This window comes from Legionella parisiensis (assembly GCF_001467945.1).
Classification (GTDB): Bacteria; Pseudomonadota; Gammaproteobacteria; order Legionellales; family Legionellaceae; genus Legionella; species Legionella parisiensis.
The window spans coordinates 57,672-173,014 of record NZ_LNYQ01000012.1 but is presented as its reverse complement, the minus strand read 5'-3'; the positions used below and the strand labels follow the sequence as shown (position 1 = coordinate 173,014).

Here is a 115,343-nt window from a genome sequence, read left to right as displayed (position 1 = left end):
ATCTCAGTGAATGTAGCGTTCTTCCCGATGCACTTTTTAGGATTAGCAGGAATGCCAAGAAGGATTCCAGATTATGCATTGCAATTTGCTAATTTTAATATGATCTCTTCAATTGGTGCCTTCATTTTTGGATTTACTCAGCTTTTATTTTTATATAATGTGATCGCTACCATCAGGAAAAAAGGCACTAAAAAAGATATTGCTGCTGGAAGATCATGGGAAGGTGCGTATGGTTTAGAATGGACATTACCGTCGCCACCTCCATACCATACTTTTACCACTCCACCGAAGTTAGATTTATAGGTTAGCTGTATGAAAAAGCAAAAAGGGCATCATCGGCTGCTCATTATATTATCAGGCCTCGTGCTGGGGATGTTTGCCTTTGGATTTGCATTAGTGCCAATTTATAACAGTCTATGTAGGACATTGGGCATTAATGGTAAAACGAATCCTGAAGCGGTAGCATATGATGTAAGCAAAGCTAGAGTAGACAAAAGCAGAGAAATAACTGTTGAATTTGTTGCTACAAATAACAGTGGTGTTCCTTGGGCATTCTATCCCAAAATACGAAAAATTAAGGTACATCCTGGCGAAATAGCCAGGTTGTCGTTTTATGCAGAAAATAGGACTGATCATCCGATGACAGTTCAGGCAATACCCAGTGTTACGCCAGGGATTGCTGCTAAGTATCTGAAAAAAACGGAGTGTTTTTGCTTTGCACGGCAAACATTGAATGGACATGAAGCAATGAATATGCCTTTGTTATTTCATCTGGATGCTGATTTGCCTGAAAAAGTACAGACAGTTACGCTGTCCTATACTTTATTTGATGTAACAGACAAAGGTTAATATACGACTGCAGGTTTTGAATGGGTAGAACCTTGTGATATATACACAAATAACTTCGCTTAAATGAAATTAGCAGATCGAGCAATTTATGTAGAATAGGCTCTTCCGTTAAAGAGAGCTTCAAAAACAGACTATTGAAACAGGAGATTAAAATATAATGGGAGGACATGGTACTTATTATATCCCTAAACCAAGCCATTGGCCTTTGGTTGCATCAATTGGGTTAACTACTACCCTTGTAGGTTCAGCATCTTGGCTACATAATGACTGGTATGGTCCCTATATATTCACCATTGGTTTTGCAATCATGGTTTTTATGCTATTTGGTTGGTTTGGCCAAGTAATTTATGAAAACGCAAAAGGAGTCTATGACGAGCAAGTTGATCGATCATTTCGTTGGGGAATGTGCTGGTTTATTTTTTCTGAGGTCTGTTTTTTTGGCGCATTTTTTGGTGCTTTGTTCTACACACGTCTTTGGTCTGTTCCACTTTTAGGCGGCGAAGTACATCCAATTACTCACTTTACACTCTGGCCTGATTTTGTGGCAAACTGGCCTGTGCTTATTAATCCGGATAATTACGTTTTTGCCGGAGCCCATGAAGCAATGGGAGCCTGGGGGTTAGCAGCAATAAATACGCTTATATTATTAACTTCTGGGGTAACTATTACCTGGGCTCATTGGGCTTTAAAATTACAGAAACAAAAGCAGTTAATTATCGGAATGGTTTTAACAATTGCATTAGGTTTAACGTTCCTGGCGTTGCAGGGTTATGAGTATCATGAAGCATATACCGAGATGAATTTAACTCTAGCCTCAGGTATTTATGGAACGACGTTCTTTATGCTGACTGGATTTCACGGGTTACACGTAACCATTGGTACAATTATGCTGATTGTAATCACAGTTCGCTGTAAACGGGGGCATTTTACGCCAGAACGACACTTTGCATTTGAAGGGGTTGCCTGGTATTGGCACTTTGTAGACGTCGTTTGGTTATTCCTGTTTATTTTTGTTTACTGGTTATAAGATAACAAGATCAAACATCGGCTTGTCTGGCAAAGCCATAGACGTCAAGCATGCAGAAAAGTTGATATTGTCATTCCTGTGAAGGCACATTGCCAAAATACAAATGGCTCCCGCCAACGTGGGGATGACGCATTAATTGAACAAAATAACCACCAACTATCTTTGGCTTGGCAGCTAAGGACGATAGGCTCAACATGTCAGGCCGAAGCTCAACTTTCCTTTCTGTAAAGGCTAGAGGGAGAAATTAGCAAATTAAGCCTGTTCACTCCTATATTGCTCTTTCGTATCCTAATAGCTTTATAACCGTGTATTGATTAATAATCCAGGTTGGAATTGAATTTCTTGAATTGTTAATTGATAGGTAAAGAAAGAATGATCAAATTTAATTTCCTGAATGGTTGCTAGGCCGCGAAAATGTTTTGCGAAAAAGGAGACCTCGATATTTTTTTCAATATATGCAGCACATTTAAATTCCAGATTTTCTTCAGATAAACTAAGTAGTTGGCCTGAATATTCATCTTCGCCAATTTTTATTAGAATGTATACGGGTTGAACTGGCTGAATTAACATTGCAGCTCCAAGCAATATAACCAGCTTATATAATAAGTGTAGTCTAAATATTTATTTCTTTCAGAATTATATCTTTGGTTTTCCACCAATCTCTTAACAGTCACGCCGGGTTATACCCGGACTCCAAATTACATCTTAGCTGCACAGAATTTATTGCCTGAATTAATGATGCCGGAGTTTCGCGGCGCTAAGCCCGGAACCAATAAAGGTTAGTATGCACTAATGAGCTGATCAATAATATTTTGCAAGCTGTGTTCATTATCATAGTGAATGACTAAGGATCCTTTACCTGATTTGCTCGGTTTAAGTTTAATTTGTGTCTGTAAATGTTGTGAGAGATTTTTCAATTGATCCTGATAGTGAGAAAGATCTGTATGATGTTGTTCTTCTTTGGTTTTACCTGATTTAATTCGTTCAACAAGCTTTTCAGTTTCCCGTACGGATAAGTTTTTCGCAACTATAAGTTGGGCTACCTGATTTTGTTGTTCTTCCTCTAACATCAATAAGGCGCGTGCATGCCCCATATCAATATCACCATGTTCCAAAAGCTTTTTAACTCCAGCGGATAGAGCCAGTAATCTTAAATAATTACTTACCGCTGCTCTGGATTTACACAAAAGATCGGCAACTTGTTGATGTGTTAATGAAAATTCATGTGTAAGTCTATGCATGGCTCGCGCTTGATCCATCGCATTTAAATCTTCACGTTGTAAATTTTCAACTAATGCCATGGCCATTGCAGTTTCGTCATCAACCTGCTTCAATATAACCGGAACTTCTGTAAGTCCAGCTAATTGACTTGCTCGCCAACGCCGCTCGCCGGCAATAATTTCATAGCGGCCATCATTCAGTTCGCGAACCAAAAGCGGTTGAAGCAAGCCTTGCTTTTTGATTGACTGGGCAAGCTCCATGAGCGGCGCTTCTTCCATTTCACCGCGAGGCTGATATTTTCCTGGTTGCAAACATTCAACTGCAAGCTTAAGCGTTTCAATTTGCGGTTTTTCATTTAAAAGACTACCACTTGATTGGCTTAATAAAGCGGATAAGTTACGTCCTAAACTACTACGTTTTGCTGTCATAAATACCCCAGTTATCCTGCAACAGTCTGTTTATTAATCAACTCAGAGGCTAGTACCATATAGGCTGCTGCGCCCGGAGATGTTTTATCGTAATGTAAGGCCGGCAATCCATGACTTGGTGCTTCAGCAAGTCTGACGTTACGTGGAATTACGGTTCTATAAACCTTAGTTGGAAAATGCTCTATAAGTTGCTTTGAAACCTCTGAGCACAATCGATTACGAGCATCGTACATGGTTCTCAGCAGTCCCTCAAGATGCAATCGAGGATTTATTGAAGCTTTAACCTGTTCAATAGTTGAAAGCAGAGCGGCTAACCCTTCCAGGGCATAGTATTCACATTGCATAGGAATAAGTACGGAATCAGCAGCTACAAAAGCGTTAATTGTAAGTGTATTCAAAGCGGGCGGGCAATCAATCAACACAAAGTCATAATTACTATGAATCGATTGTAATGCTTTGTAGAGAAAGGTTTCACGATGATTGCGTTCCATTAGGCTTACTTCAGCAACAGTTAAATCATCGTTGCCAGGTATTAAATCATAACCACTGGTTGTGGAAAGACATGCCTGATTTGCAAGACAATCATGAAGTAAGACATCATTAGTCGTATGTACTAACTGGCTTTTATCTACGCCGCTACCCATAGTGGCATTACCTTGAGGATCCAAGTCGACCAATAAAACCTGTTGTCGATTTGCTGCCAAAGAAGCCGCTAAATTAATCGCAGTAGTGGTCTTGCCTACTCCGCCTTTTTGATTGGCAATGGCTATCACTTTTGCCATGATTTATTCCTTGGTTAAACCGGAATAAGCAAGCATCCAAGATCTGCTTGCATATCTACTATCTTGGCCAAACTGCCTTGATTTTCTGCGTCGACACTCAAAAATCAGGCTCATTTTGGTTCAAGCTTGCGAAATGCTAACAGATCCCTAGGATGTTAACTTCTTATTCCAGGTTGATTTTCAATAATGACGCAACAACGCTCGCCTTCAACACCTGCCACAGTATATCGCTCTATTTTGCAGCTTTGCTTGATCTCATGCAATTCTGTATCAGGACAACGCCCCTTCATTGCTAACCAAACTCCATTATTAACAATAAGATGCTGCGTCCACTGAATCATTTGTTCTAGGCTGCTAAAAGCTCGACTTAATACTGTATCAAAACCTTGAGTTGGACGGTAGTTTTCGACTCTAAATTGAACAATTTCAACATTTTTTAAGTTAAGTTGCCGTTTCACTTCCGCCAGAAAACGAGTTTTTTTGCCATTAGAATCTAATAAAACAAAATTTAAATCGGCCCTGGCTAGCGCAAGTGGAATGCCCGGAAGACCAGCTCCCGTTCCTACATCAATGATGTGCGTGCCTTTAAGCCAAGGTAAAATAGCCAGACTATCCAATATGTGTTTACCGACCATGGACTCAAGATCACGAATTGCAGTGAGATTATAAGCTAAATTCCACTTGTTAAGTAAGAATAAATAATCTGATAAAGAAGCGCTAAGTGCTTCCATATCAAATTGTTGCAAGCCTTCTATAAGAAGCGGTTGTATCTGTGCTATTTGTTCTTTCATACCTCAATTCGCTGTTTTTTTAAATGCACTAAAAGTAGCGACAAGGCGGCAGGAGTGACTCCTGAAATACGACCAGCCTGGGCTAAAGTAGATGGTCTTATTTTGGTCAGTTTTTGAATCACTTCATTAGATAAGCCTGTCACATCACTGTAATCCAACGAGTCAGGTAATAAAGTATTCTCATGTTTACGCATTTTTTCTATATCGAGCTGTTGTCTTTCGATATAGCCCGCATACTTATTTTGAATTTCTATTTGTTCGCTAACTTCTGCTGATAGCTTGGGCAAGTTTAAATCATCGAGCATTAATAAATGCTGATAATTAATTTCAGGGCGTTTGAGAAATTCGGCGGCTCTATTATCATGTTGCATGGGATTAAGAAGGATATCTTTAAAAATCTCATTATGGCCAACACGTACCCAAGCATTATGCAGTAAGATCTGGGTAGATTCTATTGCTTCGCGTTTTGCAGAGAAGTGCTGCCAACGTTCCTCACCTACTATACCTAATTCCCTACCTTTTGCAGTTAAACGTAAATCGGCATTATCCTCACGTAGGAGTAAGCGATATTCGGCACGAGAAGTAAACATTCTATAGGGCTCTTGGGTACCACAAGTGATTAGGTCATCAATTAAAACACCTATATATGCTTCATCTCGACGCGGACACCAAAGCTCTTTTTCTTTTATTAACAGGGCAGCATTCATACCTGCAATAATTCCTTGTGCCGCCGCTTCTTCATAGCCTGTTGTTCCGTTGATTTGGCCCGCAAAAAACAAGTTGGCTATCGGTTTGGTTTGCAAGAATGAAGTTAAGCCTCGAGGATCAAAATAATCATATTCTATGGCGTAACCAGGTCGAGTTATATGGGCATTTTCAAACCCTTTAATCGTCCGTACAAATTGTACTTGTACGTCAAAAGGAAGACTCGTAGAAATGCCGTTGGGATAGATTTCTTCAGTAGTTAATCCCTCAGGTTCGACAAAGATTTGATGGGATAACTTATCTGCAAAACGAACAATTTTATCTTCTATAGAGGGGCAATAGCGAGGTCCAACTCCTTCAATAACTCCCGAATACATAGGAGACTGGTGCAGGTTATTACGAATAATGTCGTGTGTTGCTTCGGTTGTATGGGTAATATGACAAGGCACTTGTTCGGGATGATCGCTGACATGACCTAGATATGAAAAAACGGGGATGGGTTTATCTCCTGGCTGTTCAGTCATCTGGCTATAATCTAAAGAACGACGATCGATCCGTGGCGGTGTCCCAGTTTTCAAACGGCCTACAGGCAAATCAAGATCGCGCAAACTTTTTGCCAATGCAATCGAAGGTGGATCGCCTGCACGACCGCCTGCATATTGGTTCATGCCCACGTGAATTTTGCCTCCCAAAAAAGTACCTACAGTCAGTACTACAGCCCGAGCTCGTAAGGTAAGGCCCATTTGGGTAACAACAGCGGTTACACGTTCTCCTTCGATGAGTAGATCATCAACAGCTTGTTGAAACAGAGTCAGATTTTCTTGAGTTTGTAGTTGTTCCCTAATGGCTTGTCGATAGAGTACGCGATCAGCTTGTGCACGAGTAGCACGAACAGCAGGTCCTTTAGAAGCGTTAAGGGTGCGAAATTGAATTCCTGCTTTATCAGTGGCTTTTGCCATAGCCCCATCCAAGGCATCAATTTCTTTCACCAAATGTCCTTTCCCGATTCCTCCTATGGCAGGATTACAAGACATCTGGCCGAGCAAATCCATGTTATGAGTAAGTAATAAAGTCTGCGCCCCCATGCGTGCTGCTGCTAAAGCAGCCTCTGTACCGGCATGTCCACCACCTACTACAATGACATCATATAATTTTTCAAGATTCATGACTGCTCAATATTTGTGAAACAAAAAGAGGAATTATACACTTTTTTATCCATTCTCCCAATATTAAAGAAATAGGGATGCGTTAATTTTGTTTAAAAACTCCGCAAAGACGTCGCAAGCATTCGATTGGAGCTATTCAAATAACTTTTTGATGCGCGCATTGGCAATTATATCTTCCAGCAGTATGTTTTGTTCATCTCCATATCATAATTGCTTGTTATAATATTAGTTAATAAGTAGGCAATTTTTATTGAGAGAAAAAAATGTTTTTTAATAAGACTGAAGACGAAATTGAACTCGAAGAATTTTCTGCTGCATATTTAAGAAAAAAATTAAATTCAATGAGGGGCACTAAAGCCTCCCAAAAGTCCGTTGCGTCATCTATATTACGGATGCTTCCTTTTTTTAATAAGTTTATGGATTCTGTAGACGGATCCGGGAGTGCAATTACTCATCTGGTGCAAGTAGCAGGACACGTAAGTAATTCCACAGAGTCAGCAAGCACAGGGTTTCACGTTATTAAGTTAGTAACGAGTATTTTAGATTTTATTTATATCCCATGCATTTATCTGGGTGCCTATATAACCAAGCAAGAATCGCCGATTACTTTATCTCGGAATGCCCGTTTTTTGTATTCAGCAGTGATTCTAGGACTTACTATAACTGCTATTGTATTCCCTCCTTCAGCGCCTATTATCGCCTTAGTTACCTCCATCACTGCACTAGGTTTAAGTGTCATCACTTTGGCCAAGCTCCATTACAAGCGTTATGAGCTCAAAGATCAGTTGGCCCAGATAGAAAAAAAGATTGATAGCAAAAAAAATTTAATCAACTATTTACTTGATGATTTAGAAAACCTGGAGCAAAGGGCAAAAAAGGCGAAAAAAGAAGGGAGGTCAGCGGAATATGCTTCTTTAGAAGAAGAAATCAGAAATGCAAGAAAAGATATTAAAGTGGACTTAAATGTATTAAAAAAATTATACGATGATCAGGAACAATGTAAGCAAAAAATAGAAAAATTGGGAGCAATGGCTGTTGTAGATAGAACAGTGGGCATTGCTTTTGCTGCTCTTGCGTTCATTGGTGCAGTAGTTTGTATATTTCTCCCTCCTGTAGGGTTTGGAATACTTGCCGCAACGGCTTCTTTGGCACTTGCTTATGTTGTGGGACGTGTTACTTATCCCCTGCTTAAGTCACTTGGAAAGAAAGTAATGCATGCGTTTACAAGAAAACCTGAATCCGATGGGGATAGTGAGAGTGAAGGGGAAAAAGAGGGGCTGAGCGAATCAGAAATTGAGACTTCAGATAGGAAGGTTCATCATGATATGGATAAAATAGAAATAATTGCAGAACGATTGAAAAAAACCGTAGCAGATTATCCGATTATTCCTACAACAATACAGTCTGAAGAATCGCTCGGTTCTCCGCCAAAAACTAAAAAGTCTGAAAAGAAGAATGAAGAGGATGAAACATTAAAAGAGAATGAACATCTATCCATCTAATAACCCAACCTGGCAATTTTGAGAGATAAATCCCGGCGTACGCAGGGATGGACGTTTTTAAGCATCACTGTAATGGTACTATTGATTCATTTTTTCCAGTTTTCATGCTTTTAGTGTTTAAAAATTAAATGCAACCGGGATTTAGCTTATCAAGACGGATTAATAGGTGGTAGTGCACTTTCATTTTCTTTTTTGTTCGTGTTATTTTTTTTCATTTGCTCAACACTACGCCATAATTCATCACCTCGCCACAAAGTTTTTTCTTTATTTTTATACAAAACTTGTGAAAGAGTTTGTACTTGTTTTTTGAAGGAGGTATCTGTTGCAAGGCGCGTTAAATCAGTTAGATTTAATATAAGGGCATCTGGCCAATGTAGTTTGGACCACGTTAACAACGCATCGCGCGCGCGTTGAGGATTTCCCTGCATACATGCTTTGTGGAGTGTATTTAATGCAGTTTTATACTGGCCTTTTCCTGCGTTTTTTTTGCTTTTTTGCAATGCCCATAAGACTAACGTGATCAACCAGGCACAGGCAAAAAGTGCGGCAATCGTCCAAGACCAAATGAATTGTGTTGGTGACCTTGATTTACTTACCTTTTTTGTTGTGGTTTGGGTTGTTACACTCTGCTTTTTAGCTACATGATCTTCGCTTGTGTTTGCTGTGGGTGTTGGGTTCGATGAAGGGGTTACTTCAAATGTTTTTCCAGGCAGAGTGGCTATTTCTTCTTTTCCTGTTTCTGTATTAAACCAGGAAAGTTTAAGTTCAGGGATCGTAATTTTTCCTGCTTTATTAAATAGATAAGTCACTTTAATCTCACTGCGGCCAATCAATTCTCCATAAGTAACTCGATTCTTATCTTTACCTTTTTCGGGATAAACATTAACACCGTCTATTTCTGCAAAATTGAGTGTGGGCAAAAGCTGGGCTGGAACGCCTACTCCCTCAAGAATGACAGTACGAATTAACGTGTTGCCTTGAGCAATAGTTTGGTCAGAATGTTCATATTGCTCCATTAATTTTACTTGTTTTGCCGGCAGCCATACTTTTCCTGAATATTCTTTAGGTATCGGTTGCACGTCGATATTTATTGGCTTGTCAGTGGCTTTAACCCGCTCAGGATTAAAATCATAAATCAAGGCAGTAAACACCGGTGGTTTTATTTTTAAGGAACCACTTTTTTGTGGAAAAATGGCATAATTTTGTTCTTCGACAAGAAAAGTCACGCCATTTTTTTGTGTCTGATAACGCTTTTCATCACCTAAAGGAACGAGTAAAGCATTTTCTACTTGAGGTCCTTGATAACTTGCGTCTAAAAGGTGTTTGGAATTATATAAGCTTACTTTGTAAGTAATTTGTTGATTTACATAGGGATTTTTTTTATTAACCCCAGTAGTCAAATAAAGACTCTGATTTTTCTGTGAACTTGTGGAATTATTGCTGGGAGCATTCTGTGAAGTTGTACCAGTAGTTACCTCAATTGTTGCAGGGTTGGTGTATTCTCTGCCAATCTTAATGGGAGGAATTGTTAATTTACCCTCTTTTTGCGGCTTTAACGTAATGGTCCATTCACTGGATGATTGTGTTTGTCCATTGATAATTGAGTAATTCATACGACGTTCGGTGCCGAGGATCATAAAATTTTTTTGTAATGGGGTCAGATCGGGAACCCCCCCGTTTTGTATATTATCTTGAGTTAAAATTAAACTGAATGAATCATCAATACTAACTTGAGAAGGATCGACTTGCACTTGTACTTCAGCACGGACTAGTGCACTGAATAAACAAAAAAAAGCAATAATTATTATTTTTTTCATTGATACCATCCGCGTTCCCTTCGTAAATGGTCACGTAAGAATTTTTCTCGCATTAATCCACCCGGATCATCTGGAATCAAACGCAACCATTGTTCTTTTGCTTGTTGTTTCTCTCGCTCTGCTTCAGATTGAGCCTCATTATTATTCTGATTATATTTTTTATTTTTCTCTTTGTTTTGCTGCTCTTTGTTTTGCTGCTCTTTGTTTTGCTGCTCTTTGTTTTGCTGCTCTTTGTTTTGCTGCTCTTTGTTTTGCTGTTCTTTGTTTTGCTGCTCTTTGTTTTGCTGTTCTTTGTTTTGCTGCTCTTTGTTTTGCTGCTCTTTGTTTTGCTGCTCTTTGTTTTGTTGCTCTTTGTTTTGATTTTTTTCTTTATCTTTCTTCAACAGTTCTTGAACTAACTTGCGATTATAAAGAGCATCCTGATTTGTAGCGTTAATTGCTAAAGCACTGTCATAGGCTTTAATTGCTTCTTCATATTGTCCCATATGGGCTAGGGCATTTCCTTGATTATAATAACCTTGCTCATTTTTTAAGTCTTGGTACAACTCAGCTGCTTTTGGGTAATCGCCTGCACGATAGGCTGCAGCAGCAGCCCAATCACTACGTGTAAATGTTTCCTTAGCTTGCTTAAATTGATTTTTTGCCATCAAGTCTCGTCCTTGTTGATCCGGTGTGAACCATAAGTCTTGCCAACTAAAGGCATGAGTGGCAAAGGATAAAAACGAGATTAACAAAAGAATAATACAACGCATCATACAATTACCCTCTGCATCCAGCCGCGGCGAAATACGGGCAAAAGTAACAACAGCGCAGGAATTAAAAACCATCGCCCTTCATCCCGCCAAAGTGGAATATCTTCATCTTTACTTAGCGCAAATTCATTGTTATTACTGGAACTTAGCCATTGATTTATGTCATTTGAATCAGAAGTGTATTTTATCAGTTGTCCCTCGCCTGCATCAGCAAAACGATTAAATAGCGGATTCGGGTTCCTATCTGCTTTGACTGGCATAATAGAGGAGTAAATACCTGATTCAGCTAATCTTTTTGCCAAGGCAATTGATGCATCGGAAGGGACGTCTGCTGTTAATACCAAAATTTGTCCCTGTTTAAAGCCCGCTTGTTTGATTAGGTTACTGGCCTCATCCAAAGCACTTTTAAGATTTTGTCCAGTTACCGGCATGATATCTGGAGTTAGTGAAGAAAGCAGAGAAGAAATAGTATGTCCATCATCTGTGAGAGGAGAGACAACAAAAGGTTCACTGGTAAAGACCACAAGACCAAACTGACCTACATCTTTGTGAGCGAATAAATCATGTAGCTTAAATTTAGCGCGGCTTAAACGATTAGGTGTTAAATCATTAGCCATCATATTGTCTGACATATCCAAAACTAAAACTCTGGGTTGTATCGGTTTATAAGTCGCTACAGGCAGCTTATACCAAACAGGGCCAGCAATACTCAAAATCATGAATAGAATGCTCAAAAACAAACAGAGCATTGAGCCCATACGCTGCCCTTGCCCCTTTTTTTGCATGAGATGACTGAGTAAATGTTGGTCACAAACTTCCGTCCAAGCATGTAATTTAGGTTTTTGACGCCAATAAGCTACGACTAATCCCAATAAAGGAAAAATCATTAAAAGCCACCAAGGTCTTAAAAAATGAAAGTCTGTAATCATAACTTTAATGCCTCCCTATTTGGCATTACTGAGCTTACTTTCAGTCTTAAATCTGCTTTTCTAACTAACCAAGAGAAACAAAGCAATAATGCAAAACCGACAAACCAGGGATAATATTCCTTTTGGGGACGGACTGTTGCTTGCTCCTGATTTATAGTTTCCAACTCGTTAATTGTTTTATAAATGGAATGTAATGTTTCAGTATCTGTAGCACGAAAATAACGACCGCCTGTCATATCAGACATTTTTTTTAGGGTTTCCTCATCCAAATCTGCTGAAGCATTTTGCATCATAAAATTCCCGACTAATGCTCTTGAATCCCCTTCAGAGCCTAAACCGATAGTGTAAATTTTAATTCCTTCTTCTTTAGCCAATTCGGCCGCTTTTAACGGAGCCAGTACGCCAGAATTATTTGCACCATCAGTTAATAAAATAAGAACTCTTCCTTTTGGAGGTACATTTCTCAAACGCTTTACAGCAAGACCTACGGCATCACCGATGGAAGTGGTTTTACCTGCAAGTCCTGCAGTGGCATCCTCAAGACGCAGGAGGATGGTATGTCGGTCATAGGTGAGTGGTGTTTGCAAGTAAGCCCGAGTACCAAAAAGGATTAAACCAATTTTGTCAGTTGAGCGATCACGTACAAATTGATCGGCCGCACCCTTTACAACACTTAAACGACTTACAGGTCGGCCATGCAGAAGCATATCAGGAATTTCCATGCTGCCAGACAAATCTAAAGCCATCATGATGTTATAACCCTCACGTTCAATAGGTTTTGGGGAACCTATCCAGCGAGGACCAGCTAAAGCAACAACTAATAATAACCATATAATGACTGGGATAAGCAGCGAATATTGTGCTGAAATAGAGCGTTTTTCTTGATCGGCTATGTCGACCATCGCAGCAAAGAAAGGTACCTTCAAGGCGGCAGGCAATTGCACTTTGGCTCTGGGCATCAAAAGCCAGAAAACTAAAGGTAAAGGAAAGAGTATTAAAACCCAAGGATTAGCTAATTCGAACATGGCACCCCCCTTTGTTTAATCCAAAGTTGTGCTGTGCTGAACAAGGGTTTGAGATCCATGGTTTCCCCTGTTTTGAAGGGCGCATCTAACAATAAATCTTTTACCAAATTAAAATCAATTCCTTTACTTGTTTCATTTAAAAAGTTAAGCCATTTTTCTCCATGCAAACTTGCAACTTGCTCTCTCGGATAATAAACAAGTGCTACTCGGCGTAACAATTCTGAAATACGGGCACTGGACTGAGTGCCGTTATGTTTTTCTTCATATTCTTTTTGATAAGTATCTAACAAAAGAAGAGCATGTTTTTTGGCCAGGGCGTTGCGATATTTCTTATAGATCCAGTAAGCTAGTATAATCACTAAAAATAAAACCAAACCCAACAGAACATACCATCCTGGAGCCAATGGCCACCAGCCAATCGGCGTGGGCAGATGAATGTCTTTTAACTGTGCCAGGGCATCAGTGTTAGCCACGGGACCTCCTGGGAAAAGTTTGACGCACTAATGGCGCTAAATCAATGTCTGCTGTAACTTGTACATACTGAATATGTAAACGTCGAAACTGCTCTTGCAGGTGTTCTATGCGTTGTTGGCAATATTGCTCGTAAGCACTGTTTACGGAGTGCAGGCTGGTATCGAGTATTATTTCTTGCTGTCCATTAGTCATAGCATATTGCTGCGGTTTGGGCGGAGAAAGTTCTACGCGATCACAAACATGGTAAGCCAGAATGTCATTGTGATAGCGTAATCGTTTTAAGTGTTTTTCGCATTCACTATCCATAGAGTAAAAGTCACTGATCAAAACCAGGATGCTTCCTGGTCTGACTACACGGCGCAAGCGTACTAATGCGTCACTGAGTAGTCTTGGTTGCGCTTCGCGTTGTACCTCTGTCTGCTCAGTATATCTGCTTAAAGAGGCGAGCAAAGGCAGTACGCCCATATCACGACTGCGCGGAGTAAATTCACTGTGATCCGTGGCTGAAAAGAATACTCCACCCACTCTGTCGCCTTCCTTGATCACTGTCCAGGCAAGAAGAGCTGCTAATCGTGCAGCAATGACGGATTTAAACGCGATACGAGTACCGAAAATCATTGAGGGATTAAAATCAGTGAGAATCACTACCGGTCTTTCTCGTTCTTCTTGATAAATTTTGACATGAGGTCTGCCGGTGCGAGCAGTAACGCGCCACTCCATATGGCGTATTTCATCACCAGCCTGATAATTTCTTACTTCGGAAAAATCCATACCACGACCACGTAATTTGGATAAATGATTGCCGGATCGTATGGCTTTACCTTCGGGGCGATAATGAACGGATTGTACATAACGTCTCAGGTCAATCAATTCATTTAATTCTGCAATAACGCCATTCACCATAAAAACCTCTTATACTTCATATGATCTGTAAATTGGGATTGAATCATCAAATTCAAGGTTGCTCTGTGTTTGGCCAGAGGTCCCAATTTACATGTTTTCTAAGGAACAGCAACCAAGCGTAATAAGGAGTCAATAAAATCATCACTATTAATCCCTTCTGCTTCAGCTTCAAAACTTAATAAAATTCGATGTCGTAACACATCATGAGCAATCACGTGAATGTCATCTGGAGTGACATAATCCCTTCCACAAAGCCAGGCATGAGCTTTAGAGCAACGATCCAAAGCAATTGTGGCACGCGGACTAGCACCAAAGCGCAACCAACGGCCCAACTCTTCACTGTATACACCAGGATTACGCGTTCCCACTACTAACTGGACCAGATAATTTTCTAATGCTTCACTCGTATGCACATTAAGTACTTGCTTACGCGCCTCAAATAATGTTTTTTGTGATAATTTTTCTGATGCAACAGGTTTAGTGGCCATAGCGGCACCTAAAGCTTCTTTGCGTGACAAAGCTAAAATATCATGTTCGATTTTAGCATCAGGATAACTAATTTTTACATACATCAAAAATCGGTCCAATTGTGCTTCGGGCAAAGGATAAGTACCTTCCTGCTCAATGGGGTTTTGTGTTGCCATTACCAAAAATAATTCGGGCAAAGGATAGGTTTTGCCTCCTATAGTAACTTGTCTTTCTGCCATTGCCTCGAGTAAAGCAGATTGTACTTTCGCTGGAGCGCGGTTAATTTCATCCGCCAAAAGTAAATGATGGAATATAGGACCTGGTTGAAATACAAAAGAACCATTTTGGGGATGGTACACATCGGTACCCGTTAAATCTCCAGGTAATAAATCAGGGGTAAACTGGATGCGATGAAAATTACCTTCAACACCATCAGACAGTTCTTTAACCGCCCGTGTTTTTGCTAATCCAGGTGCTCCTTCAACTAATAAATGGCCATCTGCAAGTAAGGCAATGAGCAAACGTGAAATTAATCCATTCTGACCTAGAATTTGCGAATTTAAGTGATGACTTAACTGTAATATTTGATGTTGCACCGGATTTCCAGTCTTATTGTCTCCTACTTGCTCCATAGTTTCTACCTTAATATAAATAACATCGAATAGAGTAAATAGCCTCAATTCATCTGTTGAGTTGAGGTTAAATAAAAAACTTATCCTAGCGTGAATTACATTTAAAGCCAAGTGCCGCAGATTATTATGCGTTTATAGTTTAATCATGATGAATAAATTACAGGCTTTGTGGGGCGCAACGTAACCCGGTTTATATAAATTTACTTATAAAATTTATTACGTTCGCCTTATCCATATTTTATTACTGTAGATAATCAGGATGAAGTTCCAAAGGCATCATGGTTTGCAGTTTTTGGTAGAGAGAGAGAATCTGTTCACAAAACACATGAAATTGCTGTTGATTTTCCCATAAATCGTAATCAGCTCCTTTAAGGAAAACCTGTTGTTTTGCCAGAGTCTTTAATAAAATGATTTCTTGCTGAGAAAATCCTAAATGGCGATTTAATTCAACCAGTTCTATGAGGTTTTTATACTCTTTGATTGGACGATGCTCATGCAAACAATAAGCTTTCAATGTCAGTTGAAAGGCTTGATACATTAATGAAGTTACTGGGGTTAAAACACTGAGCGGCTCAGTTTGTCTATATGTCCAATTGGTGATTTGCTGTAATAAATAATCAGCAGCATAGGCATGTTGTGTTGCAATATTGAGCATTTCCAAAGGCGATAAATAACGTTTGTCCATAAAGGAATTTTCCTGTTTGATGCGTTTTCTATGTCAACCTAGAAAAATCGAGCAGGTTCGTAGCTCTTGGCTTGCGTAGTAGAGCTAAAACTACTTTATCCAGGTTCAAGTATGTTAAAATTGGCACTCATTATATCCATGAATTAAATTGATGCACGCTTTTATTAACAGTTCTTTGAAAATAGGTTCTTTAACATTACCTAATCGGTTAATCCAAGGGCCTTTGGCAGGTTACAGCTGTGCACCATTCAGAACATTATTTAGTCACTATCGGTCGCCTGCGTATTCCGTCACTGAAATGAGTTCTGCAACAGATATTCTTCACAAACATACTGAGAACTCACGGTATGTTTATCGAGCGCCACAGGAACAGATCCTGGCCTATCAAATTGCAGGCACCGAATCCCATATAATGGCGCAAGCAGCACAGCAATTACAATTTTATGGTGCAGATGTTATTGATATAAATTGTGGTTGCCCCAAACCTAAGATACGTAAAAAAGGAGCGGGAAGCGCTTTGCTGGAGGCGCCGGAACAATTACTGCGCATCGTAAAGGAAGTGCGCACGGCGATTGCTATTCCTTTAACCATAAAAATTCGAATTCAAGGGAATGAAAAGGATTTTCTTTTGGCGAAAAAAATTGAAGATGCTGGCGCAGATGCGCTGATTGTGCATGGTCGACGTTGGATTGATGATTATGATGTGGCAACGGACTTACAACAAATCGCCCAAATCAAACAAAATATTTCTATTCCAGTGATTGCCAATGGAGATATTCATGATGCTCGCAGTTTACACCGAGCAATAGAAATAAGCGGTTGTGACGCTTATATGATCTCGCGTGCAGGAAGTGGTAAGCCCTGGCTCTATCAAGAGTTATTGGAACAGCGAAGTCTCCCTGTAAGCTTAACGGAAAAATGCGATCTTTTTATGACACATTTACAAGGATTAGCTGAACTTGAAGATGAATATAAGGCGGTTCTACAAAGCAAGTCCTTAGTTCGTTACTATTTTGGTAAGTTGGTCGAGGCATCGTTATTAAATCGTTTTTATCAATTGGACTCTTTAGAAGACATCCACGGTTTTTTGTGGAAATTTAAAGCAAATCACTATAGTCTTGATTGTAACGTATGAGATGCCTTAATCGATGGACAACTTTTTTTGCCCCTATCTCATCGCCATTTTCAAAACGAAGTTTGGCAAGATAATTCAAGTAAAGCTCAATGTATTCTGGAGGAATCGGATGCTGTAGACCGGTCTCCAAGATTTCCTGAGCGGAATGCAATTCATTTTGTTTTATTAAAAATCGAGCAAAGGTCAGTCGCGCTAAACAAAAATGAGGATTGTTCTTTAAGGCCTTAAGAAAATATGCTTTTGCTTTTTGGTCATCATTAAGAACTAAACTCTGCAACAAAGCCATTTGAAAATAAGAGCGAGCAAAATAAGGGTTCATTGCGATTGCCTGGTAAACCGCCTCTTTAGTTTTTTCTATCCAGTAATGGCGTGTAGACTCGGATGTTGCTTGTTGAATCAGTTGTAAGCAAGCATCTATTTTAAGGCTTTGGATTTCAACAAAAGGAAATGCTTGCAATGCATGATTACTGGTCACAAAAGCATCATTGAATTGCTGTGCTTGGATGGCGGTTTCAGTTTTCTCTATATAGTATTCGAGGATTAAAAAACGCATAAAATAACTGCTGATAACTACGAAAATTATTCCACCGCCCAAAATCCAAATCTTTTTAAAAGAGGAGGAATAAATTCTGACATAACCTTCCTTGCTAAAAAAATCATGAAGATAACCGAGGCAACAACCCATGAGGAGATTCATGGGAATTACATAAAAATTAAAATCAACAAGGCTATGACATACCAAAGCCCCTAGTGCAGCCAAACACACCATACTCTGGATGTGTGCGACTGGGTTTTCGCTTGGGTGATTTAAGTAACGTCTTAAATAAACGACTAAAGTCATTATAATTCCAAGTAGAATAATACTTCCTGGAACCCCAGTTTCAATAAGTAGTTGTAAGAAATCATTATGAGCGTATTCGAGATTAGAAGCGTCCCCAGGTAAACTAAATGCTGGATAATAATGCTTAAAATTAAAAATGCCCAACCCATACCAGGGTGTTTTATGCCATAAATGCCAAGCACCTTGCCAGATGACAAGCCGTGATTTTTCATGAGTAAGTAATGTGAGTCGATGGTGTATCGCTGGTTGGGCAAAGAGACATAATGTAGCTAAAGCCAGTGCCAAAACTCCTGCTATATAGCAAACATTTTTCCTTTTTAATTCATGACGGCATAAAATGATTTCTAATAAGGTAAAGAAAATAAAACAAAGAATGACGCCGCGGCTTAATGCCGCGAATAAGGCTAAGGTGATTATGTAGATGCTGATTAAAAGAATAATTTTCTTTATCGTTTTTTGCAATTTGGATGGGTTGGTCGCTATAAATTCCGGGTGATTCACAATAAAAAATTTTCCCACGAGTAATAAATTAACCATCATTAGAAAAGCCGCAGCAGTATTTTTGCTGGCAAAAAAACCCGTAGGCATGGCATTCCTAACGAATAACTGAATAAGCGCGTATGCCGCGCAAACCAAAGCTAATACCCAGAGCAGTTTGAGTAAATTGTTCCATAACCATTCAGAGTAGGGATTTCCATTAAATAAAACAAAGCCAAACACCCAGGCAGAGCACTGAAAAATTCCAAAAAAAGCGGTGTTAGGGACCCAGCCCAGCAAAGGTGGAAGGATTATCCAGATAAGCCAAATGATCAATAAAAGAGTTAATATAGAAAATTGAATTGTTCTTTTGCGCCAAGAAAAATTAATGGATCCAATTAGGGCAACAAGCATCACTCCATAACTAATAAGTAAAATTGAAGAGTCACCTGTTCCCTTAAATACAAAGGCTGAGAGGACAAGGACAAAAAACAGGATCCCTACTGTTTGCTGAATATTTTTAAAATCACTTAAGGAATTCAGTGGCATCCTGTAGTTCATCAGACATCACGCATCATGAATTATCCAGAAACCCATTTCCCTTTAATAAAAGGGCCATCCAAAGAGAAATCATGCCGGCTTACAGTAGTTACAGGATTCGTCCTGCCTCCCGGAGGTAGAAGAAATAGGTTCAAATAATGTTGCCACATCCAACCTGCCATTAAGCTAAATTGTCCACTATTTGTATCCCATTGATAGCTAGCGCCTAATTTTGCTTCCAGTTCAGGAACAATATGAGTGAGTTTTGCTTTTTCACTAAAAGCAGAGACATTGGGGCCGCTTAAGTTTGCTCCCGATAATTTGGCTCTGCCCTGGCCAGATAACAGAGCCATTGCACTCTGAGCAAATAACGCAAAACCGTGGTTGAGATCATGAGACATATCGACGCCAACGCGAGGCCCTGCACCCTGGAATCTAGTGTGCGTTATTGATCTTTGAAAAAGGGTTGGAGCAGGATCAGACGGGAACTGTTCATACTCAAAGTCACCCCGTTTAATCTTGGCATACACATATTGCCCGCCACCATAAAATCGAATATTTGTTTTTTTGCCGAAATGACTGGTTTGGGCAAACTCTAAATTGACGACGTCAAGATGGGTATCGAATTTTAAATTGGTGATGTTTGTAATAGGAATTGCTGCGTCTGCAAAAAAAACTGCAAGTTCATCGAAATTATCATTATCAAAATGCAGCCAATTTAAATTGAGATCATTCCCTGTATTAAAATGATAACTGCCTTCAAGTAAAAAGCCCCAACCCCACGAGGAATCAACGGAATGGAATTCATCATCACCTGCATTTAAGATTGGATTGAGCAGTGCTGAGTTGGTATTTGGTTGTAAATATAAGGCGCTAATGCCTAAGTCCCAAGCGTTGAAAGGGCAAGAAACGGTTACATGATCCGGGTTGCATAAAGGCTTTACTTCACCCATAGTACCTGCTTGAACCATATTGATGTTCAATGCACAAAGCATAAAAGTTGTTGCCATATTTTTCATAACTGATTAACTCATCCTTGTTTGTTTCATTGATTATTAAATAAATGATTTTTTTAATCAATTAGCTGAGCATAATTCGCAGTATTAACCAAGCACACTTCTCCCTCCATCCACTTTAAGTATCTGTCCGGTAATATAAGGATTTTCAGCCAAAGCTAAAATTGCCTGGGCAATGTATTCTGGGTTACCGTGTTTTTTTAGTGGAGTTTTTGCAATAATTTTTTCTTGTATTTCTGGAGTTAGGGTATTGCCATGCTCAGGCCAGATAATAGCACCTGGAGCAACTGCATTAACCCTGATTTCGGGAGCAAATTCACGTGCCAGGCTTTTTGTTTGCATTTCTAAAGCGGCTTTGCTTTGACAATAAACGGAGTACCCTTTCAGTGGTTTTTCTGCATGGGTGTCACTTACATTGACAATGGAGCCTGAGTGTTTTGCCAATAAAGGACGCGCGGCAAGACTAAGTAAGAAAGGCGCTTTAACATGAACATCAAAAAGAGCATTCCAATCCGTTTCAGCAAACGCAGTAAATTCAGTGCGGATAAAAACAGAGGCATTATTTACTAATAAATCCAAACGTCCCGTCCATTCTTGAACTTCAGTCATCATTTCAGCTGCGGCGCATGCCTCAGATAACTCCCTTTGTAGAGCAAAGGCACTGTTTGGTCGTTGCTCGTTTAAGTCGGCCGCAAGCGAATGGGCTTCCTGTAATGAATGACGGCAATGAATCACTACTTTATATCCTGCTGTATGAAGTTTTTGCACTATTGCTGCGCCTATACGGCGCGCCCCACCTGTAACTAAAGCAACTTTCACTTCTTGTTTGTTTGTTGGATTCAAGGTATGGTTCCTATTCTCGATTATTCTGGGTGAAACGAAGGCTCACGTTTTTGGCCTAAGTCCCGGGACGTAGAGCCAAGGTACTTTGCTTCGGTTTTAACCAGCTAAAAATTTAAGTAATTAAACTATGAGTATAATACAAACCTTACACGCATTACTGACCGAACGCCAGGCTATTCCCTTTGTAGAGTTCATGCAACTTGCATTGTACGCTCCGGGCGCAGGATATTACAGTTCCGGGTTGCAAAAACTAGGGAAGCAAGGTGATTTTATTACCGCTCCGGAACTCACTCCTTTATTTGGCAAAACGCTGGCGAATCAGTGTCAGCAAATATTAAAAGAGCTTGAATCTCCAGTCTTATTCGAATTTGGTGCAGGCTCAGGCGCCCTTTGTGTTGCTCTCTTAGAGCATCTGGCAGAACATAATTCTTTGCCAGAGGCCTATTACATTTTGGAAGTCAGTGCTGATTTATACCATCGTCAACACGAACTGATTGCCCAAAAAATTCCTCATTTAGCTCATTTGGTTACCTGGCTTGATCGGTGGCCGGAAACTCCTTTTAATGGGGTGGTTCTAGCAAATGAGGTGCTGGATGCTATGCCTGTACACCGGTTTATGAAAACAGAACAAGGCATTATGGAAAGTTATATCGCTTTGAATGAACAGCAACAATTAACGGAATTATTTAAACCGTGTCATAATCAGCGATTGCTCGATTATATTAATAACAGATTATCGCTGCCCAATACCCCATATCTTTCTGAAGTGAATCTGTTTATTGATGATTGGATCATGAATAACTATCACATGTTAAAACAAGGCGTGGTGTTTTTGATTGATTATGGATTCCCGCGTCACGAGTATTATCATCCCGATCGTAATCAAGGGACATTAATGTGTCATTATCAACATAGAAGTCATCCAGATCCTTTATTGTACCCAGGGGAGCAAGATATTACTGCGCATGTAGATTTTACTCATGTTGCCGAAGCGGGGCAGCAAGCTGGTTTTCATATTGCGGGATTTACAAATCAAGCCTCTTTTTTGCTTGCTAACGGTTTGCTAAGCTTAATTAATACCTTGGATAGTGAGTTGGACCAAGTACAAGCAAAACAAGCGATAAAACAGCTTACCCTCCCTAGTGAAATGGGGGAGTTATTTAAAGTAATCGCGCTGAGTAAAAATATGGAAATGTCTTTAAACGGATTTCTATTAAATGATAAACGAGTGAGTTTATGAACAGAAAAAAATACCTGACAACAGTAGAACTACAAAAAGAGTCCATGAAATTTTCTGCCGGCCACACTACTATTTTCTCTGCAACAGAAAGAGAGCCATTACATGGTCATATGTATGGGGTTTATTTGGCACTCACTACCTGGGTTGAAGAAAATGGGATGACATTTGATTATCGTTATTATAAAGAACGTATTCATAAATTATGCCGTTATTTAAATCAAACGTTCCTGATGCCGCAATTTTCTCCTTTTCTGGAATATGCTGAGGATGAAGAATATTATTACTTTACCTTTAACCACAAAAGAATTCCCTTTTTAAAAGAGGACGTGACTTTATTGCCAGTAACTAATATTACAGTTGAAGAATTATCGCGTTGGTTTGTTCATGAGCTGATTAGAGATAAAGCAGAGCTGGATCGACACCGCATTGAGAAAGTTGTGGTGAAAGTTTTTTCTGCCCCAGGTCAATCAGCCAGTCATCAATGGCAAAGAGAGAATGATTAAAAACGATCGCGATCATTCTAGGGAGCATTCCCTTTTGTCATTTTCTATAGATGCATCCGTGGAGAAAATTAAAGAGTGCGGGAATACAACGCAAGGAAGCGAGCAAAAAGGAAAGAGCACATATCAAGTCTGTATTCCCCATACACACCGCGATTTTTTTGATTATGCAGCAGAAGAAGTTATTCCTTGTATCGGGGCGCGTGTTTGGGTTCCATTTCGTAAACAAACACGCTTGGGCTTAGTAATTGGTAAAAGCGAGTCCTCATACAATGCGGCATCATTAAAAGGCATTAGCGCAGTCATTGATGATCAACCATTGATTACCCAAGAGACTTTAACTTTATGTTCGTGGATCGCAAGCTACTATCAATCGCCTTTGTCTGAAGTATTGCCCCTAGCCTTGCCTAAGAAATATCGATTGGGACAGCTTTGCCAATTACCTATGGGCGATTTTTATCAATTGGCTTTGCCCCTTGATGACGCTAAAAAGCTTATTGCTTCTCGCGCACAAAAACAACTGGAATTGGTCGAATTCTTGAGTACTCAAAAAGAACCAGTTCCCAAACATTGTTTGACGGAAAGAGGATTTAGCTCAAGCCAACTCCGTACTTTGCTTGCCGCACAAATTCTTTCTTTATCCCAACAAATGCTCCTGTCAGAACAAGCAACGTCACTATCGCCCCCCTTAGTACTTAATCCGGAGCAAGCTGTGGCTGTGGCTGCAATTACAGAGATGCTGCATCAATATCAGTGCTTTTTATTGCAAGGGGTTACAGGAAGTGGAAAAACAGAAGTATATTTACACGTTATTGCTAAGGTGCTTGAGCAACAAAAACAAGTTTTGATTCTGGTGCCTGAGATAGGATTAACCCCACAGTTAGTATCACGATTTACTGCACGTTTTAAACATCCCATTGCGGTGATTCATTCCGGATTAAATGAATCAGAAAGACAAGTTGCTTGGCAATTAGCAAAAGAAGCCAAGGTTAAAATGATCATAGGAACCCGGGCTGCAATTTTTACACCTATGCCTGACTTAGGGTTAATTGTCATTGATGAAGAACATGATCCTTCATTAAAGCAAATGGAGGGAGTGCGCTACTCAGCGCGGGATACTGCATTAATGCGTGCCCATTTAGCGAATATACCCATTATTCTCGGCTCAGCGACCCCTAGTCTGGAAAGTATGTACAACGTAAGGCAAAAGAAATACGCGTTGTTGCGTTTAACTCATAAAGCACTCTCGACAACACCGTTGCATTATCAATTAATTGATTTACGTTCACAATCGCTCCAGCATGGTTTGGCTACCCCCACCTTACAGCTAGTTAAAGAGCATTTACTTAAAAAAAATCAGGTTTTGATTTTCATTAATCGCCGAGGCTTTTCTCCTGTTCTATTATGCCACCAGTGCGGCTGGATGGTCGATTGCCGCGCATGTGACAGCCATATGACTTTGCATAAACAATTAGGACAGATGATTTGCCATCACTGTGGGTTGACCCAAAAAACTCCCGATCGATGCTACAGCTGTAACAGCAGGGAATTGATACCTGTTGGCGCAGGTACGCAACGGGTCCATGAGTTTTTAAGTGCATACTTTCCAGATACGGAGGTTGTGCGTATCGATCGTGATGCAGTGCGCAAAAAAAACTCTTTAGATGAGCATTTGGATAAAATCCATAATGGCCAGGCACAGCTAATCGTCGGCACCCAAATGTTAGCGAAAGGCCATCATTTTCCCCGACTTTCTTTAGTTGTTGTTCTGGATGCCGATGCCGGGCTTTATAATCAGGATTTTCGCGCCCTTGAACATTTAGGACAATTATTAATGCAAGTTTCAGGACGGGCAGGTCGGGCAGAGCAAGCAGGTCAGGTTGTGATTCAAACCCACGTGCCTAGCCATCCGTTACTGAATTTATTGATTCAGCAAGGATACGATCAATTCGCCGATGCTTTATTAACTACACGCCAAAAAGCCCAACTGCCTCCTTTTCACTACCTGGCTGTAATTAGGGCCCAAGGGAAAGTAGCTGGAAGTGTATTAAGGTTTTTACATGCAGCCAAAGAGCAAGTCGTGGCACACTCCATTACGGTAATGGGGCCAGCGCCTGCTCCTATGCCTCGGAAAGCCAATCAGCATCGCATGCAACTGTTACTTAAGTCCTCGTCAAGAAAAACTCTTAAAAACACTTTAACACAATTGCGTGAGTGGTTCGTGGGGAATAAATTAGGGAATGGGGTGCGTTGGAATATTGATGTAGATCCTATGGACTTATCATGAAGGAGATAGAGAAGTGACTGACTCGAAGATTGAGATACATAAAAAGGTTTTTTCCATCGCCTGGGGTGATATGGATGCACTGGGGCATGTGAATAACGCGCGCTATTTTGATTATTTTCAGGAAGCGCGTATTGAATGGTTAAGACAGCTCAATATCAACATGACAGAAAAGACCGGACCTGTAGTGATTCAAGTTGCATGTACTTTTTTAAAACCGGTAATTTATCCAGCGACAATGACTTTGTGTTCAAAAATCCACAGCTTAGGAAACTCCAGCATGATAATGGATCATGATCTGTATCAGGATGAAGTGATGATGGCACAAGGAAATTGTAAAATTGTATGGGTGGATTACACGCAAAATAAATCGGTACCTTTACCCCAGGAGATACGCAGACTTTTTAACGTAGAATTGTAGTCTGGGTGAAGCGCAGCACAAGCTGGGTTTCGCTGCACTTCCCCCACTACAAGGGATATTAAACAGCAATTGGTGCTTTGATTGCTGGATGAGATTGATAATTCAGGAATTCAAAATCATCATATACATATTCAAATAACGATTGCGGATTTCGCTTGATATTTAAAGTAGCCAAGGGCAATGGCTCTCTGTCTAATTGAGTGCGCGCCTGTTCCAAATGGTTTAGATACAAATGGCAATCTCCACCAGTCCAGATAAAATCACCTACATTGAGATTACATTGCTGAGCAACCATGTGGGTAAGTAGCGAATAAGATGCAATGTTAAAGGGTACGCCCAAAAATACATCAGCAGAGCGTTGATATAACTGACAAGAAAGAGTTTTATTGGCTACATAAAATTGGAACAAGGCATGACAGGGCATTAAAGCCATTTGATCGAGTTCTCCAACATTCCAGGCGCTGACCAGTAAGCGGCGGGAGTCAGGATTGGTTTTAATTTGTTGGATGATGTCACTGAGTTGATCAATGGTACGGCCGTCAGCGGTGGGCCAACTTCGCCATTGTTTTCCATAAATCGGCCCTAGATCACCATTACTATCAGCCCATTCATCCCATATACTAACTCCGTTTTCATTTAAATAGGCGATATTGGTATCCCCTTGTAAAAACCAGAGTAATTCATGCACGATACTGCGCATATGTAATTTTTTGGTAGTAACTAAAGGAAACCCTTGGCATAAATCAAAGCGCATTTGATAGCCAAAAACCGATAAAGTCCCTGTGCCTGTTCGGTCTGTTTTTTGGGCACCGTGTTGTAAAATATGTTCTAACAAGTTTAAATAAGTTTTCATCGTTTAGCCCACCATAACCAGAATCCCAGCAAGAGCATGGGTATAGATAAAATTTGTCCCATAGTCAACCATCCAAAGGCAATATAGCCCAATTGCGGATCAGGTTGTCGGAAAAACTCAGCAATAATACGACATACTGCATACCCCATTAAAAAAACTGCGGATACCCGACCAACTGGACGAGATTTGCGTGCATAAATCCAAACAAGAAGAAATAACCCGACTCCTTCCATACCAAATTCATAAAGCTCTGAAGGATGGCGGGGTTGATTGTCAACGTGCCCATAGACCATACCCCAGGGCATGTCAGTAACCCGTCCCCATAGCTCACCGTTAATAAAGTTACCGATACGTCCAGCACCTAAGCCTATGGGAACCAGTGGTGCAATAAAATCTCCTATTTCCAAAAATGATTTTTTACTTTTGAGAGAAAAGAACCACAGCGCAAGAGCGACACCAAGTAAGCCGCCATGAAAAGACATGCCGCCTTGCCAGATTTTAAATAATGACAAGGGATCATGGAGTAACTCAGGGAAATTATAAAAAAGCATATAGCCGACGCGGCCACCAATAATGACACCTAGGGCTGCATAAAAGATTAAATCACTGATTTGTTCCGAGGTCCAATCCAATTGGTAGTGTTTTGCACGCCAATGACCAAGAAGCCAACCACTCACAATGCCAATCAGATACATTAATCCGTACCAATGAACTTGTAATGGACCTATTGAAAATGCAACAGGATTTATATAAGGAAAGGTGAGCATATCTTTTCTAAGTTCCTTTTTTATCTATGTGTGCGTTTCCATAACTTAAGAGAGCGAAAGCATGGATGAACCGTAGCCTGGGTGCAGTACTGCGGCGTAACTTGGGGTTAACTGAGTTTGAAGCCCTGTGGTTTTGCTGCATTGAATCTAGGCTGTATCTATATTGATCCATCAGATTTCTATTCATAAAGATTTTCCAGCCCTGATAAGACTGCCCAATCCTTCTTCCTCTAGGGCTTTTTGTAAATGAAAACGTATTTGGGCAGGGTGTTCAAACTCCAGGACTTCGGCAAGAATTTTACGGGCAGTTGCAATAGCAAAATTACGAATAACCCATTTCACTCGCGGTAAACTCGAAGAGTTCATGCTTAAGGTGTCAAAGCCCATGGCAATTAACAAAATAACAGCTAAAGGATCACTGGCCATTTCCCCGCATATACTCACTTCTACCCCCGCTGCATGGCCTCCTTCAACTACTTTTAGCAAAACACGCAACATGGCAGGATGCATGGCGTCATAAAGGCCTGCAACTCGTGCGTTATTCCTATCTACAGCCAGAAAATATTGGGTCAAGTCATTGCTGCCTACAGAGATAAAATCAACACGTTTGGCGATTTCACGTGCTAAATAAGCCGCTGCAGGGACTTCGATCATGACGCCTAACTTTGGTTTTTCAATAGCGCAACCTTCTTCTAATAATTCACTGTATGCTTGATCAATAAGATAGGAAGCCTCTTCGACTTCACTTAAATTGGTGACCATAGGTAGCATAATTCGCAAATTATTCAACTCTTCGCTTGCACGCATCATTGCACGGATTTGCATCAAGAATACATCAGGATGATCCAGAGTGACACGAATTCCTCGCCATCCCAAATAGGGGTTATCTTCTGCAACAGGAAAATAGGGCAGCACTTTATCACCACCAATATCAAGAGTTCGCATGGTTACAGGATGTGGGGCAAAGGCTTTTAGTGTTTGTCGATAAATAATCGTTTGTTCATCTTCTGAAGGGAAATGATCACGACTCATAAAAGGGACTTCTGAGCGATACAAGCCAACACCTTCTGCACCGACACTCATGGATAAGCCTGCATCCATAGCTAACCCAGTGTTCACTTGTAAAGAAACCCTATAGTTATCAACAGTTTCTGCAGGTTTATCTCGTAAACTAACCAGGCTTTGGTTCAATGCCTGTTCTTCTTGTTCTAGAAGCTTGAATTCTGCGAGCACTGATTTTGATGGGGAAATATAAACTTGCCCATAATATCCATCAACAATAATGGCACGGCGGGAAATTAAATCTAATTTTAAGCCGCGAACGCCCATAACTGTAGGAACACCCAACGCACGTGCTAAAATGGCAACATGCGAGTTATTGGAACCTTTGGCTGAAATAACTCCAGCCAGGCATCCTTCTGGAACTTCTGCTAATGCGGCAGCGGTTACTTCTTCTCCAACTAAAACCGTTCTTTTGGGATAAACAATTTCTTCTTGTTGTGACCATTGTAATGCTGCTAAAACACGACGTCCCAAATCACGAAAATCACTGGCTCGTTCACGGAGATATGAATCTTCCATATTTTCAAATTGCGCGATGTGTTTTTTGATGACTGTTGCTAAAGCGGCTTGCGCTCCAATTTTTTCTTTACGAATTACCTGCTCTACTTCAACACCCAAACTGTCTTTATCAAGAATGCGTAAATACACATCAAACAGTGCATGCTCATCTTCCGCAACAACGGATTTCATACGTCTGCTTAAGCGGTGCATGTCATCTCTAGTGGATTCTAGTGCCTCATAAAAAGCATTTATTTCCTCATCCAAAGTCTCTACAGGATTTTGTGGAACTGCATCAATATCTGCTTGAGGATATACAACCACAGCTGTACCTATTCCAATACCTGGAACAGAACCGATTCCTGCCAGAGCAGTAGTCCCTGCGTCAACTTTTTTGGTAACGCCAATAGGTTTGGGTTGAGTTAATTCAGCCAGCTCTCCTGTTGCTTCTGCATGAGCGATAATTCCGCCAAGTTGGGCAGCTAAGGTAATTAAAAAAGATTCTTCTGTATCATCAAAGTAACGTTGCTCTGTTTGCTGAACAATGAGAACGCCATAGATCTTTCGATGCTGAATAATAGGGACACCTAAAAACGCTTTAAAACGCTCTTCTCCCAGCAAGGGATTATGATAAAAATCGGGATGGGCGGGAGCATCTTCTAGATTAATAGGCTCTTCGCGTCGGCCGACAAGACCTACTAGACCACTATCAAATGAAATACGAACTCGGAATCGTGCTTGCTTGTTTAAACCTTCGGTTGCAATAAGGACATATTCAGCATGTTTGGTATCGATGAGGTAAACGGAAGCGGCCTCTGCATTAATGGCTTTATTAATTTGGTGCACCAGAATGCCAAGTGCTTCAGAGAGCTGCTTGGCTGCAGTGACTTCTTGAACGATCCGTTTAAGTACTTTGAGCATCTACGCTTATATTACCTCTTTTTTCGTTTAATACCGTAAGGTGTACGACGATTTTTTTTCAATAAAGGTTCCAGCTCTTTTAACGCTTGCATATAAACTTGCCGTTTAAAGAAGATAACCTGTCCTTCTGGCTCATGAAAATCAACCCAACGCCAGCTGTCAAACTCTGGAGAATCACTCAGATCCAGTTTAACTTTTTGCTCGCTGGTAATGAGCTTTAATAAAAACCATTTTTGTTTTTGTCCTATTACTAAAGGTTCACTGCCATGACGGAGATATTGTTTGGGGAGTCTGTATTTAAGCCAGCGTTTGGTAGAGCCAATAACTTCTACATCTTCCTTATTCAATCCTACTTCCTCATGCAATTCCCGAAACATTGCTTCTAACGATGTTTCACCGGCAGCTAAGCCGCCTTGCGGAAATTGCCAAGCATCATGACCAGTTCTTCTACCCCAAAAAACTCTATTTTGTGCGTTGACTAGGACAATACCTACATTCAACCGATAACCGGCACGATCAATTACCATGATGTCACTGTTTAGATTAAACTTCTAATAACTTGATTTTTCCATAAACAGCGAGACCTTGGCAATTAAATCCGTAATTATTATTGAAAAAAGATAACTACTCAATAAAAACTGACTTATATTCCTTTTCTAGACCTTATCTGCAGCATCGTGACGCCTGTTCTCATACAATAAAACTAATACACTATTTCAAATCATTTAGTTATATAATTGAGAAAATATTCTAAATTTATAATCTTATGAAAAAGAGAATTTTAATTATTAATACTGGTGGCACCATCAGTTGTATTAAAACAGAAAATGGTTATGAGCCTGCTGCAGGTTATGTGGAAGCTGCGTTGCAACAAATACCCCTGCTCAAACATAGAGACATGCCTGAGTATTTGGTCAAAGAATACAGTCCTTTGCTTGACTCATCCAATATGACTGTATACGACTGGAACCGAATAGCAAGGGATATAGCGGATGATTATGCGCATTTTGATGGCTTTGTCGTTTTTCACGGTACTGATACCATGGCATATACGGCATCGGCTTTGTCCTTTATGCTGGAAAATTTAAGTAAACCAGTAATTATTACAGGTTCCCAAATTCCTTTATCGGAAGTACGAAATGATGCAATAGATAATGTGGTCACTTCATTATGGCTTTGTGCAAATCAGCCCATACATGAGGTATGCATTTACTTTAATCAACATTTATTACGTGGTAATCGTACACAAAAGATCAGCTCGCAAGGATTCAAAGCTTTTGATTCGCCGAATTATCCACGTTTAGCAGCAATAGGAATAGATATTAAGGTACAGAAAAACCTTTTGCTCAAACGCTCGCGGAAGTCATTTCACTTACAAACGATTGAACCTCAGTTTATTGCCAATTTTAGGCTATTCCCGGGGTTTGCTACGGACGTTTTAGCTTATATTTTAAACCAGCCCTTATGTGGTTTGATATTAGAGACATATGGTGCAGGCAATGCGCAAAATAATGATCCTCGCTTTTTAAAGTTGCTTAAAGATGCGTGCGCACGCGGTGTGATCATTATTAACTGTACTCAATGCCAACAGGGTGGGGTGGAAATGAGTCAATATGCCACGGGGCATTCCTTAAAAAAAGCAGGATTGATTAGCGGGCATGACATGACCCCTGAAGCTGCACATTGCAAATTACTGTATTTGCTCAGCAAACGGTTAGACATTTCCGAAATAAAAAGACTAATGGAAACTGATCTTTGTGGGGAGTTGACTGCGTAATCGGATGTTTTGAAACCTGCATACGCAACGGAACCCGGATTGAAAATTTTAATCGAGTTTCGAATTCCGGGTTTTGATGAGAAATACAAAGTTTTAAACGCTTAACATCGACTTATCTTCCTCAGTCTTTTCCTTTTCTGAAGATGGACATCTTTCTTTAATTTCCTCAAGCGCATTGTCCATAGCGACTTTTAATCGCCCTCTACTGGGCTTTATGGTAGGTGCTTTAACTCGAGCCACTGCAATCAAGGTTACTTGTACGGGTATTGAGTCAATGGGTTTTGATTCTTCACAAATCCCGGCATTCTCTCTTTGGATAGCATCTATTGCTTCAAGAACAAAAGTCTTGCGCAACTCTTTATAATTAGGCTTTTCCTTATCTAAACCGTCTAGTTTTTCCTTGCATTTGAGAATATGTTTCATCAGGCACTCTTCTTTTTTACCCCTGATTTCTATTGCTGTAGAGTGACTTATGGTATTGGAAACGGTTTCGTATATTTTAGCAAGCATGCCTTCTCCAGGAGGACAAATAATGTGCTCACCCAGGTAATAAACTGCATGGGCGCAAAGTAAGTTAAACGGGTCATCATCATCAGCTATATCGATAAAGTTAAATGGTCGCTCATTAAGAGAACGAAAAAATCTGTCTAGGCTGGAATTAAGTTCACTTAAGGTGTCATTCAAACCACCTCTTTTCCATGATTTTTTTGCACGCAAAAGCTCTACCGCATTGTCTATTTTACTGATCTGCTCTTTTATCGTCGCTAAATTATTTTTATCTGTGTCCTCACTTGCAAAATCTGCAATGCATTTTTGCAGGGTACGGCTTAAACCTCTTTGTTGTTCGGAGTGCTTCGTATCACGAAAATATCCATAAAACATTCCGTTATCATCAGCAATCGAATCTTCTATTGATTTATTCAAAACGCGATCTATAAGTGCTTTAAATGCTCTCACTAATATTGATGACATAGCTCTACTCCTTGAACTGTAATTTAGTTATCATACCCCTTTTTATTGATTCAATATTGAGGCAGATTGTTTTATTGAAAAACCTTAACTTAGGAACTCATAACTCCATGAACTTACAAATTATCATTTTAGCTGCAGGTCAGGGTAAGCGGATGTATTCCAGTACTCCTAAAGTACTTCACCAAATTGCAGGGAAGCCTATGTTGACTCGAGTAGTGGAAACCGCGCAGCAACTAAATCCTGATGTAATCCATGTTATTTACGGTCATGGTGGTGAACAACTTAAGAACTCACTCCCTGACTTACCTGTGCATTGGGTACATCAGGCAGAGCAATTAGGTACAGGCCATGCAGTAATGCAGGCTTTACCTTTTATTCCACCACGGACACAAGTACTTGTTCTATCTGCTGATGTCCCGCTTATTCAAGCAGATACGCTACGCGCTTTAATCGCGTGCAGCAATACAGCAAACGCTCATCAATCCATTTTGTCACTCTTAGTTGCCCATCTTGAAGACCCTAGTGGTCTTGGGCGAATTGTTAGGGACAACCAAGGTGAAGTTTCCATCATTGTAGAAGAAAAAGATGCAAATGAGCAAGAAAAGAATATAAAAGAAATTTATTCAGGGATTTGTTGTGCCATTTCTGATGATTTAGAAAAGTGGCTACCCAATTTGGGCAATGAGAATGCTCAATCTGAGTACTATCTCACTGAAATTATTGCCTTAGCTGTTGCCAATCAAACACCAATTAGAACACTGAGTGTAAAAGATAACGCAGAAATTCAAGGGATAAATAACCGATTGCAATTGCAGCAATTAGAGCGGATATGGCAAGTACGACACGCTGAAAAATTATTACAACAGGGAGTATCTATCGCTGATGCCAATCGTTTTGATTTACGCGGTGAGTTAATCTGTGGTAAAGACGTATTCATTGATGTGAATTGTGTGTTTAAAGGAAAGGTGATTCTTGGAGATGGTTGCTCTATAGGACCTAATTGCCTGCTCACTGATGTAAGTTTGGGTGCTGGGTGTGAGATTTATGCCAACAGTGTCTTGGAAGGTTGTAACATAGAAAATGATTGTTCTATTGGCCCTTTTGCTCGATTAAGAGCAGGCACCGAATTAGCTGCACATTGCAAGATAGGTAATTTTGTTGAAACCAAAAAAGCCATATTTGATGCGGGTTCCAAAGCAAGTCATTTAAGTTATTTGGGCGATGTGTGTTTAGGGAAAGATGTTAATGTAGGAGCAGGAACAATTACTTGCAATTATGACGGAGTTAATAAACACAAAACCGTCATTGAAGATGGCGTTTTTGTCGGTTCGGACACTCAATTCGTTGCGCCGGTGACTGTAGGTGCTTATGCAACGATAGGGGCAGGAAGTACCATCCGCAAAGACGTTCCCCCTGGTGAATTAACCCTTACTGAATCAAGACAGAAAACAGTCTATGGTTGGAAGCGGCCCGTGAAAAAGGAATAATAAAGCCTGCACGCTTCCACCAGAGTTTAAGATATCCCTGAAACAGGGATATCTTAACCCAATGGCAGTTGTACCTTATGGTCAATGATGTCAACTTAAAATCAATCTTGCGTAATCTAAATGTAGGCTGGTTGCTTGCTACCAGGGAAAGAGCGGCTTGATGTTTGATCTCGGTTGCAAGCAACACGCTACACAAGCTTAAGTTGAAGTCATTGCTCGTACAGTAACGGAAAATTAGCGCTTCAATCATACTGTAAAGTCGATGCTTTGTTTTTTTCCATGTAGGCACAGAACCATAGAATTAAAGGTAGAAAAACCATCGTCATGAATAATTTGTAATGCCAAACATTCGCTACCAAACTAATAACTTGATCATAAGGATAAATCCCCCCGAATAGTAAACCGTAGTCAATTAAACACAATAGGGAATTAGAACAAAAATTAGCAATTAAGATACGTAATGGGCGGTGCAAACCCCACTTTGAGTGTTTTAGGTGGTGTAGCAGCAAAGCATTACTAATGAAGGCAACAAATAATGTCAGCGAAGCTGCAGGCAGCCTTTTTAACATAATGAAGTTGTAAAAAGGATTTAAATTGAAGAACGTTGGTGATGGCAAAGCAACGATCCCTATAAGCAAAATATCAAAAGTGAATTGAGTGGCAATAAGGATTAAGCATAACTTGAGGTTGACTCGATAACCCCACAGTTCACCGAGTATTGTGCTAATAAATAAAGTAATTGGAAAAAATAATGAGCTGGCTGATAGCACCATATATTTATTGATAATCGTTACTATCCTGTATTCGCAAGCTAAACAAATGAGCATTATGACGATCGCAACGCAAATAAAGTAATGAGATAAGGGTAGTGCTTCTCTGCCTCGCTCGAGGTCTGGGATAATAGGCAAATTCTGGTATTTCAGTAAAAATGCCAGATAAAATACACCAATAATAAGCAGTATAATGGAAGCAATCATGAATGAATCAATAAAAATGTGTTTGAAGCTGTGAAGATGAACCCCTGAAAATAAGAGAAAAAAATCCAATCCAAAAAAGCTGAGGCCCCCTAACAATGCAAGCAGCATACATTGTTTTGGTGAAGGTAAAACTTTAGTGGCTTTAGGATAAAATAATAGATGTGGCAGATAGAAACTCAGTGCAAAAGCGATAGTAGTTGCAAAGAATTTTTTCGGAATGTCTTCAAAAATAATTTGATAAACAGGATTATTATGCATGTATTCGGCTGCGGGTAAGTTAATTAGTATATAAACCCCAATACAAAATACATATAAAGCCAGTAATGAGATATTTAGCAAATGTCTTTGTTCTTTGATGGTGCAATTTCTTAATGCTAATAAATACAAACCTGAAATTAATGGACAGATCAAACAGTTCACAGAGAACATCAGTCCTTCTATGAGAACGATTTTGAACGATATATTAATTAATAAGATAAGGGAGGTAATAACGCTTACAGTCATTAATAAAAAACAGGACTGCTGTGAAGGCAATGATTGATTCATATGCTTAGGATTTCCATAACTTTGATTTGTTAATGATTGCCTTGTAAAGAAATAATTCGCGCACAAATATAACACCATTGCATTTAATATGGCAAGTAGTAGTGTAATTCTACTGACGAACGATTCATTTCGGTGCAGTAAGAAAGATAAAAAATTTTATTCACATAAACTTTAGTTCTATTTCTCACCTACGACCTATGTCATTTTTGGGCTACATGCTGATTTAAAGAAAACAGGCATAGATCAGAACATTCATGAGGGTGAGCGGAGCTCCAATTTTTATAAATTCAAAAAAATCAAAACCTCTAACACTGCGTTTCTCACAGTTTTGAATAATAATGATATTACTTGCAGCCCCTAAAATTGATAAATTACCAGCAATAGTACTTCCTGCTGCCAGGGCTAATATACTTGAATCAGAAAACGGATATTGCATGAGAAGTGGTAAATATAATGCTACCATAGGGACATTGGATATAAATTGACTCAGAATAATACTGATTATCAATATTGTAGGGACTTGGGTAATCGCAAGATGAAAATGGTTGATGCCGGTTTGAAAAAAACCGCTATCCCATACACTTTGCATCAGAATAAAAATACTTGCAAAAAAAATCAAAGTACTCCAATCCAGGCTTTTAATCAGCTTTTTTCGCTGTGTGCTGAGAAAAATAGGTAACGCTGAGATAAGTGCTATATGGCTGAAATTTAAGTGTATGGATGATTGCATGAAATCAAAAACTATTTTAAGAATAATCAAAAGGCATAAAGTTATTAAGCTCAGTTTAACAAGCATTACTGTATAGCGATCACGTACAGGCGAAGGAGTGGGCTTCTCGATGGATTCGTTTAAGGTTTTTCTATAAAAAAAATATATGAGCAGGTAAGTAATTGCAAGATTTATCAATGTGGGTATCGCCAGCAGTCTCATAAATTGGAAAAAAGGTGATGGCATCTCTGCTTTGACTGCTATTAATAAGTTTTGAGGATTACCGATAGGACTGAGGGTACTGCCGATGGTGATTGAAAATGCCAGTGCAAAAATTAAAGGTTTGATTAGTTTTTTATTTATTTCACACAATTGAATGAGAATGGGTGTACCTATGATAGCAATCGTATCATTCATGAGTAAGGAAGCGCTTAACCCCAGGATAAATACAATAATGAATAAAGCCTGTTTCCCATTATGTGCGTGATAGAAAATTTTGTCAGTGAGTTGTTCTAAATAGCCGCTGTCCTCAGCTGCTTGCGCGATGAGAAAAACACCAAATAAATAAAGCATCACATCCAGTTCAATCGCTGTAATTGCACGGACAGGAGTAATTTGTTTGAATAATAGTGCAGCAGCAGCGCCTGCAGTGGTAATAAGCCAAATTGGAATGATAACTCGTGTCATTCTGCGAACGGCAATTAAAATCAGGGTGATCAAAAGAATCAAGACAGCTCCATACATTCCTTCGATCTCCTTAACTTACTAGCTGTATTCAAGTGATGTAGAGAGTTCCTCTATGGTAGATGATGAGCCAAGTTCCGCTGTTTTAACTGATGGATTGTTTCCGAGCATAGGACGCGTTTTGGTAGAAAATAAACTATTTGCGGATATTGAGGGTAACGTTTTTTGAGGAATTAATTTTTTGGCCTCAATCATCGAAGGAGTTCGTGGTGTTTTTAACTCTTTTGCTGGCGGTAAAACTTTGGCTTGAGGTTCTGGAGGAAGCTCAATGATTCTGTCTGTTTCATGCAAGCCCACATTAGTTGTCCCTTTAGTCAAGAGTATCTCATGAGATACATTATTTCGTTCAATCCATAATTTAAGTGCCATAACAAAATCCCAAAAATCTTCTTTTTTGCTCAACGATAAAAGAAACTCAGATAGCTTTATGGGCATACCAAAGCGGTAGTTTAATACGACTGGGAGCGTATATTTGACTGTGGACGCGATTGCTGTAGGAGCCGTTGTTAGTGTTTTAACTGGTTTTGCCGCTTCAACGATTTCTATAATGTAAAGTAAATCAGTGCGGATGTCAGGCCAAAATTCTTTAATTACTGGATCATTAACTGCATTTTTGGGGCTATGAAACATGCTGGGTAGCAGATATTTTGTTGTTTTCTTAAAGAAACCGGGTGGTGCAGGTTTAACTTGCTCCAAATCACTTTCTAGTACTCTGGTTAGGAACCTGAAAACTGTTGATAAAGGAATAAATGGTTTTGCACCTGGAGGCGGTTTAAAATCAATGGGTATTCTTTGCATCAATCCTGCAAACAAAACGTCAACAGCAAACCGTTTAGTGCGATCATAAATCACTAAAGGATCAACTGGAATTTTATCTTTTGCCGAACGGACTAATGGCAAAGACATGTGCGATGCAACATTAATGTGTACTAAAAGTAACAAATGACGCAATGTTCTGAGGTAAAGATATGGAGGTTTGCCTACAGTCGATTCAAATGCATAATCCATCAAATATGAGGTTCCTGTATAGGCTAAACCTAAAGACAATATTGATTCGGATTTCATCGCCTTATGCCGCTCACAGCGTTCTGGAGTTGCCATACGTGTAATGTATTCACCATAAAAATAGATGGCTAATATCCATGCGATTTGCTCTCCATAGGGCAGAGACCTACTAATCCCCCAAAGCACAAGATCATTAAAAGCCAATACCAAGGGTTCACGTAATGACCCTTTAAATTTTCGTTTGAAATTACAATCCTCCTCCTTTTCTCCACAGAGTGTTGGGGGAGATGGATTGAGCCTTCCTTTATGCTCGTTAAAAGCGGAGGAACCTAATGCATCAAGCGCCAAGGTATGTGCAATTAATTTAGGCACCTGCCTGTATGTATATCCCCACACTGCGTAATTCATTAAAGTTAAGGTAGGTAAAACCGCATAGGATGCCAACATACTTGTCGGGTCTGTTGGTCGTAAATAAGTTTGAAGGTTATTATTTGCGAAATGTACTGCTGCGACTGGCAGAACATCATAAAAGAGTATATTCCCTCCTCCATTAACGATTTTCATCACTGGAGGAGTAACCACTGCAGGAACTGCCTCGCGTAAGGCTAAGACTTGTTCGGCTACATAAAACGCTGTATTTGCAGCGTAGCCTACGGTTTGTTTTATGGCGTTATTCCAAACCCATGTTGCTCCATCCCCAAGTGACTTGGTTCCATTAACCACAGAAGTCCACCAGTTCATAATTTTGCGCTCCCTGCAAACAACGAAATTTTATTGTAAAAGTAAAAAAATAGAAATGCTAGTCTTTTTCTCATGAAGCACAGGAAGATTACATGTTGCTACGATTCTATTAAAATCTTTTATCCTAATAAGTCAAAGTGATTTATTTTTCGTCTTTCAGTTCCACTATTCCTATATCGTCACTAATAAATTGCTTTTTCCATGGTAAATCACGATAGGTTTGCCCTTTTTTAAGCGGTAAAATAGGATATTTAATTACATCGAAAAAAGGTGAAAGATCAAAATCACTTGGTGTGTAAAGGCGGGGATTTCTTTGAATTAATGTATAACCCGTTTTATCTTTTTTAATCACAGGCAAAATGGGATAATTTACTGATTGAAATACGCTGGCAATCATGGAAGAACATATGTCCTCTGTTGGTTGTAATATGTTGTGCTGGAATAAAGAGGATCGCCATCTACGAGGAAAAAAACCCCAGGGAAAAATAAACCGCGCCAGATCAAAAAGATGGCGCAAGCTGTAGTTTTTGCCAATTTTATTAATCGCTGCGGCAATTACGTTTTCCCTATCTTCCGGCAAAAGAGAAGAGGGCCGTAAAATACGTATGTGGTCATTTTTATATTCATCCACCCCGGAAATCTGAGTTCCTTCGCCCAGCATGCTTTCTATAATAAACTGCGTTGAGGCTAAATTACGTGTCTGTTCCTGCACGAGCTCACGTAGTGAGGGATTTGAGATGTCTTCAAGGCGACCAATGTACAAAGCAGCATGAGTCCAAGTACTCTCGGAAATAAGTCGGATAATATTCCCCATCCGCGTACGACTTTCTACTAAGAGTACATCCCCTGGTTGGATCTCTTGAGCCATTTGAGCGAAATCATATAAATAAGTTCTCTTGATTACCTTATCTTCTTTCGATAAGAATCGATAAAATTTTAATAAGATAAAATTTATAAAGACATTTTTCTTTCGTTCTTTCATAGTTGTTATCCATAACAGATATTTTTGAATGCAGCCTGGGTACAACGAAGCGAAGCCCGGAGCAGCATGCCATTACATCCACTCTATTTTTTATAGATTTTTATCCGGGTACTCACACAGATCCTGGATGATGCATGTTTTACATTGGGGGCGGCGCGCAGTACATACATAACGTCCATGTAAAACAAGCCAATGATGCGCATCTTTTAAAAACTGAGCCTCAATATTTTTTATGAGTGCTCTTTCTACTTCTAAAGGAGTTTTCCCTTTAGCGAGGCCAGTCCGATTTGATACCCTAAATATGTGAGTATCTACAGCCACTGTGGATTCGCCAAAAGCTGTATTCAGGATTACGTTAGCTGTTTTACGGCCTACTCCCGGCAAAGACTCCAAGTCATTTCGTTGAGTGGGTACTTTTCCATTGTAATTTTTGACCAGCAATGCGCAGGTTTTCATAATATTTTGTGCCTTGCTATTATAGAGGCCTATAGATTTTATATATTCTTTAAGTTTTTCCAAACCCAATTCAAGAACACCCTCGGGGGTGTTGGCTACTGGAAATAACTTGGCTGTTGCTTTATTAACGCCAACATCAGTTGCTTGTGCTGAAAGAATGACAGCAATTAACAATTCAAAAGGGGAGTGATAAACCAACTCTGTAGTTGGATGTGGATTTTGTTCACGAAAACGCACAAAAATTTCATGGCGCTGCTTTTTATTCATGAGTTTTTTTCGCTTTCACACGTGCCAATGCTTTTTGAATATAGTCTTGCTTGGCTTGTAAGTCTTGGGTCTTATCTGTTTTCAATGCAAGTTGGCGCTTTTCTCTATAAGCCTGTTGTTTTTCATGTTCCTCACGTAATGAACGTGTTTTTTTGGCATTAAAACGCTTACGTGCTAGAGCTTTATCATAGTGTATATCGGGTAAAGTCACCATCTCAATACAATCTACCGGACATGGAGCAACACACAGGCCACAACCAGTGCATTCATGGTTAATCACCGCATGCATTAATTTACCACTGCCAATGATTGCATCTACCGGGCATGCTTTGATGCATTTGGTACACCCAATGCATTCTGCTTCACGAATGACCGCAACAGAGGGTGCCCGGGTATTCGTGTGTGCGTTTTCCAAATAAGGAACAGGGTTAATATTGAGTAAAGCACCTAATGCTTTGACGGTAGTTACTCCCCCGGGAGGGCATTTATTAATTGGTGCTGTCCCTTGGGCCAGGGCTTCGGCATACGGTAAGCAACCAGGGTAATCGCATTCCCCACATTGAGTCTGTGGCAAAAGTGCATCAATTTCTTTAACTGAAGCCATGGTACACCTGTTTGGATTGTTCCAGCATGGCCTGTATTTTTTCCCTTTCAACACGAACCATTAAGGGCTGGAAGGTATTGAGATTATGATTGAGCAGAGGTTGGTTAATGGATTCCCAATTAAGGGGGGCACAATTTAAAAAACCTTCAGAAGCTTTTGCCATCAGAGGCAATACGGGTTTTAAATAAGTGATTAAGATCCGAAATAAATTAATTCCCATGGTACAAATGGCCTGTACTTCGGGTAAGCGTCCTTCTTCTTTTGCTAATACCCAGGGCTTGTGGGTATCTATATATTGATTCACTTTATCGGCGCAATCCATAATCTGGCGAATAGCGCGTGCATAATCGCGAGAAATAAAAGAATCAATCACTTCCTCGCGCACGTCGAGTAGTTCCGCGTACAATTGCGGGGCACTTAAACCGCTGCTTAAAAGGTTATCAAATCGCTTATTGATAAAACCGGCACAACGACTGGCAATATTGACTACTTTGCCCACGAGATCCGCATTGATCCTATTGATGAAATCATCAAAATTTAAATCCAAATCATCAACGCGGCCGTTTAGCTTGGCGGCAAAATAATAACGGAGGTATTCGGGATGCAGGTGCTCAAGATAAGTCCGTGCCTCAAGAAAAGTTCCACGTGATTTTGACATTTTCTGGCCATCAACCGTCAAGAAGCCATGAGTGTAAACGGCTGTAGGCATGCGGTGCCCGCTCGCAGCAAGCATGGCAGGCCAAAACAAAGCATGGAAATAAACAATATCTTTACCAACAAAATGGTATAACTCGGTAGTTGAGCCTTTATCCCAAAATTCAGCAAAAGAAAGGTCTTGCTCATCGCAATATTTTTTAAAACTGGCCATATAACCTATAGGTGCATCAAGCCAGACATAGAAGTATTTGTCTGTAGTTCCGGGAATTGGAAATCCAAAATAAGGAGCATCACGCGAGATATCCCATTGTTTTAATCCTGCGGCAAACCACTCATCCAGTTTATTCGCTACTTCGGCTTGCAAATGACCGCTACGGGTCCATTCTTTTAAAAGCGCTTCGTAACGTGGCAAATCAAAAAAATAATGCTCTGAATCTTTTTCTATAGGTTTGGCTCCTGAAATAGCAGATACGGCATCAATTAAATCCGTAGGCAAGTAGGTCGCACCACAGACCTCACAGTTATCCCCATATTGATCGCGAGCACCACATTTTGGACATGTTCCTTTGACGTAGCGGTCAGGTAAAAACATTTGCTTTACAGGATCATATGCTTGCCGTATGGTTCTTTTAATAATGGAACCATTTGCCTGTAATGACTCATAAATGGCTACAGCTAAGGCCTGGTTTTCTGGGGAGTGGGTCGTATGATAACAGTCATAATCAATCGCAAACGCTTTGAAATCACGTTCATGGCTTTGCTTTATTTCGGCGGTCAAGGTTTCTGGAGTAATTCCCATTTGCTCTGCTTTTAACATAATCGGGGTGCCATGCGCATCGTCACCACAGATACTGATGCAATGGATTCCGGACATTTTATGGGTACGCACCCAAATATCCGTTTGAATATGTTCTACTAAATGCCCAAGATGTAAATGCCCATTTGCGTAGGGTAAGGCGCTGGTAACCAGCATTTTACGTTGTTTCGCCATTAATTCAGTACCTGCTTGTGTAAAATGACAGATTATAACGCATGTAAGCCATAAATGCTGTAGGCAACTGAGTTATTGCTGAGTGACGTGATAGGGTAAATCGTGGTTGCATTAGACAAAAAAGAAAATTCTAAACTGTTGAAGTATAGCTTGGTACTTATCTATTACTTTGGAGTTACGTCGTGTAAATTAATTAAATAGAAATAAAAAAACGCGGCATATGCCGCGTTTTTCATTTCTGACTTGAACTACAGATTATATGCTGCTGCTCAAATCAAGTCTTTGATCAACTTCCTCTACTTTCTTCTTCACAACATTTGTGCTCAAAGGAGATGGGAATTGAGGTACATCTTCTTCACGACGAGTCGACAAACTAACTACAGTGCCTGATTTAGGCTTAACTGAAGTTGTGCCTAGCTCTGGAGCAACGTATGGGTTGCTGCCAATAAAACTAGATTCGAAACCACTCTCTTTATGTAAAGAGTCTTCTTCGTCAGAGGGCAGTACTTCAAATTTGTTTTTTTGGCTCTTGCTACGAAGACCTTTGCAGCACTCAGCAAGCCAGTTAATCGCGTTACCAGCAGCAGCAGTTACGTAAGTTGCAACAGAAGCAGCAGCAGCGGCTAATCCAGCAGCAAGACCGATTTGTGCAACAGTGCTAGCACCAGCGATTGCAGCAATAGAAAGACCACCGATTGAGAACGTAGCAACTGCAGTTAGAGCAGCAGGCCACAAGAATAAAGTAAGTGCAACCGCACCAGCAGCAAGCAGAGAAAGCCACGCAGCAGTAGCGATTGCTTTTTTATGGTTAGAGAGGAAATCAGCAGTTGAACGGCTAGCAATTTTAATCCCTTCAGCAATATAGCCTACTAAGCCAGGTGTTGTTACAGGTTTACCATCACGGCCCATTTTAACTTTTTCTACGCCGTCTCTATCTGTTACTTTAACAGTAGAACCTAATAACAGATTAGACAGACCTGTAAAAGCATTTGCTGGTAAGTACCCAATCTTACTCATAACTTCTTTAAATTTCATGTGTTACTCCAAGGTTATAAATCAGGGCAAATAATAGCAATGATTTTGCTACATGTGAATCAAAAATGCTCAGTTTGTTGTAACAAAAGTGTAAAAATATTTGATTTTTCCGTGTGAATGGTATAGCAAATGAACAATCATTATATTAATAAAACATTAAGGCTAATATTTGTGCGATTACAGGGCTTAAGTTTATTTTAGAGAAAAGGGAACTAAACAATCTAATGATAATTCCCTGCCATTCTATCAATGATCGGAATGACGATAGAGAGTAGGGTCATCAATTCCAGCACCAAGAAATCCGCGCTTTCTAAAAGTACAACTATCACATTGGCCACATGCTTCCCCGGCATCATTTGCCTGATAACATGAAACAGTTAAACTATAATCTATACCGAGATGTATTCCTAATTGAATTGTTTCTACCTTGCTTAAATGCTGTAAGGGTGCATGAATGGTGAATGGATCACCGCTTACCCCTGCTTTGGTCGCCAAATTGGCTAAAGTTTGAAAGGCTTGGATAAATTCAGGGCGACAATCAGGGTAATAAGAATAGTCAACAGAGCTTGCTCCGATAAAAATTTCTCTTGCTCCAATAGATTCTGCGAAGCCTAAGGCCATCGCCAGGAAAATGGTATTACGCGCAGGCACATATGTAACTGGAATGTCAGAGCCATCCTGAAATGATGGTACTTCTATATTAGAGTCAGTCAACGCTGAATTACGAAACAGTGCAGTATCTAAGGGGACAATTTGATGTGTCACAACCTGATAATGCTGAGCAATACGCTGTGCAGCGAGCAATTCAGCTGAATGCCTTTGCCCATAGGAAAAGCTGATTGCGTAACAGGAGAAGCCTTTTGAGCGAGCTAAAGCCAGGCAAGTTGTGGAATCCAGGCCGCCAGATAATAGGACTACCGCTTTTTTCATAATATATAAGTCTCCAAAAATTTACTCATTTTTATAACTGCTTAAATAAGCCCGGGCAAGAACCGCTGCCTACGTTGTTGTGGCTTGTCCGCATAATCCAGGAATTTTGCCCTCGTCAGGAGCTTGGAATCCTGAGAACGAGCCGCAGGCGAGTGTGATTATAATTTGCCCAAACTTCTTGGGAGGTTACTTTTTTTAGGCTTAAAATGCTGCTAGAATGCGTCCATTATGCCATAACATGGAGCTTTATGACGACTACTCTTTATCCCGTTATCCTTGCAGGCGGTTCTGGAACTCGTTTATGGCCTTTATCTCGTAAAAATTATCCGAAGCAATTTTTAGCCTTAAATGGTGAGCTGTCCCTTTTGCAACAAACTGTAAAAAGAGCACAGAATCTGGTAAATACCCATGCACTTATCATAAGTAACGATGCGCACTATTTTCTTTGTCAGGATCAATTAAATCATTTAAATCATTCGTTGACTTATCTGTTGGAGCCTTGTGCTCGCAATACAGCTCCAGCAATTGCCTGTGCAGCTCATCATTTATCTCAAATCGCTGGGCCTGATGCAGTTATGTTGGTGCTTCCATCAGATCACTGGATCGCTGATGAGCTGGCATGGCAAGAAGCAATGTTAATAGGAGCACAATTTGCTGCAGAACATCATACTTTAATTACTTTTGGTATCCAGCCAGACGGCCCTAAAACCGGATATGGTTATATAGAAGCCGGGTTGCCATTAACGGATAGAGTGCAGCAGGTTTTGCGTTTCAGAGAAAAACCGGCACTTGAACAGGCAAAAGAATTTATTGCCAGTGGAAATTATTTTTGGAATAGCGGTATGTTTGTTTGTCGTGCTGACGTATACCTTCAGGAATTAGTTGAATACCAACCTGACATTCATTATTTTAGCCAACAAGCCGTTTTAAAAGCACAGCAGCACCATGATTTTTTACGTCTTGATTTAGAATGCTTTTCTCGTTGCGAAGCCGACTCCATTGATTATGCAATTATGGAAAAGACAAATAAAGCTGCGGTTATACCTGTTGCCATGCAGTGGAGCGATTTAGGGTGTTGGTCTGCAGTGGCGGATGCGAATACACCCGATCAAGACGGAAACACGGTTAGTGGAAAAGTTATTGCACAGCAGAGTTCGAATTGCCTGATTCACAGTACTGACATTTTAGTTACTGCAATAGGTGTACAAGATCAAATCATTGTTGCTACCCAAGATGCTATTTTGGTAGCTGGCAAGGAATACTCACAGCACGTTAAAGATTTAGTGAGTTCCTTAAGCAAAGATCATCATCAATTGACCCAAGATCACCAACGAGTGTCTCGTCCTTGGGGATATTATGAAGTTTTGGCTGAGGGGGCTTCTTTTAAAGTAAAACGACTTATGGTAAAACCTGGTGCTCGTTTGTCATTACAAATGCATCAGCATCGAGCCGAACATTGGGTTGTTGTTTCTGGAAAGGCAGAAGTAATCAATGACACACAAACGATTTATTTATCGGTAAATCAATCAACGTATATTGCACAAAATACGCTACATCGTTTGAGTAATCCAGGTAATGAACCACTTTATGTTATTGAAGTTCAAAGTGGCGTATATCTAGGTGAGGATGATATTAAACGGTTTGATGACATCTATGCGCGTGAACTCTCCTAATTAGGGTTTTTCAAGAAATATTTATTGAGCAGGCGATGCGTGTCTCTTTGGCAAAAGGTTAAATCCTGGGAAAAGTCCAATATGGGGCTAAACTGCTCCTTGAGCCATTTATATCTCGCACTAAAGTAAAATTCCGGTTATGCAAGAACTCTATCATTTTATGCAAATTTTAGTTTCAATAGTGTAAATCAACGAATGGACAGCTTGTTTTTAAAATTAGTGCTATGTTATAAAAAAGAACATATAAATTTTTTACTGTGATTAAATGAATGAGTCGCTGGAATTCATGAGCACAGGGGTGACATTATGGCAACGAGTAGCGCGGTTTTGCAATCCTTTCTTAGAGATGCATTTAAAGATGACAAGAAACTTGCTGATTTGAGTTTCGAGGACTTGCTACAGTACAACCGCACTGAATGTGGCCTTATTGAGTTAGAATTTGATCCTCAAGATATTAGTGAAGCTGATAAACTCAAAAATTCGTTAAATGATAATGATGCGATTATTTTGCATGATGGTGAGCTTTATCATGCATATACAGATGCACAAGGTCGCCAAGTTCGCAAACTTCCTGAACCCACCGATGACAAAAAAATAGAGTATTATACTCGACTGAAGACATCGTGCTCTGGACATTATAAACGAGCAAAGGGAAACCAATTGGATTGGGTCAGGTCTGTCACTGACCGTGCATACACGGAACACCGTATTAATGATTTCCTTCCTTCACTGACTTCTTATTTAAGAATTTTGGATAAAACTGATCCAGTAATGCTCAAGTATATGAGCGACGAACATAGAAAAGAAGAACTGGCATTTAATCTGAAAATTACTCTATTGCTTTTGCTGGCACAAAAAAAGCATGAAATAGATTATCAGAAAACGGAGAACGTAAGCACGTATAATCAGCAGATTAAACGCTGCTCAGAACTTCTTGAACGCTTAGATCCTGATTATCGACAACGAATCGAGATGCATTATGCGGGATCTGAAGCAAAACCTGTAAAATATTTAGGCATTTCTGTTGGGCAATTACTGGCTGAGGAGATGGTTGATTTCCCTGGAAGTACAACCAAGACCATTAAAGAATATATGGGTAAAATCAATGAAGCGCGACTTTATTGGGTTTGGGGTTCAACTTTCTTAAAAACGGTAGTTGGCCACCTGCCTGACTACATGTATGCAGCACAAGCACCTGGAGCTATGAAAACTCCGGATTTTTTGACGGGAAATTTGAGCTGGATATTATATTATGCACGTTTTTATCTAGAGTTGGGTTTATTGCTCAAACATACCATACAAGGTCCCTGGATGAGTGCGGAAGAAGCAAAAACACCTTGGCAGGAGCGTTTTCAAACCCAATTCGCACAAAGAAAATTTGCTCTATTGAATGATTTCCTTTGGGGAACAGCTAATTTGCTTTGCTTCTTTAAGCTTAACGGGGTAGGCGCGTTAGGTACTGCAGGAGATGTCCTTACTATTGTTCTTCTAGTTTTTGATATAGTCGTGTCTGCCTGGGAGTTTGAAGAGCAAAGAACAAAGTATAATAAGGCAATGCTGCAATATGAGGAAGATCTAGAGCGGTTAGAAAACCAACTTCAAGTGTTGAAAGAGAGAGAGGTGAAAGGAAAACTTGATGAGGTTGAGTTAACGGCAAAACGCCAAATTGAGGTGCAAATTCGCAACTTGGAACGAGAAAAGTTAAAATGCTACAGAGATTGGCAACTGCAAAAAATATCCTTAATCAATAATATTGCTTATGCTGTTGGTCTTATGTTGGCTTTTGTTGTCTTAACCGCGCCATTTATGCCTATATCAGCTCCAGTATTAGGCATCATGTTAATTGCTGGTGCGGCAGTGTGTCTCGCATTTACTATTATTAATAATGCAATTAAAGGAGGCATTGAGCTTTATAAAACCTATAAAACACTGCAGGAGCAGAACCAGGATCATGATGACAAAGTAAAAGAGTTACTGCGCTTATTGAGAAAGAATCCAAATTTAAGTGAGAATCAGAAAAAACTGCTTTATCTTGAAATTAAGCAACTTCAGGCAGAAACAGAATATCAGAAACAGATGATGATTTATCAATCAGTAAATTTAGCACGACGTATTATGATTGAAGCTTTAGTTCCTGTTGCTGTCCTCGTAAGTTTAGTAGCTGTGCCTCTGGGAGGGCTTGGTATTATACCTGTACTTATTGCCGCAATAGCGTTAGCGATTGCGACGCAGATGCTCGTGGACGCGCTATTTAAACCTGAGGAAAAAAAGGCATTGGAGTTTGATGAGGAAACATATGAGAAGTTTTGTAAGGAGCTTCTTGAGCAGCCTAAAATTGAACGCGGTCGTCTGTTCTCTGTGGATGAAAAAGAACGCCTATTGGACAATAAAAATGGTCCAATAGGCGAACCTTATCCAGCAATCGATTGAGTCGAGACGATTTAACCCCTAACCCAGGTTGTGCAGTGTTCAGTGTTTGAACTAGACGCCTTGTTTAAAATTTTTCATTAAAATTCAATAGGTAATGTGACAATAAAAAAGTGGCATTCATCATCTTCTTCTGTATAATGTTTAAAAAAGCCTGACATGGAGTGTCTTAATGAAAAAGTTCACTATCCTGTTGTTGCTTGTTTTTTCTGTTAACGCTATTGCTTCTGTTGCTCTGGGTGATGTGTGTGATACCCATGCAGGCATGTCTGATTCTTATGTCTTAGCGCTTAGTTCGCAACCGGGTTTTTGTCAAACATATGGATATGAAGCAGGTAAACCCGAATGTATGCACTTACCTAAAAATTCCTATCAAGCAAAACATCTGACTTTGCATGGTTTATGGCCCAATCAACATGCCTGCGGACAAAGTTATGGATATTGTGGTGTCGAGCAGAAATCAAATCATTGTGCATATCCTCCATTAAATTTATCCTCCGCGGTATCTAAGCATTTGCAAAAGATGATGCCTAGTTATCATTATGGAAGTTGTTTGGAGCGTCATGAATGGAATAAACACGGCAGTTGTCAAATTTTGTCTGCCGATGAATATTTTTCACTTGCCATGCGCTTGACTGAATCAGTCGATAATTCTGTTTTGGGGCATTATTTAACGGAACATCAAGGACAAAAAGTTCCCATAACTGTTTTGCGGGAGATGGTAGGCAAAGCATTTGGTAAAAATAATTCCGGAAAAGTTTATTTAGGGTGTAGAAATGGCATATTGGTTGATATCTATATTCAATTACCCGCATTAATTCCTTTCGAGGAACCTTTAGAGTCTTTGATCGATAATGCGCCTAATTCCCAGGTGAATGACACCTGCCCTGTCAATGTCATGCTTTCTAATTTTAATAAAGGAAGTTGGTTTTAGTAGCCTTGCACATTGTCAGAACTTCATCTAATGTAGAGGAATTATTGAAACGGGAATGAAGCCTATGCTAAAGCGGTGTTATTTATTGATTCTAATTATCTTTTTATTAGCTTCTTGTGCACATCATGCGCCAAAAAATCAACCCTCAGTTCCGCCGCAAGCGTTCAAGACAAAACAAGTCAGACAAGTATCTTCTTTTAATCAGGTTAATGCGCAAGGACAAATCAACATCAGTTTGCATACAGGCTATAAAAAACCTCAGGTGATTTTATCGGGTGATGCGCGCGATTTGGCCGCCATAAAAGTTGAAGTAGTACAAAACACTCTGTATTTGGTTCTAGGCGGTGGTTATCCAAAATTTGGCCCAGTTTATGCTCAGGTTAGAGGTCGCTTTCTTAACCGCTTAACGGCTAATGGTACGCCTCTAATCACCGGGGATAGACTGCATACCAGCGTATTGGATGTTTATTTGATAAATACTGGAAATGTTAGATTAGGTGGATCTATTGGCTTGCGTGTACTGGATATAAAAGGTAAAGGTCTGACCCAAATTAGTGGATTAACTAGCCCAAGCTTACAGATTCACCTGCAGGAAAGTCCAAAGGTACAGCTTTCAGGTGTTGCTAATCTATCTAATTTAACCATGCAAGGAAACGCTTGGATCAGTTTTTATTGGGTTAAAACAGATACCTTAACTGTACGTGCGAAACAGAAAACAACAATTCAATTAGCGGGTGCAGTAAATCGACTTGATGTTGAGCTTTGGGGAAATGCACGCTTTAAAGGACGTTATTTACGTGCGCAACGCAGTTTTGTGCGGACCCATGACCACGCTGTTGCCGAGATTTCGGCGGTGAAACATCAAAGCAATTTGGCTACTGATGCCAGTGATATATATTATTTTAATTTACCAACTACACGTGCAGATTTTATGGCTTATAATGGCTCAGTGTTGGATATGCGCGAGTGGAATCAATACGATTTGAAAGATTTCACACGCTACAACAAGCAGTTTCCTTAAAGTCACACTGAATGTTTATGGTTCTTAAAATCACCTGCGTTCTGCGGCTTGTCCGCAGAATCTATCTTTACCTGGGTGGGTACTGCCGACAAGCCGAAAGACGTAGAAGAGGTTAGCGCCCACATAATGGCATCAGATTGTAGCGCAGCTTCGTGGCCTGGCTGCAAGCAGCCAGCTACTATATTCCAGGCGCAAGTATCTCCTCTCCCAACTGAGGAGAGGTTTTTTCACCTGGTTTGCGTTGATTAATGCACTGAACAATAATATCCAGATCATTGTCTAATGGTAAAACATGTGCTGAGTTTGTTAGCCAATGTATGGTCGTATGGGGTAAGTGAGAGAACATTTTCTCTATCTCTTTTGAGGCAACGACGCTATCATAGGTACCCAAAAAAAGATCAATCGGGCAGTTTGGTGTTACCCATTGATATTCATTAATCAGAGTAAACAGTTCAATCAGTGCAGGAATTGGAATCTTTCTATAAGATATTTCAGCATATTCGTTGGTGACGAGATTGCCTGCTCTACCTCGTAGTTCGCAAAATCCAAGCTTTTGCAGTGCGATAAGAAGTTTGAGATTCTGCTGAGTATTCATCTGCAATTTTAACGCAGGCGCTAAAAGAAACATATGATTGAATTTAAAACGCGCGCTCAACTGACATGCCAATAGCCCGCCAAAGGATAATCCGAGTATGTCTACTTTTTGGTACTCCTTAAATAAGGCGTCACATTCTTGGGTAACACACTCAAGCGAATCTTTGGCCGTGGCTTGTGCAAATGCAGTGATGCTGTCTGCATGTCCGGGTAATGCGGGGCAAACTAAAGCATCATATTGATTTAATTGCGGAATCAGATAGCGATAAACAGCCGGGGAGGAAGTAAACCCGTGTAAAAGCAGTAATGCATGCTCTGTTTTTGTTCCCTGCTTCCTAATTGGTTTAAGGAGGGCAAAATCTTCCCTTTTTAAATCAAACAATTGTTTGCCGCGACGCATGAAGCGAAAATCGTTAGGATTCATAATCATTCCATATAGGTTGCATGTGTTAGACCTCTTTCTATACTGCAAGAGGGCGAGATGTTTTGTCGTTTATACACTCAAGTTCTCCGCTTCGCCTCTCTCTGCTTTTCAAGAAGCCTGCTTTGCAAAGTTATTGTAAATTATGGTTGAAAAAAAATTATCAAGCAACGAATCTTGATAAGATTTAGTGTATCCGAAAATATTGGATCTACGCATCTATTAAGGCAATGTTTCTTATATTGTGCTATCTTTAACGTAATAGGGGTAGATTATCGAGGTTAAGATTTATGAGTACTGAGAAACCTGATTCAAATGTTGATAAAAAACCAACAAATCCTACACCCCCCCCTCAACAGCCGCAAGTTATTGCTCCTACTGTTGAGGAGCCAAAGCCAAAAGCAACTAAGGGGGACGATGAGGAAGATAAGAAGAAAGCTCAGCAGCAACAAGATTCGGTGCCTAAACCTAGTGCAAAGAAGAAAGAAGAGAGCCAGGAAAAGAACCCCTATCTTGCGCTGAATGAAGATCTGCAGAAGATGGTTGCAGATATTAACGGAAGTATCAACGATGCCTTAAAAGATGTTGCGAAAGCAGGTTGGAATAAAGTTTCAAATACAGATCTGGGAAAAGCTGTAGGTGGATTGAAGGATGCAATAGTTGCTAAAGCGGAAGACCTAGGCCAACAACTCAAGGATAAGGCTGGAGAGAAACTAGATGAGATTGGTAAGAGTATCAGTAATACTGCAGTGGGTAAAGCGGTTGGGCAGTTTACAGATTCAATAAGTTCTCTTCCTGATATGGTCAGTAAGGGGCTTACAGATGCCATAAATCAGGCTACAAAATCGATTCAAGATAGCATGAAAAAGGATGGTCCTCAAGAAGAGGTGGAGAACGACGAGACAATGGAACTCGATGCTCCGAAAAGTACTCAATCCGATAATTTAATGGCCGAAGCGCAGGAAGCATTTGGCGATATGGCTGGCTGGGACGATTTGCTCACAGAACAACCAACCAAATCTGCTCCTACTTCTGAAAAAGATGAAGATCTCACTAGTACTGTGCAACTTAATTCATAACGTATCAAGCGAATTTGAAACTCGGGAATTTGTGTTCGATAAACCCGAGTTTCTCTTCATGAAGGTTGATGATTTCTTTACACTAACCTAATAATTTGTGCGGTAAGCTTTCAATGCGTCCTGCTTGCGTGACAACTACATAATTTAATTTACGTTGCAGTTCGCTTATTGTATCAGCGCCAGCATAAGTAAGACCGGATCTTAAACCACCTATTATATCCGCAACGATTGCATCAGGATTTTCTTTGAAAGGAACTTCAGTTGCTACTCCCTCCGCCGTTTTCCATTCGTGCATTTGTCCTAAGAAATTTTCTTGCGCTTCTTTAGAGGCCATTCCACGATAACGCTTCACTTTGCTACCGTCTTTCTTTTGAATGACTTCACCGGGGGTTGGCGCTGTGCCTGCTAACATGCCGCCAATCATGACAAAATCGGCACCAAAGGCTAAGGCTTTGACTATATCGCCAGAGGTTTTTATGCCACCATCGGCGACTATAGAGCGGTCAGCACGTGAACAATCCAGAATACAGGTTAGCATGGGGACGCCAAAACCTGTTTTAATTCGGGTGCTGCACACAGAACCACCGCCAATACCTGCTTTAATAATGTCAGCACCACATGAAGCAAGATAATCAGCGCCAGCATAAGTGGCAACATTTCCTGCCATAATACAGCGGTCAGCAAGTATATGGCGTAAGCTTTTTAAGGTTTTTCCTACATACTTGGCATGAGCATGGGCAACATCCACACAGAAATAGTCCGCTCCTGCATCACGCAATGCTTCTGCTCGTTCCAATTCAGCTGCAGTACAGCCAACTGAAACAAAAACTTTATTATGACACTGTGTAAATTCTTTGATATTGTCTTCGATGGACATAAAGCGGTGCAAGGCACCCATAGCACCTTTAGAGCTCATGAAATTAGCCATATCACTTTCAGTAATAGTATCCATATTTGAGCTGATTACAGGGAGTTCGAGGGTCAATTTACCCAGTCTGTCAGTACTGGTTGTTTCTACTACTCTTCTTGACTCGTGATGATTGTACGAAGGAACAAGGAGAACGTCATCAAAAGTGATGGCATGGTCAGTCATGGTAAATCCTTAAAGTACATAGTGTCTGTTTTCATTTCTGCTCGCTTGGCCAAATGGCCTGATTTTCTGCGCTTCGGTACTCGAAAATCAGGCCATTTTAGCTCAAGCTGGCTAAATGTAAACAGCCCCTACTATAAATGTTCCGCGGCATAAAAGGCAAGTCTTGAGCGTTCTCCACGAGTTAAACTCATATGCGCACTATGTTCCCAGTGTTTAAAACGATCTACTGCAAAAGTTAAACCCGAAGTCGTTTCACTTAAGTAAGGAGTATCTATTTGTTTGATATCACCTAAGCAAATAATTTTGGATCCTGGGCCTGCTCGAGTGACTAAAGTTTTTATTTGTTTGGGAGTTAGGTTTTGCGCTTCATCAATGATAATGTAGCGATTTAAAAAAGTACGCCCGCGCATGAAGTTTAAGGAGCGAATTTTAATTTTGTTTTGTAATAAATCCTGAGTGGCTCCTCGTCCAAAGCTGCCGCCTACTTGTGAACTGTGTAGGACTTCTAAGTTATCCATTAAAGCCCCCATCCATGGCGTCATTTTTTCTTCTTCAGTCCCAGGCAAAAAGCCAATGTCTTCACCTACAGGAATCGTCACGCGCGTCATGAGAATTTCTGAGTAACGGTTTTGATCCAGAACTTGGGTTAGGCCTGCAGCAATGGTGAGCAGCGTTTTACCTGTTCCAGCCGGACCTTGTAAGCTGACAAAATCGATATCAGGATCCATGAGTAAGTTTAGAGAAAAGTTTTGCTCACGGTTTTTAGCATGAATTCCCCATACGGAGTGCTTTGTGTAATCACGAATTAACTGAATGATTGCATGATCACTTTCAAGCTTTTTCACAATCGCTTGAAATTGATCGTCCTCAGTACTGATGCAATCATTAGGATTCCATTGATTGATTAACGGTCCTGTCACCTTATAGAAGGTTTTACCACTTTCTTGCCATGATCCCATATCTTTAGCATGGGCATCCCAGAAGTTATTATCAAGAATGTGCAAGCCCCTATGCAGCAGATTCACATCATCCAATACCTGGTCACTGTAATAATCTTCTGCAAGAATTCCAAGTATCCCTGCCTTGATACGCAAGTTAATGTCTTTTGATACAATAATTACTTGTTTTTTGCCGGCATATTTTTTTTGTAAACCCAAAGCGGTCGCAAGAATAGTATTATCTACTTTATGTCCTGGAAGAGTGGTAGGGACTACCTGGTCGAATTCATCGGTTTGGAAAAACAGCTTGCCGCTGCACTTTTTTTTATCTGAGGTGAGGTAGTTGGGTATCGTTAGTCCGGATACGATTTGTTCGTGAGATGCGTTACTCATGAGCTCAACCAACATGCGGTTCGTTTGACGTACGTTACGTGCTACCTCTGATGTACCCGTTTTATGACTGTCTAATTCTTCCAGAACAACCATCGGCAGATAGATATCATGCTCTTCAAAATGATAGATGGCTGTTGGATCATGCATTAAAATATTGGTATCCAGTACAAACAGCTTTCCACGGGTATTGCTATTATCCATAAAATTCACCTTATGATTAAAACGTATAGCCTGGGTGAAAACGTGCAGCCGTACAGCAAATAAGTTAATAACTTTTGACTTTATCCCTCGTTTCGCGGGCAACTCGGCGGAACGTAGGGAAGACACGTGTGTTATTAACTTAATGGTAAGGCGCAGCCTTAGCCCTAGAATTATTTGATTGCTTCTTTCATTCTGCTTAGGGGAGAAGGTTCAGTCAAGAATAAAATTTTTTAATAACGATTCAGCAAAGTTCATCGAGGATCATATTTGGTACCTCTTGAGAGAAAATAACGCTGAGAAATGCTCAAATACTGATTTATTCGGTGCTTTTTCAGCGTCATTTTATTTCAACCTGCGCTCAAATCTGACTATTTCCTCAGATTTTTAAATTGTGGCGAATAGATAAAATTTTTATTTTAATGCACTGAGTACTTCGTCTACATGTCCTTTAACACTAATTTTACGCCACTCTTTGCTTAATTTTCCTTGAGGGTCGATGATGAAAGTGCTGCGTTCAATGCCACGAACTTGTTTGCCGTACATGGACTTCATTTTAATCACGTCAAACAATTGGCATAACTGTTCGTCATGATCGCTAATAAGTTCGAAAGGAAAGTTTTGCTTGGCTTTAAAATTTTCATGCGATTTTAAACTGTCGCGGGAAACTCCAAATATCTGGGTATTTAATTCTTGGAATTGAGGGTATAAATCCCGAAAGTCTTGCCCTTCCGTAGTACATCCTGGGGTCGCATCTTTAGGATAAAAATAAAAAACTACATATTCCCCTCGGTAATCGCTCAAACGAGCATTGAGGCCATTCGTTGCTGTGAATGCAAAATCGGGTACGGATTCACCTATATTCATTATTCTCTCCCTGTTTTTTTCATGATGCGCGAACGGTCTCTATGCCATTCACGATCTTTAATGGAGTCGCGTTTATCATGCTCCTTTTTACCTTTGGCCAGCGCTATTTTTATTTTAATTTTATTTTTTTTCCAATATAAAGAAAGTGGAACTATAGTATAGCCTTGGCGTTCGACACTACCGATGAGATGGTTCAATTCTTTTTTATTTAGTAATAGCTTGCGTGTACGTGTTGGATCAGGAATAGAATGCGTCGAAGCGGTTATGAGCGGTTGAATCTGGGCACCAAGTAAAAAGGCTTCGCCGTATTTAATAATGATATGTGCATCTGACAGATTTATTTTTCCTGCGCGTAAACTTTTTACTTCCCACCCTTCAAGCACTAAACCCGCCTCATATTGATCCTCAATAAAATAGTTAAAGCCTGCTTTGCGGTTCAATACAATGGTCGAATCGGATTGTTTTTTATTTGTCATATTTTATTCTTTGTTGCGATCATGTTTGTAATCCAGTGGTAATTGAGGATAGACTCGATTTAATTGATCATCAACTGCTACTCGGTTATCAAATACAAAACATTGCCCTTCCCAGAGCGATTCTTCTTGTGGCATTTGTTCAATATAATTGAGAATGCCATCATAAAGATGGTAGACATTTTCGAAACCCAGGTTTTTTAAGTAAGCAGTGGATTTCTCACAGCGTATCCCACCCGTACAAAACATTGCAATTTTTTTATCTTTTTTATCAAGTAAATGCTCCCGCACATACTCCGGAAAATCTCTAAAATTTTCAGTACTGGGATTGATTGCATTTTTGAATGTACCTAATTCAAACTCATAATCATTACGGGTATCGATTAACACTACGTCGGGATCTTGAATCAATTCATTCCATTCTTCCGGACTTAAATAGGTTCCTGCTGATTTTAAAGGATCAACATTGTTTATGCCCATAGTTACAATTTCTTTGCGAAGTTTGACTTTAGATTTTTCAAATGGGTTTTCATTATCAAAAGTTTCTTTAAACTTTAAATCGGCCAAACGTTGATCCTGACGAATGAATTGATAAAACAGATCCATTTGCTCTCGAGTACCGGCAAATCCGCCATTGATTCCCTCAGAGGCTAATATAATGGTACCTTTAATTTTGATTTCATGCATTTTTGCAAGCAAAGGTTCGCGCATTGCTTCAAAATTTTCCAAAGAAACAAATTTATAAAATGCAGCGATCACTATTTTTTCCATTGTACTACCTGAAATAGAAACAAAAATATTCGGCAAAAATTACCATTTACACAGAATTTAATCAATAGGCTTGAATTAAATGCATCCTAGGCCAGGGTGCTTCGCTGGTTTAAATATTAAACAAAATTAACTAAATGCGTTGACAAAAACTAACCAGCGATCATACTGTTATATACCAAAGCTATCTGTGCTTTCATTTGCGGCTTTATTTTATAAGGAGATAATATGGCCCAGTACACTCGGAAGTTGCGTTGGTTCTTAATCCTCTGTTTATTTGTCCCATTCATGAGTTTTGCCGCCACTCCTGTAAAGTCTATGGTGGTTTTTGGCGACAGTCTGTCTGATACAGGGAATACTACCCACTTACTCAAAAGTTTACGCCAGGAAGAAGATCCCGCATTTTTAGTCGCACCTTTTAAAATATTCGTTCTCAATAAGATGGTTGAGTTTGCTGAAGAATATTATGTACCGCAAATGGTTTTGGATTCGGGTATCGCCATAGTCACCGATTTTTTTGATAATCAATTGGCACCCTATATTGCCAACTTGGTTAGTAAAGTCAAGTTAGTGCCTGTATTGCCAGGAAAACCTTATTGGAATGCACGTTTCTCCAATGGTCAGGTATGGAACGAATATTTAGCTAAAATGCTTTCTATTGCCCCAGAGGATGAAGAAATTTATTTAAACCGTGCGTTCGGGGGCAGCTGGACAGCAACTTATGATTATCAGTTAACGGTGTGGAATTTGATTCGTCATCCATTAGGAACAATCAAAAATCTAATCGTAGGTAAGTTGGTTCCTCCAAGTCTTGGGTTAACCGTTCAAGCTTATTTATTAGAACATCCAGCTTTAAGTAATGAAACCGTCTTTTTTATTTTCTCAGGTAATAATGATTACATTAATGTCTTATTCTTTGAAGATAATTACAATACGGAAGTAATGAGCACCTATGTTGATAATGTCTTATCCGGTGCGGGCTCTGCTGTGATGAAATTAATGCAAGCTGGGGCACGTCGCTTTGTAATCATGGGGCTGCCTCATATAGGAGATACACCTCGGGTGGTGCAAACTACTGATAGAGACGTTTTGAATAATGCCATTGATATGCACAATGATAGGCTTCGAAATCGCATGCAGGAATGGGCAAAAATTTACCCTGATTCAAATTTTCTCTATATCGACATGAGCGATTATTTCGAACGCGCTTTAAAAAATCCGGAAACTTATGGATTTACTAACACTACGGAAGCGTGTATTGATGTGAAACTTCCTATGTATGATTCATTCCGTAGCTCGCCTTTTGCTAACAACTATGTGTTACGCTATGCACAAGTACTTCAATATAGGGATGCAAGCTTTGCTGCAGGAGACAAGAACTACCAAGTATGTGATACTCCTGACAGTTATTTATTCTGGGATGAAATACATCCAAGTACACGCGCCCATGGATTGCTCGCTTTTGAAGTGTGCAAGGCTATGAAATACCATGGATATGATGTAACGTGTCAAAATCCTATAGAGTAAATAGAGTTAGGAGTAGCTAAGAGTTTTTTCAGTAGCCTGGGTGAGCGCACTGCCGTAGCCCGGGTTTTCTTTTGCAGAACCCTCAATTATATCTGCGCCTTTCTCTTAGCATTTAATTTTTAATTTTAGAGGAGCAATTTGTGACATCGTCCTCTTAGCTCACGACACGGAACATGTTAGTGATTTATAAATGTTTATGGCATAATTGCCGTTTTTTTATTGATATATCGTTCATGTGCGGTTGTTGAAACGAGGAGCATGGTATGTGTGGGATTATTGGAGCTGTGTCTGAAAGGGATATCAGTAAAATTTTACTGGAAGGATTACGTCGTTTGGAATACAGAGGTTATGATTCTGCAGGTATTGCAGTAATCGATAATGATGCACTGTTACAACGTGTCCGAATCCAGGGAAAGGTGCAAAATTTAGCTGATGCCATGCAAGAAACAGCTATTGCTGGAAATACAGGCATTGCTCATACGAGATGGGCAACACATGGCAGGCCTTCAGAACAAAATGCACATCCTCATATATCCCATGGACAAATTGCACTGGTACATAATGGGATTATTGAAAATCATGATACCTTGCGTCAAGAGTTAATCATAAAAGGGTATCAGTTTACCTCTGAAACAGATACGGAAGTAGCTGCACATTTAATTCATTACTTCTATCTTCAGGGTGAAGACTTGCTTGAAGCAGTACAAACCGCAGCTGCAAAAATGGAAGGTGCTTTCGCTTTAGGTGTTATCCGTCAACAAAGACCAAACGAGCTTGTTGCTGTTCGTAAAGGTAGTCCTTTAGTTCTTGGCCTAGGTATCGGTGAGAATTTTATCGCTTCTGATGGATTGGCATTAAAATCTTTTGCACAATCAGTGATTTATTTAGAAGAAGGCGACAGCGCTCTTATTACCTCAAAAAGTGTAACAATTTATGATTCATCCAAATCATTTGTTGAGCGTCCGCTTCATCTCTTAACAAGCGATTCAGAAACTGTGAGTAAAGGTCCTTATCGACATTTTATGCTCAAGGAAGTGTTTGAACAATCTAAAGTGCTGACTGATACTTTGGAAGGTCGTGTGAATAGTCTTGAGGTACTTAAGTCCAGTTTTGGAGAACGTGCATCGCAAATATTTCCTATGGTAAAGCAAATTCACATTGTTGCTTGCGGTACCAGCTATCATGCAGGAATGATTGCTAAATATTGGCTAGAATCATTGGCTGGATTGCCAACCCAGGTTGAAATTGCGAGTGAGTATCGTTATCGCGATGTAGTCGTACCCAAAGATACTCTATTCATCACTGTTTCCCAATCAGGTGAGACTGCAGATACTCTTGCGGCTTTGCAAAAAGCGAAAGATATGGAGTATTTGGCAAGTTTGGCTATTTGTAATGTGGCAACAAGCACTTTAGTCAGAGAAGCCGATTGTGTTTTTTTAACGCGCGCTGGAGTGGAAATTGGAGTAGCATCTACTAAGGCATTTACTACGCAACTGGCTGCTTTTTTAATGCTAGCCGCGGCGCTTTGCCATGATGATCGGGCAAATGATGTTTTAAAACAATTGCAAGAACTGCCTGCATGCTGTGAGCGTGCATTAAAGATGAACGAGGAAATCGAAGACCTTGCTTCACTTTTTGTTAATAAAGCACATGCTTTATTTTTAGGACGAGGCGTACAATACCCAGTCGCTTTGGAAGGTGCTTTAAAATTAAAGGAAATTTCCTATATTCATGCTGAAGCATATCCCTCCGGGGAGCTGAAACATGGTCCTTTGGCCTTGGTTGACGAAAACATGCCTGTTGTTGCTGTTGCCCCCAACGATGAGTTATTGGATAAATTAAAATCTAATTTACATGAAGTCAGTGCACGAGGTGGGCAGTTATTTGTTTTTGTTGACGATACCCAAAGTTGGCGTGCAAATGGGGCACGTTTGATTAAGGTTCCTTACTGTGGTTTATGGGTTGCTCCGATCATTTACACGATCCCTTTACAATTGCTCGCTTATCATGTTGCTGTTGTAAAAGGTACAGATGTCGATCAGCCACGTAATCTTGCAAAATCAGTGACTGTTGAGTGATAATGTGGCGATTTTTTTAACGACTCACTCTTCGCTTGATACAGAGGTGGAGCGATTTTAGGATAAAAACGTGTAGCCTGGGAAGTAACGTCACCAGGGTTATACGATATGCTCTTTCCCGGGTTATGGCTATGCCTTTACCTGGGTTCAACTTCAGTAAGGTTTAGGGATGAGGTAATCCATTGTTTTATATTTATGTTTTACGGGGATGTAAATGACTCAAGAGATGTTGAGATTAGCTGCAATTATTGCGCAAGAGATTAAAGTTAAACCAGCGCAGGTAGAAGCAGCCATTCGTCTGCTCAATGAAGGGGCAACAGTTCCTTTCATTGCTCGTTACCGCAAGGAAGCTACAGAAGGACTAGATGATATAAAATTACGTTTTATTGATGAACGCGTGCTTTATTTGCGTGAATTGGATGAACGTCGCGCTGTAGTTTTGCAGTCTATCCGTGAGCAAGAGAAACTAACTCCTGAGCTTGAAAAGAGTATTTTAGCAGCAGACACTAAAACTCGTCTTGAAGATTTATATTTGCCCTTCAGACCAAAGCGTCGTACAAAGGCGCAAATTGCCATAGAAGCAGGCTTAGATCCATTAGCTCAGGCACTTTGGAGCAACCCTGAGCTGGATCCAGAAGAGCACGCGGTTCAATTTATTAATCCTGAGGCTGGTGTTGAGGACGCAAAAGCCGCCTTAGAGGGGGCGCGCCATATATTAATGGAGCATTTTGCTGAAGATGCTGACTTGATTAATGAGCTACGGGAATATTTGTGGCAGCACAGTATCGTCAAATCAACAGGCAGCTCCAAGAAAAAAGAAACTGTGAATAAGTTTTCAGATTACTTTGATTATTCAGAAGCAATTAAGAAAATTCCTTCTCATCGTGCTTTGGCTTTGTTCCGCGGACGGCGAGAAAGTGTTTTGCAAGTGAGCCTTGCTTTACCTGAGCATGATTTATCGTATGGTGAAAATAAATTAGCTACTCATTTCAATGTTGTTGATAAACAGAGAAAAGCAGACAGTTGGCTACTCGAAACAATACGTCTGACTTGGAAAATAAAATTATTTACCAAGTTGGAGCTGGAATTACTGACTCGCTTACGCGAAATTGCAGACGAAGAAGCAATAAAAGTATTTTCCAGAAACTTGCGCGACCTATTACTGGCTGCACCTGCAGGCCCACAAATTACTATTGGACTTGACCCTGGAATTAGAACTGGGGTTAAAGTGGTGGTGGTTGATGCAACGGGTAAGTTACTGGATTACACTGTTATTTTCCCACTGGCCCCACAAAATGAATGGCATCAGGCGATTACTGATTTGGCTAAATTGGCAGCAAAATATCAGGTCAATTTGATCAGTATTGGTAATGGTACAGGTTCTCGCGAAACGGAGCGCTTGGTTACTGATTTAATAAAAATGTATCCTGATTTAAAGCTGACTAAAGTTATTGTGAGTGAAGCCGGTGCATCGGTTTATTCCGCCTCAGAAATTGCTTCTCAGGAGTTCCCTGATTTGGATGTCACGCTAAGAGGCGCGGTTTCAATCGCTCGTCGACTCCAAGATCCACTTGCTGAATTAGTCAAAATCGAAGCCAAATCAATCGGCGTTGGACAATACCAGCATGATGTGAATCAAGCTCGCCTAGCTCGTTGTCTTGATGGGGTTGTAGAGGATTGTGTGAATGCTGTAGGGGTTGATGTAAATACCGCTTCGGCTGCGTTGTTATCTCATATTTCTGGTCTTAATGAAGCTCTGGCCAAAAATATTGTGCTTTATCGCGATGAGCATGGTGCATTTAAAAACCGAATGGAATTAAAAAGCGTAAATCGTATGGGTGAAAAAGCGTTTCAACAAGCAGCAGGCTTTTTACGTATTATGAATGGAGACAATCCTCTGGATGCATCTTGTGTTCATCCGGAAGCTTATCCTTTGGTGGAAAAAATTATTGCAGATAAGAAAATTGATATTAAGAAGCTTATCGGTAATCGAGAAATCTTACATAGTGTGAATGCAGAAGCCTTTATTGATGAGCAATTTGGTTTGCCTACAATAAGAGATGTGTTGCGTGAATTGGAAAAACCAGGCCGTGATCCCAGACCCGAATTCAAAACAGCACAGTTCAAGGAAGGCGTTGAAGACATCGAACATTTACATGAGGGAATGATCCTTGAAGGTGTCGTCAGTAATGTGACTAATTTTGGTGCTTTTGTGGATATTGGCGTGCATCAGGATGGATTGGTTCATATTTCAGCGATGACTAACAAATTTATTTCTGATCCACGTACGATAGTAAAGGCCGGCGATATCGTGACGGTCAAGGTTATTGAAGTGGATAAGGAAAGAAAGCGCATTGGTTTAAGCATGAAATTAGAAGATGAGCCCGCGAGTCAACCAATAAAAAAACCAGCAAAAACATCTGAAATGAAAAAGCCTCCACAGGTTAAAAAAACGGAGCATAGGAAAAAACCTGAAGCTAAAAAAGTTGAGCCGGTTAAAAAAACGGTATTTAATACAGCAATGGCAGATGCATTAGCTAAGTTAAAACGTAATTAAAATTTTTAACTTAGCATTGTAGTCTGTGGCAGCATAGTGAACCTGGGGTTGAGAAGTATATTCATAATTCGGAAACCCGGGTTACGCTGTTGCTTCACCCAGGCTACATAGAAACACTTAAAATACGATGGTGAAACATGACCGATATTCCAAGGGGAGAGCTTGCTATCCAGACTTTAGCAATGCCGGCAGACACCAATGCCAATGGTGATATATTTGGTGGATGGATCGTGTCGCAAATGGATTTGGCTGCAGGAATATTGGCAAAAAAATTAGCAATGGGACGAGTAGCTACAGTGGCCATAGACTCCATGAGCTTTTTAAAACCAGTCCATGTAGGTGATCTTGTTAGTTGCTATGTGACTTTGATAAAACTAGGTAGCACCTCCATGACATTCACTGTTGAAGTATGGGCTCATCCTGCCACCCACAATGAAGCGTATCAAGTTACTGAGGGCGTTTTTGTTTTCGTTGCCATTGATGAAGAAGGCAGACCAAGACAGGTTCCTAAAAAAATATGACCAGTAATTCGTCAGATCTGTATCGCTTACTTACCGAAATGGCTACCCTGATTGAGCAAAATGCGGAGCCAGATCCCCAGTTATATACTTTATTTTTCCAACAGCCAGAACTTGCTTTTAAGTTAACCGATATTATCAGTAACTTAGAAGAAAATACGGATGATGGTCTTTCTGTTTATTCTGCTTGTGTTTTTGCTTTAGACATTTGTGTTGCTCAATTGCAAGGTGCAGCAGAATCTAACAATAAAGTTACCGCAAAAACATTAGTTCAATTGATGGATCACTTAGCCGCAATGATCAATTTGCGCAAACATACACTGAGTTTTTGGCTGCCCATATTAAATTCCTTTTATGAATCACATGTCGATTTGACCGAGGAGCTAAAAAATGCCTATTACGAACTTGCCAGTGATGAAGAGGAACTGCTTCCTGAAGGCGAACCTGTATCACATATAGATGCAATTCGAGAATTAATTCATGAGTTATCTGATCTCAATGTATTTGAAATTGCCGAAAACTTTTTCGCTCAAAGTTATGCAATGCCAGCTGATTTTTTCGTCGATCTAATGGCCGATTTATACAACATTGAAGAAGGTGCAGATATTGCCTTACTAATTTTATTGCATCCCAAAGCAGAGGTTCGTGAAGTTGCTATTCACACGCTGGGCCAAATTATAGGTTTAGTTACGCTTTCTTCTATATCTCTTTCACGTTTGCAGACGATAAAATATTGGTATCCAAAGCATTATCATGAACTGTTTGATTCGTGGATAAAAATCCAACGCAAACGAGGTGTTGTGTTTGCGCCAGAACCGGAAGCAGCTAAAGCAACCATTCGCGCGACAGAAGTAGATGGAACGGGCTCGCAAGGAATTTTTCTTCATGTGCGTAAACTTAGAAAAAATAGACTGTGTGGTTTGTTATTAAAGTATGAGTTAGGCCTTAAAGATGCCTGGATAACACCTTCAGTTTCAGCAAAGGATGTGAAGAATTATTACACTCAGGCTTTTGACGAAAATGTAACTTTACGTGAGGTGGATCTATCTTATTTTACACTGATGGTAGAGCATTTCTTGGCGGTTACTATTGAGAAGGGTGAGATTCCTAATGTCCAGTTTTTAGAAATCCAGGAACTACTAGGGATACGTTTACGACCTACGAAGCTGGAGATAGAATATCTATTTGAACAACTAAGCATCCAGGTTACCCCGTTTACACAAGAGGTAATTTCCCAATCCTTGCGGCGTTCAAAATCCTGGCTCAAAACAAAATCATTTACTGAATCCTGGTATTTGGAGAATCCTTTAATTGATAAGATAGTCAACCATAACAGCAGTTTTGTTGACGGGATTAGAGTATGCCGGATGGAGGACGCCATGGATGCTGTATTTTCTGAGGAGATGGAGTTGCATCGTGATAAGTGGCAATTTCATTTTTTGTGGGTTTCTCTATGGATGAAAGCAAAGGAAAAACGAAATGAAAAAATGTGGCGCGATAGTTTTTTAATTGCTTATACCATTCATGAAGGTGTTCCTCTGAAAGAGATTCCTGTCATGCAAGAAATTTGTCGGCAAACGGTGATTAATAGTGTGGAAACCATGCATGAGCGACGAACACATTTGAGTCAGGAATAAGAGGAACCATGTTTACCGGAATTATTGAAAAAAAAGGAGCCGTGATTAGCAATAGTAACCATGATGGTGCGAATCGGTTAATTATTTCATCTGCTTTTGAACAATTACAAATAGGTGAAAGTATTGCTGTGAACGGAGTATGCTTAACTTTATTGCCTTTTGAAGACACAAAATTAGGTTTTGATGTTTCTCCTGAAACATTGAGTAGGACTACTTTAGGAGAGCTAGGAGCCGGTGATGAGGTAAATTTAGAACGAGCCATGCTCGCATCGACGCGTTTTGGTGGTCATTACGTAAGCGGACATGTAGATGCTATTGCACAAATTCATTCCATAAGACAAATTAATGAATTCGTTGAAGTCGAATTAAGCGGCTTTGATGCAAACGCGATGTTGTATTTAATACCTAAAGGTAGTATTACTGTTGAAGGGGTAAGCTTAACGATTAATACAGTTGTGAATCAGGGCATAAAACTAATGCTTGTTCCCCACACATTACTCAATACTACCCTTAACTTTTTACAAGCTGGGCAAAAAGTTAATATTGAATTTGACTATCTGACGCGTATAGTTGCCCATCAATTGCAAGTTGCAGGAAAGTTAAGCTCTCAGATCCAGTTATGAATTAAGGAGTAGTTCATGACCAAACATTTGACATCCCGTTTGCATCTTCTTTTTATTGCCACAATTTTTATTGGGATTGTTTCTGGATTTGGAGGGATGTTTTTAGCCATCTTATTGCATTTTATTCAACACTTGGCCTATGAGCATACTGTCTTTCCTATTGTGGGGAATGAGCATTTTCTCGAGGTTGTTACTGGTTCAACTGCACCAAGAAGAGTAGTAGCTCTTCTTATATGTGGTTTCATTGCCGGTTTTGGCTGGTGGGCAGTTTTTCGATATGGCAGCCCTTTAGTAAGTATTGCTAATGCAATTAAATCGCCTAGACCCTACATGCCGATAAAGACTACTTTAGTACATGTACTACTACAAATTATTACTGTTGCCTTGGGTTCTCCGATGGGACGAGAAGTAGCTCCTCGTGAATTCGGTGCTACTTTTGCGTGCTGGCTGACTAATAAAATGAAGCTGCATCCTAAGGAGAGTAAAATACTTGTAGCTTGTGCTGCTGGAGCTGGATTGGCTGCAGTCTATAATGTTCCCCTTGGCGGTGCTATGTTTACTTTAGAGGTTCTCTTAAGCTCTTTTCATTGGTTTGCAGTAATTCCTGCGATTACTACTTCCGCTATAGCAGTGGTTATCTCCTGGATTGGTCTTGGTAATCAATCGTTATATCATATACCTGTTTTAAGACTTGATTCCCCAGTAGTCATTTGGGCTATTATTTCTGGCCCCATTTTTGGTTTTTCTGCTTATTGGTTTAAGGTGATTACGAATAGGGCCCAAAGCCGAGCGCCGCGAAATTGGAAAATAATCGTATCGTGTTTATTTAATTTTTTCATCATTGGTTTATTAGCGATTTATTTTCCGGAGATATTAGGAAATGGGCGCTCTGTGGCTCAGTTAGGATTTGATGGGAATATGTTAGGACTTGGAGTTGCCATAGCCGTCTTAATACTTAGAATTTTAATTGTTTGCACCAGCGTACAAGCCGGTGCTGCAGGCGGACTTCTGACTCCATCGCTAGCAAATGGCGCTTTAATGGCTGTCGTTTTAGGCATTCTTTGGAGCTATTTGTTGCCAGGTATTTCTGTATCGATATCTGCATTTGCCATTATTGGAGGAGCTGCATTTCTTGCTGCAGCTCAAAAAATGCCCATTACAGCAATAGTTTTGGTCATTGAATTTACAGGGATTAATTTTAGCTTTTTTATTCCAATACTTTTTGCAGTTGCTGGATCAGTGAGTATGTTTAAGTATTGTGATACGCGATATTTAGTTTCTATTATAAGTCGATGATTTAAAATTTTGCCCATATTCTTTTGATTTTTTTTATTAATGACACTCATATTTAATCAATTTAATGCGGCTCAACAGGTATAGGACGCTAGACTTTCTCTATACCTTGACTCAACACAATTCCATGTGAAAAATTAGGCATTGTTCTTTTGCCAAGATCAAAATCTTTTCCACTGCGCAAATATATAGTCTTTTTTATGTTATCAGGAGTTGGTTGTTCTATTTTAGTAAAAATGTTTTTTAATAAAAAATCTAGCGGTAATGCTGCCTGATCATAACCTGGCTTACTAAAAGGGCTCTTAACCATAAAAAAAGCACTATAATTCTTTACAATATTCTCTGCTGTGAATTTATAGTTTAACCTGATGTCCGGCTCTTCTATTCTAGAGCCGTGATCCCCGTGGATGACAATAATACTATTTTTAGTATTTTGATTAGTCTCCAATGTTTTTAAAAGTGTACCAATTAATTTGTGTGTACACTCTAATTGATCAAAATATGCCTTAGTCTTGTTTTTACGTTCGCCAATATAGTCACAATTTTTATTAAATACATAAGGAGCATGCGGTAAGAGTAAGTGAATAAAATAAGCATTATTTATTTGTACCGTTTTTGCTAATTTCTCAACCTCGTTAAACGCTTGGTAAGTGGCTGTAGATGGTGTCAATATGCTTTGATTTTCCGATTGAGGTAAATGAAGCATAGACCAGAGTTTACTTTTCTTAATTTTGGAAAGATCAAATCGTAATTTAGAAAATACTTGTTCCAATATTGCAATAGTCTTTGTGCTAGAGCTAAGCACAGGGTTTACAGGTACAGGAGCGGTGTGCTTGTAAGTTATACATTTTGTCAAATTAAAGTTTTTATGTTTTGCACACAGATCCAAATAGGAGCTTTGTATAATGTTGATATCATATCCCTTGTTTGAAAGAGTTTCAAAAAGCGCATTTTGGGTAAGAATATGCCTATCTTCTTCATCGTCATGTAAAATATAATCTTTTAAGTTATCAATAGGCTTGAAATTTAAAAAACTTGCAAATGAAGCGATAGAGCGAAAGTCTCGGCTGTAAGATTTACCATACACTCTAAAACCTAGATTGATATATTTATCCTTTAACACAGATGCAAGATTATTCTGATCGTCTTTGGGGGATATTCCCTCAAGGCCAATATGCTCATCTAAAACAACTTCAATATAAGGGGGAAGATTCAAATTTGTATGATTTCTTTCTTGATTAAAATTTTGTACTGTTAACAAAGGATGCTTGGAAATGAAAAAGCTGCCTACCCATAATGTTCCAAAAAAAACAAACAATAATTTGTCTAAATAATGACGTAAGTAATAGAAAATGCATGCAATAAAAATTGCAGCCAAAAGTATTATATAACGGTATTTTAATCCATAAGATAAAACAGGAAAACTTTTTATTTGACTTATTATAAACAAAAGTACTAGAAACGTTGCAGTTAAAATTCGGATGTGCGCATTAGCAAAAACCATGATGCATCCGGGTATAAGACTTAATAATATTAATACAAGATAACTAAATAATGCTTCGGAGCTTAGTATATTTATACTATTATCCGCTAAAAATGCAGTAAGTAATGCTGTTAAAAAGAAAGCAGTTATGAACAAATAGCGCCAGTTTTTATATAAGGTGTCTAACATTTATTTTTCTCATTAGGATAAAAGTGTTTCATTTCTATGTGTCAGCCTTGTCCTAGTCCGGCCAAAAAATAATGCACTTAATTTAAACAGCAAATTAAAAACGAGGGGCTATCTTAACATATTCGGTAATAACTGTGTTGTGTTAAATATGAACTTGAATTACTAAGACTTGTATTCCCTTTCAAAATTAATTGGCATGCCATGTTTTCTCAAGTTTATAGTAAAATTAAGGCAACCCATGCATAATATAAGGCTGTTTTAATTAGTACAAATTTATTTTCTGCAATTTAACACCCGATTTATATAAATAGTGGCGATGATTACGGATATTATAAAGTCTTACAATTTATTGGATAAGTTATGTTTCATGTCATAGTCCAAGTATTCTTTTTTATGATTTTTTTTCTGATTGCATTCCTTAGTGTGCTTCCTTGGAGATCTTTATTGCACATTGTTGATACGGGTCGCAATAATGAACAAGCGCTGGAGGGGTTAAGAGGATTGGCTGCTCTGGCTGTAGTAGCCTGTCATGTCAATCAATTTTTATTATCATACTTGCAAATTCCTGGCATTCCTCTTACAGGCAACCGAATAGGAGGGCTAGGTGTTCAAATATTTTTTTCTTTGACTGCTTATTTATTTACTAAAAAGGCGCTTCAAGGCGGAATTAACCCCACAGATTTTTATAAAAAGCGTATTCTTAGAATTGTTCCTCTTTATATCTTCTTGTCCCTATGCACTATCGTATTAAGTTTGAATTATATGGGAACCCCTGTATCTATCTGGGATACTCTTATACGATGTATTAATGTCCTAAGTTTCGGTTTCATTGGTCACAATACCGATTTATACTTACCTAATTATGATCTTCTCGTATTTCAAAAATATAACGCAATGGAATTAATTGGTATTGCATGGTCATTAAGCTATGAGTGGAGATTTTATTTAGTTTTACCTGTCTTATATTTTATATCTTTAGATTCGACAAATAAAAGAACTGCCATATTAATTATTGTAATTATTTTGGCAGTGCGTGATTTTTACATTTACAGTACTTCTAAAGTTGTTTGGCCTTTCTTTATTGGAGGTAGTATCGCTGCTTTAATCGTACATTATTTTCCTAATTTCTCCGTTAACGTCCGATTATCAAGATTTTTCTCTTGTCTTTCATTGCCGTTGTTAATAGGCTCAATTTTTACCCCGGAAGTTTATAATTACAAGCATTTTCTATTAACAAGTTCTCTCTTTATTTCTATTGTCTTAGGAAAGCCCAAACTACTACAATACAAGCCGTTGTTAGCTCTAGGACAAATTAGCTATAGTATTTATCTAATGCAATATTTAGTATTAAAACTGGTTAATAATGCAATGTATCCTAATATCTTATATTCTGCTCTTATGATTAAATTTTTAGTAAGTTTTCTAATGATAGGGCTTCTTATTCCTATCGCCTCATGTACGTATAAGTTTATTGAACTCCCTGGGATGCAGGGAACATTTTTTAAACAATTCAAATTTGCCTTAAAGAAAGTTAAAAAATCATACTCTATGCAAAGACAGTAGATTTATTGCGCAGAAAAATAAGGCGTATTTACCTTAAATGCACTTTTCTCAAAGTAGTAGCAAGCTGCAACAGCCCTTTTTCCCTTTTCCCTTAAATAGGTAAGATTTAAATAGATGGCTGTGGCTAAATTCTCATATTAGATTAATTATCGGTCATCTTTCTTAATAAGAGGTCACTTATTTTATCTTTTTCATTAAAAAAATTGTTCGGCAAGTGTCTAAAACGGGACATTCTTCCAAGATAAGGTAATAACGTGAAAAATATTTTTTGAATGAGTTAATCTCATATTCTACAAAAATGTCCTCTCTACTCGCTAAAAGACGATGAACTTGCGAATCCTCTTTAGGAACAAACTCAATAATTAAATACTCGCCTAACTTAGAAAAATACTCTGCAATACGCTCTAAAGGAACATTATTGGATATTGCCAGGTGATGTATAAGAGCTAATGCCATTACTAGATCAGCATTTGCTCTTTCCTGTAATCCACATCGCTCATTTTGTTCCCAGCCTAATGCAGGACTTGGATTAGTTAAATCTTGTAGGAGTGGTAAGATAAGTCCGCCTTTATCTTTTTTTACTTTTTGATAATTCGTTTCCACTGCCACAGGATCGATATCAAAGCATATAGCCTGTGCCCCAAGACTTGAGATGATTCGGCTGTAGTAACCATTATTACCGCCCATATCCCAAACCAATTTTGCCTGAGTTTCTGCAATAAAACGTTTGATAATCTCAGCCTTGTGTTTCGTTGCAGCATCAGAGTAATTCGTTTGATTATAGTAGTCCCCCCACTCTGTTTTAATAGGGGACCATTCTAATTTTTTTATTAATGAGTTCAGATTGTCCAATAATCCTAATAAACCGACTTTGGTTACTTTGCGTTTGTTAATTTTAACAGTATTGATATCGCCATATTTCTGCTGAAGTTTTGCATGCGCATGGATGTGAGCAAATATAGAGGGAGAAAATTTACTTTTAAAAGGCAACATCTGGCTAGCAAAGTCAAGCGGTATTCCATCAATATACTGTTTCATCGATATACCAAGACGAATATCGACTTTTGCCATGAGCAGCAAGGGAGCTAAAAAATGTTTACAAAATTGGTTGTAAGCGCTCCAGGGAGTTCCTTCCTCATAGAGTGTAAAAGAACCTGTATCAATGAAAATAGGCTTACCCTGATGAAACTGAATATTATAAGCGCTCGCATCTTTGAGAATCATCCCATGTTGAATGGCAATTTTTGCAATGGCAAGCGTCATCAAGGCTGCATCTTTAAACTGTGAAAAAGACCATTCATAACAATAAGAAACGAAGGCAATTTTTTCGGGTTTTAAAACAACTAATGCCTGATCATTTAATGCAAAATCAATTGAAACTTCGCAGTGGGGAATAAGATAGTTCAATGACTGAAGTTTATCGTAAAGTCCTGATTGCATTAATTGTTGGTAATCAGAGTACCCTGACTGATTAATTTGACGATAAATCTCATGGTTTATTTTATAAACTTGACTGCCAGGATCGCGGAACGATGATTTATGTGCATTTTTTTTATGAACCTGCTCACTGCAATTATTCACCATCATGTGCATCTTTAGCTTTTTCCCTTTTTGAAAATAACTTTGCTTTCAGCTTATGCCAATATGTTTTTAGTATAAAAATCCCTCCAGCAATTGCAGCGATGGTTGACTGGATAAATAAACTACCTGTCCCTGGATCTAAATATGCATAGGCATCAGTAAACCAGATGAAAAATGAGAATGCTAAAATCAATTGCATACTATGCACCTTTAATAAATCTTAATAAAATAACGCAATAGTAACATCAAACCTATTATAAATCTTTATTTTTATTTTGATGTTTACAGCATCACTCCTAATATTTAGACCATACGGTACGATTGATGTAATCGACATAGCTAAGTACAACCCTGACGACCTGCTTCGATACAGCTCCTCTATCCTGATAGTCAGAAACTATGGGTATTACGCGCTCTCTAGAAACATTTTGACTGGTGACGACACGCACTGCATCAATAACCTTGTCTTTTTTTAATCCACTCATAATCAATGTACCAACATCCATTCCTTCGGGTCGTTCATGGGCATAACGAATCATTACGGCGGGTAAATTCAATAGGGAGGATTCCTCAGTAATTGTGCCGCTATCTGAAAGGATACAAAAGGCATTCATTTGCAGCTTAATGTAATCAAGAAAGCCAAAGGGTTTAACAAAACGAATTAATTCATGGCTCTTATAGTCACTAAAAGCCTCCAAGCGTTTCTGTGTTCGTGGATGGGTGGAAACAATAATCGGATATTTATAGGTGTCAGCAAGTGCTCTTAGTGTTTCGAGTAGATCGTGTAAGTTTTCAGGAGTATCAACATTTTCTTCTCGATGTGCGCTCACAATAAAATACTTATTTTCTGTTAAACACTCTCGTTCCAAAACATCAGAAGCCATAATTTTGGGCTTGTAATGCTCTAATACTTCGTGCATATGCGAGCCTGTCTTAATTATGGTTTCTGGCCTGATGCCTTCGGAAATCAGATAACGACGGGCATGTTCGGTCAAGACCATATTGATATCACTTAAATGGTCAAGAACTTTTCGATTTAACTCCTCGGGAACTCGCTGATCAAAACAACGATTACCTGCTTCCATATGAAAGACGGGTATTTTCTTTCGTTTTGCGGCGATTACTGCCAAGCAGGTATTGGTGTCTCCATAAAACAATACAGCATCTGGATTTTCTGTTGTTAACACGTCATCTGCTTTAGATATTACATCAGCAATTGCTTTTGCTGCAGTTTCCCCAGTAACGCCGAGGAAATAATCTGGCTTACGTATTTCAAGATCATCAAAAAATATTTGATTTAATTCATAATCATAATTTTGGCCTGAGTGAACTAATATGTGATGAACTTGATTATCTAATTCTGCAATAACACGGCTCATTTTGATTAGTTCAGGTCTTGTTCCTACTATACTCATTACCTTTATCATTGGAGTTCATTCCTAACATAATCTAGCTGTAAAAGCAGTTTCTTTATTCCTTCCACATCCAGTCTCGCAGTATTATGAGAGGTGTAATCATCCGATTCAGAAATATGCTCTTCACCTTCAACAAAGTATTTTTTATAATTCAAATCACGATTATCAGCAGGGATGCGATAATAGCGTTGCAAATCTTCTGCTTTAGCCATTTCTTCTCGTGAAACTAATGATTCATAAAGTTTTTCACCATGGCGTGTACCAATAATCTTTATTGGTTTATCGTAATTAAATAATTCTTTTAAAGCCTGCGCGAGATCGCCGATTGTAGAAGCGGGCGACTTTTGTACGAAAATATCGCCTTGCTGGGCATATTGAAAGGCATACAATACTAAATCTACAGAGTCTTCGAGTGACATTAGAAAACGCGTCATATTCGCATCAGTTATGGTCAACGGCTCTCTGGATTTTATCTGATTAATAAAAAGGGGAATAACAGAGCCTCTGGAGGCCATGACATTGCCATAACGGGTAGCACAAATGAGTGGACCTGCCTCAGGTATCATTCGTGATTTCGCAATCATAATTTTTTCTGCAATTGCCTTAGACATCCCCATTGCATTAATTGGATATACTGCTTTATCTGTGCTCAAAACCACCACACGTTTTACGCCATTTGCAATCGCTGAATTTAGAACATTCTCAGTTCCAATGACATTCGTTTTAACCGCTTCCATGGGGTAAAATTCACAAGAAGGAACCTGTTTTAATGCCGCAGCATGAAATATATAATCTACCTCTGCTGTCGCATAGCGCAAACTTTCGTAATCACGTACATCACCAAGATAAAATTTGACTTTATCGTTTGCTAAAGCAATACGCATATCTTCTTGTTTTTTCTCATCACGGCTAAAAACGCGAATTTCTTTTACATTAGTATCCAGGAAACGTTTTAGCACGGTATGACCAAACGACCCCGTTCCTCCAGTAATCATTAATATTTTATTGTCAAACATGAGAATTGTTATCCAAATTTAATCGGTTAAAAGCCTTCATTTTCAAAATTAAATCCGGCCAAGAAGGAGGAGTATAGCCGCTCGCTTCTTTAAAGCGCGTTGAATCAAGTGAGCGATCAATACATAACTGATCATCAGGAATAATATCAATTACTTTTCCATAGGTCTCTGCTACCAATTTAAGTAAGGTAAATTTGTCAATTGGATCTGATGATACGTGGTATAAACCTGAAAGATTATCATTAGGAAGAACAAATTCGGCAATTACTCGAGCTAACTCGACTGTTGGTAAACCGGAATAAATAGCCTTTTTATATCCTTTTACACTTCCTTGTTGCGATAAAAACCAGTCAATTAATGCGTAATTACTATTTAACTCATGGCCAATTATTGATGTCCTAAGAGTTACAGCATTTGAAAAATCATTTAACTCGCCTATAAATTTAGATTTTCCATATAAATCTTCAGCATCGGACAAATCTGTTTCTTTGTACATCCCCTTTCGTCCAGAGAAAACACAATCCGTACTTACATGGATTAAACGCGCAGCGGATAAAGCACATAATTTAACAAGACGATGCGGGAATATCGCATTGATAGGCAGCGTTACTAAAGGATCCTTTGCAATGGCAAGTTGTTTAATCAAGCCAATGCAATTAATAACAATATCGGGATTAACTTTCGCAAATACATCCATCAATGCATCATTATTAAGTACATCCACATTAGTTATTATCTGATCGTGTAATACATTTTCAAAAAATCGTTTGTCTTGAGCATGACGCATTGTTGCGAATACCCGAAACTGTGGATTAGTACTTAAAAATCTAAAGACAGCATTTCCCAGCATTCCTGTACTGCCTAAAACTAAAATCTTTTTATTCATCATTTTGCCGACTTTATCCTCTCATTTAAAATCTCAATTAACTTATTTGCTTGAGTTGTCATGTTAAAGTTCTCGAGAAAATAAGCTCTACCTGATGCCCCCATTTTATTACGCTCTACAGAATCAAGCTTGTAGATCGTCCGAATACATTGAGCAAGTCCTTGGGTGTCTTCAGAAGGACAAGTCAAACCTGCTTCCGCTCTTTCAATTACACGCGCAGCTTCCCCATCCAGAGCAGCAATAATTGGCTTTCCTGCTGCCAGATAAGCCTGAATTTTACTTGGGATAGTATAAGAAAAGATTTCATCCTTTTTTAAACTTACAAGCAATGCTGCTGCGCGACTCAATATATGTGGCATTTCCAGGGCAGGAAATCTACCTGCTATTATAATGTTATCTAGCTTTTTTTCCTTTTTTTGCTGGCCAAGCCATTCGGACATACTGCCACTGCCCACAAAAACCAAACGAAAATCGGGTAAGTCCTGCAATTGCTCTGCTGCATCTACTAAAGTAGGCAGGGACTGAGCGATTCCCAAATTTCCTGCAAAAACCACACAAAATTTAGAGTCCAGTTCGTTCAACAGATTTTCTGGTATTTTAGGTACATCCGTTGTTGTACTATTGGATTCTTTATACGAGTTAGGATAATAAACTATTTTGTTTTCTTTTGCATAGCGTGAAATAGGTGCTTTGAATGCGTGCGACTGAGCTAAAATCGTATCGGAGCAACAATAAATTGCACGCACTAATTGACCAACCAGCCACAATAGAAATGGATTTCGAATAAAACCGGTTGCCTTTAAACTCTCGGGCCATAAATCTTGAATCCATACAGCAAGATGGCTCTTCAAACGCCATTTTAGGAAAATAGCGGGTATTATGGAGGTAATGGGGGATAAACCAAATGCGAATACAACATCGTATGATTCCCCTTTTATCGCAGAAGGAAAAAAACGCAATCCATTAATAACAAAAGATAGGTAATTTAATATAAGATTCTTTGCCCCGCCTTTACCGCGGCCTCGTAGAGGTGCTCTAAATACGGTGACACCAGGTATGAAACTTTCAGAAACAATTCCTTGTCTTGTATACCCAGCAAAGATTTCTCCATTAGGATAATTTGGTTTGCCCGTTAATACTTTTATTGTATGACCTTGCTGAGTTAAAGTTTGAACTAACTCATTGATAATAAATGTCTCAGGCCAAAAATATTGTGAAATTAATAATATCCTCATTAAATCACTTATCCAAATTTTAATAAAAAGAAGCCCAATAGAGCTTAATAAACCAGGCAACATACTAGAAATAAAACCAGCAAAAAACAAGCCCTAACGATTAAAATAGAAACAGATACCGCAGCATTATCTTTGGGCTAATAATAATCAATGACACATAACGCTATTTTTAATTTTCTGTGCATAGTGAGTCCAACCCCTCGCTCATTTGCTTATGCGTTGTTTTGTAACGCTTTTCTCATCGCGTAATTCACTAAAGCAATGTTAAGGGAAATACAGACTTGAACTATGGAGTTACTCAGTATACCCTATCCCACTATTTTCCAGGTGAAGAGATTTTATACATATGGACCGCTTAAAAGGACGCACCCAGTTTTACCTTTTTTTTCGTTCTTTTCTTGAAAGAGTTTTATCCTTGTGCATCTTAATTCTATTAAGTCCCGTATTTTTCGTTATTTCTCTTATCATTTTAATTACCATGGGACGTCCTGTTTTTTTTATACAAGAGCGAATGGGGCGAGGTAATCAGGCCTTTAGAATGTATAAATTTAGAACCATGCGTAATGACAATCAAAAGCTAGTTTATGCCTCAGAAAATGACCCCAGAGTAACTAAGTTCGGCCAAATTATTCGCAAACGTCGGCTTGATGAGTTGCCACAGTTTTTAAATATATTAATAGGAAATATGAGTTTAATAGGTCCTAGACCTGAACCGATGCAGCTTGCTGAAAAATATACAGAAACTATAGCAGATTATAAGGTAAGACACCTCGTAAAACCGGGAATCACTGGTTATGCCCAAGTTAAAATGGGGTATGCGGATTCTGAAGATACTACAAAAATTAAAGTATCTTACGATCTAGAGTACGTGAAAAATTTATCGTTTTTATTGGATATTCAAATCATTATAAAAACCATAAGGGTTATATTTACTGGTTTCGGAGCAAGATAATGAAAACAATCCTTATTGGACGAGGTAATCTTTCAAATGCGTTACTAAAAAAGTTTGGTAAAACTCAGTGTGTAGCGCTTTCTTCGGCTGACATAGTAGCCACCCCGTTATCATTAATTGATCTGATTAATAGTACAGAACGTTGTAACGTCATTTTAAATTGTTTTCAAAAATCAACGGAACTTTTCAAGGTAAACTCTGAAACAATAGTAAAGAATTCGATTGCAAATCTTGCAGTTATTTTGGATATCCTTGGTGCCAATGCAACAAAAATCAACAAAATAATTTATACAAGCAGTAGTTCTGTCTATGGCGCTAATTCAAATGAAAATTGCCTTGAAACAATGCCCGCATCGCCTATGAACATTCATGGTGCTTTAAAATTTGCTTGCGAACAGTTAATTTCATTTTATTGTAACAAGCATAAAATTGAATATACCCTTGCGCGAATTTTCAATTTATACGGTGGGCAAGAAGACAAATTTTCAATGATTTATCGCTTAATCGATGCCCACTTTTCAGAAAAAAGAATCACATTATTTAATAAAGGACAAGCCATACGCGATTATATTCATGTAGATGATATCGTTTGGGCTTATGAACGATTATTAACTGTAACGGGTATTCCTATCTTAAATATTGCCAGTGGCCAAGGTGTTTCAACAAGTACACTCCTTACGACGTTACAAAGCAAAGGCATTTCTTTGGACGTGGATTATGCAGATAATATCAACGAAATACGTGTTTCTATAGCGAATGTTAAATTAGCGGAAAAATGTCTTGGGCAACATCATTACATCTCGGCTTGTTCATATCTGGAACAGCAACTATTAAGTAAGGTTAGCTCATGCTAAAAAATAAGTTTCTTTTTAATTTTTCGGTCTCTTATGTTGGTGGAGGGGTAAACAGGCTTGTTGCTTATGCAAAGTGGTTTAACGACAATGGGGGCGCATACTTTATCATTCATCCATTCTGCCAGTATTTGCTAAAACAATTTCCTAATAATCAGTACATCATTGTAAAACAATCCAAATTGCGAAGGTTGTTCAATGATTGTTTTTATTTAAAAGATTTTCAAAAAGAAATAGGGACGCCAGAATTTTATTATTCGTATGGTATTCCAATATATTATAAGTTCGGAAAAATAAATTGGTTTCATCTAAGTAATATTTTACCCATGTGCACGCGTAATATTCCATTATCATTGTTTGACAAGTTGAAATTTACCTGTCTCGGTTCAAGGATTAAAAAAAATTTCGAAAATGCGGATGTCATTTCTGCAGAATCAAATTTTTCTTTAAGCTTTATTGATGATAAATATTCATCAAAAAAGGTTTTGTCAATGAATGGGAGTGATCAAGAGTTATTATTTTTAAATTTAAAAGAACAACCGAAAGAAAGAGATAACATTGCGACGGTTATAGGAACCTATCGCTATAAAGCGGTAGAAGATTCATTCCATGTATATGAAAGCCTTAGAAAAAACAACCCTGAATTGAAATTGATAATTATTGGTGATGAAAAGTCTATTCCTGCTAGCCTGAAAACGAATAAGAATATTATCATCAAGGGCTTTGTACCAAGAGAAGAGGTACTCAATAGCCTTTTGAAGACAAAATATTACATTTCAACTACCCACATTGAGAACTCTTCTAACGGCGTATCAGAAGGTGTCTTTCTTGCCGATGAATCATATATATCAGATATAGGCCCGCATAGAGAATTATTAAAAGGAATGAGTTTTGAGACACTGTCTGTTGAAAATTTGCCCCGAACGATGCTCCATATTAAAAAAGATAACATTTCTACTCGCCATTTAAAAACGTGGGATGAGGTTATTGAAGAGATGTTATTGTGGAGAAAAAATCTGGATAATTCCCTCGGAAACAGTTGTGTTTAAAAGTAGGATTTCCTTATATAAGGAAACAGGAGATTCTGCATGATAGATTCCAAGAGATCGTAACATGAAAGGTAAGTTAGTTCAGACATCAATTTTATCGGGGACTTCTACATTAATTAAAGTTCTCATTGGTGTTCTATCCTTAAAACTAGTGGCTCTTTATACTGGTCCAAAAGGGGTTGGTGTATTGGGGCAGTTTATGGCTATTGCTAATGTTATCTCAGTAGTTGCTGGAGGAGGCGTTACATTAGGAGTCATTAAATATGTTGCGGAATATACTAATTTACCAGAAAAGTTGTATTCTTTTTTATCTACAGCGTTTTGTTATACACTCCTTTGTTCCTGTCTGGTAATCGGGCTCACCCTTATTTTTAGTACTTCGTTTGCTCATATGTTTTTGGGGGCAACTGATTATCTCTATTTGCTGCAATGGCTATTGGCAGCACAAGCATTTACTGCAATGTATCTGCTCATAACGTCAATTATTAATGGGTTAGGCAAAATAAAATTATTGGTTTGTGTTAATGTTTTAAGCAGTATTGTGAGTTTGATTTTAATTGCTTTCTTTACAAACCATTATAAGTTAAAAGGGGCACTGGGGGCGTTTGTTTTATCTCAGGGAATCACTTTTTTTATTGCCTATGGGTTTGTTTATCGTGAAAAATGGTTTCGCTCTTTATTTTCATTTCGAATTGAAAAAGAGCAGCTGCTTAAATTATTGCACTATTCGTTGATGACCATTATAAGTACACTCACTGTTCCATTATCCCAAGTATTTGTTCGAAATGATATTCATACATTATATGGATGGGATGCCGTTGGCATGTGGCAATCCGTGCTCAGGTTATCTGATGCTTATTTATTGTTTGTTACAACGATACTTACTACTTATTATTTACCCAAATTATCTCAACTAGAAGACAACACCTCTTTAAAAGAGGAAATGAGGCGAGTGCAAAAGATATTGTTTTCCTTAATTGCACTCATGCTGTTTGTTATTTATATTTCACGCAAAATAATTCTCTTAATATTTTATGACGATACATTTATGGCTGCTGAGAGTTTATTTTTGTATCAATTGATTGGTGATTTTTTTAAAATTGCAGGGTGGACCTATACGTACTTGCTTCTTGCAAAATCAAAAACTAAAGAGTACATTGTCGGTGAATGTATGATTGGGTTAATATTTGTACTTCTTGGTCATATATTTTTAAGGAAGTTTGGAGTGGTGGGAGTGACATACGCTTTTGCCCTGACCTATTTTATTTATTGGTTGTTTATGATGAGTATTTCTTTGTTTTATTTTAAGGGTAGGGAGAAGTCATGGGTGATAATGCAGAGCCGTTAGTTTCGATAGTTATACCTGCATACAATGCTCTTCCCTATCTTGAAGAGGCAATAGAAAGTGTTTTAGCTCAAGATTACCCTAATATAGAACTGATTGTATTAGATGATGGGTCTACAGATGGAACAACTGATTATTTAAAAAAATATCAAGGCCGTTTTTTTTATGAAACCCATGAGAATATGGGGCAGGCTCGAACCTTGAATAAAGGATGGGCAATGAGTAAAGGTTCCATTATTGGGTATTTGAGTGCAGATGATACACTCGCTGCGAACGCGGTAAGTCTCTCAGTGCTTGAGTTCAAGAAAAATTCAAACATTGTACTAACCTACGGTGATAATCTTTTAATTGATAATCAATCCAAGCTTATAAGAAAACTTACGACACCTGATTACGATTACTATCAAATGCTTATTCGCGGCGGAACACCAATCGCCGTAGGATCTTTTTTTCTGAAATCGGCGTTTAATAAAATGGGTGGTTGGGATAGTAATTACTCTTTGATTGGTGATTTTGAATATCATACAAGGTTAGCAAAGCTAGGACCTTTTATAAGGTTGCCCGTAGTTCTTGGATCCCATCGAGTACATGAGCAATCAGCAAGTTTTGCAAATACGTCGCTGGAGCGTGCGAATGAGTTTGTAAAATTAATGTCAGCTATTTTAAATGGTACTACTGATACTAGATTGCTGGAATTGGCCCCATTAATTCTAAGCCAAGCGTATTTAATTTCTGGAAGAACACACTGGCGATCAGGGCGATATAAATTGGGAGTAAAATATTTTTTTAAAGCGATGAAACTGGCGCCCCAGAAACTTACAAAAATAAACACATACCATATCATTTTTAATGCACTTTTTAATAAAAGTTTGCATCGATGCGTTAGGGTATTAAGAAATATATTTGATCAAGGCATAAGGAAATTGCTGTTAGCAAAAAAATTGAAAACTGAGGAATAGATAGCACAACGGTATAGATAACGTACATGGATAGCCTGAAGAGATGCAAGCACGGTGTGGCAGGAAGAAAATCGCTTGAGTTTGCAGAGCCACTATAAAATTATTAAAGGACTATTTCCTAGTTTCACTGACGCACACTTCACGAGGTGAGATGGAGAAAAAAATGCAAAGCAAATTGATATCAATGAAGTATTCAATTATTTTAATAATGGGTTTGTTTTTTTTCTCTTTATTTGGCGTTGCCCATTATAAAGGCTCAGACTTCTATTATTTCATGTTTGACGTAATATGGTTAACAGTATTAATTTCAAGTTTATCCTTGGCGCAAAGCTATATATCTTTCTACTTTAAAATCATGCTATTTTTGGGCGTTTGGCTGAAATTAATGTTTTATTTAGTATTGGGAGTGGAATTTGTAGAACCTACTGGTTATTGGAACGATGTTCACACTTTGGGATTTTATTGGGATAGGGCTTTAATGGTTGCAAGTTATGCCGCTTTAGGTATTTTAGCAGCCGATGTTTTATTTTATCTCTGTCGTCGTTTTTCTTACAGCAATAAGGGTGTTTCATCATTAAAAAGCCAGATGGAAGTGCCCAAGTGGTATCTGAAGAATCCCAAAAGAATTTGGCTTTTATTACTCCTTGTTAGTTTAGGAATAAGCTGTATTAATTTTAAAACCCATTTTTATATGATAGGTCTTTCACCTGCAGTTATTTTTCCTTACCATATTAATTTTCTGTTATCGTGGGTCTGGATATTTTTCTTACCCTTATTGATAGCCTATTTAATGGGTTTGGATGCTTTAACGCAGGATTATAAAAATTGGCATTACGCAATAATTATTGCATGTTTGATCTCAGTAGCCACTTTAAGCCGATCTATTTTAATCATGTGGATAATTCCTTGCTTTTTTATTTTATTCAAAGAGAGTTTTTATTCTTTAGTCACTCAATATAAAAAATTAGTAATCACTTATGTTGTTCTCGCAATTATCTCATTAGGTGCTGTGAGTATGTTGCGAAGTTATTATTTCTATAGCCACAATAGTTCGCACAAGACTACATTCACTGATAAAAAGTCGAGAAAGTCGGAGAGAAATAAAAAATCTGATCAGTTAACGCTGAAAAAGTTAATAGTACATAATAAATCAAATCTGAAATTCCAGTTGCAACAACTGAAGTCATTACCTATTAGTCGATGGATAGGTATTGAAGGAATTTTGGCTACAACTGCTTATCCACATGTTGGATGGGATTTGTTTAAAATGGCCATTTTTCAAAAGCCGACGCAAAAAGTCAGTCTTTATTCCAAAATATCCCAGAGCTATATGGACATCAAGGCTGGAACAAAGTTTTCTTCTTTGCCGGGTTTAATAGGTCTTTTAAATTATTCTGATAACTATCTGATAGTATGTTTTGGTACTTTTCTTATTTGTTTACTGATGTATTTTATACAGTTTTTCTATTATCAATCCGGGTTAAATATTTATTTCTTATCACAGCAAGGCTTTTTGCTGGCATTCTTTCTAACCGAATTAAATGTTCCATATTTAGGTGTAATTAACTTCTCTGAATTCATTTTAGCTTCATTACTGTTATTACTCATTCATAAGTGGAATGTTCTGTTTCCAGTCGCCACTGCGATGCGGCAAGGGAGGCTAAAAATTGAGGCACAAAACAGTTACTGAGAGTTATTCGTTCTGCTTCATTAATATAGATTTGTATTTTTTCTTGATGGGGCATGAATAATTTTCTATTACCCCAATTTTTGGGACAAATCGCTTAAAACACGGCTCCCGGTACAAAACATTGCGACTTTTAATTCATACTCAATTGTTTGCATGCATAGACTCACTTGCTCAGAAGACTCCAGAGCGGCTTCGAGTAAGGGACGTGCATAGCCAACGGTTGTTGCACCAAGCGCAAAAAGCTTGGCTGCGTTTAAACCATTTACGACGCCGCCTGAACCCCAAATTTCGAAAGAAGGATTTAACGCTGTGGCTTGTCTTACTGAGGTTACAGTATCAATTCCCCAGTTGCGAAAGGTAATTGCCGCCTGTTGACGAATTGGGTCATGGACTGCCCTATGTCCCTCAATTCGTCCCCAGTGTGTTCCTCCCAGGCCGCCGACGTCAATCGCGGCAATGCCGATTTCATTTAAACGCATCATCGTTCCATGAGAAAAACCACACCCTGTTTCTTTAACGATGATCGGTATGGGTAGTTTTTTTACCAAGTCTGCCAAAGCCTGCCAGCATCCCTTATAGGTTGTTGTGCCTTCAGGCTGCATGCATTCTTGTAAGGGATTACAATGGATAATTAATGCATCGGCGTGCAAGGCATCCGTCAAGCGTTGAATCTCACTCAATGATGTCGTGACTAATTGTGCTATTCCTAAATTGCTGTACAAGCTAACCTGAGGGAAGTTGCGACGTAAATCTTGCCACTCAAATGCTGCTTTAGGGTCAGTAAGTTCGCGTCTTTGAGAGCCTACCCCCATTGCCCAACCACGCAAGGCACACGCCTCAATGAGGTTTTGATTGATATGTTGCGCACGGCGATGGCCCGCAGTCATGGAGCTAATAAGAAAAGGTTTTTCAACTGTTTGGCCAAAGCGTGAGCCTTTGATACTGATTTCATCAAAATTTAAATCAGGTAAGGCATCATGAATCAGATTGATGCCATCAAATGTACTGAGCTCTGTAGTTTGATTTTCAGGCATTAAGGCCAATTTGATGTGATCTTGTTTGCGTTGTTCAAACTGCTCATAGTTATTCGTCATCGGTTTATATGCCTGTGTTACAATTGACTTAATGTGTGGTGCAATGAAATAGCAGCATTGGCTACGTCTACACCTTTATGCCCAGCTTTTCCACCTAATCTGTCCCATGCTTGTTCTTCATTATCCGTGGTCAGTACGCCAAAAAGGACGGGAATATTATATTCCAATGATACTTGTAAGCATCCTTGGCTTACCATATGACACACCAGATCATAATGACTGGTTTCGCCACGAATCACTGCACCTAGGGTAATAATTGATTGTACCGCTTTTTGCATGGCCAGACGTTTTGCAACTAATGGAATCTCTACCGCCCCAGGAACTTCAAATGACTTGATGTCGCTTTCATTAAAGCCACGTTTTAGGAGTTGAGATATTGCTCCTTCTTGCAAGGCTTTTGTAACGTCTTGATTGAAAACACTGGTAATGATCGCAATGGGAAAAGAACTTACAATGGATGTATCTTCTGCGATCTTTGTATTTTGCATAGTTTCTCTCTCTTATTTCTTACTGATAGAGGTAATTAGTGCAATTTACCTCTTTATGTTCCTATTTTCCACCTATTTTACTTTGTAAAGATTCAACATATGGGGAATAATTATACTGTTTTTGAATCTGAAATCATAATTTAACTCTGTCATACGGGTAGTGAGTCCGGCTAAAGTAGAGACCTGATTTTATTTGCTCCATTTTAGGATATGTAGTTTGTAATGTATCTCATGCAGTATAGGGTAATTGAAAAAATATTGTTGACTGTATCTAGTGCTAATAAGTTAATATGATTATTACTCTTCTATCCAGTTTAAAACTCTAATTCCAGATACTTAATTGGTGACGATTTGTTGTCAAATAAGTCGAAGCTCATGACAAGGCGTAAGGCGTAATAATTATGATTATTTCAATATTCAAGCTAATACTCAGAGCATGAGGGAATGCAGGATGAATGAGGATCTTTTTCGGTATAAAACGCGCTTTATAACGCTTGTTTTGCTTCTCGGTTATGCCTATATGCACGTTAAACTGACTGGAGTTTTTTATAAGGTAGAGTTAGATAAGGTAGTTAATTTTTTAGCTCCTATGCCTTTTGGCCAACGGTTACTTGTACCACTGTTGGTTAATTTTCTAGCCTATTTTCTTCCTGTTGAGCTGGAAAAATTATTTTTCTTAATTGAATGGATATTTATCAGTTTATTATATTTTGCCCTGCTGAAATTATTACAATATGAATTTAGCCTACGTCAATCTCAGTTGCTCAGCTGGTTATTTCTTCTTTTATTGCCTCTCACCACAGTGGTTAATTATCGATATACTACTGATGGTCCCGCCACATTTTTCTTTTATTATGATACACCTACTCTTTTTTTTCTCACTCTGGGTTTATATCTTTGTCTGCGTTCGAAGTGGTTATATTATATACCCTTAATATTTATCGCCACGATTAACCGCGAAAGCAGTCTTCTATTAGTACTAATTATTCCAGCCCTGCATTGGAAAAATCTGCATTTGGTTTATAAACAATTGATCTTTGCTTTTGTAGCCTACGTTCTTGCCCGTTGGCTTGTTTTGTCTTTTTTGCATGGTACTCCAGGAGTTCTATTAGAATGGTACTTTAGGTCGAGTCATTATACCCATTTTCAAGTAAACTTGTTTTGGTTATTAAACTTACAACATATTTTATTGTTTATGTTTTGTTTTGCAGGACTTCCTTTGTTTTGGTTTGCCTTCTATGACTATATACCTCTTCTATTCAGGCCCTTACGCTATGTTTTATTGTTTTATTTTATCGCGTTACTCATGATAGGTAATTTTCCTGAGATACGACTATTTGGCGAAATTGTGTTATTACTCTACCTACCGGTATGTATCGCTTTAAAACGTTGGCTGTGTAATTTGAACCCAATTATTCCTGAAATAAGTTGCGGAGCCTTCTATTATATAGATCGATATGCTGTCCTTATTTCTTTAATAGTGGTTTTGCTTTTTCGCCAGCCTCTAAATAAATGGGTTATTTGGTTATCTCATTTATAAAAAAGGAGCATCCAAGCAAGCAGATACATTACTGAAGCTAAAATCAGGGTGATGCTGTAGCCAAATATCATGGATGTTGCCATTGCAATAATGGACCCCAAAACAGAAAAGGCACAATTCAAAGCCCAGAACCAGGGAATGCTTTTTGTGTTTTGATAACGAGCTAGGCGCATCCCCGAAGGCAAGGCAATTCCCATGTATAGTCCTAAAGGAAAAAGAATGAGAACGAATAGTACTAACTTTAAATACCAGTTGTATCCAAAAGTAGCATACATTAACCAATGTAGATAAAAAGGCAAAGCTATAGCCAAGAATATAACCATAATTAAACCTCTTTTTAAAACTCGATCAGTTTGTTCGGGCTGAGGAGAATTAAATAAAATACTGCCCAGGCCGCCAAAAAATAGCAAACAAAACAAGCCTACGGCCAAACCATAGGTTGGTCCTCCTAAATACACTGATCCAATTTGGAGGATGGGCATTTCTATTAACATAAAGCCTAAACCTAATAATGAAAAATATATTCCCCATAAGAGAGGAGGCTTAGTTGTAGTCTTGGATAACAACAGCGGCAAAAAATAGAATAATAGGACTAATATGGTAGAGGTTATGAGTAAAATGAACACTATGCTTACGCCATAATAGTTAAATATTTGGCCTGTGATTTGTTTATCTAACAAGAGGTCTTTGACCTTGGAAAAATAGAACATCTGAAAGAAAAACGGCCTATCATCGGTAGTTGGTCTAATATCATAGTAATAGTTTTCTGTGAACTGATTAAGGTTTTTAGTGGTTAGCGCCGTTTGGAAGAGTGTTTCATTGTTATCTCCAGAGGGAAGATAAACAATATCAAATGCTAATTTATGGGCTGTTTCTTTAATCTCATTTATTTCTTGCAAAGAGAAAGGCTCTTTTTTAACTAATACTGTTGCTACATCGATATTATTGTTTCCTTTATTTTTAACGACGACTATATTTTTTTCTGGAGAGGTAATCCCGCTTTGTTCAAGAGCAACCCGAGCAAGTAAAACGATTTTGATTGTTTGATTGTCTGGCTTAAAATAGAAACGGGTAACACTTAATATGCCAGAAGGATTTAAAAATTTTAAATAGGTTTTAAATGCTTCAACCGTGTAAATGCTATTTTCTGCCATGGCAAAAGCACCTGCTACGGTTGCAGCCCAACTATCAATTAAAGGAATTTGGATAATATCATAGGTTTTTTTCTCAACCTCGAGATAACTGCGGCCTTCAGAAACCGCAACGTGAACTTTATCATTGTTATAAATATTTCCAGCATAGTTAGCATATTTATTTTTAATCAAATCAACCATTACTGGATGAATGTCAACTCCTGTTATCTGTTTACTATCAAAAGCTAATGCGGTTAATACATCGCGGCCACCACCCACACCCAGGATAAAGACATTGGCATTTTTTCTTAAATAATAAGGCAGGGAAGTAATATCATATTTTAAAAAATCAACTTCCTGGTAATTACCATTGAAAGGAACGATTGGTGTACACGCGCTCGCGTCTTGCTGAATCCACAATTGTTTAAATTCATGTTTTGGTTTATAAGTGCTGCTTAGACCCCAACCAAATGGGGATTCATCATGTGAACCTCTAAAGTATATTTCAGATGAGACAGTAATGCGAGACAGTGGGGACCACTTTTCATAAAGATTATTATACTGTAACTCTGAATAATTTTTAGTCTGAGTCACTTTAAAGAAAGAATTGCCGATGAGGACAAGCAAAAGGCTGGTAACCAGGAGTACTACGGAATAAATACGAATTTTTGGTAGTTCAAATAAAATAGCTGCGACAACAGAGGTTAAGCTAGCAATTAATAAAACTTGTGGCGCTGTGAAATAGCTAATCAATAACACACAAGCAATGCAACCAATCGCAGCTCCTTGTAAGTCGAAACTGTAAATTGTGTTTGCCTTATCAGGTAAATTTAAAAACAATAGGGAAAGGATCATGCTGCTGAAGACAAAAGGTGCTGTGCATAATAAATACACGCCTGTAAATTGCAAGATGCTTTGCCAATTGATTGCACTAGGTAAGTGGTAAACAATGACCGCATACAAACTTAAGATGATACTCAAAGCAAGAATAATGCTGAGGATGTATAAATTTTTTCTAATCGAGCATTTAAATTGCTCTTCCAAACGATAGACTAACATCCCTCCAAATCCCATACCAAACATCGCTAAAGAGATAACAAAATAAGAGTAGTGGTACCATAAGGTAACAGAAAATATTTTTGTTAATGTGATTTCCAGGACTAATATGGAGAAGCTGATTAAGAAAACACCAATTAAAGTAGGGTAATTAAGTTGTTTCATATATGAATTCTTTTTCTGTTATTCCCTATTTTTTTCGTATGGCTAATTGGTGTTTGCATCATAATTGATCTTGGAAAAAAATAAAAATGGGAGTGGCTGTAATTATTAAGTTAACATAATAAAGAATTAATCTGTAAATGAATCATAAATTTGTTAGGTATGTTGACATTTCTTTTTGGTGGCTTCACAGATATATGAAATGCCAACAAACCTAAGCTGTTAGCTAGTTCGCAGTATCATCTGAGTCAACAGTGGCTACATGAGGGTTTTGGCAAACGACCCCTAACTGAGCTTTTGTCCAAGAGTCAGGCTCACTACCTGTAGGCTTAGTCGTAAATGCGAAGTCACCTGGGTCGCCAATACTTCCCACAGTTAATTCTATATTTGAATTACTTTGCGGACTTATATCACCTACGCAACGAGACATTCCTTCCAAGAAGCTATTGGGTGCAAAGGCTTGCACTTTAAAGCTGGTGTCATTGGTGTTACTAGATGCTTCATTGACAGCAGCTGTGGTCTTCCCTGGGGCATGAGCAAAAAGACCAAGTTGCGTGCTTTTCGTGCAGTTCGGAACTTTTACTACCAATGTATCATTTTCCGGATATTTGCCATAAGATAGTAATGGTCCTCCCACCACTTCTTTAACATCAGGATTGGAAACATCTGTGATGATAATAATCCAATTTTTGAAATTAGCCCATTTCGCATTAAATTTTAAATTGAAAGTACAGCTATCTGCAAAAGCGCCTGAAGTAAACAGGAGGCAAGAAGCCAATAATATTTTTCTCATAAAGCACCTCATTACATTGACAGTCTAGTAACATACATTATGGATATGTAGAATAGTACCTCAATCAATCCAAGGTTCTATAACATACATTATGGCTTTTTAATTCTCATATTTCAAACCATTTATCAAGTGTCTCAGCCAAAAGTCGAGGTGTTCGACATGTAGCAAATCAAAAAAACAATATTCTCTATGGCTTTGATAGGCTTCAAAACATCAAAAATTTATAATGGCATCCCTAAATGAGCGATATCCTTTTGCATGCTTATAAAAAGTCACACCTTGTTTTCCTTGAGAATTAGTTCTTAGTATTTAGCTCAACCCAATCGGCATAAGTATCCATAAATTTTTGCAAGAACTTTTGTGTATCTTCTTTTTTGATGATTCCCTGTTCGTCAAACAAATCTGCTGCCATTCCTATATAGGTTTCTGGTTGTTGCAGGGTTGGAATATCCAGGAAAACAAATGATTGCCTTAAGTGATTGTTAGCTCCAAATCCTCCAATAGCTCCAGGAGAAACGCTTATCACTGCACCAGGCAGCTTACTCCAAATACTTTTACCATAAGGGCGAGAGCCTACATCAACCGCATTTTTAAGCACACCAGGAACTGAGCGATTGTATTCTGGAGTAACAAATAACACGCCTTGGTATGTTTTCATTTGTTCACGAAATTGAACCCAGGCGGCAGGTGGTCTATTTTCATCATCCAGATCTTGGTTGTATAGGGGCAAATCACCAATTTCAACAATTTGCAGATTTAACGATTTAGGGGCCAGGGAAATAAGTACTTTTGCCATTTTTCTGTTGTAAGATTCCTTACGTAGGCTTCCAACAATAACTGCGATTTTTTTACTCATGTTACCACTCCTTGTATTTTAGCCTCTTCATGGATTAGGCCTGTTTCTTTATCCAAAATGTCACCAAGTTTTTTTAAACAAGAAGACCTTCTGGAAATAACTTATTACATTCTTCATGAACATAATCTTGCTGATAATTGTGTCATCATACCTGACTAACTCGATTGAAATTCAATAATAACTCATTAAGGTGTGTCATTTTATTATTACTCATTTTATTAATTATTCCAGTCACTTCTGCAACATGATTTCGAAAAAAATTTCCATGCAGTCAGCGTAAAACCAAATGATGGTTTTGGGGTAATCAAGAAATACACCTTATGATTCAAGTTAAGGTATTAATTTTCGGCCAATAATTCCATTCATTTCGCTCATTAGTCAGTGTACACATAATCGGTCACACAATTTTTTACGGGCGTATATTATAACTAATGAAAAAACAGAGAGTTATTGATGATTATTGCGGGATGGATTTGGATAAGGATTTATTTTTATAGAATTACAAAGCAAAAAACTCCCTATCCGCTTAAATACTGTCATACTTAAGCAAATAAGGAATTTCAGTAAACTGAGTTAGACTACTTCAACTTCTTCAGCTTGAGGACCTTTTTGTCCGTTACTTGGCTTGAACATTACTGTTGCACCTTCAGCAAGAGTTTTAAACCCAGAGCCTAGAATTGCACTGAAATGCACAAAATAATCTTTACCGCCACTTTCTAAAAAACCGAAACCTTTGGACTCATTAAACCACTTTACTGTACCACGAATTTTATCTGACATGTTAATTTCCTAAATTGTTACCAGGACATTGTAGCATTATTTTATTAATTGTGCTGTTTTTTTATTAAATATTTTAAAATATTTTTATATTTAATATGAAAGCAACAAAATAATGCCTCTATATCATAGAGCATTTTGTCTAAAAATTCTAATATTTTGCAATCTTTTAGGCGTATTCGTACAAAAAGCAGGGAGGGTGGCGGCCTTAAGGAGGGAAAAAAGAAATGGCACGAATCAATGTTCAGGGATTTCGATCAACTCAAGACCATCTTCTTTCTTTAGAAAAATAAAAATGATCCCTGAAAAAAAAGTTAGAACTCCAAGCATTAGAAACGTATCATGGAATATTTGCAGGGATAAAACGTGATCTTGAGAATACATGTATGTGAAAAGACTCAGCAAGATCGCTGATACTGCAACACCAAAGCTTTGGGCCAGTTGTTGCGTTGTACTCATGATGCTGGTTGCTGCACTCATATTATTTTCTGTAATGTTTGCATAAGCCAAAGAATTCATGCCGGTATACTGAAGCGCAATTAGAAAGCCGTATGCAAAAGTCAAAAATGCAATGCCATATACGGACGAGTGCTGGTTAATGGAAAAAAAAGACCAGAGCGAAATACTTACTAGCATTGTATTTAAAATTAATAAATTTTTATAACCACACCAACGTAATATATAGACTGATAAAGGTTTAACTAAAAAAACACCTAAGGCAATAGGAGCGAGCAATAGACCAGATAAGCGCGGTGAATAACCCAGCCCGATTTGTAACATCAAGGGCAATAAAAAGGGGACTCCTCCAAAACCCAGACGGGCTAATAAATTACCCGCAATGGAGACACAAAATGTACGGGTGTGTAAAAGTTCCACTTTAACAATAGGGTGTTTTCTTTTATAAGAGTGCTTGATATAGCTGCCTAATAGAAGAAGGGCAATAAAAAAAACAGTGACGATTTGCAACATCGTAACATGTGATTCGCTGACCATAGATAAACTGAAAGTTAAGGTAGCTAATCCGCTGCCAAAAAGAATAAAGCCCAATTTATCGAGAGGGGGGACTGGGCGAGTAGGCATATAAGGCAATAGTTTGCTTGATAAAATTACCGCAATTATCCCAACAGGAATATTGACCCAAAAGATCCAACGCCAGGAGAAATGATCGGTAATAATTCCACCTAGTAACGGCCCTAGCATTAATCCCAATGACGCAACCATCACGACGATACTCATTTTTGCGATTAATTCATGTCGTTCACAAGTTCGTAAAATAATGAGGCGGCCAATAGGCATGGTGAGTGAGCCTCCCAAGCCCTGCATGATGCGCGCACAAATTAACTCTCCCAAGCTATTAGTGAATCCACACCAAACCGAACTTAAGGTAAAAACAGAGATCGCGGTAATAAAAACGATTTTCATGCCAAATTTATCGGCGATCCAACCGCTAATCGGAATAAAAATTGCCAAGCTCAAAAGATAGCTGATCAGTGCTAATTTCAAATCAACCGGATTAACGTTTAAACTCTGTGCCATAACAGGAATAGAGGTGTTAATAATGGTAGTATCCACTGCTTCCATAAACATGGCAAAAGAAACTATAAACAAAAGGATATTTTTTTTCATAGGAACAGTATAGCAACGGGGAAAAATTTCTGCATCGAGTTGTATTCCTAATGCAGCCTTGGTGCAAGCGCAGCGTAACCCGGGATTGAGAGGATCCTTCCTGTCCATACCCTGCTTCCTCTGCTGCTCCCATGCGACACTAGGCTAAAATCATGATTCGCTCAACAAACTTTTCAATCCTGCCAAATGTGATTTAGCCAATTTTTTTGATTGCTCTTCAGAGCGTTCGCTGTTTTTGCCAAACCATTCTAAATGTTCGGCAGGCAATTCATCCAAGAATCTGCTTGGCAAACAATCTTGCAACTCACCCGCGCGGCGCCTTTGTTTGGCTAAGGTAAAACATAATCCTTTTTGTGCCCGGGTAATTCCAACATAGGCCAAGCGTCTTTCTTCTTCAATTTGATCTTCGTCGATGCTCACCCGATGCGGCAATAATTCTTCTTCCATACCGACTAAATAAACGTAAGGAAACTCCAACCCCTTTGATGCGTGTAACGTCATCAGTTGTAACGTATCATGATCATGATCATCTGCTTGTTCAAGAATATCGATCAAAATTAATTTATTAATGACTTCTGCTAAGCTCTGCTCTGGATTTTTTGCTAATAAACGGCCAACCCATTCTAACAATTCCCAGACATTGTCCATCTTTTTTTGCGCTTTTGCAGGGGTGTCGCATTGTTCGTAAATGTAGGCTTCATAACCGCTATCTTCTACCATTTGCTTCAAATGCTCAATAATCGACCCAGTTGCTAATCGTTTTTTTATTTCTTCTATCCAGGATTTAAACGCAAGCAATGATGATCGGGGTTTTTCTGCAATACTTTCACTAAGTGCCAGGTGGTCTGCTGCGGTGTAAAGACTGACTCCTCTACTTTGAGCATAATGGCCCAATACATCAAGGCTGGCCTCGCCAATACCGCGTTTGGGAGTGTTAATCACTCTTAAAAAAGCAGCATCATCTGCTTCATTACACAGTAATTTCAGATAGGCAAAGACATCTTTAACCTCTGCTTTGGCAAACCACGATTGGCCGCCACTGATAGTATAAGGGATACTGTAATGACGGAGTACTTTTTCAAATACGCGGGATTGATGATTGCCGCGATATAAAATCGCGTAATCGCCATATTGAGTTCTGAAGCGCAGCTTATGACTGATTAAATCAGCAACTACTTGTTCTGCTTCATCATTTTCATCTTTACAGCGAATAACGCGTAAGAGTTCCCCCTGACCAAACTCACTCCATAATTTTTTTTCAAAAAGATGCTGATTGTTGGCAATAAGGTGATTGGCAGTATGCAAAATAATGTTGGTCGAGCGGTAATTTTGCTCTAACTTGATTATTTTTAATTGTGGGTAATCCTGTTGTAATTGTTGCAAATTTTCAGGTTTCGCACCTCGCCAGGCATAAATGGATTGGTCATCATCACCCACTACAGTAAAGCGTGCCTGTATTCCCGTTAATTTTTTTACGAAAAGGTATTGGCTGGTATTCGAGTCTTGGTATTCATCTACCAATAAATGACGGATTTTGTTTTGCCAATATTCTAATACAGCAGGGTGTTCATTTAAAAGACTGACCGGAAGACGGATTAAATCATCAAAATCGATCGCATTATATGCCTTAAGCGCTTGCTGATAACGTGGATACAACAAGGCCGCCTCTTCATAAGAAGGGGTGTCTAATTGATTTTTAGTGATGTCCTCAGGGGTAAGAAGATTATTTTTCCAGCGCGAAATTTGTTGTTGAATTTGGAAAATAAATTCACGCTCCGTTGCTTTATTTGCTGGTAAAAAACCTCGTAGGATCTGCAAACAATCCTCACTGTCAAAAATAGAAAAACCTTTTTTCAGATCGCACAAGGTAAAATCACGTTTGATAATGCTTAAGCCTAAGGTATGGAAGGTTGCTACTTTTAAACCGCGGCGACTGGCTGCCGGCAGAACGGCGGCAACGCGAGTACGCATTTCATTGGCTGCTTTATTAGTAAAAGTTACTGCACATATTGTATTGGCGGCATAGCCACATGTGTTAATTAAATAGCCTATTTTTTGCGTTATTACTCGTGTTTTACCGCTTCCAGCCCCAGCAAGAACTAATAAGGGTCCGTCTATATAACGTACTGCTGCCATTTGTTGGCTATTTAACATCTTAAAGATTTCTCACTCAAAAAAGAGCGATTATTGCCTGCTTAGGTATGGTGAATCAACTACTAATTAATAGAGCGTTCGACATCAAATTCTTCTTCGGTATCTATTTCTATAAACTCAGGTTTGGTTTCTGGTTCTTTTTGTTCTTCAATTCCAAAAATGACTTTGTCAATCGTTTTGAATAAAGGTGTAAGAATGTTTTTATCTATCATGATATAGTCCTTTAATTGATTTCGGAGGGGTGTTTTAAAAGCATAGTTCAAGATAATTTTTTCTCCAGGAAAATTACAAAAAAAATATGTTATACTTTGCGCTGCCACGAGATTTGCTTTAGGGTCTTTTGAAATTCTACTCGCTTTGCCAAAATGGTGTGATTTTTGTGTTCCGCAACTTACATACTTCATCTATGCAGCGTTTCGGTGCTCTAAAATCACATCATTTTGCCCCGGATAAAGTCCGGGGGAATTGGCAATAGACCCTGGTTCGTTGTAATTTATTTTGAGTCCATTATGAAAGAATCTGATACCCTTCAACGTTTTATTTTTGAACACGCCAACATTCGTGGTGAAATTGTTCATATTGAAAGTACTTACCAAACCATTATGAACCAGCGGAACTACCCACCAATGGTTAAAAATTTGTTGGGAGAAGCTATAGTTTCGTGTCTGCTTTTGGCATCCAGTATTAAATTTCAAGGCAGTTTAAACTTGCAATTTCAAGGTGATAAACGACTTCCCTTATTACTGGTGCAATGTGATCATGAGTTTAATGTAAGAGGTTTTGCCCAATTTATTGAAAATCTGGAAACTGAAGAATATGCCTCCGCTTTTCTTAAAGGTCAGATGGTTATTACTATTAATCAAAACAACCAAACCAACTCATATCAAAGTATGGTACCAATTCAATCAACATCCATGAGTGAGAACTTAATGGACTATTTTGCTCAATCCGAGCAAGTATCTACTCAAGTTTGGTTGGCTGTGAATGATAATGCTGCAGCTGGAATGCTGTTGCAGTTAATGCCTGGTCAAGATACGGTACAAAGAGAGCAGTTTTGGGAATATGCTGTGCAAATAGGACAAACGGTAAGTGGGCATGAATTACTTACTTTAGATAATGAAACATTACTTTACCGCCTTTATCACGAAACAGAACTCAGAATATTTGAGAGTCGAAAAACCCAATTTAGGTGCCGCTGCAGTTTAGAGAAAATGAAGCAGGTCTTAGCTGTTTTAGGTGAGGAAGATGCAAAAGAATTACTAAAGGAACAAGGTGAAGTGGCGATTCGATGTGATTTTTGCAATAAGAAATATACTTTTGACCCTATTGATGTAACGATGCTATTTCATAAGGGATGAGAACAGGACTCCCAGGATGCAGGCAAAAGCTACCACTAGATGCTCATTCCCCTCAGCATCCTGGCGCTCCAACGCTGCATCCAGGTTATAGCGAATTATTTATTGCAAAGTAAATTTTATAGAAGATAAGATGTCCTGGTTTGATTGAATGAGTTCTACGCACTCTCCACGCATTGCCTGTAATACATGTTTTAGTGTAATAAATTGTTCGCTGAGTTGAATGTACAGGTCAGCTGTATGCTTTCCTTCTAACTCTCCGATTGTTAAATAAGCTGCTTGTCCCATTTCAGAAAAATAATCAAGACTGACATGGCGTCTCTTGGCGATTCCTGGAAATAGTCCACAAAAGAGTAAGCTTTTATCCCCTACATCGCGTAATAATTCCATTTGTAATGTTCTTGGCCTATGCATTGATTCAAGGAAATCGAGTGCAACAACCGATTCAATGAGTCTCGGTCCTTGGGAAAAGCGCATTAATAAAAATACTAAATAACTTTCTGTATTTTCCGTTAACATCAACTGCGTTGCAGCTTGTGCTTCGTTAACTAATGCATGCCATTGGCTAATGTCAGTGGGATGTAAAATTAGTTGTTTCATAGTTACTCCCTATTCTTTACCCCTCACTCTTATTTTAGCAGCTAAAAAATAACTTGTAGCCAGTACCTTGCAGCATGGAGGTAATGCAGTATAGCCGGTAACTTCATGTTAGAAATTCAGTTCAGCCACATAGCGGGTCGATTGAATCCTGTGCACAAGCCCGAGTGATCCCATAAATTGCAGAATTTCAGTCGAGTGAAACGCCCTATATCCTTGCGAATGCAAGGAACCGTCCAGCAAAAAGCTCATATCTCAAATTAATCCACTAAGAATTGTTCTCTCAATTACGTTAATTTTCCATTATATTGGGAGGGATGGAATATCCTATTAAAGTTTGGGATGTACATGGCAAATGGATCTCTGCCTCCGCAGGGATGAATGAATATGGGGAGCATACTGCAAGTAGGTAAAAAGCTGTTAATGTTCAAAAACCAGATGCATTTTCCCTAGTAAGATTTTAGTTTGCTGCATTACCCTCAAGCTGTTCTTACTGTAATTGAAGTTTTGCTATACTTAAATACACGAAGCAGATAGGTTTTAGCTGTATATTGATGTATAATGTCAAATCTATGTACAAATACTCTGCTTTTTCCTTCAAAGGTTATTTATGATTGATCAGATTCGCAATATTGCCATTATCGCCCACGTTGACCATGGTAAAACCACATTAGTAGATAAATTACTGCAACAAACAGGCACATTAAATGAGAGAGCGCCTAAAGTTGAACGCGTGATGGATTCCAATGCTTTAGAAAAAGAACGGGGCATCACTATTCTCGCCAAAAACACCTGTGTGTATTGGAAAAATCATCAAATTAATATTGTTGATACCCCGGGACACGCTGATTTTGGGGGAGAAGTAGAGCGTATTTTATCGATGGTTGATAGTGTACTACTGCTGGTGGATGCAGTGGATGGACCTATGCCACAAACACGTTTTGTAACTCAAAAAGCATTTGCACGTGGCCTGCATCCTATTGTTGTGATTAATAAAATTGATCGACCAGGAGCAAGACCTCATTGGGTTATGGATCAGGTATTCGATCTCTTTGATAATTTAGGTGCAACAGATGCACAACTGGATTTTCCTGTTGTTTATACTTCTGCATTAAATGGTTATGCCAAGTTGAATCTGGAAGATGAAGCTACGGATATGAGTGCTTTATTACAAACAATTATTGATGAAGTCGAAGCGCCGAAAGTCGATGCAAATGGTCCTTTTCAAATGCAGATAAGTTCTTTGGATTACTCATCCTATGTTGGTACAATTGGAATTGGTCGAATCACTCGCGGACAAATTAAAGCAAAATCTGCTGTCAAGATTATTGATAAAGAGGGTAATATTCGCACAGGTCGATTATTGCAATTATTAGGTTTTAAAGGCCTTGAGCGCGTAGAGATTGAAGAGGCTAGCGCGGGTAATATTATTGCGATTACCGGAATTGAAGGCATCAAGATTTCTGACACGATTTGTGATCCAAATGTTGTAGAAGCATTACCAGTGCTTTCAGTGGATGAACCAACAATTAGTATGACCTTCCAAGTCAATGACTCACCTTTTGCAGGTCAGGAAGGAAAGTTCGTGACCTCGCGAAAAATTCGTGAGCGCCTGGAAACAGAATTATTACATAATGTTGCTTTACGCGTTGAGGATTGTGACGATCCTGATAAATTCCGAGTTTCTGGTCGTGGAGAGCTCCATTTATCCATTCTTATTGAGACGATGCGTCGTGAAGGTTATGAGTTAGCGATCAGTAAGCCTGAAGTGATTATTCGTGAAGTAGATGGTGAGCAACAAGAGCCTTATGAGCATTTGACTGTCGATGTGGAAGAAAATCATCAGGGCTCTATTATGGAAAAACTAGGTGAGCGTCGAGGTGAATTACAAAATATGGTTCCTGACGGCAAGGGAAGAGTACGTCTTGACTATATGATTCCTACCCGAGGCCTTATTGGTTTTCATAATGAGTTTCTGTCCTCTACCTCAGGTACAGGTTTAATGTATCACGTTTATGATCATTATGGTCCGGCAATTAAAGGACGAATAGGGAAGCGGGCAAATGGCGTACTGATTGCTAACTGTCAAGGAATGGCTCGTGCTTTTGCCTTATTCAACTTGCAGGATCGTGGTAGGTTATTTGTTGAACCGCAAAAAGTTTGTTATGAAGGGATGATTGTTGGAATTCATGCCCGTGATAATGATTTAGTTGTGAATGTGACTAAAGAAAAGCAATTAACTAATATCCGTGCTTCAGGTTCTGACGAAAACATTATATTAACTCCTGCCGTAAAACTAACTTTGGAACAGGCGTTGGAATTTATTGATGATGATGAGTTGGTTGAAGTGACTCCTGATTCGATTCGATTAAGAAAAAAATCATTGAAAGAACATGAACGAAAAAAAGCATCAAGAACAGCAAACATTGAAGAGTAAAGTTAAATTCAAACGCATCATCTTGTATGCGCGCCAGCATAGGGCGAATCAAGGGGTAAATGAAAGTTTATCCCGTTTGATCGATTTTCTTAAAAAACAAGAGGTACAGATCTATCAGGATGTAGATACGTCTACAGGATTTGATGTAAAAATTCCCATATTAACCAGAGAAGATATGGGAAAAAAAAATGACTTGATCATTGTGGTTGGCGGTGATGGGAGTCTGCTCTCGGCGGCGCGTATGGCGATTAAAGTGGATACCCCGGTAATTGGAATTAACCGTGGACGTTTGGGATTTCTCACCGATATTTTACCTCATGAACTGGAAACGCAATTAAGTGCTGTACTATCTGGCTATTATGAAGAAGAAAAGCGCTTTCTTTTACATACTCGCATTTACGATGAAGATTATACTTATTTTGAGGGTGATGCACTCAATGATGTGGTGTTAGGACGAGGGAAGGAAACGCATCTCATTGAATTCTCAGTCTACGTTAATCGACAATTAGTGAGTCATTATCGCTCTGATGGTATGATTTTATCGACCCCTACCGGATCTACTGCATATGCTTTATCTGCGGGTGGTCCCATTATGCATCCTCAGTTAAATGCAATCGTCCTAGTGCCCATGTTTTCCCATAGCTTAAGCTCACGTCCGTTGGTTATTGATGGAGAGGCTAAAATTGAGTTGCATATCAGTCAATTTAATGAATCGGATTTGCGAGTAAGCTGTGATGGTCATGAATCCAGAATGGTCAAGCCGGGACAAAAAGTTACTGTTCAAAAAAATGGTCATCAATTACGTCTGTTACATCCTCTTGATTATCATTATTATGATACATTACGATCAAAACTTGGTTGGGAATCCAAACATCAAGGATAGGATAGAACATGCTCACAACTTTGTGCATTGAACAGTTTGCGATTGTGCAACACCTGGAGTTGGATTTTACTCAAGGTATGACAGCCTTCACTGGTGAAACGGGAGCGGGTAAATCGATTATGATTGATGCCTTGATGCTGGCTTTAGGTGAGAGAGCAGATGGTTCGGTTATTCGGCCCGGCCAAGAAAAATGCGACATCACCGCCGGATTTTTTGTCAGTCAAGGATCTGAGCCGGCGCTATGGCTAGCAGAACATGATATCCCTTGTGATGATGGCGAGATTTATTTGCGGCGAGTGATTTACGCAGAAGGCCGCTCCAAATCATATATTAATGGGCAGCCATTCCCGTTGCAAAAAATAAAAGAATTAAGCGAAAAACTAGTCCATATTCACGGGCAGCATCAACATCAAACTCTTATGCAGCATGCAACGCATCGTCAACAATTGGATCAATATGGCAAAAATCATGCGTTACTTGATGAGGTCGCCCGAGCCTATAAACAATGTCAGAAAATTCAGCAGGAAATTGATGTATTACAGAGCCAGGAACAACAAGAAGACAGAATCGCATTACTGCAATTTCAAATTGAAGAATTATCTGCGTTAAATCTGCATGAAGATGAAATTGAAACTTTGTATCAAGAACACCAAATGCTGCACCATGCAAGAGAGTATTTGCAAAAAAGCCAACAAATAAATCGCTTATTAAATTGTGAGGATGAACCCAATATTTGTTCCAGCTTAAATCAAATTTCGCATTTACTAGGTCAATTACCGCAAGAACAATCCCAAATTAAAAATGCTTTTGAATTGATCAATGGTGCGCTGATTCAATGTGAAGAAGCAGTTGATGAAATGCAGCAATTTGCAGAGCGTGTTCATCTTGACCCAGAGCGTTTGCATGAAATAGAAGCGCGTATGAGCGCGATACATCAACTTGCTCGAAAATATCATATTGATAGCAGCAAACTCCATGAGCATGCACAAAACTTGCAAAAAGAGCGAGACGCACTGCAAGATAGTGAAAGCAGGTTGGCTCAATTAAAAGTACAGCAGGGGCAATTGATTGCAAGCTATGAAACAGCAGCTCTTAAACTACGAGAGATACGCAAAATACAGGCAAAAAAATTGGCAAAGGAAATTACCGCTAGTATTCAACAACTTGGTATGCCTAAAGGATGGGTGGAAATTGAACTATCTCCTCTAGAAAAGATGCAGATTCATGGGATGGATAAAGTAGAATATAAGGTGTGCACTAACCCTGGTATGGAGCTTGATTTATTAAGTAAAGTGGCATCAGGAGGTGAACTTTCGCGAATTAGCTTGTCCATTCAAATGATTACTGCCCAACAAGGTACGACACCTACTCTCTTGTTTGATGAAGTGGATGTAGGTATTGGCGGGGCTACAGCAGCCCTCGTAGGACAAATGCTTCGTAAATTGGGGGAGCGTTTGCAAGTATTTTGCGTCACACACCAACCTCAGGTCGCTGCTGCTGCCAATAACCATTTTATGGTAGAAAAGCGGAGCAACAACCAAGAGACATTTACCCATATCTCCTTACTGCAATCTACTGAAAAAATAGATGAAATAGCGCGCATGCTTGGCGGATTAAAAATAACAGAACAAACGCGATCCCATGCTAAGGAGTTGTTGCTGCAAAGTAATTAGATACATCCATCTATTTTTTTAAAAATTGTAGCAAGGGTTAAGGCTTGTAGAGCCGAACCCGGGGTTCTATTTTGTTTTACCTGGGCGACAAATTTCATTAGACCTTTATTACGATTTTAATGCATCACTAAGTGAAATAAAGTGATAGCCATGTTCTACAAACATGCTCAGCAAATCATCTAAAAAGTAAACATTCAGCAAATTGACATGCAAAAGCAAGATTTGTTTTCCAGGGGTGTTTTTTTCAGCAGTTAATGTGCGTTGCCAAACATATTCAAGATAACGCTTTTTTAAATCAGTTATTGGTGCACTTGGATTCTGTCCAAGTTGCTTTATTAATTCTATATTAAATTCAAAATCCCTACTATCAATGGTGACTGGAGCGACAATATAGTTATTATTATGTAAATAATGGTGAACAATGCTTTTTCGCCATAAAGTTCCTTCAGCCAGATAAGGGTAACGAAAATATTTTGGCTGTGACATAAACGGCGCAAGAATTGTATCCGCTTTAATAATATCATTAATGTATTCTTTACAAGAAACACGTTTTAAATTCACATGGGAATAAGTATGGTTTCCTAACTCCAATTCGTGTTGCTTAAATAACAGAAGTTGCTTTAAGGTTTCATTATTGACTCGGCCGCCAATAACAAAACCCATTGCAGGAACTTGATGTTTCACGAAGCTATGAACGATATTTTCAAACATTTCATAGGGAAGCTCAACAAGAGGTAAGTCATCAATCGTAATCGCAACTTCTCGTTGTTGCGCACTGCAGATATTAATAAAGAGAAAAAATAAAGCTACAGCATGGATCAGAATTTTTTTCAATTATCCCCCCAGAATATATATCGGTTTAATATCTCTATAATCATATTGCAACGGTTTATAAAAAAATTTTAGGTGCTAATAATCTGGTAGCACAATGAGCTCTTATAGTTAAAACATCTATAGAGAAAATTTTATCAAGTTTACCTGCAAAAATGTTTTGTTCAAAATATAGAGTCATTATCGACTCGAATCATAAAATGAAAATTTATGGGTACAAGCGAATTATTGAAATTAATTGGTATTATATCTGGCCTAGTGCTTGAAAGTTTATCTTTATGTCTTATGGCATGTGAAAGGCTCTTTAAGCCACATGCCTTCAGGTTTCTATGTTACATTGAAGGATGGAATTTTTTAAGAAATGCCCATCCCCATTCTTGGTAAATAGGGATGGTGGGGTGCGCGCCGTTTATCTGTGAAGTGCATATTAAATTAAATTAACGCGTTCAGGCAATGCCCCAATAAACTCTTTAGTGGTAGTTGGTTCATCATCCTGCATGGCAAATAAACGATGTCGATTATAGACAGAATTATTTTTTGCTTCTGTAAGTACCTTATTCAAAGAGTCATTAGAAGTTGTTTCTCTAACTTTAGTTTTTAATTGTTGCAGTTCGTCTTTTTTAGCATCTGCGATTTCTTCACCAAACCAGACCGTATCAAGGTGCTTTCTTTCATACTTTTCAAGTAGAGATACTGTATGCTCGACGTTCCATTCTTTTGAGGGACGCTTTGCGTCTTTAGCTAACGTTACATCTTCTTCATCGGGTATACTCAGCTGTTTATTCCATGCTTGTTTGAAAGTCAGTCTTCTGGTTGCAACAGTGGTTTCATCAATGGGGGCTGAATTCTTTTTACTGGCCAAGCAATCCCAAGCAGCTGCAAGAAAATATAAAGGCGAAGCGATTATTTTAAGGAGCTTGGATGGAATATCTTCACTATGCTCTGCTTCAGAACTCAAGCGTTCTTCCAATAATGTTTTTGGTGCAGAATCTGAGCCAATGAAATAGTGCGCATCTTCGAATCCCTCGCTGATGATTGCCACAAGAGCAGCTACTATTTGGGGCACCCCAGGCATGCGATCTGAAGTCAGGGCAACGCTTACTAAGTGACCCAAAAAAAGCAAAAGACGTAATGGGGTAATCGTTAGTTTTAACAGGATACGGAATGGGTTAACCATCTGTAACCAATTTTCAGTATCCCATACATGGGTGAACCCATCGGCAATAGCTTTGTAGGCGCGTTGAAATATGTTGGTGGTATTGGTTTTGGGATCTGTAGCCTCATAGATCATTTCCAGAGACTCAGAAGAGTTTTCTATATTAAACGATATCGCGGATAATCCAGTGATGATGGGATTGATGATCCCCATCACAAAACTGGGTATTTTTTTCATCCATTCAAATAAAGGACGAGCACTGGTTGCCACAGTCCACCAAGTACCTGCAGTACACACAGTAAGCGCAAGGGCTAAACCCACTAAAAATAAAGCAGTAAATGTCATCAAGACATTACGGGCTGTTATGCCTTGGCTTAAGTCATTTTTGAGTTTGGTGTACCATTTTTTGATGGTGTCATTGTTAATGAGATCGGTGATTGTATTGTAGGTCAACATGCCATAAGCAGCTCCAGCAACTGCTGCCATGGGAAGAATGAGGATTGGCCAAAAAGCAAAGGGAATGGCGGCCATTAAAGGAATTACGCTAAATGCTTCCACAATGAGGTAGGTACTACCAAGCCCCATGAACATTCCAGCAATCAGGCTGAACCCTTTAACAAAACTAAAAGTTGATTGCCGTTTTTCTAAGCGTTCTTGCCACTCTGTTTGCCCATGAGCATTCAACCAGTCCCTTAATGATTTTGTATATTGGGATAGTTTTTTTTCTTCTTCTTCATCCTTGTGCTTTTTTTGGGTTGCAAATAATTGCAAAGCAAACCATTTTTCCATGTCCGTCAGCGTTTTTTCTATTTGCTTTTTGCGCTTCCTACTTTCTTTATTAAGTTGCTTATGATTAAAGTCCTTCAGGAGATTAAGTTGTGCTTCATAATCTTTGAAAAATTGAGGGCACTCATCAGAATCAGTATTTTGAGGAAAATTCTCCAACAAATATTCTTTAGCCAGATAATTTTCCAGGAAATTACTTTTAAAGAGCTTCTTAAAAGCCCCTTTAATATTTTGTAAATAAACTTCGCCCTCATAGGCTACGGAGAGGCCAAAAGCAGCAAATGCTAAAGGTAAGATAGGATACAATGCATACATACCACCAAAACTTAAAAAGCCAAGAATTAAACTAGCGCCGATAGTAAGTGACGCCAGAGCAACATAACGCGGAATTTTTTTGAATCTTTTTCTATTTGCTGCCATTTATTTGCTCAACTAATGGATTGGGGTTCAAACTGTAGCGCAAATGAAAATGATTATCAATAGCAAATAGAGCAAAAAAAAGTCATGTGGTTATTTTTTTATTGAATAAAACTTAAATTAAACAGTAGATCCAACCGCAGAATTTAGGTAAAGTGAACTTTTACGATGTGAAGATGCTTGGAATTTAATTTAACATAGGAGTAGAAATGCGTTTGAATCAATGGATGACCTCTATCGCAGTGGGCTCGGTGCTTGCCAGTACTAATGTTTTGGCTACAAGTGTCCCTGTTCATGAACAGTTGCAAGTGCCTCAATGCCTTGCAGCAAAAATTGCTACTCCGTATGAGGTTTTGGCGGAAAATAAACAATTTAAAATCATTGATATTCCTGCAGCAGATGTGGATGCTCTCAGTCATCTGGCAGATAAAGTAAATTGCGGCCGTTTTGTGAATGTTAGCCACCACATACTCGGTTCTTTGCTGCCAGCGAAAAAGCAATCTGCCGAAAGAGTCCTGCACAAAAAAACAATTAAAGCAACACAACCACAAAGCACAGTATATGAGTTGAAACACCCAGATGAAGTTAATGAAGCATTACAGTATGTAACTCCAGATAATATTTGGAACACTTTGACGAAACTTACTTCATTCCATAATCGTTCAGCTACCAAAGATACTGGTGTGGATGCGGCAAAATGGTTGAAAAAAACTTTTGATGACATGGTCGCTGCAAGTGGTCGTATTGATACAGCAACCTTTTTCGTGAAAACAGGTAGTTATTATAAGCAACCTTCGTTAGTAACCGTCATTGGCAAAGACATCAAGGCGCCTGCAATAGTGATTGGAGCACATATGGACACGCTTGATGGACGTATGCCTGGTGCTGGGGATGATGGAAGCGGTTCCTCATCGGTTATGGAAATGGCACGAATTTTGTTATCTTCAAAAACAACGTTTAAACGTCCAATCTATATTATTTGGTATGCCGCTGAAGAGCGAGGTTTAGTAGGCTCTCAGTATGTTGTTGAGCATTTTATGGATAACTCGATTCCAGTAAAAGCCGCGATTCAGTTTGATATGACGGGTTATCGCGTGAATCCTAAAGATCCAACAATGTGGGTGTTTACCGATTATACAGACGAGAGTTTAAGTCATTTCGTAGCAGAATTAATCAGCAATTATGTGCAAGTTCCAGTTGCGTATTCAGAATGTGGCTATGGCTGCAGCGACCATGCTTCATGGGATGAAGTAGGTATTCCAGCGGCATTCCCATGCGAGTCTAATTTTGAAGATCACAACCCTTACATTCATAGTTCTAAGGATACTATGGACAGACTAAGCTTGGAACACATGACAAACTTTTCTAAATTGGCGTTGGCCTTTGCCATTGAAATGGCGTTAGAGTAATTTCAAAATGCCGCTGAGAGTCTGTTTATATTTCTATTATTTTGGTCAAGTAGCCTGATTTTCTGTGCTCGGTACTCGAAAATCAGACCTATTTGACTTAAACGAGAGAAATGTAAACAGACTCTATGCTTACGGAGGCATTTTTTCTTTTTTTAAATAATACGGAAAATCATAATGAATCAAAAAGCAGGATTATTCCTAGGTATATTCTTTTGTTTTATGGTAAGCAGCGTCACTTCAATGGCACAGGAAGGTAATCAGATGCTTCTTCCCCCCTGGTATTTATTAAAAAATCAGTTGAGTGCTACCCTAAATGCTGATCCTTGCGTGCATGTAGGGGATTTGACCGGCGATGGACTGGAAATGGAAATCAAAATTACGGTGTGTGATGAGGATAAAGCACGTGCTTTAGCCTCTTTTATTAATCGGGTTCATTATTTTGGTGATAATCTTGCTGTCACCGTAAAAATTTACTCAATTGATTCAATTCCAGTCGAAGCAATTTCCCCTAGTACCCTCAAAGAAACAGTAGAACTACTAAATCTGGCGCTTAAAGGCAATAAATATTTTGTGAAAGCACGACTCGGTACAAGACAGCAGGCTGGTACGGCATATGCACTCTTTAAGCCTATGATTGTTCAATATTACTCTGACGATATTAGTGATTGGTATCTCAATACAAATGAGGCAGCAGCCAAGGTTTTTGGTACAGTGTTTAACCTGGATCCCTATACAGAAGGTGCTGTTAAATTGTACGCAAGTACTACCATTATTGAAAAGGATAAGCCAATAAAATAATGCATAGGGAGCTTATGCACCCGGGTGCGCTGTATGAGGGAGCGGCTATTTGAGCGCAGGTCGTGACCTGCGCTCAAACTCAACCGAGTAAAAACTTACCTGGGGAGCAGAATAAGGGTGAAAACGTTGTAACCTGGAATTTTTAGCACAAAAATTCTTGCATAAAAAATATATGAGTTAACGGAAGAAATTGATTTAATTTGGGCCGTGAGCTAATGGCGGACAATGATATTCTTCGGTGTTCTCATTTTCGGAATTTACTGCTTGCAAAACAATAGGAAATTTCCATAAAAAGTAGAGATGTTTCAAAACATCGACTGTAGCTTGCCCCAAAGGTACTCTATTTTGCTGGGTGTACCGTAACGTCATTGAGCGATCACCTTGTAAATCAACAGAATAAATTTGAATATCAGGCTCCAAATAACCTAGATTGTATTGCCTTGATAACGCTTCTCTTATTTTTTGATATCCTGATTCATTATGAATTGCGTTGACGTAAAGCTCTGGACTACGATCGTCGTCTACGATATGAAATAATTTTAAATCACGAATTAATTTAGGGGATAAATATTGGGCAATGAAACTTTCATCTTTGAAATGACGCATCGCGTTATCTAAACTGCTTAACCAATCTGTATTGGCCAAATAAGGAAACCATGCTTTATCTTCTTCGGTAGGAGTTTCACAAATCCGCTTGATGTCTTGCATCATATGATATCCCAAGGTATAAGGATTTATGCCATTATAATAAGGGCTATTATAAGGCGGCTGCATGATGACATTGGTATGGCTTTGCAAGACTTCCAGCATGAATTCATCAGTTACTAGACCTTCGTCGTATAATGCATGCAAAAGGGTATAGTGCCAAAAGCAGGCCCATCCTTCATTCATCACCTTAGTTTGGCCTTGGGGATAAAAATATTGAGCCATTTTGCGTACGATACGCACGATTTCGCGCTGCCAAGGCTCTAATAAAGGGGCATTTTTTTCAATAAAATATAAAATATTTTCTTGTGGTTCTTCCGGGAAACGTTTCATCTTAGCTTGTTCGGTAACTTGTCTGCTTTGAGGAATGGTCCGCCATAATTCATTGACTTGAGATTGCATATAAATTTCGCGGTTTTGTTGGCGAATTTTTTCTTCCTGTATGGATAAAGGGGTTGGATGTTTATAGCGATCCACTCCATAGTTCATGAGGGCATGACACGCATCCAAGACTGCTTCCACTTCATTGATGCCATAGCGTTGCTCGCAATCACTGATGTATTTTCTTGCAAATACCAAATAATCAATGATGGCATCGGCAGAAGTCCACATTTTAAATAAATAATTATTTTTAAAAAATGAGTTATGACCATAACAGGCATGAGCAATCACTAAGGCTTGCATGGCCATGGTATTTTCTTCCATGAGATAGGAAATGCAAGGGTTTGAATTAATAACCAACTCATAGGCTAAGCCCATTTGTCCACGTTTATAACTTTTTTCAACACTGACAAAATGTTTGCCAAAGGACCAATGATGATAACCTATAGGCATACCTACTGAAGCATAAGCATCCATCATTTGCTCTGCAGTAATAACTTCTATTTGATTAGGATAAGTATCTAACTTAAAATCTTTGGCTATGCGTGCAATTTCACGATCATAGTCTTGAATCAATTCAAAGGTCCATTCTGCACCCGTGGATAGTGGCTTCTTCTTTTTCATGCAGTCTTCCTTTTAAATAGCTCATGAAATACGGGATAGATATCCGCCACTGTATCAATATTTTCCATGGCAAAATTAGGGTAACGCTCTTTTACGAGCTGATATACTTCCCATAAACTTTGGTGATGACGTGGCATAATTTCAATGTAAGCAAAATATTGTAACAGAGGCATAATTTTATCTTGAAGCAGCTCCTGACAATAGGGAGAGTCTGCATTCCAGTTATCCCCGTCTGATGCCTGCGCCACATAGATATTCCAAGCTTCTGGTGGATAGCGGCTTTCGATAATGGTACTCAGGAGTTCCAGGGCACTGGAAACTACGGTGCCTCCAGTTTCGCGCGAGTAAAAAAACTCCTCTTCATTCACTTCTTTAGCGGAAGTATGGTGCCGGATAAATACCAGTTCAATTTTTTCATAATTTTTGGTGAGAAACATATAAAGTAAGATAAAAAAGCGTTTTGCAATGTCTTTTTTTGCCTCATCCATTGAACCGGATACATCCATAACACAGAACATAACTGCTTGAGTCGAAGGTGAGGGAACACGAACGCGAAAGTTATATCTTAGATCAATGGTATCTATAAACGGTACGGTGTGTATTTTCTTCTTTAGATGCTCAATCTTTTTTTGCAGATTTTTCAGGACTTCAGCATCTGGAACAGGTTGAGCTTGCAGTTGCTCTAATTCTTCTTCAGCTTCTTTTAATTGCCTTTTGTAGGGTGATGCCAAAGCAACTCGGCGGCCGGTTGCTTGTTTCATTGAGCGAAGGACATTGATATTATTAGGAATGCCACTTGTAGTTACGCCCGCTCTTATCGTTTTGAAGGTACTAATGCGCGCCAACTCTTTTTTCACCAAGTCCGGTAATTCAAGATCTTCAAAGTACAGATCCAGAAACTCCTCCCGAGATAGTTCGAAAACAAAATTATCCTCGCCTTCACCGCTATCACTGGCATCTGAGCCATCGCCTCCGCTCCCCGAACCTCCACTGGGTCTTCTTATTCTATCGCCAGCAATAAAATTATCATTTCCTGGTAATACACGTTCAATGTGCCCACCTTGTCCCCGATGAAACATTGGTTCAGAAATGTCTTTGGCAGGAATTGTGATTTGTTCGCCCTGGTCAATTTCAGTAATACTTCGCTTGCCAACAGCATCGGAGACGGCACGTTTGATCTGATTTTTATAACGGCGAAGAAAACGTTGGCGATTAACCGTACTTTTTTTTCCTGCGTTTTGTCGTCTATCAATCAATTGCGACATAATTTAGCCCCACATAAAAACTTGCACCTATTTGTAGGTTGAGCGAAAAGCCCTAACCTAAGGAAAATTACCGTAAATCCCGGGCTACGATTTATGCGTTCGCCCAAACTACACCAGTACTTTAGCTTTCTCTCATAGGTGTGAGAGAAGGTTTTTTATTATTGTGACTTACGAACTCGCAAATACCATTCACAAAGCAAACGTACTTGTTTGCGTGTATATCCTTTATCAACCATTCGAGAAATAAACTCTTCATGTTTTTTCTTGTCATCTTCAGATGCTTTGGCATTGAAGGAGATAACGGGCAACAAATCCTCAGTATTAGTGAACATTTTTTTCTCAATTACTGATCTTAATTTTTCATAGCTATTCCACACTGGATTCTTACCGCGATTATTCGCACGAGCACGTAAAACAAAATTCACCACTTCATTACGAAAATCTTTTGGATTCGATATTCCAGCTGGCTTTTCTATTTTTTCAAGCTCTTGGTTTAATAAGGCACGGTCAAAAATTTCACCAGTATCTGGATCACGATAATCCTGATCTTGAATCCAGAAGTCGGCATAGGTGATATAGCGGTCGAAGATGTTTTGGCCATATTCAGAATATGATTCCAAATAGGCTGTTTGAATTTCTTTACCAATAAACTCCACATATTTGGGTGCAAGATATTCTTTGATAAAGCCCAAATAGGATTCCTGTACCTCTTGTGGGAATTGTTCTTGTTCAATTTGACGTTCCAACACATACATTAAATGCACAGGGTTTGCGGCTACTTCACTATGATCAAAATTAAACACTTTAGAAAGGATTTTGAAAGCGAAGCGTGTTGATACACCACTCATTCCTTCATCGACACCGGCAAAATCGCGGTACTCCTGATATGATTTTGCTTTGGGATCAGTGTCTTTTAAACTTTCTCCATTATACACCCGCATTTTGGAGTAAATGCTGGAGTTTTGCGGCTCTTTTAAACGAGTTAAAACAGAAAATTGCGCTAGCATGTCCAAAGTACCTGGAGCGCATTGGGCATGAGTCAAAGAGCTGTTATCAATGAGTTTTTGGTAAATTTTAATTTCTTCGGAAACGCGCAGACAATAAGGCACTTTGACTATGTTAATACGGTCTATAAATGCTTCATTATTTTTATTGTTTCTGAATGATTGCCATTCAGATTCATTCGAATGCGCTAAAATAATTCCCTCAAACGGAATGGAGGATAAGCCTTCAGTTGCATTGTAGTTACCTTCCTGGGTCGCTGTTAACAAGGGATGCAACACCTTGATTGGTGCTTTAAACATTTCAACAAACTCTAAAAGACCACGGTTTGCCCGGCACAATCCGCCAGAGTAACTGTATGCATCAGGATCATCTTGAGAATGTTCTTCTAATTTACGAATATCTACTTTACCGACCAGTGAAGAAATATCCTGATTGTTTTCATCTCCTGGCTCTGTTTTGGCAACAGCAATTTGTTTTAATCGTGAAGGTCTGACTTTAACTACTCTAAATTGACTAATATCACCGTTGTATTCATGTAAACGTTTCACTGCCCATGGTGACATCAAATAACGTAGGTATCGAGAGGGGATCCCGAAACGTTCTCGGAGTAACTCAGCATCTTCAACTGGATTAAATAAGGATAAAGGGGACTCAAATACGGGTGAACCTTTAATGGCATAAAAAGGTATTTTTTCCATTAAATCTTTTAATTTTTCAGCAATAGAAGATTTACCCCCTCCTACAGGTCCTAAGAGATAAAGGACTTGTTTGGTTTCTTCTAAGCCTTGGGCTGCATGCTTTAAAAAACCAACGATTTGCTCAATCGGCTCTTCCATGCCATAAAAATCTTGAAATACAGTATATCTTGGGATGATTTTATTGGAAAAGATCCTTGATAAAACAGGATCATGACGCGTATCGGTCATTTCAGGCTCGCCTATGGCCATTAACAAGCGCTCCGCTGGATTGGCATAAGCTGAAGGGTCATTTTTACACAATTCCAGGTATTCTTCCAAACTCATCTCTTCTTCTTTGCTATCGACAAAGCGTTTGGTATAACTGGTTAAAAAGTCTTGAGTATTCATATGCCATCCCCTTTATCCTTGAAGGATATATTGTGTTTCTTTACATTTATTGCATTTTACTGGTAAAAGCAATAAATGAATTTCCAGCTAACTTCGTAATACTTATAAAGATTGACCTAAGAAGTTACCCCTTTATAATCATTATAGGCTAAACTAAGAAAATTTTTATATAACTCAATAAACTTAATCGCATTTTTCATAGGATGTAATGATCATGCCTGACACAACCGTTTATTTAAAAAACTACCAGCCTCCTTTTTTTACAGTAAAGACTGTGAATTTAAATTTTGACCTGTATGATGATCATGCTTTGGTAAGTAGTGAGTTGAAATTAATCCGTCAACATGAAGGTCCCTTGCACTTGTATGGTGATGATTTGGAATTGGTTAGTGTACATATGAATGGCCAAAAACTGGAATCATCTGCCTATACGTTACAAGCGGATGCGCTTGTGATTGAAAATTGTCCCGATGAGCTCATACTCAATGTAGTAACGCGAATTTATCCGCAAAAAAACACTCAATTATCCGGGCTTTATCGCTCCAATCATTTGTTTTGTACTCAATGCGAAGCTGAGGGCTTTCGGCGCATTACTTATTTTCTAGACCGGCCTGATGTTTTAGCTGCTTATACTACACGAATATCAGCCGATAAAAAGCAATACCCTATTTTATTATCCAATGGAAATTTACTTGAATCAGGCGCTACTGATGATGGACGTCATTGGGTGGTTTGGAATGATCCTTTCAAAAAGCCATCGTATTTATTTGCGTTGGTTGCCGGAGATTTAGCGTGCATTCGCGATAAGTTTGTTACCTGTTCTGGCCGTACCATTGATCTGCGTATTTATGTTGAGCCAGGAAATGAAGATAAGTGTGCCCATGCGATGGAGTCTTTGAAAAAATCCATGCGCTGGGACGAAGAAGTCTATGGCCGGGAATATGATCTGGACATTTTTATGATTGTGGCGGTTAGCGACTTTAATATGGGGGCTATGGAGAATAAAGGATTAAATATTTTTAACTCCAAGTACATTCTTGCACGTCCTGATACCGCAACGGATCAAGATTTTGCTGATGTAGAGGGGGTGGTTGCTCATGAATATTTTCACAACTGGACTGGTAATCGAATTACTTGCCGTGACTGGTTTCAATTAAGTTTGAAAGAAGGCTTAACTGTTTTTCGCGACCAGGAATTTTCTCGGGATATGAATTCGCGAGATGTAAACCGAATTATGGATGTCAGGGCATTGCGAAGTGCTCAATTTCCTGAGGATGCTGGAGCAATGGCGCATCCCGTGAGACCAGAGTCTTATCAGGAAATAAATAATTTTTATACAGCCACAGTTTATAATAAGGGGGCTGAAGTAATACGCATGCAACATACGCTCTTGGGTAAAGCAGGTTTTAGAAGAGGTATGGATTTATATTTTAAACGTCATGATGGTCAGGCTGTTACTATTGATGATTTTGTTGCTGCGATGGAAGATGCCAATCATATTGATCTTACTCAATTTAAACGATGGTACAGTCAAGCGGGTACCCCAGAGGTAACAGTGACCAGTGAGTATGCGCAGGGAAAGCTGACCTTAAAAATGCAACAAAATTGCCCGCCAACTCCTGAGTGTAAGGATAAAAAGCCATTTCATATCCCTATTCGTGTTGCCTTATTTGATGCTCATGGGCATCAGATGTCGATTGAACAAGAGGTTTTAGAATTAAAAGAAGCAGAGCAGAGTTTTGCTTTTTCCGGTTTGAGTGAAAAGCCTGTTGTTTCATTACTACGCGAATTTTCTGCTCCGATTAAATTAAAATATGATTTGTCTCAAGAGGAATTGCTTTTTTTACTGCGGCATGAAGTGGATGGTTATGCCAAATGGGATGCAGCGCAAAATCTCGTTCTGAATTGCATTAAAGAATGCTTACAGCAACCGTCCAGCACATGGCAAATTCCTTCTGCTTTAGTTTCTGCTTTGAAGCATGTGCTGCTGGATGATTCATTAGATGCTGATTTGCGTGCGGAATTACTGACTCCTCCAGGTTTTGAGGATATTGCTACAAGGCTAGACAATGTGGACGTGAGCGCTGTAGAAAACGTCCGTGATTTTTTCCACCAGCAATTAGGATGGTTCTTGTATGAAACTGCTCAGTCGCTGTATCAACAACTATGGCAGATAGAAGATAACCGTATGAATGGACCGGCTTATGGTCGTAGGAAATTACGTAATGTTTGTCTATGGCTCATGATGAAAGCTAAGGAAGTGACTGCTTTAGATGTATGTGAACAGCAATATATGGCGGCGCAGACCATGACGGATCAAATCGCCAGTTTCTCCTTATTGGTAAATTGCACAAATCAGGGATTGCGAGAGCAAGCAATTGATGATTTTTATAAACAATGGTCTAGAGATGATTTGGTTTTAGATAAATGGTTTGCAATTCAAGCGACCAGTCAATTGCCGGACACTTTGACTCATGTAAAAGTATTATTAAAACAT

96 protein-coding genes (2 of these 96 cut by a window edge) are annotated in these 115,343 nt (G+C 38.9%); 38 read left to right on the top strand and 58 right to left on the bottom strand.

Annotated features, from left to right (window positions below; translation table 11 throughout):
- The 3 genes from ctaD to Lpar_RS03435 all read left to right on the top strand — a co-directional run.
- On the top strand, window positions 1–303 hold the end of the coding sequence (ctaD, locus tag Lpar_RS03445) for a cytochrome c oxidase subunit I (RefSeq protein WP_058516601.1). Its footprint begins 1,317 nt before the window's first position; the window shows 303 of its 1,620 coding nt (coding positions 1,318–1,620); its start codon lies beyond the left edge, outside the window; its stop codon occupies window positions 301–303.
- Window positions 304–312: 9 nt separating this feature from the next.
- Window positions 313–849, top strand: a complete 537-nt coding sequence (locus Lpar_RS03440; RefSeq protein WP_058516600.1) for a cytochrome c oxidase assembly protein — start codon at window positions 313–315, stop codon at window positions 847–849.
- A 157-nt stretch (window positions 850–1,006) separates the two neighbouring features.
- On the top strand, window positions 1,007–1,876 hold the full coding sequence (locus Lpar_RS03435; protein ID WP_058516599.1) for a cytochrome c oxidase subunit 3: 870 nt from the start codon (window positions 1,007–1,009) through the stop codon (window positions 1,874–1,876).
- 297 nt (window positions 1,877–2,173) lie between these two features.
- Here the strand turns inward: Lpar_RS03435 and Lpar_RS03430 are convergent, their stop codons facing one another.
- The 5 genes from Lpar_RS03430 to mnmG form a co-directional block, all read right to left on the bottom strand.
- Entirely contained in the window at window positions 2,174–2,446 is a 273-nt protein-coding gene (locus Lpar_RS03430) for a hypothetical protein (protein ID WP_058516598.1), read from the bottom strand.
- Between the two features lie 209 nt (window positions 2,447–2,655).
- Window positions 2,656–3,525 carry a ParB/RepB/Spo0J family partition protein gene (locus Lpar_RS03425; protein WP_058516597.1) on the bottom strand — a complete coding sequence of 290 codons (870 nt, stop codon included), beginning with the start codon at window positions 3,523–3,525 and terminating at the stop codon, window positions 2,656–2,658.
- An 11-nt stretch (window positions 3,526–3,536) separates the two neighbouring features.
- Window positions 3,537–4,307, bottom strand: coding sequence for a ParA family protein (locus tag Lpar_RS03420; protein ID WP_058516596.1), 771 nt, complete (start codon window positions 4,305–4,307; stop codon window positions 3,537–3,539).
- 155 nt (window positions 4,308–4,462) lie between these two features.
- Window positions 4,463–5,098, bottom strand: a complete 636-nt coding sequence (rsmG, locus tag Lpar_RS03415; RefSeq protein WP_058516595.1) for a 16S rRNA (guanine(527)-N(7))-methyltransferase RsmG — start codon at window positions 5,096–5,098, stop codon at window positions 4,463–4,465.
- The gene (mnmG, locus tag Lpar_RS03410) at window positions 5,095–6,969 is read right to left on the bottom strand and encodes a tRNA uridine-5-carboxymethylaminomethyl(34) synthesis enzyme MnmG (RefSeq protein ID WP_058516594.1); all 1,875 of its coding nucleotides are present in this window, start codon (window positions 6,967–6,969) and stop codon (window positions 5,095–5,097) included. The genes rsmG and mnmG overlap by 4 nt, the downstream gene beginning before the upstream one ends.
- A 263-nt stretch (window positions 6,970–7,232) precedes the next feature.
- Between mnmG and Lpar_RS03405 the strand changes: the two genes are divergently transcribed.
- Window positions 7,233–8,471, top strand: a complete 1,239-nt coding sequence (locus Lpar_RS03405; protein WP_058516593.1) for a coiled-coil domain-containing protein — start codon at window positions 7,233–7,235, stop codon at window positions 8,469–8,471.
- A 149-nt stretch (window positions 8,472–8,620) separates the two neighbouring features.
- Here the strand turns inward: Lpar_RS03405 and Lpar_RS03400 are convergent, their stop codons facing one another.
- The 8 genes from Lpar_RS03400 to Lpar_RS03365 all read right to left on the bottom strand — a co-directional run bounded on the left by Lpar_RS03400 (window position 8,621) and on the right by Lpar_RS03365 (window position 16,156).
- The gene (locus tag Lpar_RS03400; RefSeq protein WP_058517059.1) at window positions 8,621–10,288 is read right to left on the bottom strand and encodes a BatD family protein; all 1,668 of its coding nucleotides are present in this window, start codon (window positions 10,286–10,288) and stop codon (window positions 8,621–8,623) included.
- Window positions 10,285–11,043 (bottom strand): tetratricopeptide repeat protein, encoded by a 759-nt coding sequence (locus Lpar_RS03395; RefSeq protein WP_058516592.1) that lies wholly within the window; start codon window positions 11,041–11,043, stop codon window positions 10,285–10,287. The genes Lpar_RS03400 and Lpar_RS03395 overlap by 4 nt, the downstream gene beginning before the upstream one ends.
- Window positions 11,040–11,969, bottom strand: coding sequence for a VWA domain-containing protein (locus tag Lpar_RS03390; protein WP_058516591.1), 930 nt, complete (start codon window positions 11,967–11,969; stop codon window positions 11,040–11,042). Before Lpar_RS03390 ends, Lpar_RS03395 begins: the two co-directional genes overlap by 4 nt.
- Window positions 11,966–12,994 carry a vWA domain-containing protein gene (locus tag Lpar_RS03385; RefSeq protein WP_058516590.1) on the bottom strand — a complete coding sequence of 343 codons (1,029 nt, stop codon included), beginning with the start codon at window positions 12,992–12,994 and terminating at the stop codon, window positions 11,966–11,968. Before Lpar_RS03385 ends, Lpar_RS03390 begins: the two co-directional genes overlap by 4 nt.
- Window positions 12,982–13,467, bottom strand: a complete 486-nt coding sequence (locus Lpar_RS03380) for a DUF4381 domain-containing protein (RefSeq protein WP_058516589.1) — start codon at window positions 13,465–13,467, stop codon at window positions 12,982–12,984. The genes Lpar_RS03385 and Lpar_RS03380 overlap by 13 nt, the downstream gene beginning before the upstream one ends.
- Window positions 13,460–14,371 carry a DUF58 domain-containing protein gene (locus Lpar_RS03375; RefSeq protein ID WP_058516588.1) on the bottom strand — a complete coding sequence of 304 codons (912 nt, stop codon included), beginning with the start codon at window positions 14,369–14,371 and terminating at the stop codon, window positions 13,460–13,462. Before Lpar_RS03375 ends, Lpar_RS03380 begins: the two co-directional genes overlap by 8 nt.
- A 98-nt stretch (window positions 14,372–14,469) precedes the next feature.
- The gene (locus Lpar_RS03370; RefSeq protein ID WP_058516587.1) at window positions 14,470–15,471 is read right to left on the bottom strand and encodes an AAA family ATPase; all 1,002 of its coding nucleotides are present in this window, start codon (window positions 15,469–15,471) and stop codon (window positions 14,470–14,472) included.
- A gap of 241 nt (window positions 15,472–15,712) precedes the next feature.
- On the bottom strand, window positions 15,713–16,156 hold the full coding sequence (locus tag Lpar_RS03365; RefSeq protein ID WP_058516586.1) for a hypothetical protein: 444 nt from the start codon (window positions 16,154–16,156) through the stop codon (window positions 15,713–15,715).
- Between the two features lie 151 nt (window positions 16,157–16,307).
- On the opposite strand from Lpar_RS03365, the gene Lpar_RS03360 reads away from it, so the two are divergent.
- Window positions 16,308–17,291, top strand: coding sequence for a tRNA dihydrouridine synthase (locus Lpar_RS03360; RefSeq protein ID WP_058516585.1), 984 nt, complete (start codon window positions 16,308–16,310; stop codon window positions 17,289–17,291).
- Here the strand turns inward: Lpar_RS03360 and Lpar_RS03355 are convergent.
- From Lpar_RS03355 to Lpar_RS03345, 3 genes are all read right to left on the bottom strand, one after another.
- Entirely contained in the window at window positions 17,254–19,158 is a 1,905-nt protein-coding gene (locus Lpar_RS03355; protein ID WP_237759337.1) for an O-antigen ligase family protein, read from the bottom strand. The two genes, Lpar_RS03360 and Lpar_RS03355, sit on opposite strands and share 38 nt — an antisense overlap.
- A 32-nt stretch (window positions 19,159–19,190) precedes the next feature.
- On the bottom strand, window positions 19,191–20,168 hold the full coding sequence (locus Lpar_RS03350; RefSeq protein WP_058516584.1) for an Lpg1974 family pore-forming outer membrane protein: 978 nt from the start codon (window positions 20,166–20,168) through the stop codon (window positions 19,191–19,193).
- 84 nt (window positions 20,169–20,252) lie between these two features.
- On the bottom strand, window positions 20,253–21,008 hold the full coding sequence (locus Lpar_RS03345) for a pteridine reductase (protein ID WP_058516583.1): 756 nt from the start codon (window positions 21,006–21,008) through the stop codon (window positions 20,253–20,255).
- Between the two features lie 127 nt (window positions 21,009–21,135).
- On the opposite strand from Lpar_RS03345, the gene Lpar_RS03340 reads away from it, so the two are divergent.
- From Lpar_RS03340 to Lpar_RS03325, 4 genes are read left to right on the top strand one after another with little or no spacing between them, the layout of a single operon-like run.
- Window positions 21,136–22,248: a class I SAM-dependent methyltransferase gene (locus tag Lpar_RS03340; RefSeq protein WP_058516582.1), complete on the top strand. Its 1,113-nt coding sequence runs from the start codon at window positions 21,136–21,138 to the stop codon at window positions 22,246–22,248.
- Entirely contained in the window at window positions 22,245–22,751 is a 507-nt protein-coding gene (locus tag Lpar_RS03335; protein ID WP_058516581.1) for a 6-pyruvoyl trahydropterin synthase family protein, read from the top strand. Before Lpar_RS03340 ends, Lpar_RS03335 begins: the two co-directional genes overlap by 4 nt.
- A complete protein-coding gene (locus tag Lpar_RS03330) occupies window positions 22,744–25,035 on the top strand; it encodes a primosomal protein N' (RefSeq protein ID WP_058516580.1) in 2,292 nt (763 codons plus the stop codon). Before Lpar_RS03335 ends, Lpar_RS03330 begins: the two co-directional genes overlap by 8 nt.
- Before the next feature lie 13 nt (window positions 25,036–25,048).
- Complete coding sequence (locus Lpar_RS03325; RefSeq protein WP_058516579.1) at window positions 25,049–25,453, top strand: acyl-CoA thioesterase; 405 nt, start codon at window positions 25,049–25,051, stop codon at window positions 25,451–25,453.
- 58 nt (window positions 25,454–25,511) lie between these two features.
- Here the strand turns inward: Lpar_RS03325 and thyA are convergent, their stop codons facing one another.
- From thyA to Lpar_RS03305, 4 genes are all read right to left on the bottom strand, one after another.
- A complete protein-coding gene (thyA, locus tag Lpar_RS03320; RefSeq protein ID WP_058516578.1) occupies window positions 25,512–26,306 on the bottom strand; it encodes a thymidylate synthase in 795 nt (264 codons plus the stop codon).
- Window positions 26,303–27,073 carry a prolipoprotein diacylglyceryl transferase gene (gene lgt / locus Lpar_RS03315; protein ID WP_058516577.1) on the bottom strand — a complete coding sequence of 257 codons (771 nt, stop codon included), beginning with the start codon at window positions 27,071–27,073 and terminating at the stop codon, window positions 26,303–26,305. Before lgt ends, thyA begins: the two co-directional genes overlap by 4 nt.
- Window positions 27,074–27,256: 183 nt before the next feature.
- Entirely contained in the window at window positions 27,257–29,554 is a 2,298-nt protein-coding gene (gene ptsP, locus Lpar_RS03310; protein WP_058516576.1) for a phosphoenolpyruvate--protein phosphotransferase, read from the bottom strand.
- Between the two features lie 11 nt (window positions 29,555–29,565).
- Window positions 29,566–30,081, bottom strand: a complete 516-nt coding sequence (locus Lpar_RS03305) for an RNA pyrophosphohydrolase (RefSeq protein WP_058516575.1) — start codon at window positions 30,079–30,081, stop codon at window positions 29,566–29,568.
- Window positions 30,082–30,320: 239 nt separating this feature from the next.
- Here Lpar_RS03305 and ansA point away from each other — a divergent pair, with 239 nt between their 5' ends.
- On the top strand, window positions 30,321–31,331 hold the full coding sequence (ansA, locus tag Lpar_RS03300; RefSeq protein WP_058516574.1) for an asparaginase: 1,011 nt from the start codon (window positions 30,321–30,323) through the stop codon (window positions 31,329–31,331).
- Window positions 31,332–31,424: 93 nt separating this feature from the next.
- Here ansA and Lpar_RS03295 read toward each other — a convergent pair whose 3' ends face one another.
- The gene (locus tag Lpar_RS03295; protein ID WP_058516573.1) at window positions 31,425–32,303 is read right to left on the bottom strand and encodes a hypothetical protein; all 879 of its coding nucleotides are present in this window, start codon (window positions 32,301–32,303) and stop codon (window positions 31,425–31,427) included.
- 107 nt (window positions 32,304–32,410) lie between these two features.
- Between Lpar_RS03295 and glmU the strand changes: the two genes are divergently transcribed.
- Window positions 32,411–33,790 (top strand): bifunctional UDP-N-acetylglucosamine diphosphorylase/glucosamine-1-phosphate N-acetyltransferase GlmU, encoded by a 1,380-nt coding sequence (glmU, locus tag Lpar_RS03290; protein ID WP_058516572.1) that lies wholly within the window; start codon window positions 32,411–32,413, stop codon window positions 33,788–33,790.
- Between the two features lie 242 nt (window positions 33,791–34,032).
- On the opposite strand, the gene Lpar_RS03285 is transcribed toward glmU, so the two are convergent.
- The 9 genes from Lpar_RS03285 to queC form a co-directional block, all read right to left on the bottom strand.
- Window positions 34,033–35,313 (bottom strand): VUT family protein, encoded by a 1,281-nt coding sequence (locus tag Lpar_RS03285; RefSeq protein ID WP_058516571.1) that lies wholly within the window; start codon window positions 35,311–35,313, stop codon window positions 34,033–34,035.
- 223 nt (window positions 35,314–35,536) lie between these two features.
- Window positions 35,537–36,766, bottom strand: coding sequence for an SLC13 family permease (locus Lpar_RS03280; protein ID WP_058516570.1), 1,230 nt, complete (start codon window positions 36,764–36,766; stop codon window positions 35,537–35,539).
- Window positions 36,767–36,787: 21 nt separating this feature from the next.
- Entirely contained in the window at window positions 36,788–38,512 is a 1,725-nt protein-coding gene (locus tag Lpar_RS03275; protein ID WP_058516569.1) for a hypothetical protein, read from the bottom strand.
- Between the two features lie 142 nt (window positions 38,513–38,654).
- Window positions 38,655–39,494, bottom strand: a complete 840-nt coding sequence (locus Lpar_RS03270) for a YiiX/YebB-like N1pC/P60 family cysteine hydrolase (RefSeq protein WP_058516568.1) — start codon at window positions 39,492–39,494, stop codon at window positions 38,655–38,657.
- A 90-nt stretch (window positions 39,495–39,584) separates the two neighbouring features.
- Window positions 39,585–40,217 (bottom strand): endonuclease III, encoded by a 633-nt coding sequence (gene nth / locus Lpar_RS03265; RefSeq protein WP_058516567.1) that lies wholly within the window; start codon window positions 40,215–40,217, stop codon window positions 39,585–39,587.
- Window positions 40,210–40,821 carry an RnfABCDGE type electron transport complex subunit B gene (locus tag Lpar_RS03260; RefSeq protein WP_058516566.1) on the bottom strand — a complete coding sequence of 204 codons (612 nt, stop codon included), beginning with the start codon at window positions 40,819–40,821 and terminating at the stop codon, window positions 40,210–40,212. Before Lpar_RS03260 ends, nth begins: the two co-directional genes overlap by 8 nt.
- Window positions 40,808–42,469 carry a methionine--tRNA ligase gene (metG, locus tag Lpar_RS03255; RefSeq protein ID WP_058516565.1) on the bottom strand — a complete coding sequence of 554 codons (1,662 nt, stop codon included), beginning with the start codon at window positions 42,467–42,469 and terminating at the stop codon, window positions 40,808–40,810. Before metG ends, Lpar_RS03260 begins: the two co-directional genes overlap by 14 nt.
- A gap of 255 nt (window positions 42,470–42,724) precedes the next feature.
- The gene (locus Lpar_RS03250; RefSeq protein WP_133133940.1) at window positions 42,725–43,486 is read right to left on the bottom strand and encodes a hypothetical protein; all 762 of its coding nucleotides are present in this window, start codon (window positions 43,484–43,486) and stop codon (window positions 42,725–42,727) included.
- A 264-nt stretch (window positions 43,487–43,750) separates the two neighbouring features.
- Window positions 43,751–44,434, bottom strand: a complete 684-nt coding sequence (gene queC / locus Lpar_RS03245) for a 7-cyano-7-deazaguanine synthase QueC (RefSeq protein ID WP_058516563.1) — start codon at window positions 44,432–44,434, stop codon at window positions 43,751–43,753.
- Window positions 44,435–44,682: 248 nt separating this feature from the next.
- On the opposite strand from queC, the gene Lpar_RS03240 reads away from it, so the two are divergent.
- From Lpar_RS03240 to Lpar_RS03225, 4 genes are all read left to right on the top strand, one after another.
- On the top strand, window positions 44,683–46,107 hold the full coding sequence (locus tag Lpar_RS03240; RefSeq protein ID WP_058516562.1) for a mannose-1-phosphate guanylyltransferase/mannose-6-phosphate isomerase: 1,425 nt from the start codon (window positions 44,683–44,685) through the stop codon (window positions 46,105–46,107).
- Between the two features lie 306 nt (window positions 46,108–46,413).
- A complete protein-coding gene (locus Lpar_RS03235; RefSeq protein WP_058516561.1) occupies window positions 46,414–48,537 on the top strand; it encodes an AAA family ATPase in 2,124 nt (707 codons plus the stop codon).
- A 169-nt stretch (window positions 48,538–48,706) separates the two neighbouring features.
- A complete protein-coding gene (locus Lpar_RS03230; protein ID WP_058516560.1) occupies window positions 48,707–49,468 on the top strand; it encodes a ribonuclease T2 family protein in 762 nt (253 codons plus the stop codon).
- A 64-nt stretch (window positions 49,469–49,532) separates the two neighbouring features.
- Window positions 49,533–50,489 carry a GIN domain-containing protein gene (locus Lpar_RS03225; RefSeq protein ID WP_058517057.1) on the top strand — a complete coding sequence of 319 codons (957 nt, stop codon included), beginning with the start codon at window positions 49,533–49,535 and terminating at the stop codon, window positions 50,487–50,489.
- Between the two features lie 178 nt (window positions 50,490–50,667).
- Here the strand turns inward: Lpar_RS03225 and Lpar_RS03220 are convergent, their stop codons facing one another.
- Window positions 50,668–51,507 carry an alpha/beta hydrolase gene (locus tag Lpar_RS03220; protein ID WP_058516559.1) on the bottom strand — a complete coding sequence of 280 codons (840 nt, stop codon included), beginning with the start codon at window positions 51,505–51,507 and terminating at the stop codon, window positions 50,668–50,670.
- A 287-nt stretch (window positions 51,508–51,794) separates the two neighbouring features.
- Between Lpar_RS03220 and Lpar_RS03215 the strand changes: the two genes are divergently transcribed.
- Window positions 51,795–52,583, top strand: a complete 789-nt coding sequence (locus Lpar_RS03215; RefSeq protein WP_058516558.1) for a hypothetical protein — start codon at window positions 51,795–51,797, stop codon at window positions 52,581–52,583.
- A gap of 82 nt (window positions 52,584–52,665) precedes the next feature.
- On the opposite strand, the gene Lpar_RS03210 is transcribed toward Lpar_RS03215, so the two are convergent.
- From Lpar_RS03210 to trhO, 5 genes are all read right to left on the bottom strand, one after another.
- Complete coding sequence (locus tag Lpar_RS03210) at window positions 52,666–53,676, bottom strand: guanosine monophosphate reductase (RefSeq protein ID WP_058516557.1); 1,011 nt, start codon at window positions 53,674–53,676, stop codon at window positions 52,666–52,668.
- A gap of 131 nt (window positions 53,677–53,807) precedes the next feature.
- Window positions 53,808–55,208, bottom strand: a complete 1,401-nt coding sequence (locus tag Lpar_RS03205; RefSeq protein ID WP_058516556.1) for a PhoH family protein — start codon at window positions 55,206–55,208, stop codon at window positions 53,808–53,810.
- Between the two features lie 411 nt (window positions 55,209–55,619).
- Entirely contained in the window at window positions 55,620–56,072 is a 453-nt protein-coding gene (locus Lpar_RS03200; protein ID WP_058516555.1) for a peroxiredoxin, read from the bottom strand.
- The gene (gene smpB, locus Lpar_RS03195) at window positions 56,072–56,548 is read right to left on the bottom strand and encodes an SsrA-binding protein SmpB (protein WP_058516554.1); all 477 of its coding nucleotides are present in this window, start codon (window positions 56,546–56,548) and stop codon (window positions 56,072–56,074) included. The genes Lpar_RS03200 and smpB overlap by 1 nt, the downstream gene beginning before the upstream one ends.
- A 3-nt stretch (window positions 56,549–56,551) precedes the next feature.
- Window positions 56,552–57,316, bottom strand: a complete 765-nt coding sequence (trhO, locus tag Lpar_RS03190; RefSeq protein ID WP_058516553.1) for an oxygen-dependent tRNA uridine(34) hydroxylase TrhO — start codon at window positions 57,314–57,316, stop codon at window positions 56,552–56,554.
- Window positions 57,317–57,541: 225 nt separating this feature from the next.
- Between trhO and plaC the strand changes: the two genes are divergently transcribed.
- The 7 genes from plaC (at window position 57,542) to Lpar_RS03155 (ending at window position 67,549) form a co-directional block, all read left to right on the top strand.
- Window positions 57,542–58,840 (top strand): lysophospholipase/glycerophospholipid:cholesterol acyltransferase PlaC, encoded by a 1,299-nt coding sequence (gene plaC / locus Lpar_RS03185; RefSeq protein ID WP_058516552.1) that lies wholly within the window; start codon window positions 57,542–57,544, stop codon window positions 58,838–58,840.
- Between the two features lie 263 nt (window positions 58,841–59,103).
- A complete protein-coding gene (glmS, locus tag Lpar_RS03180) occupies window positions 59,104–60,918 on the top strand; it encodes a glutamine--fructose-6-phosphate transaminase (isomerizing) (RefSeq protein ID WP_058516551.1) in 1,815 nt (604 codons plus the stop codon).
- Window positions 60,919–61,132: 214 nt separating this feature from the next.
- Window positions 61,133–63,475, top strand: coding sequence for a Tex family protein (locus Lpar_RS03175; RefSeq protein WP_058516550.1), 2,343 nt, complete (start codon window positions 61,133–61,135; stop codon window positions 63,473–63,475).
- A gap of 137 nt (window positions 63,476–63,612) precedes the next feature.
- Complete coding sequence (gene yciA / locus Lpar_RS03170) at window positions 63,613–63,996, top strand: acyl-CoA thioester hydrolase YciA (protein ID WP_058516549.1); 384 nt, start codon at window positions 63,613–63,615, stop codon at window positions 63,994–63,996.
- The gene (locus tag Lpar_RS03165) at window positions 63,993–65,630 is read left to right on the top strand and encodes a hypothetical protein (RefSeq protein WP_058516548.1); all 1,638 of its coding nucleotides are present in this window, start codon (window positions 63,993–63,995) and stop codon (window positions 65,628–65,630) included. Before yciA ends, Lpar_RS03165 begins: the two co-directional genes overlap by 4 nt.
- An 8-nt stretch (window positions 65,631–65,638) precedes the next feature.
- Window positions 65,639–66,253, top strand: a complete 615-nt coding sequence (locus Lpar_RS03160) for a riboflavin synthase (protein WP_058516547.1) — start codon at window positions 65,639–65,641, stop codon at window positions 66,251–66,253.
- Window positions 66,254–66,268: 15 nt separating this feature from the next.
- Complete coding sequence (locus Lpar_RS03155; RefSeq protein ID WP_058516546.1) at window positions 66,269–67,549, top strand: chloride channel protein; 1,281 nt, start codon at window positions 66,269–66,271, stop codon at window positions 67,547–67,549.
- A gap of 88 nt (window positions 67,550–67,637) precedes the next feature.
- On the opposite strand, the gene Lpar_RS03150 is transcribed toward Lpar_RS03155, so the two are convergent.
- Window positions 67,638–69,218: a sulfatase-like hydrolase/transferase gene (locus Lpar_RS03150; protein ID WP_058516545.1), complete on the bottom strand. Its 1,581-nt coding sequence runs from the start codon at window positions 69,216–69,218 to the stop codon at window positions 67,638–67,640.
- Between the two features lie 360 nt (window positions 69,219–69,578).
- On the opposite strand from Lpar_RS03150, the gene Lpar_RS03145 reads away from it, so the two are divergent.
- Window positions 69,579–70,781, top strand: a complete 1,203-nt coding sequence (locus tag Lpar_RS03145; RefSeq protein ID WP_058516544.1) for an acyltransferase family protein — start codon at window positions 69,579–69,581, stop codon at window positions 70,779–70,781.
- A 177-nt stretch (window positions 70,782–70,958) separates the two neighbouring features.
- Here Lpar_RS03145 and Lpar_RS03140 read toward each other — a convergent pair whose 3' ends face one another.
- The 6 genes from Lpar_RS03140 to Lpar_RS03115 form a co-directional block, all read right to left on the bottom strand.
- Window positions 70,959–72,368 (bottom strand): class I SAM-dependent methyltransferase, encoded by a 1,410-nt coding sequence (locus tag Lpar_RS03140; RefSeq protein ID WP_237759336.1) that lies wholly within the window; start codon window positions 72,366–72,368, stop codon window positions 70,959–70,961.
- Entirely contained in the window at window positions 72,355–72,561 is a 207-nt protein-coding gene (locus tag Lpar_RS03135; protein WP_019232847.1) for a hypothetical protein, read from the bottom strand. Before Lpar_RS03135 ends, Lpar_RS03140 begins: the two co-directional genes overlap by 14 nt.
- Window positions 72,562–72,658: 97 nt before the next feature.
- A complete protein-coding gene (wecB, locus tag Lpar_RS03130; protein WP_058516542.1) occupies window positions 72,659–73,789 on the bottom strand; it encodes a non-hydrolyzing UDP-N-acetylglucosamine 2-epimerase in 1,131 nt (376 codons plus the stop codon).
- Window positions 73,786–74,793 carry a polysaccharide biosynthesis protein gene (locus tag Lpar_RS03125; RefSeq protein WP_058516541.1) on the bottom strand — a complete coding sequence of 336 codons (1,008 nt, stop codon included), beginning with the start codon at window positions 74,791–74,793 and terminating at the stop codon, window positions 73,786–73,788. The genes wecB and Lpar_RS03125 overlap by 4 nt, the downstream gene beginning before the upstream one ends.
- On the bottom strand, window positions 74,786–75,682 hold the full coding sequence (locus tag Lpar_RS03120; RefSeq protein WP_237759335.1) for a dTDP-4-dehydrorhamnose reductase family protein: 897 nt from the start codon (window positions 75,680–75,682) through the stop codon (window positions 74,786–74,788). Before Lpar_RS03120 ends, Lpar_RS03125 begins: the two co-directional genes overlap by 8 nt.
- A complete protein-coding gene (locus Lpar_RS03115; protein WP_058517056.1) occupies window positions 75,679–76,914 on the bottom strand; it encodes a glycosyltransferase family 4 protein in 1,236 nt (411 codons plus the stop codon). The genes Lpar_RS03120 and Lpar_RS03115 overlap by 4 nt, the downstream gene beginning before the upstream one ends.
- Before the next feature lie 346 nt (window positions 76,915–77,260).
- Between Lpar_RS03115 and Lpar_RS03110 the strand changes: the two genes are divergently transcribed.
- The 6 genes from Lpar_RS03110 to Lpar_RS03085 all read left to right on the top strand — a co-directional run bounded on the left by Lpar_RS03110 (window position 77,261) and on the right by Lpar_RS03085 (window position 83,760).
- Window positions 77,261–77,866 carry a sugar transferase gene (locus tag Lpar_RS03110; protein WP_058516539.1) on the top strand — a complete coding sequence of 202 codons (606 nt, stop codon included), beginning with the start codon at window positions 77,261–77,263 and terminating at the stop codon, window positions 77,864–77,866.
- Entirely contained in the window at window positions 77,866–78,720 is an 855-nt protein-coding gene (locus Lpar_RS03105) for an NAD-dependent epimerase/dehydratase family protein (RefSeq protein ID WP_058516538.1), read from the top strand. The genes Lpar_RS03110 and Lpar_RS03105 overlap by 1 nt, the downstream gene beginning before the upstream one ends.
- Window positions 78,714–79,766 (top strand): glycosyltransferase, encoded by a 1,053-nt coding sequence (locus Lpar_RS03100; protein WP_058516537.1) that lies wholly within the window; start codon window positions 78,714–78,716, stop codon window positions 79,764–79,766. The genes Lpar_RS03105 and Lpar_RS03100 overlap by 7 nt, the downstream gene beginning before the upstream one ends.
- 64 nt (window positions 79,767–79,830) lie before the next feature.
- The gene (locus Lpar_RS03095; RefSeq protein WP_058516536.1) at window positions 79,831–81,114 is read left to right on the top strand and encodes an O-antigen translocase; all 1,284 of its coding nucleotides are present in this window, start codon (window positions 79,831–79,833) and stop codon (window positions 81,112–81,114) included.
- Entirely contained in the window at window positions 81,090–82,070 is a 981-nt protein-coding gene (locus Lpar_RS03090; RefSeq protein WP_065236060.1) for a glycosyltransferase, read from the top strand. The genes Lpar_RS03095 and Lpar_RS03090 overlap by 25 nt, the downstream gene beginning before the upstream one ends.
- Window positions 82,071–82,233: 163 nt before the next feature.
- Window positions 82,234–83,760, top strand: coding sequence for a hypothetical protein (locus Lpar_RS03085; protein ID WP_058516535.1), 1,527 nt, complete (start codon window positions 82,234–82,236; stop codon window positions 83,758–83,760).
- A 68-nt stretch (window positions 83,761–83,828) separates the two neighbouring features.
- On the opposite strand, the gene fni is transcribed toward Lpar_RS03085, so the two are convergent.
- Together fni and ribH are read right to left on the bottom strand one after the other, a co-directional pair.
- Window positions 83,829–84,854, bottom strand: a complete 1,026-nt coding sequence (gene fni / locus Lpar_RS03080; RefSeq protein WP_058516534.1) for a type 2 isopentenyl-diphosphate Delta-isomerase — start codon at window positions 84,852–84,854, stop codon at window positions 83,829–83,831.
- A 17-nt stretch (window positions 84,855–84,871) separates the two neighbouring features.
- A complete protein-coding gene (gene ribH, locus Lpar_RS03075; protein ID WP_058516533.1) occupies window positions 84,872–85,342 on the bottom strand; it encodes a 6,7-dimethyl-8-ribityllumazine synthase in 471 nt (156 codons plus the stop codon).
- Window positions 85,343–85,793: 451 nt separating this feature from the next.
- Between ribH and Lpar_RS03070 the strand changes: the two genes are divergently transcribed.
- On the top strand, window positions 85,794–86,882 hold the full coding sequence (locus Lpar_RS03070; RefSeq protein ID WP_058516532.1) for a hypothetical protein: 1,089 nt from the start codon (window positions 85,794–85,796) through the stop codon (window positions 86,880–86,882).
- On the opposite strand, the gene Lpar_RS03065 is transcribed toward Lpar_RS03070, so the two are convergent.
- The 7 genes from Lpar_RS03065 to Lpar_RS03035 all read right to left on the bottom strand — a co-directional run bounded on the left by Lpar_RS03065 (window position 86,873) and on the right by Lpar_RS03035 (window position 95,843).
- Entirely contained in the window at window positions 86,873–89,236 is a 2,364-nt protein-coding gene (locus Lpar_RS03065) for a spermine/spermidine synthase domain-containing protein (RefSeq protein ID WP_058516531.1), read from the bottom strand. The two genes, Lpar_RS03070 and Lpar_RS03065, sit on opposite strands and share 10 nt — an antisense overlap.
- 223 nt (window positions 89,237–89,459) lie before the next feature.
- Entirely contained in the window at window positions 89,460–90,026 is a 567-nt protein-coding gene (locus tag Lpar_RS03060) for a hypothetical protein (protein ID WP_058516530.1), read from the bottom strand.
- A 295-nt stretch (window positions 90,027–90,321) separates the two neighbouring features.
- Window positions 90,322–90,882, bottom strand: coding sequence for an NADPH-dependent FMN reductase (locus Lpar_RS03055; protein WP_058516529.1), 561 nt, complete (start codon window positions 90,880–90,882; stop codon window positions 90,322–90,324).
- Window positions 90,883–91,455: 573 nt separating this feature from the next.
- Window positions 91,456–91,662, bottom strand: coding sequence for a cold-shock protein (locus tag Lpar_RS03050; protein WP_058516528.1), 207 nt, complete (start codon window positions 91,660–91,662; stop codon window positions 91,456–91,458).
- 234 nt (window positions 91,663–91,896) lie between these two features.
- Window positions 91,897–93,285: a DHA2 family efflux MFS transporter permease subunit gene (locus Lpar_RS03045; protein WP_058517055.1), complete on the bottom strand. Its 1,389-nt coding sequence runs from the start codon at window positions 93,283–93,285 to the stop codon at window positions 91,897–91,899.
- A gap of 150 nt (window positions 93,286–93,435) precedes the next feature.
- Complete coding sequence (locus Lpar_RS03040; protein WP_058516527.1) at window positions 93,436–95,439, bottom strand: UvrD-helicase domain-containing protein; 2,004 nt, start codon at window positions 95,437–95,439, stop codon at window positions 93,436–93,438.
- A 62-nt stretch (window positions 95,440–95,501) separates the two neighbouring features.
- Window positions 95,502–95,843: a hypothetical protein gene (locus Lpar_RS03035; RefSeq protein WP_058516526.1), complete on the bottom strand. Its 342-nt coding sequence runs from the start codon at window positions 95,841–95,843 to the stop codon at window positions 95,502–95,504.
- A gap of 105 nt (window positions 95,844–95,948) precedes the next feature.
- On the opposite strand from Lpar_RS03035, the gene hslO reads away from it, so the two are divergent.
- A complete protein-coding gene (gene hslO / locus Lpar_RS03030; protein ID WP_058516525.1) occupies window positions 95,949–96,797 on the top strand; it encodes an Hsp33 family molecular chaperone HslO in 849 nt (282 codons plus the stop codon).
- 99 nt (window positions 96,798–96,896) lie between these two features.
- Here hslO and Lpar_RS03025 read toward each other — a convergent pair whose 3' ends face one another.
- Window positions 96,897–97,394: a hypothetical protein gene (locus Lpar_RS03025; RefSeq protein WP_058516524.1), complete on the bottom strand. Its 498-nt coding sequence runs from the start codon at window positions 97,392–97,394 to the stop codon at window positions 96,897–96,899.
- Window positions 97,395–98,001: 607 nt separating this feature from the next.
- Here Lpar_RS03025 and typA point away from each other — a divergent pair.
- From typA to recN, 3 genes are read left to right on the top strand one after another with little or no spacing between them, the layout of a single operon-like run.
- The gene (gene typA / locus Lpar_RS03020; RefSeq protein ID WP_058516523.1) at window positions 98,002–99,828 is read left to right on the top strand and encodes a translational GTPase TypA; all 1,827 of its coding nucleotides are present in this window, start codon (window positions 98,002–98,004) and stop codon (window positions 99,826–99,828) included.
- A complete protein-coding gene (locus Lpar_RS03015) occupies window positions 99,785–100,711 on the top strand; it encodes an NAD(+) kinase (RefSeq protein ID WP_058516522.1) in 927 nt (308 codons plus the stop codon). The genes typA and Lpar_RS03015 overlap by 44 nt, the downstream gene beginning before the upstream one ends.
- Before the next feature lie 8 nt (window positions 100,712–100,719).
- Window positions 100,720–102,384, top strand: a complete 1,665-nt coding sequence (gene recN, locus Lpar_RS03010; protein ID WP_058516521.1) for a DNA repair protein RecN — start codon at window positions 100,720–100,722, stop codon at window positions 102,382–102,384.
- A gap of 108 nt (window positions 102,385–102,492) precedes the next feature.
- On the opposite strand, the gene Lpar_RS03005 is transcribed toward recN, so the two are convergent.
- Window positions 102,493–103,218: a polysaccharide deacetylase family protein gene (locus tag Lpar_RS03005; RefSeq protein WP_058516520.1), complete on the bottom strand. Its 726-nt coding sequence runs from the start codon at window positions 103,216–103,218 to the stop codon at window positions 102,493–102,495.
- Window positions 103,219–103,642: 424 nt separating this feature from the next.
- Entirely contained in the window at window positions 103,643–105,577 is a 1,935-nt protein-coding gene (locus Lpar_RS03000; RefSeq protein ID WP_058516519.1) for a UbiA prenyltransferase family protein, read from the bottom strand.
- A 206-nt stretch (window positions 105,578–105,783) separates the two neighbouring features.
- On the opposite strand from Lpar_RS03000, the gene lapA reads away from it, so the two are divergent.
- Entirely contained in the window at window positions 105,784–106,983 is a 1,200-nt protein-coding gene (lapA, locus tag Lpar_RS02995; protein WP_058516518.1) for an aminopeptidase LapA, read from the top strand.
- 174 nt (window positions 106,984–107,157) lie between these two features.
- Window positions 107,158–107,781 (top strand): group-specific protein, encoded by a 624-nt coding sequence (locus Lpar_RS02990; RefSeq protein WP_172465757.1) that lies wholly within the window; start codon window positions 107,158–107,160, stop codon window positions 107,779–107,781.
- A gap of 195 nt (window positions 107,782–107,976) precedes the next feature.
- Here the strand turns inward: Lpar_RS02990 and Lpar_RS02985 are convergent, their stop codons facing one another.
- The 3 genes from Lpar_RS02985 to Lpar_RS02975 form a co-directional block, all read right to left on the bottom strand.
- Window positions 107,977–109,491, bottom strand: coding sequence for a SpoVR family protein (locus Lpar_RS02985; RefSeq protein ID WP_058516516.1), 1,515 nt, complete (start codon window positions 109,489–109,491; stop codon window positions 107,977–107,979).
- Window positions 109,488–110,756, bottom strand: a complete 1,269-nt coding sequence (locus Lpar_RS02980; RefSeq protein ID WP_058516515.1) for a YeaH/YhbH family protein — start codon at window positions 110,754–110,756, stop codon at window positions 109,488–109,490. The genes Lpar_RS02985 and Lpar_RS02980 overlap by 4 nt, the downstream gene beginning before the upstream one ends.
- A gap of 158 nt (window positions 110,757–110,914) precedes the next feature.
- Window positions 110,915–112,846, bottom strand: a complete 1,932-nt coding sequence (locus tag Lpar_RS02975; protein ID WP_058516514.1) for a PrkA family serine protein kinase — start codon at window positions 112,844–112,846, stop codon at window positions 110,915–110,917.
- A gap of 214 nt (window positions 112,847–113,060) precedes the next feature.
- Here Lpar_RS02975 and pepN point away from each other — a divergent pair, with 214 nt between their 5' ends.
- Window positions 113,061–115,343, top strand: partial view of an aminopeptidase N gene (gene pepN, locus Lpar_RS02970; protein WP_058516513.1) — the 5' portion only. It continues 303 nt past the right edge of the window; the window shows 2,283 of its 2,586 coding nt (coding positions 1–2,283); the start codon lies at window positions 113,061–113,063; its stop codon lies off the right edge, out of view.

Coding starts and splice junctions, on each gene's coding strand:
- Lpar_RS03440 (WP_058516600.1), top strand. CDS start 313: ATGAAAAAGCAAAAAGGGCATCATCGGCTGCTCATTATATTATCAGGC.
- Lpar_RS03435 (WP_058516599.1), top strand. CDS start 1,007: ATGGGAGGACATGGTACTTATTATATCCCTAAACCAAGCCATTGGCCT.
- Lpar_RS03430 (WP_058516598.1), bottom strand. CDS start 2,446: ATGTTAATTCAGCCAGTTCAACCCGTATACATTCTAATAAAAATTGGC.
- Lpar_RS03425 (WP_058516597.1), bottom strand. CDS start 3,525: ATGACAGCAAAACGTAGTAGTTTAGGACGTAACTTATCCGCTTTATTA.
- Lpar_RS03420 (WP_058516596.1), bottom strand. CDS start 4,307: ATGGCAAAAGTGATAGCCATTGCCAATCAAAAAGGCGGAGTAGGCAAG.
- rsmG (WP_058516595.1), bottom strand. CDS start 5,098: ATGAAAGAACAAATAGCACAGATACAACCGCTTCTTATAGAAGGCTTG.
- mnmG (WP_058516594.1), bottom strand. CDS start 6,969: ATGAATCTTGAAAAATTATATGATGTCATTGTAGTAGGTGGTGGACAT.
- Lpar_RS03405 (WP_058516593.1), top strand. CDS start 7,233: ATGTTTTTTAATAAGACTGAAGACGAAATTGAACTCGAAGAATTTTCT.
- Lpar_RS03400 (WP_058517059.1), bottom strand. CDS start 10,288: ATGAAAAAAATAATAATTATTGCTTTTTTTTGTTTATTCAGTGCACTA.
- Lpar_RS03395 (WP_058516592.1), bottom strand. CDS start 11,043: ATGATGCGTTGTATTATTCTTTTGTTAATCTCGTTTTTATCCTTTGCC.
- Lpar_RS03390 (WP_058516591.1), bottom strand. CDS start 11,969: ATGATTACAGACTTTCATTTTTTAAGACCTTGGTGGCTTTTAATGATT.
- Lpar_RS03385 (WP_058516590.1), bottom strand. CDS start 12,994: ATGTTCGAATTAGCTAATCCTTGGGTTTTAATACTCTTTCCTTTACCT.
- Lpar_RS03375 (WP_058516588.1), bottom strand. CDS start 14,371: ATGGTGAATGGCGTTATTGCAGAATTAAATGAATTGATTGACCTGAGA.
- Lpar_RS03370 (WP_058516587.1), bottom strand. CDS start 15,471: ATGGAGCAAGTAGGAGACAATAAGACTGGAAATCCGGTGCAACATCAA.
- Lpar_RS03365 (WP_058516586.1), bottom strand. CDS start 16,156: ATGGACAAACGTTATTTATCGCCTTTGGAAATGCTCAATATTGCAACA.
- Lpar_RS03360 (WP_058516585.1), top strand. CDS start 16,308: ATGCACGCTTTTATTAACAGTTCTTTGAAAATAGGTTCTTTAACATTA.
- Lpar_RS03355 (WP_237759337.1), bottom strand. CDS start 19,158: ATGCCACTGAATTCCTTAAGTGATTTTAAAAATATTCAGCAAACAGTA.
- Lpar_RS03350 (WP_058516584.1), bottom strand. CDS start 20,168: ATGAAAAATATGGCAACAACTTTTATGCTTTGTGCATTGAACATCAAT.
- Lpar_RS03340 (WP_058516582.1), top strand. CDS start 21,136: ATGAGTATAATACAAACCTTACACGCATTACTGACCGAACGCCAGGCT.
- Lpar_RS03335 (WP_058516581.1), top strand. CDS start 22,245: ATGAACAGAAAAAAATACCTGACAACAGTAGAACTACAAAAAGAGTCC.
- Lpar_RS03330 (WP_058516580.1), top strand. CDS start 22,744: ATGATTAAAAACGATCGCGATCATTCTAGGGAGCATTCCCTTTTGTCA.
- thyA (WP_058516578.1), bottom strand. CDS start 26,306: ATGAAAACTTATTTAAACTTGTTAGAACATATTTTACAACACGGTGCC.
- lgt (WP_058516577.1), bottom strand. CDS start 27,073: ATGCTCACCTTTCCTTATATAAATCCTGTTGCATTTTCAATAGGTCCA.
- ptsP (WP_058516576.1), bottom strand. CDS start 29,554: ATGCTCAAAGTACTTAAACGGATCGTTCAAGAAGTCACTGCAGCCAAG.
- Lpar_RS03305 (WP_058516575.1), bottom strand. CDS start 30,081: ATGGTAATTGATCGTGCCGGTTATCGGTTGAATGTAGGTATTGTCCTA.
- ansA (WP_058516574.1), top strand. CDS start 30,321: ATGAAAAAGAGAATTTTAATTATTAATACTGGTGGCACCATCAGTTGT.
- Lpar_RS03295 (WP_058516573.1), bottom strand. CDS start 32,303: ATGTCATCAATATTAGTGAGAGCATTTAAAGCACTTATAGATCGCGTT.
- glmU (WP_058516572.1), top strand. CDS start 32,411: ATGAACTTACAAATTATCATTTTAGCTGCAGGTCAGGGTAAGCGGATG.
- Lpar_RS03285 (WP_058516571.1), bottom strand. CDS start 35,313: ATGAATCAATCATTGCCTTCACAGCAGTCCTGTTTTTTATTAATGACT.
- Lpar_RS03280 (WP_058516570.1), bottom strand. CDS start 36,766: ATGTATGGAGCTGTCTTGATTCTTTTGATCACCCTGATTTTAATTGCC.
- Lpar_RS03275 (WP_058516569.1), bottom strand. CDS start 38,512: ATGAACTGGTGGACTTCTGTGGTTAATGGAACCAAGTCACTTGGGGAT.
- Lpar_RS03270 (WP_058516568.1), bottom strand. CDS start 39,494: ATGAAAGAACGAAAGAAAAATGTCTTTATAAATTTTATCTTATTAAAA.
- nth (WP_058516567.1), bottom strand. CDS start 40,217: ATGAATAAAAAGCAGCGCCATGAAATTTTTGTGCGTTTTCGTGAACAA.
- Lpar_RS03260 (WP_058516566.1), bottom strand. CDS start 40,821: ATGGCTTCAGTTAAAGAAATTGATGCACTTTTGCCACAGACTCAATGT.
- metG (WP_058516565.1), bottom strand. CDS start 42,469: ATGGCGAAACAACGTAAAATGCTGGTTACCAGCGCCTTACCCTACGCA.
- Lpar_RS03250 (WP_133133940.1), bottom strand. CDS start 43,486: ATGAGTAAGATTGGGTACTTACCAGCAAATGCTTTTACAGGTCTGTCT.
- queC (WP_058516563.1), bottom strand. CDS start 44,434: ATGAAAAAAGCGGTAGTCCTATTATCTGGCGGCCTGGATTCCACAACT.
- Lpar_RS03240 (WP_058516562.1), top strand. CDS start 44,683: ATGACGACTACTCTTTATCCCGTTATCCTTGCAGGCGGTTCTGGAACT.
- Lpar_RS03235 (WP_058516561.1), top strand. CDS start 46,414: ATGGCAACGAGTAGCGCGGTTTTGCAATCCTTTCTTAGAGATGCATTT.
- Lpar_RS03230 (WP_058516560.1), top strand. CDS start 48,707: ATGAAAAAGTTCACTATCCTGTTGTTGCTTGTTTTTTCTGTTAACGCT.
- Lpar_RS03225 (WP_058517057.1), top strand. CDS start 49,533: ATGCTAAAGCGGTGTTATTTATTGATTCTAATTATCTTTTTATTAGCT.
- Lpar_RS03220 (WP_058516559.1), bottom strand. CDS start 51,507: ATGAATCCTAACGATTTTCGCTTCATGCGTCGCGGCAAACAATTGTTT.
- Lpar_RS03215 (WP_058516558.1), top strand. CDS start 51,795: ATGAGTACTGAGAAACCTGATTCAAATGTTGATAAAAAACCAACAAAT.
- Lpar_RS03210 (WP_058516557.1), bottom strand. CDS start 53,676: ATGACTGACCATGCCATCACTTTTGATGACGTTCTCCTTGTTCCTTCG.
- Lpar_RS03205 (WP_058516556.1), bottom strand. CDS start 55,208: ATGGATAATAGCAATACCCGTGGAAAGCTGTTTGTACTGGATACCAAT.
- Lpar_RS03200 (WP_058516555.1), bottom strand. CDS start 56,072: ATGAATATAGGTGAATCCGTACCCGATTTTGCATTCACAGCAACGAAT.
- smpB (WP_058516554.1), bottom strand. CDS start 56,548: ATGACAAATAAAAAACAATCCGATTCGACCATTGTATTGAACCGCAAA.
- trhO (WP_058516553.1), bottom strand. CDS start 57,316: ATGGAAAAAATAGTGATCGCTGCATTTTATAAATTTGTTTCTTTGGAA.
- plaC (WP_058516552.1), top strand. CDS start 57,542: ATGGCCCAGTACACTCGGAAGTTGCGTTGGTTCTTAATCCTCTGTTTA.
- glmS (WP_058516551.1), top strand. CDS start 59,104: ATGTGTGGGATTATTGGAGCTGTGTCTGAAAGGGATATCAGTAAAATT.
- Lpar_RS03175 (WP_058516550.1), top strand. CDS start 61,133: ATGACTCAAGAGATGTTGAGATTAGCTGCAATTATTGCGCAAGAGATT.
- yciA (WP_058516549.1), top strand. CDS start 63,613: ATGACCGATATTCCAAGGGGAGAGCTTGCTATCCAGACTTTAGCAATG.
- Lpar_RS03165 (WP_058516548.1), top strand. CDS start 63,993: ATGACCAGTAATTCGTCAGATCTGTATCGCTTACTTACCGAAATGGCT.
- Lpar_RS03160 (WP_058516547.1), top strand. CDS start 65,639: ATGTTTACCGGAATTATTGAAAAAAAAGGAGCCGTGATTAGCAATAGT.
- Lpar_RS03155 (WP_058516546.1), top strand. CDS start 66,269: ATGACCAAACATTTGACATCCCGTTTGCATCTTCTTTTTATTGCCACA.
- Lpar_RS03150 (WP_058516545.1), bottom strand. CDS start 69,218: ATGTTAGACACCTTATATAAAAACTGGCGCTATTTGTTCATAACTGCT.
- Lpar_RS03145 (WP_058516544.1), top strand. CDS start 69,579: ATGTTTCATGTCATAGTCCAAGTATTCTTTTTTATGATTTTTTTTCTG.
- Lpar_RS03140 (WP_237759336.1), bottom strand. CDS start 72,368: ATGATGGTGAATAATTGCAGTGAGCAGGTTCATAAAAAAAATGCACAT.
- Lpar_RS03135 (WP_019232847.1), bottom strand. CDS start 72,561: ATGCAATTGATTTTAGCATTCTCATTTTTCATCTGGTTTACTGATGCC.
- wecB (WP_058516542.1), bottom strand. CDS start 73,789: ATGATAAAGGTAATGAGTATAGTAGGAACAAGACCTGAACTAATCAAA.
- Lpar_RS03125 (WP_058516541.1), bottom strand. CDS start 74,793: ATGTTTGACAATAAAATATTAATGATTACTGGAGGAACGGGGTCGTTT.
- Lpar_RS03120 (WP_237759335.1), bottom strand. CDS start 75,682: ATGATGAATAAAAAGATTTTAGTTTTAGGCAGTACAGGAATGCTGGGA.
- Lpar_RS03115 (WP_058517056.1), bottom strand. CDS start 76,914: ATGAGGATATTATTAATTTCACAATATTTTTGGCCTGAGACATTTATT.
- Lpar_RS03110 (WP_058516539.1), top strand. CDS start 77,261: ATGGACCGCTTAAAAGGACGCACCCAGTTTTACCTTTTTTTTCGTTCT.
- Lpar_RS03105 (WP_058516538.1), top strand. CDS start 77,866: ATGAAAACAATCCTTATTGGACGAGGTAATCTTTCAAATGCGTTACTA.
- Lpar_RS03100 (WP_058516537.1), top strand. CDS start 78,714: ATGCTAAAAAATAAGTTTCTTTTTAATTTTTCGGTCTCTTATGTTGGT.
- Lpar_RS03095 (WP_058516536.1), top strand. CDS start 79,831: ATGAAAGGTAAGTTAGTTCAGACATCAATTTTATCGGGGACTTCTACA.
- Lpar_RS03090 (WP_065236060.1), top strand. CDS start 81,090: ATGGGTGATAATGCAGAGCCGTTAGTTTCGATAGTTATACCTGCATAC.
- Lpar_RS03085 (WP_058516535.1), top strand. CDS start 82,234: ATGCAAAGCAAATTGATATCAATGAAGTATTCAATTATTTTAATAATG.
- fni (WP_058516534.1), bottom strand. CDS start 84,854: ATGACGAATAACTATGAGCAGTTTGAACAACGCAAACAAGATCACATC.
- ribH (WP_058516533.1), bottom strand. CDS start 85,342: ATGCAAAATACAAAGATCGCAGAAGATACATCCATTGTAAGTTCTTTT.
- Lpar_RS03070 (WP_058516532.1), top strand. CDS start 85,794: ATGAATGAGGATCTTTTTCGGTATAAAACGCGCTTTATAACGCTTGTT.
- Lpar_RS03065 (WP_058516531.1), bottom strand. CDS start 89,236: ATGAAACAACTTAATTACCCTACTTTAATTGGTGTTTTCTTAATCAGC.
- Lpar_RS03060 (WP_058516530.1), bottom strand. CDS start 90,026: ATGAGAAAAATATTATTGGCTTCTTGCCTCCTGTTTACTTCAGGCGCT.
- Lpar_RS03055 (WP_058516529.1), bottom strand. CDS start 90,882: ATGAGTAAAAAAATCGCAGTTATTGTTGGAAGCCTACGTAAGGAATCT.
- Lpar_RS03050 (WP_058516528.1), bottom strand. CDS start 91,662: ATGTCAGATAAAATTCGTGGTACAGTAAAGTGGTTTAATGAGTCCAAA.
- Lpar_RS03045 (WP_058517055.1), bottom strand. CDS start 93,285: ATGAAAAAAAATATCCTTTTGTTTATAGTTTCTTTTGCCATGTTTATG.
- Lpar_RS03040 (WP_058516527.1), bottom strand. CDS start 95,439: ATGTTAAATAGCCAACAAATGGCAGCAGTACGTTATATAGACGGACCC.
- Lpar_RS03035 (WP_058516526.1), bottom strand. CDS start 95,843: ATGAAGTATGTAAGTTGCGGAACACAAAAATCACACCATTTTGGCAAA.
- hslO (WP_058516525.1), top strand. CDS start 95,949: ATGAAAGAATCTGATACCCTTCAACGTTTTATTTTTGAACACGCCAAC.
- Lpar_RS03025 (WP_058516524.1), bottom strand. CDS start 97,394: ATGAAACAACTAATTTTACATCCCACTGACATTAGCCAATGGCATGCA.
- typA (WP_058516523.1), top strand. CDS start 98,002: ATGATTGATCAGATTCGCAATATTGCCATTATCGCCCACGTTGACCAT.
- Lpar_RS03015 (WP_058516522.1), top strand. CDS start 99,785: ATGAACGAAAAAAAGCATCAAGAACAGCAAACATTGAAGAGTAAAGTT.
- recN (WP_058516521.1), top strand. CDS start 100,720: ATGCTCACAACTTTGTGCATTGAACAGTTTGCGATTGTGCAACACCTG.
- Lpar_RS03000 (WP_058516519.1), bottom strand. CDS start 105,577: ATGGCAGCAAATAGAAAAAGATTCAAAAAAATTCCGCGTTATGTTGCT.
- lapA (WP_058516518.1), top strand. CDS start 105,784: ATGCGTTTGAATCAATGGATGACCTCTATCGCAGTGGGCTCGGTGCTT.
- Lpar_RS02990 (WP_172465757.1), top strand. CDS start 107,158: ATGAATCAAAAAGCAGGATTATTCCTAGGTATATTCTTTTGTTTTATG.
- Lpar_RS02985 (WP_058516516.1), bottom strand. CDS start 109,491: ATGAAAAAGAAGAAGCCACTATCCACGGGTGCAGAATGGACCTTTGAA.
- Lpar_RS02980 (WP_058516515.1), bottom strand. CDS start 110,756: ATGTCGCAATTGATTGATAGACGACAAAACGCAGGAAAAAAAAGTACG.
- Lpar_RS02975 (WP_058516514.1), bottom strand. CDS start 112,846: ATGAATACTCAAGACTTTTTAACCAGTTATACCAAACGCTTTGTCGAT.